Origin of the sequence: Serratia sp. UGAL515B_01 (genome assembly GCF_033095805.1) — a bacterium.
Lineage (GTDB): Bacteria > Pseudomonadota > Gammaproteobacteria > Enterobacterales > Enterobacteriaceae > Chania.
The window spans coordinates 1,495,558-1,610,900 of the sequence record NZ_CP109901.1 but is presented as its reverse complement, the minus strand read 5'-3'; the positions used below and the strand labels follow the sequence as shown (position 1 = coordinate 1,610,900).

The window sequence follows — 115,343 nt, the reverse complement described above, 5'->3', positions numbered from 1 at the left end:
GGTGCCAAACCGATGATTGTCACCGGCATGTTACTGCGTGCGGCTGGCTTTGCCACCATGGCAATGGCAGATAGACCTTGGATACTGCTGTTTTCCTGTGCCCTTTCAGCGATTGGCGGTACCTTGTTTGATCCTCCGCGTACGGCTCTGGTCATTAAATTAACCCGCCCACATGAGCGCAGCCGGTTTTTCTCTCTTCTGATGATGCAAGACAGTGCCGGAGCCGTTGTTGGCGCATTAATCGGCAGCTGGCTGCTGCAATACGATTTTCATTTTGTCTGCTGGGTGGGTGCGGGCATTTTCGTGTTGGCTGCAGGATGGAACGCCTGGCTGCTTCCTGCCTACCGTATTTCAACCGTGCGCACACCAATGAGAGAAAGCATGATGCTGGTGCTGCGCGATCGCCGTTTTCTGATCTATGTGCTTACGCTGACAGGTTATTACATACTGTCAGTACAGGTCATGTTGATGCTGCCGATTTTGGTTAACGAAATCGCCGGCACTCCGTCGGCAGTAAAATGGATGTATGCCATTGAGGCTACGTTATCGCTCTCCCTACTGTATCCATTAGCACGTTGGAGCGAAAAACACTTCAGGCTGGAACAGCGTCTGATGATGGGTCTACTGTTGATGACCCTGAGCCTGATCCCCATCGGTCTTGCTGCAAGTTTACAAACGGTCTTTATCCTGATCTGTAGCTTCTATCTAGGATCTATTATTGCCGAACCTGCGCGCGAAACCCTGAGTGCCTCGCTTGCTGACGCTCGTGCTCGTGGAAGCTATATGGGATTCAGCCGTCTGGGGCTGGCCCTTGGTGGTGCATTAGGCTACACCGGTGGCGGCTGGATGTATGATACCGGGCATGCACTAGGCAGACCAGAACTGCCTTGGTTCCTCCTCGGGGTGGTTGGCTTTATCACGCTGTTTGCCTTGTATTGGCAATTCCATCCGCGTGCTGTAACACCAGAGGTAGTCAGAGAGGGTTGAGTCATTCAGATATGTGATCGTCGTCCTGGCGAGACCGTGATGATCAGTCGTACCTGAAGAGCACCGTAGCCTGATCCTTTTTCTGTTGTTGCGCGTCAGTGAGCAAGAAAATACGTGCGGAAAAGTTTACTATGACGCATTGCCAGTGCCACAACCTTGTACAGCAACCCGCGTTGGCTGTGGTAATTATTGCTTTTAAAACCTGACGAAGGAAGCAAGCATGAAACTGTTCATTTACGATCATTGCCCATTTTGTGTGAAAGCACGCATGATTTTCGGCCTGAAGGATCTGCCCGTCCGCTTAGTTACCCTGCTCTACGACGATGTCACCACGCCTACTGACATGATTGGCCAGAAAATGGCCCCAATCCTGCAAAAAAACGACGGCACTTTTATGCCTGAAAGTATGGATATTATTCATTATGTCGATGGCCTGGACGGTAACCCTATCCTGCTAGGGCAAAACAATCCTGCGATCGCTACCTGGCTAAACCATACCTACAGTTACGCCAACAAACTATTACTGCCGCGTTTTGCCAATGCCGATTTCGAAGAGTTCGCCACTGACAACGCGCGTCGTTATTTCACTGATAAAAAACAGAGCGCGACCGTTAATTTTCCTGCCCTGCTTGCCGACAGTGCTGATTTGATTGTCCAGTTGGAGGATGACCTGCAGACACTCTCAACGCTTATCGTATCCCCAGATGCGGTCAATGGCGTTCTTACTGAGGATGACATTCAGCTTTTCTCGCTGTTGCGTTCATTATCGATAGTGGCAGGAGTGGCATGGCCCAATAACGTGGAAACCTATCGCAACCGAATGGCAAAACGCAGTGAAGTCCCGTTACTGCTAGATATGGAGCAATAGTTTGCTGCCAACGACGCAGCAAACAGACTTTTTGGTCTACGAGGGTACCGTAGGAAGTTAAAGGAGACTGCCTAGTGCCGATTTGCGGATAATGGCATAGACATCGTCCAGATCCCGCCTTCGGCATCAGCACGATACTCAAAACCGACTTAACAACAGGCCATACTTTATCTATTGAAGTACCGTGGTAGTAATCAGTTCCAGCAGGATATGCATGCTAAAACACCCATTGCGTTACATCATCTGTTATCCTGCTCGCCGAACAAATTTTCCTTTGCTGGCAGCCAAGCGTTTTACATGCCGTTTTTCAAGCAACTGATTGAAATCAAGAAGGTAAAATCTATGTTCTCCAGCATATCCATCGACAGTGTTACGAGGAACGAATGAAAAAGATCTTAATGAGCATAGCAGTACTGGTATTTGCCAGCCTGCTTGCTGGTTGCACCCCATTAACCCAATACACCATCAGTGAGCAGGAAGTGAATGATTACCTGCAAAAACACAATAACTATAAAAAGCAAATTGGGGTACAGGGGCTGGTTGATGCCAATATCGTGTTAACCCAGTTGCAAAGCCAGATAGGCCGCACTGAACCGGGCAAAGTCACGCTATCTGGCAATGCCAAGGTGAGTATCACCTCGATACTCGGGCCGCAGGATGCAGAGCTGCAACTGACATTGAAAGCACAGCCCATCTATGACCCTGAGAAGGGGGCAATATTCCTTAAAGAAATGGAGTTGATTGATTACAAAGTGCAACCGGAAAAGATGGATACGGTGATGAAAGCACTGACGCCTTATCTCAATCAATCACTGAAAGCCTATTTCGATCTACAGCCAGCGTTTGTTCTGGAACCAGAGAGAAGTAAAACCGAGGCGCTGGCGCGAAAACTGGCCAAGGGACTGGAAGTCAAACCGGGTCAGTTGGTGATCCCTTTCACCGACTAACAATCCTTCAGGGCGCAGTTTTGCATCAACTGCGCCCCTATCACACTACTCGTCTTCGCCCGGTTCTTCTTCCTGCTGCTCATATTCAGCCAGCTCATCACGCATTGTAGCAATCGCCTCACGGGTCAGTACAGCCAAAGTCCGATAGAAACTGTTGGTTGCATGCGCTTCAACCTTACCCAGAAAACGCGCGCACCACGGCAGTAAAAACTCATCAAACAAGGTGATTTGTGCCTGTGTCTCGTCTTCTTGCGATTGATCTTCCAGCCAAGAGGCCGCTAGCAGTAACAAACCAAAGTGATCGACCGGAGGTTCGCCCAAAGGCATGCCACGTTGCTGCAGGAAAACGCGTACTTGCATCTCGTTTGCGTCTGCAATATAGGCCGAACGGAACGGTGAAACACTACATTCACTGCCAACAAACAGCGCATTGAAATCAGTGGCTAATAAATGGGCATCACAATGCTGTTGTAGACGAGTCAGTAATTCATCCTGTTCCAGCGGCCAATGCTGCTTAAGTTTTCCCTCTGTGATCAGGGTCAAAAGTGGTACCAGTAACGGATCCTGCGGCTGGCGATAAAAAAGAGTACCCAACACCCGGCAAACAACAGAAAACTCATTCATGATAACGCCCTATACAAGACAAAAAATTTTCCGCGACGATGTCACAGAACGGCCAACTCCGCAATCGCGGGCTTACCGCGCTGCTCAAGAAAGTCCAGTATGCGGCGCGGTGACTCGTTCAGGATACGCGCTGACGGAAAAGCAACGTCCTCAATAATACGTTCACAGTGTTCAAAACCGCCAAGAGAAAAAGCCACGTGCGAATCAGAGCCAAGAGCCAACCATCCTCCCGCATCACGTACCGCAGCCGCTATAGCGCGACAATTCTCTTCACTTCCCTTGCGCGAATGGCTAAAGGAGGAGTTATTGAGCTCCAACGCGACGTCATACTGCGCCGCTGCCGCCGCTACCGCAGGGATGTCGATAGGATACTTCGGGTTGCCAGGATGACTGATGATATGAACGTCCCCCTGTGCCATAGCGGCAATCATCGCTTCAGTGTTAGCGGCTTTGCCTTGAGGCGCAAAAACCGGCTCATGAAATCCAGCAATGATCAGGTCAATTTCATTGAGCATTGGGCCGGTACAGTCAATATCACCGGCTAGGTTTTTGATATTAGCTTCAATACCACGCAGGATACCAACCCCATCCACCAGACGCGGCCAGACACGCATATTCATAAAGTGCCAGTAATGCGGCGCATCTGCCATATCAGGCCCATGGTCAGTGATTGCAAACAGCGTTATGCCTTTGCGCTTTGCTTCAGCGATATAGTCGTGCAGAGTACTATAGGCATGGCTACTGGCAACGGTATGCATATGTAAATCAACAGGATACATTTATCTTCCTTCTTTAAACGTCCACCAGGATCACTAGACTGTGTCCCTTATGCCTTGCCGTCGCAAACGCAAAAGCCTGTCATCAAGGCGGATGGCTTTTGGGGTGTCCCCTTGGGGCTGCGAGCATTTTAGCGCATTGCTAGGTTGTTAGCCGCTTATTTGCACCACCAAACTGTGTGACTCATGCATGACTCTGAGCACCAATGGCCGCCACCCCCCCCCTCACGTACGGTTAATGAAATCATCTAGTAGCCGCGTTGGATATCCACCAGTCCAGTCGGTGACTTTCCGCCTTCAATAGCCAGAATATTCGCACTGACCTGATCCATCGCCTGTTCAGGTAAAGTAACAGCAGCAATATGTGGCGTCATGGTGACACGGGGATGAAGCCAGAATGCATGGGGTTGCGGTAGTGGTTCTTTAACGAACACATCAAGCGTCGCTGCTGCAATTTGCCCTTGCTCCAGCATCAGCAGCAGATCGTCTTCCACCAGATGCGTTCCACGAGCCAGATTAATCAAATAGGCCCCCGGCACCAGACGGGTAAACAAGCGCCGATTTAGAATACCGACCGTTTCCGGCGTATTCGGCAACAGATTGATCAATAGACGTGTCCCATCAAGAAACGCGATTAGCTGTTCCTTTCCAGCAAAACTTTGTACGCCTGCGATATTTTTGTGGCTGCGGCTCCAGCAACGCACGTTAAAGCCAAACTCCACCAGTTTTTGGGCCACACCTCCTCCCAACACCCCAGCCCCTAGAATGCCGACCGTAAAATTGCCTTGTTGATGGGGTTCTAATGGTAACCACTCTTGTTTCTGCTGCTGTAATTGGTACTCATCAAAACGGCGGAAATAGCGTAAAACGCATGCCAGCGCATATTCCTTCATCTGTTGCACCATGCCAGTATCCTCTAGCCTGAGCAACGGAACTCCGGCAGGCAAAGTCCCTGGGTGTTGACGCTCCTGCTCCAAGACGCCATCAACCCCTGCTCCCAAGACAAACACACCTTTCAGATCACGCCGATTTGCCAGCATTTCATGAGGCTGGCGCCACACGAGTGCATAATCAGCAGGACGATCGTCTCCCGGCTTCCATGCCCTGAGGTTGGCTTGCGGCAGGCGTTGAGCCATTCCCGTCAACCAATCCTGCACGTCAAAATACGGATGATAGAAAATGATGTTCATTGTTGGCTTCCTTTGGATTTGTATGTGTCTTTTCCCACTTTATTTGTCGACTCAAGCATAAAACTAGATTTACCTGTTTGCGTTCGGCTAATGGCAACGTTTAACACCATCGCGCACCGCTAAAGCAATATTCGTCTGTCAAATCAGCAGATTGTTGTCATTTTGGCTTAACAGACTTGCTTATAGAAGAAGAGTATTGACGTTGGCATTCGACTCTCCTACATTAGCCCCATTAACAGCATAGAGCGCTGTTAATGGCAAAACGGTGAGGTGTCTGAGTGGCTGAAGGAGCACGCCTGGAAAGTGTGTATACGTGAAAGCGTATCGAGGGTTCGAACCCCTCCCTCACCGCCAAATTTAACAAAAGCCTGAGTTAACGTCCAAATGCGGCAAGTTGAATCTTCAATGTGATAACCAAGGGCTGTGTTGCGGGTCTCAGTTAATGAAACTCTCGTCAGTTTACACTCCCTCTGATAAGCCAAAATTGTACGCAATCATCAACCCCAACAGCTTTACTCGTCATAGTTCAAACTATATGTGTGTTGACTTTCCTCGCTCACTCGAGTCCCTTGCATAAGTAAATTCCTGGGGATTCGCTGCGTTGCCACCTTCATGCAACTCGAATTATTTAGAGTATATAAGTCTATTTATTCCCTCCGCCTCCTCAAACTTTTAATAAATTTGTTTTTTTATTTTTTGGTATGGTAGTTTCTCTCTATTGTCCTATCTTTATGAAGCACACGATGTACAGGTAGTCGTCTTCAGCGTCGACGGCAATCAATCCGAAAACTGTTTGGCTGTACGAGAAAAGGAAATTGTCGGAATACGCAATATTGAAGGCTATGATTTAAGCAGCAACAATACCATTCATTTTGAAGATACAGGAGATTTACCTTTATGAGCACGACACATCGCTTATTGCTAGCATTAACCATGGGCACTGTCATGGTTGCAAGTACTGTTCAGGCTGCTGGGTTGATGGATTCTATCAACAGCGCGGCCGGTCAGTTAAGCAAATCAGGTGGCGGCGCGAGCGGTGAAAGTATGTCACTGTCTTCACTCACTGGGTTGTTAAACGGTGGTGAAAAGGCCCTTAGCGCGGGTAACATGAACAACGCTGCAGGTATCTTGCAATACTGTGTGAAAAATAACATCCTTTCTGGGGGTGACGCGGCGGCGGTGAAGGATAAGTTACTTGATAAACTGGATACCGCTAACCCAGCTAGTGCAAAAAGCGCAGATTTTCAGCAAGGCATTGACGGTTTGCTGAGTACAGGTGACGGTAAAAAATTGGATCTGAATAGCTTAGGGAATTCAGAAATTACCGAGAAAGTGAAACAGAAAGCTTGCGATTTGGCGCTTAAGCAGGGTAAATCCTTTATTTTCTGATCCACTTTACAAGTGGTACATGCAACTTCAGTAACATATGTACCCTAAGCGCTATGCTACTAATGATAAACGAGCACCCATGGTGCTCGTTTGAGCGCAAGACTAAAGCAAGACTAAATAACCGCGCTTAATACCGCTTCACTGTAAGCTTCAGGTAGGTGGGAATAATGCGTGCGGCAAACATCGCTGCTTAATGACTGTTTTCTAGCGATCGCAATACGTTAGCCTTCTGATGACCAAAAACAGAGTAAAGCGTAGCCGGAACGATTAACCCCACTATCCATGAAATATCAGTACCTAACCAAGTATATATCGGCCCTGTGTAGAGTGTGGTTGAAATAAATGGAATTTGAATTAAAACACCTAAAAAATAAATACTGATACCAAAAAAATTCCAACGCCCATAGCATCCATCAGGGTCAAGTAATGAAGCATTATCATAATGCCCTTTAGATACAAAATAGAAGCTAGCTATGTTAATGGCCGCCCAAGGCGTAAAAAATGTCAGTAAAAAAAGCAAAAATGCTCTAAATGCCCTCAAAAAATCATCTTTAGCCAAAAATGCCAAACAGGTGGAAACGCCAACAATAAAAATCACAACAGCCAATCTCTGGTACTTATTATGGTTAATATTCCCCTTGAAGCCACTGATGATCGTGGTGAGGCACATAAGACTACCATAGGCGTTCAGGGTTGAAATAGTTACCTTTCCAAAAGCAATACTGAAATAAAGTAGCGCTGCCATAATACCGTTAGCCCCCAGACTAACGATATAACCAACCTCATTACCTGAAAACTGACTACCGGCCAGTGCCGCAGCAAATACGCCTAATACCATTGATATTTGTGAACCAATAACCGAACCTGACCAAATGGCAAAAAAAACTTTCGACGATGGCGTTTTACTAGGAAGGTAACGTGAATAGTCCGATGCATAAGGCGAAAATGAAATCTGCCATGATGCTGAAAGCGAAACAGCAATTAAAAATTTATCCCATTGAAAATGACGATTTTCTAATAATAGAGAGATATCATTTATCGTCAGTAAACGAATAAAAAGATAAGTGAAAGCGAGTATGCCAAGTACCGTCGCAACACGCCCTAAACGGTGAATCAAACGATAACCAATCATCGCAGAGATGATAACGATGGCGGCAAAGGTGAGAATACCCGCTGTGCTGCTAACATGGGCCAACTGTGAGATCGCCTGCCCAGCCAAAATAAGCCCTGTGGTATTAAACCCCATGTAAAGCGTACAAACCAATACAATAGGAATCGATGCGCCCAGTACGCCAAATTGTGCACGGCTGGTCACCATTTGAGGTAAACCGAGCTTTGGTCCTTGCATACCGTGCAGAGCCATTATGGCTCCGCCGATGACCTGGCCAAGCATTAACCCTATGATTGACCAGAATGCATCCCCACCAAGAACAACAGCAAGTGCACCTGTAACAATTGCCGTAATTTGCAAGTTAGCACCGAACCACAAAGTAAATTGGCTGAATGGCTTTCCATGTCTCTCATCTTCTGGAATAAAGTCAATTACTCGTGCTTCGATCAAAGGTGGTGTTTTTGGCGTAGTCATCAGGATCCTCGCTAAAATTAAGGCTACTCAAAAAAAGGCATTAACATTGGCATCATGTATTACCCTCAATTAACTGACATATACCCAAAATAATTCGAGTTGCATGTAGGCGGCAAGTCTGAGAGTCGCCAGGGGCATAGCTCACTCTGTGACGGGTGCGAACGGACGAAGCCAACACCCATGCAACTTGAAGAATGAAGGGTATACATCTTATTGGTGCAAAGCATTCTCTAACGCCTGAAGAAAAAGATTATTATCCTCACAGCTTCCAATCGAAACACGTAAAAATTGACGATATCCAGCCTCTGCCCAAGGTTTAGTAATAACTCCCTGTTGTAATAGCGATAAATTTACTGAATCCACGGCCAACGGACTAGAGAAAAAAATAAAGTTAGCTAGCGAAGGAATAGGCTGTAAGCCTAAATCTTGCTGCAAAACTTTATTTATTCGAGAGCGTTCACTACGCACATGTTGAATGCTGGCAATCAAATGTTCATTATCAGCCAGAGCCGCAGTAGCGGCAGCCTGCGCGCAACGATTGACATTAAACGGTGTACGTAGACGATCAATTAATTCTGCCAATGCAGGATCACTGGTTATACCATAACCAATACGCAAACCAGCTAGGGCATAAGCCTTTGAGAATGTTCTTAAGACGATATAATGACACTGACTTTTTTGCAGCATCTCCAAACAGTCTGGGTAATCTGCTTCACCGTTTGCGTATTCGAAGTAAGCTTCGTCAAAGACGAGCAAAGTATGTGGTGGCAAGTTATCAATAACATACTGTAACTCTGCACTATTAAGCGCAGAGCCGACAGGGTTGGACGGCGATGAAAACATTAATAAACGTGTGCGGGGCGTCATCGCAGCCATAAGAGCCTGAACATCAACGCGCATATCAGATCCCATAGGAACGCCTATTACTTCTGCTCCTGCTGCTTGTGGATAGATAATATGCAAGCCGAACGAGGGTAGAATAGTCACCACCTGATCGCCATGATCAAGAAATACCCGACAAATAATACTGAGTAAATCTTCAGAACCATTGCCAAAAACCAGATTTTTTCCATCAATAGCCAGTTTGTGCGCAAGAGCATTACGCAATATGCCGCAAGACTGGTTGGGATAAAGTGCAGCCTGGTGAGCTTCTGCTGTCAATGCAGCTAATGCCTTTGGTGAGATACCCAGTGGATTTTCATTGCTACCAAGCTTGGCGACCCGTAAAACGCCATGTCTTTCTTGTACGGCTTCAATTGACAGTCCAGCATTATATCCATTAAGGGCTTGTACTTCGGTTCGCGCAAAGGTGTTTGATGCATACATAGATAAGATCCTTTTTATTAAGTCGATGCCAGGCTGTGTCCCTTAACTGTCCGTGGTGCCGTCACAACCCCTACGGGCTGACGCCATTGGCGGGCAGTTAAGGGACACAGCCTAATGATGGCAGCACGACGAGACTGACGTTTCTATAGTGTGTATACCTCGACCGCCTATAATGGCTGGCTGCATAACTCATCCCCTATGCTGCAACTGCAACAGCGTTCAAATTAGTCTAAAACTCATTGATCATTTGTTGATCGTTCACCTGCATTTTGAAGCTAACGGGGTCTTATTCAAGCCAACAAAACGCGGTTACACATGAATTTTCTCTAACTGCTGTTTAACACATTTATTAACATATACCCGTATATACAGGATGGGACAAGATCCGGTCGAAACGCGCATTACTTTTCTCAGCAATAAAAAATTCACATAAATAATCATATTAATTATGCAGTTGAGATAATTCTGCTTTAGAAATAGATCTGCTGGTAGTTTTTTAACATGATTTTTTTTGAAAAATTAGAATTAAATCAGTATGTTTTTGTGTTTAATGTCACATTGTATTTACATTTATTTCACATTACCCGTCTTACTCAGTCCTAAATAGGGTTCTTAATACCGCAACACAGTTAGCTGCTTACAACCAGATTATTAGGCTGTGTCCCTCAATTGCACGGGAGCGCCGCTGACGGGCAGCCTAGCGTATAACTGCGTTACCTATGTGGCGTTTTGGTGCGGGATATAAAGTGACATCTACTACGTAAAAACCATCAAACAAATACAATTGCGCTTGAGTTTGCAGCAAAGTGGCCACAGCTTAACCACCTGCGTTAAAACTGCGAAAATATCCTTGACCAGTTAACTGACTCTCCCTATAGTAGCGCCCCGTTGCACTACGTAATACGCAACAAAACGGTGAGGTGTCTGAGTGGCTGAAGGAGCACGCCTGGAAAGTGTGTATACGCGAAAGTGTATCGAGGGTTCGAACCCCTCTCTCACCGCCATATATAAGCCCCATGCTTTTGATAAGCTTGGGGTTTTTTCTTTCTAGCGTTTTTGAGTATGCAATTCGCTTTTGCCTTCAGTTACTTTGCCTTGTCCCATGTTGGACGCCTGTCGAGTACACACTAAGACGTGTCCCTTAATTCAGTTTTTATACAAACCACTCACTCCATAGTCGTTGCGGAGTTTTACTCGATAGGAAAGCATAACCTACATCACTCCCACTTGTAGCACTAGCTGGAGGGCGGATCTCCTACCAAAGTTTCCAGTCGCCTATAATTTTCCTTTGTATTACATACATCAAACTGAAATTGATAAGCGCTCCCGTGCATATTCATCCCCGTTGTTATGTATTTACATCGGTCGTTTTTATAGCGTTCCCAAGATTTTTGCTCCACCTCGAATGCGGTCGTAAACTCTGCATCGCCTATTTTCGTTAAATCCTTTCTTATTTCTAATAGCCTGACCTTCAGTTTTTTTCTGAGTTATCAGCTATTCGCTTGGTACATTCCAATAACCCGTAATAGCCGTCTTCCTTCTTTATGTCCTGACACGCGCATTAAGCCATTCCCAACGCCAGCTTCAATAAGTGACAGGCTACACCAGGATCAGAAAAAGAGACGGGCTGGAGTGCTCATGCAGGATGTGATGCGTTTTTTATCTCTCTTGAAAATGATGAATTGTCAGCCGCGGAACAATTTTATCAGTTGGCCACCTAAATAACCGGCAGCACAACTGTTGTTAACTTCCCTACGCTAATTCGACAGAACCAATGGGAGGCATCACCGAAAAGGGAGAGTTCACTCGTCCTTTCGTTAGACGTATTTTCCATATATGTTAGTGTGTCATGCAATTAACAATAAGGATTTTACATGACAAAATCTATCATCTTGACCTCTTCCTTATTTGTATTGGCTTCATCAACATTAACGTCCAGTATATCGCTAGCTAACTCTCAGACTCAGGTCAGCACTGATTTCAGTGAGAGCAATCTGACTAAAATTAAGACTGCTGAAAGCAGTTTATTAATGAGTGCAGAAAAGGGAGATTTAAGCACCGTAAAATCCCTTTTAAAACAAAATATAAACGTAGATGTCCGTGATGAAAAGCAGCGTACTCCATTATTATTAGCCACTTGGAAAAATCATCCCGAAGTCGCGAAAGCGCTTATTGAAAGAGGTGCCGATGTTAATGCGAAAGATCAACAACAAGATAGTCCATATCTTGTTGCTGGCGCTGAAGGGCGTATCGATATTTTAAAAATGACACTTTCTCATGGTGCTGATCTCAACAGCACAAATCGCTATGGTGGTAATGCATTGATACCCGCGAGTGAAAAAGGTCACCCTGAAGCTGTTAGCTTACTCATCGCTGCTGGGATAGATGTTAATCATATTAATAATTTAGGATGGACAAGCCTATTGGAAGTGGCAATTTTAGGGAAAGATACAGCTGTTTATCAAGATATCGTTAAACAATTGATTACAGCTGGGGCTAACGTTAATGTGAAAGATAAAGGGGGAATAACAGCATTACAGCATGCCAAGAAAAGAGGGTTGGATAGCATAGTGACGTTATTAGAAAAAGCCGGTGCACAGTAATTTTTGGTAAGTGTTAATCACCCTGCATTACATTAACAGTTCTTCGGCATAGACTCGTTATATTTCAAGTTGTGGGTGTTTGCAACGTCGGCATTCCCTCCTAACGGAGAGAATGCCTCAAATATAAAGGTTAAATAAACTCACAGCACGATTCACGTGCAATTAAAGGACACCGCCCAGCGGTCAGCTTAATTACTGGTATCCAGCTCTGGGAAGCTTTTCACCAGTTCATCAATGGCTTTCATTTGTTTCAGGAACGGTTCCAGTTTGTCTAGAGGCAATGCCGAAGGACCATCGCACTTGGCACTGTTGGGTTCTGGATGAGCTTCAATAAACAGCCCTGCCAGCCCCACGGCCATACCGGCACGAGCCAATTCGGTCACCTGCGCGCGACGACCACCGGAAGCCGCACCGAAAGGATCACGGGTTTGCAATGCGTGGGTTACATCAAAGATCACGGGGTGACCGCCAGTGACATTTTTCATCACGTTAATTCCCAGCATGTCCACAACCAGATTGTCATAACCAAAGTTGCTACCGCGGTCACACAAGATAACCTGGTCGTTGCCACCTTCTTTGAATTTATCAACGATATTACCCATCTGACCAGGGCTGACAAACTGCGGTTTTTTGACGTTGATCACCGCACCAGTCTTGGCCATCGCTTCTACCAGATCGGTCTGCCGTGCCAAAAAAGCTGGCAACTGGATCACATCAACCACTTCAGAAACCGGTTGCGCTTGGGCCACTTCGTGCACATCGGTGATCACCTTAACACCAAAGGTACTTTTGATTTCCTGGAAGATTTTCATTCCTTCTTCCATACCAGGCCCACGATAGGAATGAATAGAAGAACGGTTGGCTTTATCAAAAGAGGCTTTGAAAACGTAAGGAATGCCCAGTTTTTGGGTCACTGTGACGTAGTGTTCGCAAATACGCATCGCCAAATCGCGTGACTCAAGCACGTTCATGCCGCCAAACAGCACAAACGGTAGATCGTTCGCTACGTTGATGTCACCAATGCTAACCACTTTCTGTTTCATGCTTTCGCCTTTAATAAAGATAAATCAAAATTAATTAATGCAGTGTGACCTGTTTCAGTTCAATGGCATGGATTTGAATTTTTATCACTTCACTGACCGGATCTTCCGGGCACTGCTCAACAAAATAGTTCAGATCGGAAATAGCAATATGGTTACACTCCAACTGAGCATAAATCAGCCCTCTGTCGCGGATCTCATAAGGATCATCCGGGTCAAAATTCAGCACTGTTTCACTGGTTCGCAGCGCTAATTCCATCTGCTTTTCTTCCATCAGCGTGGCTTTTAGGATGTCCAACATTTTGCGCACAACCAAAATGTTTTCTGATTCATCCAGATCGCCATCCTCCAGTTCGGCCCCTAACCCCAGATTACCTTTAAGCCAAACCTCTAATTGGTGCTCGTTCAACGTTTCGCCGTTCAGCGGGTTGATTAACCACATCTCTTCATCCAGCCAATCTCCGCGCAATATTAGCTGTGTTGGAAAAATCACCGGCATCAGCGGTAAATCGAGTTGATGGGCAATATGCAGAAAAATAGTTCCCAACGACACCGGAGTGCCTTGGCGAGATTCCAGCACTTTATCTAACCAGATAGCATCAGAAAGCCGGTAAACGCCGCTAGCCCCACCAAAACCCCAGGTTTTAAAGAATAATTCAATGAGAGCATCCAACCGTTCTTCTTGACTAAGCTCTTCCGGGATGGTGGTACGTGCTTCCTCTGACAGCAGATGCAGTTTGCGCTCCACATCAGCCACTGGGAAGTCGCGCCGTATAGCCTGCGATACCAAGATCACGCCTTCACTCAAGAGGGATGCGTTAAATTCAAAATCAGCAATGCTACTCATAAGTATCCCATCAAAAACGGTATTTTCGTCATGGCAAGTCTAATTATCAGATACAGGCAACCCAGAGCCAATACAAATGCCAAGGTACGTGTAGCCCAGTTTCGCGTTTTTTTGCCCAATGCGATATAGCCCAGCAGGATATAGATGATAACGCCAAACAATTTCTCGGTCAGCCAAGAGTTCATACCTAGGAGTGGATAAAGTTTGAGCATCACCACCAAGGCCGCACCACTGACCAACAACACGGTATCATTAACGTGCGGAGTTATCTTGACCCAACGTTTGTGCATCATTGGCGAGTCACGCCACTTCCAGAAGAAACGCACTATAAGTAATGTAATACTGATGGAAACCGTCAACAGATGGAGGTGTTTTAGTGCCATATAAGCGGCCATGGTAGCTTCCTTGTAGTTTATTGCGATTTTTGGCCCAGCGTTACACGTTCGTTTCCACCATAGTCTCGGTGGGTTTCAACCGCGTTAAATCCTGCTTCATTCAACAGCTTTCGCACATTCTCACCTTGTTGCCAGCCATGCTCAAGCAGCAACCAACCTTGAGGCAGTAAAAAATCAGGTGCCTGTTGCACTATTGTCGTCAAATCGGCCAACCCGCTCTCAGCAGCAACCAATGCACTACCGGGTTCAAACCGTACATCTCCCTGCTCCAAATGAAGGTCCACTTGATCGATATAGGGAGGATTGCTGACAATCATTGTGAATTTTTGCCCGACAACGGGCGTAAACCAGTCCCCTAGCTTGAATTGAGCATTGCCAATTGCCAATTTCTGCGCATTATGACGAGCCAATGCAACAGCATCAGCTTGCAGATCAATACCTATCACCTGGCAATCAGGCCGTTCACTGGCCAATGCCAAGGCAATCGCACCGGTACCGGTACCAAGATCCAGAATGGCACTGGAGATACCAGGCAAGCGGGCTAGAGCCAGCTCCACCAAGCATTCAGTATCTGGACGAGGGATCAAAGTAGCAGGAGAAACCGACAACGGAAGGGACCAGAATTCACGCTCCCCCACCAAATAAGCCACAGGCTCACCGCACTCACGGCGAGCCAGCAGAACATCGAGTTGTTCTATTTGTCTTTGTGTCAGGAGAGTCTCACCAAAACCCATCAGGAAAGTTCGGGTACGGCCAGTGACGTATCCCAGCAGGATCTCTGCATCACGTTTGCCACTTTCACTTTGTGAAAGGCGTGATGCAGCTTGTTTCAGCCAGGTTTGATAATCCATTACTCAAGCTCTGCAGACAGCGCCGCCAACTGGTCGGCCTGGTATTCCTGCACAATGGGTTGGATCAACATATCCAATTTCCCTTCCATTACTTCGTCCAAACGATAAAGCGTCAGGTTTATCCGGTGATCGGTAACCCGCCCTTGCGGGAAATTATAGGTGCGATTACGGTCAGAACGGTCACCACTACCTAACAGGTTACGGCGCGTAGAGGCCTCTTCCTGTTGCCGCTTCGCCATCTCAGCGGCACGGATACGCGCCCCCAGAACTGACATCGCCTTGGCTTTATTCTTGTGCTGCGAACGTTCATCCTGACACTCAACGACAATACCCGTAGGCAAGTGGGTGATGCGGATTGCTGAGTCAGTGGTATTAACGTGCTGCCCACCTGCCCCTGATGAACGGAATGTGTCGATCTTAAGATCGCCCGGATTGATATCCGGCATTTCGGCTTCGGGCACTTCCGGCATCACAGCCACTGTGCAAGCCGAAGTGTGAATTCGCCCCTGAGATTCGGTTTCCGGCACGCGCTGCACGCGGTGCCCACCAGATTCAAATTTCAGCTGACCGTAAACACCTTCACCAGAAACCTTGGCAATCACCTCTTTGTAACCACCGTGTTCGCCTTCGTTGGCACTCATTATCTCAACGCGCCAACGGCGCGCTTCTGCATAACGGCTGTACATGCGAAAGAGATCACCTGCGAAAATAGCCGCTTCATCACCGCCGGTTCCTGCCCGCACCTCCAGGAAGCAGCCACGCTCATCGTCAGGGTCCTTTGGCAGCAGCAAGACTTGCAGTTGTTGTTCCAGTTCTTCTGTCGCCGCTTTGGACTCTTTAAGCTCTTCTTGCGCCATTTCACGCATTTCGGGGTCATCCAACATCATTTCGGCTGTCGCAATGTCTTCCTGAACTCGACGCCATTCCAGAAAACAGCGACTAACATCTGACAACTGAGCATATTCGCGCGACAAAGCGCGAAACCGATCCTGATCGGCAATAACACCAGCGTCGCCGAGTAACGCCTGAACTTCCTCATGGCGCTCTTGTAACGCTTCCAGTTTGGCAACAATAGAAGACTTCATGCGTGGTTTTAAACCCTGTCAGTAAAAGATAACTAATGCTAATCCAGCCCGAGGCTGTCGCGTAATATGTTTAACCGCTCCGTGTCACCATCGCCGGCGGCTTGCTGGAGGGATTTGGTAGGGGCATGAATAAGACGATTGGTTAGTTTGTAAGCCAGCTCATGGATCACCTGCTCCACATTTGCACCTTGCGCAATAGCCGCAATCGCTTTCGATTCCATTTCCGCGCGGATCTCGTCGGCTTGGGAACGGTAGTCCCTAATGATTTCTGTCGCGCCCTGTGCACGCAACCATGTCATGAAATTACTGCTTTCCTGCTGGACAATCGATTCAGCCTGCACTGCTGCCGCTTTGCGTTGCGCCAGATTACTCTGAATAATCGCATGCAAATCGTCCACACTGTACAAATAGGCGTTCGCCAGTTTACCCACCTCAGGTTCTATATCGCGTGGAACGGCAATATCCACAAACAACATGGGTTGGTTGCGTCGCGCTTTCAATGCACGTTCTACCATACCCTTACCAATGATCGGTAATGGGCTGGCTGTTGAACTGATAATAATATCTGCATCAGCCAAGCGTTCGTCGATCTCAGTTAGCGTGATCACTTCTGCCGCCACCTCTTTGGCCAGCAATTGAGCACGTTCACGGGTTCGGTTGGCAATGATCATGTGCTGCACTTTGTGCTCTCGCAGGTGACGTGCCACCAATTCAATCGTTTCCCCAGCACCCACCAGCAAAACGTTCAATTCAGAGAGAGATTCGAAAATCTGACGGGCTAACGTACAGGCGGCAAAAGCGACAGAGACTGCACTGGCACCGATTTCAGTTTCGGTACGAACACGCTTGGCTACGGAGAAAGATTTTTGAAACAGGCGCTCCAGCTCAGCAGAAAGTGACTGGCCACGTCGTGATTCGGCAAAGGCTTTCTTAACCTGACCGAGGATTTGAGGCTCCCCCAAAACCAGGGAATCCAACCCACTAGCAACGCGCATCAGATGGCTTACAGCATCATTACCGTGGTGCCAATAGAGGCTCTTACTGACTTCTTCCGGGCGCAAACGATGGTAATCACATAACCAGGCAATCAGCCGTTCACGGATATGCTCCTGCTGCTCAACGCTAAGATACAGCTCGGTTCGGTTACAGGTCGACAACACTACACCACCCTGCACCATGGGTTGTTGGAGCAAGCTATTAAGTGCTTTATCGATCGACTCAGGAGAGAAGGTTACCCGTTCTCGCAGAGAAACCGGAGCAGTTTTGTGATTAATGCCTAACGCAAGAAGGGTCATTGCTTCGAGTAATACTTCTCTTGGTACGGGTTCCCATTGATCGGCATTCTACTTGATGCGCGGGATCAATAAAAGTAACAACGGCATGTTCCACACAATCACTGATATAGTTATACCCAATTGACTCCAAGACACAGGTAGCCAGCAGCCGACAAACCAAAGGGTGGAGATCGCTCAATGGGTTGAGCCAGTACCCAATCTGCCAGTATCAGACTTGAACGCTACTGTCAGCGGCCCCAATAACTTGGTCAACACATCTGCGACTTGAAAGATGAAAGTATATTTTCTTGATGTTATCTGTTGAATTACATTATTGACGTTGCAGCTTTCCCCCGCTAGCGTGAGCGCTGAAAAAGTTTTCTCTGAACGTGCTCGTAAGGACAAAAGGACAAAAAAAAGTTATGCCAACCCGCAATGTAAATTTGCTTCGCCTTATCCCTTTGGCCAGCCTGGTACTGACTGCGTGTACCCTCAATAAACCGAGTGGCCCTGCAACCAGTCCGACCTCGCCGCAGTGGCGTGCTCACGAACAGGCGGTACAACAGGTTGAACAGTATCAGGCGCGGGGTGTCTTTGCCTATCTGTCCGATGAGAAGAAAGTTTCTGCCCGCTTCTTCTGGCAACAATTCGCACCCGAGCGTTACCGCCTTCTGCTGATCAACCCATTTGGTAGCACTGAGTTGGAATTGAACGTGCAAAAAAGCGTGGTGCATCTTACCGATAACCAAGGCAAGCGCTATGTCAGCAACGACCCACAGCTAATGATCCAAAAACTGACTGGAATGGCGATCCCACTGAATAATCTGCGCCAGTGGATGCTCGGCCTACCCGGTGATGCCACCGATTTCACTCTTGATGATCGCTATCGTCTAAGCAAACTGACCTACCAGCAAGATAATTTGACCTGGACAGTCACCTTTCAGGATTACAATACCGACCTGATGCCCCCCTTGCCCAGCCGTCTTGAGCTGCAACAGGGTAACCAGCGCATCAAACTAAAAATGGATAACTGGACGCTTAAATGACCCACCAGTGGCCCGCACCGGCAAAACTTAATCTGTTTCTTTATATCACAGGCCGTCGCGCAGACGGTTACCACCAGCTACAAACGCTTTTCCAATTCCTGGATTACGGCGATACACTCACCATCCATCCTCGTCAGGATAATAGTATCCAGTTATTGACCCCGGTCGACGGCGTGCCTGATGAGCAGAACCTGATTGTACGGGCCGCCCATCTGTTGCAACGCTACTGCTCAGAACACGGGATTGTTACGCTTTCTCGCGGCGCGAACATCAGCATAGAGAAACGCTTACCAATGGGCGGCGGCCTCGGGGGTGGCTCATCAAACGCAGCAACGGTGCTGATAGCACTGAACGAACTTTGGCAATGTGGCCTGAGTGACGATAAACTGGCAGAAATGGGGCTGACACTCGGTGCAGACGTTCCGGTATTTATCCGTGGGCACGCAGCCTTTGCTGAAGGGATCGGTGAGAAGTTGCAACCGGCCAATCCAGCAGAAAAGTGGTATTTAGTGGCTCACCCTGGCATCAGCATCCCCACACCCATGATTTTTGCTGATAAAGAATTAAAAAGAGATACCCCTATTCGCCCACTGAGTGCGTTGCTACAGGCCACTTACGCAAATGATTGCGAACCAATCGCAAGAAAACGTTTTCGCGAGGTTGAACAGCTTCTTTCATGGCTGTTACAATACGCGCCGTCACGCCTTACTGGTACAGGTGCTTGTGTGTTTGCTGAATTCGACTCCGAGCCCGCTGCCCTTGAGGTGTTAAATCAAGCCCCGTCGTGGTTGCGAGGTTTTGTAGCGCGAGGCGTTAACGTCTCTCCACTACATCGCATACGTTCTGGGCAGTTTGAGCCGTAACTCAACGTTTCGCTGTATAGGACCATTCACATCTGGCCCTGACATCTCTGCGCTGCCTGCGGTTCAATTTAGTTTTACATACCCGTATGTATATTGCTTCGGCGTAGCCAACTGCCCCTTGGTGAAGGCCGTATGACAATATCTTCTCTGGACGCATGCCTGAGGTTCTTCTCGTGCCTGATATGAAGCTTTTTGCTGGTAACGCCACCCCGGAACTAGCACAACGTATTGCCAACCGTTTGTACACCAGCCTTGGTGACGCCGCTGTAGGTCGTTTTAGCGACGGCGAAGTGAGCGTGCAAATCAACGAAAATGTACGCGGCGGTGATATTTTCATCATCCAGTCCACCTGTGCACCCACCAACGACAACTTGATGGAACTGGTTGTTATGGTTGATGCCCTGCGTCGCGCCTCCGCAGGCCGTATTACTGCTGTTATCCCTTACTTCGGTTATGCTCGTCAGGATCGCCGTGTACGTTCTGCACGTGTGCCAATCACTGCGAAAGTTGTTGCCGACTTCCTCTCCAGCGTAGGGGTTGACCGCGTATTGACAGTAGACCTGCATGCTGAGCAGATCCAAGGCTTCTTCGATGTACCGGTAGATAACGTGTTCGGTAGCCCGATCCTACTGGAAGACATGCTGCAACAGAATCTGGTAAACCCGATTGTGGTTTCTCCCGATATCGGCGGCGTGGTCCGCGCTCGCGCTATTGCAAAACTGCTTAACGACACCGACATGGCTATCATTGATAAACGTCGCCCCCGTGCAAACGTTTCTCAGGTGATGCATATCATAGGTGATGTCGCAGGTCGTGATTGTGTGTTGGTCGATGACATGATCGATACCGGGGGTACTTTGTGTAAAGCGGCGGAAGCGCTGAAAGAACGCGGTGCCCTACGCGTGTTTGCTTACGCAACGCATCCGATTTTTTCTGGTAATGCGGTGGAAAACATCAAACACTCGGTCATTGATGAAGTGATCGTCTGTGACACCGTTCCATTATCACCGGAAATCAAAGCGCTGAAAAACGTTCGCACTCTGACGTTGTCAGGTATGCTGGCTGAAGCCATCCGCCGTATCAGCAATGAAGAGTCAATCTCTGCAATGTTTGAACACTAATTTTCCTGACTGGTGCAGTTAACCACAGCTTACGCTTTACCAGGTTGTGTAACTTAACATAGCAGTAAAATAGAAAACCCGTTGAAGCATAAGCAACAACGGGTTTTTTACTCATAATCGGACATAACCTCGAACCTCAATGCACTTTATTTATCCTACCTTCAGTCATCAATGTGATGAGCGATACGGGTTTTTCTGGCAACGTTTATCAAAGTGTTTAACCCACCAGTAACGATCCGCAACCTGTTCACGTCCGCCAATACGTGCGCCAAGAAGCCAAAGCAAGGCGCCAATAAAAATACTCATAATGGCTCCGTGAGCAAAAAACTGTGGCAAATTAAACTGTGATACTTCAGCCAGAACGGAGTATCCGACACCACCAACCATGGCTACCATCCCCAACCCCATTAAAACGTTGCCGACCAAACCTGCATTTTTCCGCTTCATAAATCCCCCAGAATACTTAAGCAAAAATCGAAAACATGCGACTTGTTAGCCCGCTCTATTTAAGTTAAGTATAGGCACTTACACTGTATGGGTATTGAGCAGGCGATCACAAATGGTGAATAAATACTGACAAATCTTTACAGCCAGCTAAAGTTTTGCGCGCTAATTAAAAAGTTTTTTTAATCTATTTGAAGTTTTCGGTCAAAAAATCCCGTGAGCGTTGTTTTTTGTCATTCCGTTCGTCGGCAGGTAAACTAGCCCCCTTTTTATTACATTGACCAAAGTGAATCTCCCTGTGAGCAGTATAAAATTGATTGTTGGCTTAGCAAATCCAGGCGCAGAGTATGCCCAAACGAGGCATAATGCTGGCGCATGGTATGTTGACCTGCTGGCACAGCGCTACAACCAGCCATTGAAGGAAGAAAGTAAGTTCTTCGGTTATACAGCACGTCTTAATTTGGCTGGCCACGATGTCCGACTGTTGGTTCCTACCACATTTATGAACTTGAGCGGCAAGGCCGTCGCAGCCATGGCAACCTTTTACCGTATCCTGCCGGAAGAGATTCTGGTCGCTCACGATGAACTGGATCTGCTCCCCGGCATCGCTAAACTCAAACTGGGGGGAAGTAACGGGGGGCATAACGGTTTGAAGGACATACAGAGTAAGCTAGGAAATACGCCTAACTTTTACCGTTTACGGATTGGCATTGGTCACCCAGGTGACAGAAATAAAGTAGTGGGTTTTGTGTTAGGCAAACCACCAGCCGCAGAACAAACGTTGATTGATGCTGCCATTGATGAATCATTACGTTGCACAGAGATTTTGTTAACGGATGGCATGATAAAAGCCATGAACCGCTTGCATGTCTTCAGAGCAGGTACTGATTGATAAATGAAGCGAGTTGACAGCCGCCACTGGCTCACCCGCTTTTCGTATCGAATAGAATCGGTAGAAGCTTATGGTACTCGTATGATTAGCCATTTCCCTTATACCTTCACCTTGAGGCAAGTTCTCGCCCCTACAGACCATTAAGAGACAGCGCATCAATAAGCCCGCTACAGGTTAAGCTTCCTGCCGCTGGTATGCTGAAGAACGCAGACTCGCCTGCCTCTGCCAAAAGGAGGTAAAATTACAAGTGTCGACATCGAAAGAAGCATACTACGAAGCACTGCCCAGCATAGGCAGATCGAGATAATCGCTCGTTCCGTGTATAATGGCGGCATAATTTTGCCATTTATGCAGTAGGTCAACAGTAACCTGCTGATAGTTAAAATATTTAAGGTGACATAAATATGGGATTTAAATGCGGTATCGTCGGCCTGCCTAACGTTGGCAAATCCACCCTGTTTAACGCATTGACTAAAGCGGGCATCGAAGCGGCCAACTTCCCGTTTTGCACGATTGAACCTAATACCGGTGTAGTCCCGATGCCCGATTCACGCTTGGATCAGTTGGCCGCCATCGTCAAACCTCAACGTATTTTGCCTACCACGATGGAGTTTGTTGACATTGCCGGGTTGGTAAAAGGTGCATCCAAAGGTGAAGGCCTCGGTAACCAGTTTCTAACTAACATTCGTGAAACTGAAGCTATCGGACACGTGGTTCGTTGCTTTGAGAACGATAATATTATCCACGTAAATAATAAAGTGGACCCGGCAGAAGACATTGAAGTGATCAACACCGAGTTGGCATTGTCTGATCTTGAGACTTGCGAACGCGCTATACATCGTGTGCAGAAGAAAGCCAAAGGCGGCGATAAAGATGCCAAAGCTGAACTCGCCGCACTGGAGAAATGCCTGCCGCAGTTGGAGAATGCCGGCATGCTTCGTGCGCTGGATCTCACCGCAGAAGATAAAGCCGCGATCCGTTACTTGAGCTTCCTGACACTGAAACCTACGATGTATATCGCTAACGTCAACGAAGACGGTTTCGAGAATAATCCCTATTTAGACAAAGTACGTGAGATTGCCGCCGCAGAAGGTTCCGTCGTGGTCGCGGTTTGTGCTGCCGTAGAGTCTGATATTGCGGAGTTGGAAGATGAGGATCGCGCAGAATTCATGGCTGAAATGGGATTGGAAGAGCCCGGTTTGAACCGTGTGATCCGTGCTGGTTATGAATTACTGAATCTGCAAACCTACTTCACCGCTGGTGTGAAAGAAGTCCGCGCCTGGACAATCCCTGTTGGTGCTACCGCCCCACAAGCGGCTGGTAAAATTCACACTGACTTCGAAAAAGGCTTTATCCGCGCACAAACTATCGCTTTTGAAGACTTCATCACCTACAAGGGTGAACAAGGCGCTAAAGAAGCCGGGAAAATGCGTTCAGAAGGCAAAGATTATATCGTTAAAGATGGCGATGTAATGAACTTCCTGTTTAACGTCTAAATAAAATCTGTTGTCTCATGAGGTTTCATTAAGTCTCATGAAAACCACAAAAACCTATAAAATCCACGCTATTGCGTGGATTTTTCGTTTTAACGTCTGTCAGATAAAATCGTAGAAGCTCGATTAAAATTGATCACACAAGTGAGTATACAATCAGCAAATCTGCGTTACGCCCCAAAAATCATGCCGCCGATCGGATTTTCACGGCAATTTTTTCGATGTGCAGATGATTTCAAACGATTTATTGCGACTTGAACTATCATTGTTAAAGGGTCTGCCAAATGAGCAAGGCCTTTAAATAATGAGGGTGCGCTGATGACTACTTCGACACAAAAAAAGGTTAAGGAAGATAAACGTCTGAGTGATGGGCCAGACTGGACATTTGATCTGCTGCACGTCTATCTGGAGCAGATCGATCGGGTTGCCAAACATTATCGGCTTAATACCTATCCGCATCAGATCGAGGTGATAACCTCTGAACAGATGATGGATGCCTATTCCAGCGTAGGGATGCCGATTAACTATACGCATTGGTCGTTCGGCAAAAAGTTTATTGAAACCGAACAACGTTACAAACAAGGTCAACAAGGTTTGGCCTATGAAATTGTTATCAACTCTAACCCCTGCATTGCTTATCTGATGGAAGAAAACACCATCACCATGCAAGCACTGGTTATGGCCCATGCCTGTTATGGGCACAACTCGTTTTTCAAAAATAACTACTTATTTCGCAGTTGGACAGATGCCAGTTCTATCGTCGATTACCTGCTATTTGCACGCCACTACATCAGCCAATGCGAAGAACGCTATGGCGTTGAGGAAGTCGAAAAACTGCTGGACTCTTGCCACGCGCTGATGAATTACGGCGTTGATCGTTACAAGCGCCCACAAAAAATCTCACTGGTGGAAGAGAAAGCACGCCAGAAAAACCGTGAGGAGTATCTGCAAAGCCAGGTTAACTCACTGTGGAAAACGCTACCGCGTATTGCCCGCGAAGAGTTACCGGAAAAAGCATTACGCTATCCACGCGAACCGCAGGAAAATATTCTCTACTTTATGGAGAAAAACGCACCGCTGCTAGAACCATGGCAACGTGAGGTTCTGCGCATCGTACGAAAGGTGAGTCAGTACTTCTATCCGCAAAAACAAACGCAGGTGATGAACGAAGGATGGGCAACCTTCTGGCACTACACCATCCTTAATCATCTTTATGACGAAGGGCGGGTGACAGATCGCTTCATGCTTGAGTTCTTGCACAGCCACACAAATGTGGTCTATCAGCCCCCGTATAACAGCCCCTATTACAGTGGTATTAACCCCTATGCATTAGGCTTTGCCATGTTCCAGGACATTAAACGGATTTGCCAATCTCCAACTGAAGAAGATCGTTACTGGTTCCCGGATATTGCAGGTAAGGACTGGTTAGATACTCTGCATTTCGCGATGCGGGATTTCAAAGATGAAAGCTTCATCAGCCAGTTCCTGTCACCCAAGGTAATGCGCGATTTCCGTTTATTCACCGTATTGGATGACGACCGCAAAAACTACTTGGAGATTTCGGCTATCCATAATGAAGCGGGATACCGTGCAATACGTCAAGAGCTGTCTTCACAGTACAACCTGAGCAACCATGAACCTAATATACAGATTTGGAATGTTGACTTACGCGGCGACCGCTCGTTAACACTACGCTATATTCCGCAGGATCGCGCACCGTTGGACAAAAGCCGCAAAGAGGTGATGAAACACTTGCATCGTCTGTGGGGGTTCGACATTGTTCTAGAACAACAAAACGAAGATGGCAGCATCGAATTGCTGGATCGTTGCCCTGCAAGAGCCACTTCGCTTTAATATCCAGGGGCGCTTTGCGCCCCTTTCTTTTGCTGATATAGCGAAACAGCTACCGCCGAGCCTCTGTTAGGTCGCTTGGCATTGTGCCTTTCATACTGTGCCAGATAGCACCACTCTCTTTGCCGTAGTTACGTACACAATCCATCACTTGGTCGTACATCTTTTCGTGGCACAGGCTAGATAACTTATTGTAGAAGTTGAGAGCCAGCTTGCGCGCCTCAGGGTTAGAGAAGTAATAACGCCCAACGCGGGTATAAAGCCCTTTCAAACCATTCAGGATCAGCCCGTAAATTGGGTTGCCCGAGGCAAACGCCAGACCACGGAAAATCTCATAGTCAAGATGGTTGAATGCGTCGGCCTTATCCTCAACCTGTGCTGCTTTTGCCAGAATATCTTGTGCTTGCTGTGGATGATTACGCACAGCAGCACGGATAAAGATTGACGCAATATTCGTGCGCACAGAAAGGAGATTATCGATCAGTTGCGGCACACTATTGTGATCGAGTCGAGCAAGCGTCTCCAGGATATTAAGGCCTGACGTTTCCCAAAAATTATTTACTTTAGTGGGTTTACCATGTTGGATAGTCAGCCAGCCATCACGAGCCAATCTCTGTAAAACCTCACGTAACGTGGTGCGAGTAACGCCGATAAGCTCTGAAAGTTCACGTTCCGCGGGCAAAATAGAGCCAGGGGGGAAGCGATTATTCCAAATACTTTCGATAATGTATTCTTCCGCAAAACCGGCAGGACTCTGCGCCTTTATAACCATGTGTTTGATGTTCCGTAGCGACGATAATCAGTAATAGTAATCGGCTGATCATACCAGATCGCTATTGCATCACATAGCACGAGCGAAGAACATTAAATCAAATTGTGTATAAACTGACAAAAAATGTGCGATGGTTCTGCCTCTGCCAAATTTGATTTGACAAAACCGGGGTTGACTCGATTATACCCGCAGCTATCGCTCATTAGCTCTGCTGACAAGTTTTGCCATACCCACTCTAGGCTCTGTGTCCCTTAACTGTACGCGAGCGCCGCTGGCGGTCATTTGCACGCAGAGCAAGGCGTCAGCCACGAGGCTGGGTGGACCTAATAAGCGGCGAACAACGCAGCTATACACGCCAATGGCGTCAGCCCGTAGGGTCGCGCCCCAAAAAGCCCATTCTCTGTGTTGTCGGGCTTGAACAGAGAGCCACTTTGCCCTTCATCCTCCGCCTTGATAATGGGCTTTCGGGTCTGCGACGGCACCACGGACAGTTAAGGGACACAGCCTAATACAAATAACACCTGGGTTGCTGCGATGTTGAGGCTCCCTTGCCACTTACCCGCAACTTGAAGTACCGTGGCTTATGACGCAGTAACTTATTCTAAGGTTTATCAAAAAGTATGGTTATGACACTACGTTCAGCACTGATGAAAAATTTTCTCGGCGCATCTCCAGATTGGTACAAATTAATCATCATCAGTTTTCTGGTGATCAATCCGTTGGTCTTTTTTTTAGTCAGCCCTTTCGTGGCTGGGTGGTTATTAGTCGCCGAATTTATCTTCACATTGGCGATGGCACTAAAGTGTTACCCATTGCAACCTGGCGGATTATTGGCTATTGAAGCCATACTGATTGGCATGACCAGCCCGGCTCATGTCAGTGAGGAAATTGCCAATAATCTGGAAGTGTTGCTGTTGTTGGTATTTATGGTCGCGGGCATTTATTTCATGAAGCAGTTGCTATTATTTGTTTTTACCAAGCTCCTGCTTAATATCCACTCAAAAATGCTGTTATCGCTGGCTTTCTGCAGCGTGGCAGCATTACTCTCAGCGTTCCTGGATGCCCTGACTGTGGTAGCAGTGGTGATTAGCGTTTGCACGGGTTTTTACTCGATTTATCACAATGTAATGTCCAACAAAGCGGGTGAGGATAGCGACCTCAGCGATGACAGTGGCTTTGAAAACCCGGATAAAAAACAGACGTTAGAACAGTTTCGCGCTTTCTTGCGAAGCCTCTTGATGCATGCGGGCATCGGTACGGCTTTGGGGGGCGTAATGACCATGGTGGGTGAACCACAGAATCTGATCATCGCCAAAAGTGCCGGATGGGGATTTGTTGATTTCTTCCTGCGAATGGCGCCTGTAACGCTACCTGTATTTGTTTGCGGGCTTCTTGTCTGTGTGCTCGTTGAGCATTTCTCTGTATTTGGCTACGGTACAAAACTACCTGATCGCGTTCGTAAAGTACTAAAAGAGTACGATAGTAAAGCGACCGAAAAACGTAGCCGTCAGGAGAAAGTAAAGTTGGCCGTGCAGGCAATAATTGGCCTTTGGCTGGTTATTGCGCTTGCCTTCCACTTGGCAGAAGTTGGCCTGATTGGCTTGTCTGTCATCATTTTGGCCACTGCTCTATGCGGGATCACGGATGAACACGCTATTGGTAAGGCGTTTCAAGAAGCCTTACCCTTCACAGCATTGTTGACCGTCTTCTTTACTATCGTTGCAGTGATTATTGAACAGCACTTGTTCACTCCAGTGATCCAGTTTGTGTTGCTAACGTCCCCCTCTGCCCAACTGCCCCTCTTTTACCTGTTTAACGGTTTGCTCTCTTCCATTTCTGACAACGTTTTTGTTGGCACCGTTTATATTAACGAAACACGCGCGGCATTAGAAAACGGTTCAATTTCGCTAAAACAGTTCGAGATGCTGGCAGTGGCAATCAACACAGGTACTAACTTGCCTTCAGTCGCCACACCAAACGGCCAGGCTGCCTTTTTGTTTTTGCTAACCTCAGCACTTGCGCCGCTGGTTCGCATGTCATACGGACGCATGGTCTGGATGGCTTTACCTTACACATTAGTGCTCACCGTAGTTGGGTTGTTATGTGTTCAGCATGTATTGGCTCCCGCCACCGATTGGTTGACACAATGGCAGTGGTTAACGCTTCCATCACTTGACGTAGGGGCATTAACCACTGCACATTAAGCGCCATGACCATTCCCGCTGAGGTGATATTTTTCACTGAAATGGTGTTCTGATTGCTGGCAGCGGGGACGAATTGGTTTACACTGCCGGTTCAATTGCTTACTGCATGGAAGAATATATTTATGTTGCAATTCTTTAACCGCTGCTCGCAAGGGCGCGGTGCTTGGCTGTTGATGGGGCTGACTGCACTGATACTGGAGTTGGCTGCTCTCTACTTTCAGCATGTGATGCTGCTGCAGCCTTGCGTGATGTGTATCTACGAACGGGTCGCGCTGTTCGGGATCATGGGAGCGTCACTGATTGGTGCGCTGGCGCCGAAGACACCGTTGCGTTACGTGGCTATCCTGTTGTGGATATACAGTGCGTGGGAGGGTTTGCAATTGGCATGGAAACACACCATGATCCAATTGCATCCATCACCGTTTAACACCTGTGATTTTTTTGTCAGTTTCCCTTCCTGGCTACCACTTGATAAATGGCTACCCGAGGTTTTCCTGGCATCAGGAGACTGTTCTGTCCGCCAATGGCAGTTTTTGTCTTTGGAAATGCCACAGTGGTTAGTTGGGATATTTGCTGTCTATCTATTAATCGGCGTCATAGTATTGGTCAGCCAATTTGTACGTCAACGCAGGCGTGACCTCTTCGGTCGTTTTTGATAGCCATAAAAACGGTGCCTCAAGGCACCGTTTTTATTAAATAACGTATAACTTCAATAATTCACTTACATCAGGTGTGTGTATAAAAGTAAACGAGTGCAATAAGTACTCCAGCGACAATAAACAGGCGTGTCATTTTCATTATTTATTTCTCATTGCAAAACAAAAGAGCCGAAAATACCAATAATTTGCTTAAGATGAAGCTTAATGAACCTATTTGAAACGTAATTTACAAAACCTTAAGTTAACTTTCCAGCACTTTCAATTTTTCGATTGATGTTCAAAGACTTACTAAGGTTGATCGCTAACCGGACAGCAGCTTAGATAGATAACAAACTTTTAATTTACAAAGTGATACTCGCTGCTGGTATACCACGTCTAAAGCCAAAACCACTAACATCGAAGAAAACCCAACGCTTAAGCAGTTAGAAAATAAATACACTGGCGGGGAGGTTTAATTTAAATGAGAAAAAGAATAAGTGAAAAAGAATATAAAGAACTCGACGATGCAACCGAAAAGCAGGCGCTCGATTCTGTGCTTTGTTATTCCGCCCATAAAAAACGCCCGTTGACTCCAGTTTTAAAGATAGGGAAAAATATTCCTTTAGGCTTTAATCCATCTTTTGAAAGAGGCCTCCAGCAGCTGGGAATGTTGAAGAACACCTATATCCCGTGCTCCCGCCCTGGGAGCTTGTATCGCGCATCACTGCGCTCAATGGTCGGCTAACCTGCATCACCTCCACCTGTGGCACTATTACGCACAGCTGTTTAAGGCGAGATACAACTGTCAGTGAGTAATGTCGGTTTCTTTACGCTTAATTCGCCATTTCCCCCACCCATTACAACCCCCGTTGAAAATCTCTATTGTTATGTTTTCTCCGAGCAGAAAAAAACCTCGCCAAAGCGAGGTCTGGACGGAACGTTCGGTTCATCATGCCAAATATGTGACCTTTTAATCATCCACCAATCTTGCCTAGATGAAATCCGCTAACCTTGGCAATATTGACTCTCAGAATCGAACCAGGGTTGGTTGTCCATCCGCCATCGCCGCGCAAGTAAGCCGGATTTTGCAGGTGAAGGAAATTGAGCGGTGCCAAGTGCCCTTCTGTTGGCTGATAATCTGCGGCTAACGAGTCAAAAAACGATGCCATGGTATTTTTAATGCTCTCGTCAACGTTGACGTTTCTTAATTTCTGAGCCGAATCTTTTGCATAAATCTCTCCAGAGACAAGATTGCCAGAAATCAACTGTCCTTCGACTATCAAAGTAACCCCAACCCCCACCCCCAAATTCGCACATTTCACGAGATAAACCAATGAATTATCTCTTATTGTATGAGCCAAAACTTCTTGAAGTTTTTCTTCATTTTCCATGATTTTTCTCCGATTTTTAGACACAGTTAGCTTGGCACTTAACGACCAACTTCGCCAGTTTGTTTGGTCGCTTAACTCACAACTCGAAAAGTTTAATCGTGTTCCTCAGTTTGCCCGTATCGAGGGAAATGACTAGCCTGACTTTTACCCAAGGTTAACCAACAACCTGTACCATCAAGTAAACATCTCTATAGCAATTTGCATATTGCGGAGTTTATTGCATTATTTAACCAGACAGTCCGTTATCATCATAGTGACGAGGCCTTTAGGGGGCAAGTAGCTATTAACCCATACATAAAAGCGATCGCCGTATCCCCCCCATGATCTACGTCAGTTTCTTTTTTATTTGATGATATATTTTTGATTATGATCATTATTCCATGCTGTTCGTTGGTAAAAATAGGGATGTTATCATTTCATGCATAGCCAATTTTCCCCTTCTGATTTAAAGACCATCCTGCATTCAAAACGCGCCAATATTTATTACTTACAATACTGTCGGGTATTGGTGAACGGTGGGCGAGTTGAATACGTTACGGATGAAGGCAAGCAATCTCTATACTGGAATATCCCCATTGCCAATACCTCCGTGGTAATGCTGGGGACCGGCACCTCAATCACTCAGGCGGCAATGCGCGAATTTGCTAAAGCCGGTGTATTGATCGGGTTTTGCGGCGGTGGCGGTACGCCGCTTTACGCCGGTAATGAAGTCGAAACCGCTGTTTCCTGGCTAAGTTCGCAAAGTGAATATCGCCCCACCGAATATCTGCAACACTGGGTCAGCTTTTGGTTTGATGATCGGCAACGGCTTGCGGCAGCGATAGCTTTCCAACGTGTGCGCATTCGACAAATTCAACATCATTGGTTAAGCACGCGGATGCAACGTGAAAACGGCTTCGAACCTGATAAAAACCGTTTAGAGCAGTTGCTTTCAAGTTATGAAAATAACCTCTCCAACTGCCGCAACGGCACCGCCTTATTGGCACAGGAAGCGGTCATGACCAAGGCGCTGTATAAACTTGCGGCAGACACGGTGAACTACGGCGATTTCACGCGTGCCAAGCGCGGTGGCGGTATCGATATGGCAAACCGCTTTCTCGACCACGGCAACTATCTGGCCTATGGATTAGCTGCGGTGGCAACATGGGTGATTGGGTTACCACACGGTTTGGCGGTGTTACACGGTAAAACCCGCCGGGGTGGTTTGGTGTTTGACGCAGCCGATCTGATTAAAGATGCTCTAGTGTTACCACAAGCTTTTATCGCCGCTATGGCGGGCGAGGAGGAACAAGAGTTTCGCCAACGCTGTATCAGCGGTTTCCAACGGGCAGATGCATTGGATGTCATGATTGAAGCGCTGCAAAATACCGCCCTGCAACTGAGCCAGGTAGCCCGATGAATATCTTGCTGATCGCACAATGCAACAAACTGGCTCTGACCGAAACGCGCCGCATCCTAGATCAATTTGCCGAACGCCGAGGTGACCGCACCTGGCAGACCGCAATCACCCTGGAAGGCCTGAATACGCTGAGAAAACTGCTACGTAAGACCGCACGACGCAATACCGCAGTGGCCTGCCACTGGATCAAAGGCGCCAATCAAACCGAGCTCATGTGGATTGTGGGTAACCTGCGTCGTTTCAACGCCCAAGGTGCAGTGCCGACCAATGTGACGGAAAGAGATATTCTGAAAAGCCAGAGCGAAAACCAATGGCACAGCGTGGAAACGATCGGCTTATTGGCATCTATCGCCGGACTGTTTCACGACTTCGGTAAAGCCAACTTATTGTTCCAAAGTGGTTTACGCGGTCAGGGGAAAAACTTTCAACCGTATCGCCACGAATGGATTTCCCTACGTTTGTTCGTAGCTTGGGTGAAGGACAAAAGTGACCAAGAATGGTTAACTGAACTTGGCCGTATTGACGAACAGCATGAGGAACTCATGTTGAGCAATCTGCTGAAAGATTCGCTCGCCCCCTTTGAAAATCCTTTTATTCGCTTACCGCCGTTGGCCAAAACCGTAGCGTGGCTGATCGTTTCCCACCATCGTTTGCCTGCTTACCCTGCCGATGGGCTGCATAAACCTGATTTATCACAGATTGACTGCTGGTTGACGCAGCAACTGACCGCCGATTGGAATGCCACCAACCATCTTGATGCCGGTTGGACAGCGGAAGAACACCACAACGTCTGGGCGTTCCCACATGGCACCCCAATGCGCAGTGCCACGTGGCAGGCGAAAGCGCAAAAACTTGCCAACCGGGCACTTCAGCAGACTTCGCTAACCCATTTCGGCATGATCGACCAACGTTTTACCAGCCACTTGGCTCGCCTGGTGCTAATGCTGGCGGACCACTTTTACTCTTCGCTACCGGCCACAGAAGGTTGGCAGGATACCAACTATGGTGCTTATGCCAATACCGACCGTAGAACCAAACAATGCAAACAGAAGTTGGACGAGCACAATATCGGCGTGGGGCAGAATGCTTTATTGCTGGGCCGCAGTTTGCCACATATCCGCAGCACTTTACCGGCGATCACCCGTCACAAAAGCTTTAAACGCCGCAGCGAACAGCCGAAGTTCCGCTGGCAGGATCGGGCTTTTGATCTCACTGCGGCCATACGTGAACGTGCTCAGCAACAGGGCTTTTTCGGCATCAACATGGCTTCCACTGGCTGCGGCAAGACGTTTGCCAATGCACGCATCATGTATGCTTTGGCGGATGAAAAACTCGGCTGCCGATTCTCGGTGGCGCTAGGATTGCGCACCTTAACCTTGCAAACTGGTGATGCCCTGCGGGAAAAACTGGGTTTGCAGGAAGATGATTTAGCCGTTCTGATCGGTTCTATGGCGGTGAGTCAACTTCATGCCATCAAGCATGAGAAAGCGTTGCCGCGGGGCACCGGCAGCGCCTCTGCAGATGAGTTATTTGCTGAACATCAATACGTACGTTACGACGGTAGCCTGGATGATGGCCGTTTAAGCCGTTGGCTGAGCAATGCACCAAAACTGCATAAACTGTTAAGTGCGCCAGTGCTAGTGAGCACCATCGACCACCTGATTGGTGCCACGGAAGGCGTTCGCGGTGGCAAGCAAATCGCGCCGATGCTTCGTTTGCTGACCTCTGATTTGGTGCTGGACGAACCCGATGATTTTGATATTGCAGATTTGCCCGCCCTATGCCGTTTGGTGAATTGGGCCGGGGTATTAGGCTCACGCGTACTGCTCTCTTCCGCCACCTTGCCGCCAGCACTGATCCAGGCATTGTTCAATGCTTACCGTGCCGGCCGTGCTGATTATCAGCAAGCCTGCGGCCAGCCGGATCTCCCAGTTAGTATTTGCTGTGCCTGGTTTGATGAGCATGACTCTGTGCAGGAGGATATTCAGGCTACGGCTAGCTTTAAACAGGCGCACGAGCGTTTTGTTGCTCGCCGGGTTAAACAATTGCAAAGTACCAACGTGCTGCGGCGAGCACAGTTGATCCCAGTTAACACGCCGAGTCAGCGTGAAAGTGATGCACTAAACAGCATTGCGGGCACATTGTTGAGTTCGATGCAGCAATTGCATACGGCGCATCATCAGCGTCACGAGTCGGGCAAAACGGTGTCGCTGGGGGTGATCCGAATGGCGAATATCGACCCACTGGTAGCAGTAGCCCAACGTTTATTGCAAACGCCTGCACCACAAGGCTGGCGGATCCATTATTGCGTTTATCACAGCCAGCATCCGCTTGCGATGCGGTCGCATATCGAACAGCGACTGGACGCAACCCTAACACGTTATCACCCGCAGGCGCTGTGGCAGATCCCAGAAATTAATGCGGCGCTCGATTATCCTGAACAACATCATCTGTTTGTGGTGCTGGCGACATCCGTAGCAGAGGTTGGGCGCGATCACGATTACGACTGGGCGATTGCTGAACCCAGCTCCATGCGTTCACTGATCCAGTTGGCAGGGCGTATTCAGCGCCATCGTCAGCAGCGTTGTGAAACCCCCAACTTACACATTCTGCAAAAAAACGTTAAGGCGCTACAAGGCCACGAGTTGGCGTATTGCAAGCCGGGGTTTGAATCTAAGAAATATCCCCTCAACAGCCACGATCTTAGCGAAATATTGCTGCCTGAACAGTATCTGGAAATCAACGCCATTCCACGAGCACAAGAGCGATCTCCCCTGCTGGCGAAAGATAACTTTGTTGACCTGGAACACGCCAGCTTACGCAGGAAATTACAGGGTAAAAAAGACGAACGGGATTATTACGCCGCCCTGTGGTGGCGAACGCAGGCGACCTGGTGTGCTGAGCAACAGCGACTTACGCCGTTCAGAAACTCTGCGCCTGATGAACAGCATTATCTGTGGCTGGAAGAGGAGAACGACGAGCCAAGATTCCAGTTCCCGGACACGGTGCCGGGGCAGTGGAAGCAAAGCGCTGGCTTTAGCGCGATTGAACTTGAACTGGCTACGGGAAACTGTTGCTGGATGGCGATGGACTATCAGCAGGTTTACCAAAAGCTGGCGGATGAACTGAATATGGAACTGAGCGAGGTCAGCCAGAAATTTGGGGAGATTTGTATGCGTAACAAAGAGGAAGGAATTTGGTGTTACCACCCATTGCTAGGGGTGTTTGGCGCACTCGAATAACACAGACAAGGGAACAAGGAGGCATATGGAGTACAATGAATTCAGTCGGATTATCGTCAGCTACATCGAAAGCCGCAGGCAACCCAAGCTTGAGGCTTTCGATAAAGAGGCGGAAAAAAAGCTGGCAGGGCTCACCGACAGTGACCAGTTTGCCGTCACTCAACAGGACATCGCACAACAGCGGCGAGAGTTGGAACAACGTTATGAGGTGTGCAACTGGCTGACCGATGCTGCCAGCCGCGCTGGGCAAATCAACCTGGTCACCCATGCGTTGAAATTTACCCACAGCGATGCCAAAGGCAGCAGCATTTTTCTACCTGCGGCACCGCAAGATCTGGCCTATCTCTCTACCACCACGCTGCGTAATCCGGCGATTGACGCGGTGGGTAACGCGGCGGCGCTGGATGTGGCAAAGTTGTTGCAAATGGAATACGAAGGCGAAACGTTGATTGCCTATCTTAACCGGGGTGATTATTCTCCATTAGCAGCTTTAGCCGAGTCTGAACAGCAGTTGCAACAGTGGGTCAACGGTTTCAAACAGGTACTGACAGACAAACAACCCAGTTCCCATAAGCTCGCTAAACAACTCTATTTCCCTGTTGGTAGCGGCGAATATCATCTGCTAAGCCCCCTATTCTCCTCTTCATTAGCTCATGCCTTACATCAGCGCATCACGGATACTCGTTTCAGCGACGCTGCAAAAGAGATCTATAGCGCCTTTAAAGCTCATGAATGGCATTCGGCACCGCGAGTAAGTTACCCAAATACCGCAGTACAGAATATTGGCGGCACCAAACCGCAAAATATTTCTTACTTGAACAGCGTCCGTGGTGGCCGCACCTGGCTGCTCTCCTGTGCTCCGCCAAGTTGGAAAGTTATCCCTAAACCCCCTACTCAGCATAAATCGATTTTTCATGATTATAGCGATTTCAGTCAGATGGCTCGCTCCACAATTTGGCAACTGCGTGAGTATTTGCTGAGCGTTAAGCAGCTCGACAGCACCAAAGCGATCCGCGACCGTCGCCTGGCGTTTACCGATGAAATTATCGATACCTTGTTTAACTATGTGGCAACGGTGCAAAACTTAGACGTGCAGGCCTGCTGGAGCGCAGAAGAAGGCTGCAAGCTCAAGCGTTCACAGCCACTCTGGCTGGATGCTGGCAGGGTGGAAAATGATGAGAATTTCAAATTTGAGCGTGAAGGCGGCGATTGGCAAAAAGAGATCGCACGGGATTTTGGCGAGTGGCTTAACCGTCGCTTACAGCATGAGGAACTCAAATTTGGTGAAGTAGAACGCAGAGAATGGTCGACGGCGAAGCTGTTTAAGCAACGTTTGCGCGAGTTCGAGCAAGATCTGAAGGAGGGGCTGGTATGAGCTACCTGATTGTTTTACGCCACGTTCGGGTTGAGAACGCCAATGCGCTGGCTGGGCTAACCTACGGTTTCCCGGCCATCACCCATTTTCTTGGTTTTACCCATGCACTTTCACGCAAACTACAGCCAACTCACGGTTTGACGCTGGAAAACTGTGGCGTTGTTTGCCATCAGCAACAGCTTCATGCCCATTCATCCGGATGGGATCGTGTTTTCTCCCTCACCCGTAATCCGCTGACCAAAGAGGCCAAAACCGCCGCCTTTAATGAAGAAGGCCGGATGCACATGACGGTTTCGTTATTAATCGAGTGCAGCGGTGTGATTGCCAACGGGCGCGAAGGCGCGCAGGCCTTGGCTGAGTATTTAGAACCCTTATGCCTGCGCCAGCGCTTGGCGGGTGGAACTATTGTGAACATCGGTGACGTCAGCGTGATGGCTTACCCTGATGAGCCCAAGATATTGCGCCGCCTGATGCGCCGTTTGCTACCGGGTTTTGCCTTACTGGATCGTTCCAATCTGCTGCAAGCGCATTTCGAAACGTTAAAGCAGCGCGATCCGCAGGTAGAGATGATCGACGCCTGGCTGGATTTCGCAGCGCTAAAAATGCAGGCCACGGCAGAAGATCCAACCGAGTGGCATTATGTAGCAAAACCAGGAACGGGTTTTTTGGTGCCGCTACAAACCGGCTATCAGGCTATTTCACCGCTGTTTGCCCCTGGGGAAGTGGCCAATGCACGCGATCCGACAACACCTTTCCGCTTTGCAGAAGCGGTCTACGGCATTGGCGAATGGCGCAGTCCACACCGCATCAAGGATCTGCAAGAGCTGCTATGGCGTCATCACTACCAGAACGATACCTATATCTGCCGCACCCTGTCATCGGTAGCGGTGGAATATGACGAATATAACGATGAAGAGTAACTTTAAAGGAATGAAATAATGGCTAAAGCAACGATTAAAACCGCTTCCGTACTCGCATTCGAACGTAAATTAGCAAACTCCGATGCCATGATGTATGCAGGTAATTGGGAGCAAAAGGATGAATGGCAACCGATAGTGATCCAGGAAAAAGCGGTGCGTGGCACTATCTCTAACCGTTTAAAAAACGCGATTGCTAGCGATCCCGCTAAATTAGATACCGAAATCCAGAAGGCCAACCTGCAGCGGGTCGACGTTGCCGCACTGCCTTTTGATTGCGATACGCTGAAGCTCAGTTTTACGCTACGCGTTTTGGGCAATCTGGCGGAGCCTTCCGTGTGCAACGATCAGGAATATCAGGCCGAATTGGCCAATGTGATTAATGACTACATTGCGGAGCAGGGTTTTGGTGCATTGGCTGCCCGCTATGCAGAAAATCTGGCGAATGGCCGCTTTTTGTGGCGCAACCGGGTGGGGGCCGATGCGATCAAGGTTTGCGTGAAAAGTAAAACCCAGCAGTGGGAGTTCAGCGGTGAAGAGTACAGCCTACGTGCGTTCAGCAAGCCACAAGGGGCTTTGGCGCAGTTGACACAGGAAATAGAGCAGGGTTTGGCGGGAGACGGTTTTGCGTTTTTCACCATCGAGGCTTTTGTGCGTTTGGGCAATGGGCAAGAGGTGTTCCCTTCTCAGGAACTGGTGCTTGACAGCAACAGCAAGAAAAGCAAGGTGCTTTATCAGGTAGATGGTGTTGCGGCGCTGCACTCGCAAAAAGTAGGGAATGCTTTGCGCACCGTAGATACTTGGTATCCAGAGGCCTCTGAACTGGGGCTAGGGCCGATTGCGGTTGAACCTTATGGTTCCGTTACCAGCCGTGGCAAGGCTTACCGCCAGCCTAAGCAAAAAATGGATTTTTATACACTACTGGATAACTGGGTCACCAAAGGCGATAAACCCACGGTTGAGCAACAGCACTATGTAATGGCGATTTTAATCCGTGGCGGCGTCTTTGGCGAAAAAGGCGAATAAGGGGATTGTATGGATCACTATATTGAAATCCGTATTCTCCCCGATCCTGAATTCAGCACCACCACGTTGATGGAGGCGCTGTTTGCCAAGTTGCATCGTGCCTTGGGCCAAGTAGCTGGAGGCCAGATCGGGGTCAGTTTCCCTGCTGCGGGTAAAACCTTGGGGGATAAGTTGCGCTTGCATGGTTCTCTGGATGCACTCCGCGCCTTAGACACGCAACCGTGGCTAAAAGGGTTACGTGATAATACAGAGCACAGCGGTATTTTACCGGTGCCAAAGAGAGTGCAATATCGCACCGTGCGACGTGTGCAACTGAAAAGTAACGCAGAACGGTTGCGTCGCCGTTCGGTGAATAAAGGGTGGCTAACTGAAGAAGAAGCACGTATGCGTATTCCAGACACGGCAGAAAAACGCTCTTCGCTGCCTTTTATACGCATGAGAAGCTTATCCAGCGAGCAAACGTTTCTGTTATTCATTGAGCAGGGACAGATTGGTGAACACGCAACCGAAGGTATGTTTAACGCTTATGGCTTAAGTGCTACAGCGACCATCCCGTGGTTTTAACCCTAATTTTACGACCTAACCTAACTTATTGATTTAATAGGTTAGGATTAGCCGCCTGTAAAAAAGGGTTTTTTAATGGATTTACCCGTTGTTATTTGACTAACAGTAGGTTAGAACCTATACACAACAGTTCACTGCCGTACAGGCAGCTTAGAAAATCAGCATCATTCTCCAAACGCTCTAATTCCGCGTTCACTGCCGTACAGGCAGCTTAGAAATCCGCTTCTTCATCTTCTCTCTTCGCCACTTCGTTCACTGCCGTACAGGCAGCTTAGAAACACAGCGCTGGCACCAGTTGTACCGCGTGTGCGTTCACTGCCGTACAGGCAGCTTAGAAATGGCGCGTCGTGATTGGCCGTGTGTTGTTGGGGTTCACTGCCGTACAGGCAGCTTAGAAATGGGGCCAGGCTGATGCCTTAAGAAAGCATATGTTCACTGCCGTACAGGCAGCTTAGAAATTGTGGCTCGCCGTTTCCCCGCCTTTGGGATCGTTCACTGCCGTACAGGCAGCTTAGAAAACGTAGTTCAGCAAGAAAGATGTGATCAGGTTGTTCACTGCCGTACAGGCAGCTTAGAAAACCAGAAATAGCATTGATGATTAATGCAGGCTGTTCACTGCCGTACAGGCAGCTTAGAAAGTATTACTTGCTGAATCGGACGACAGAAAACGGTTCACTGCCGTACAGGCAGCTTAGAAACAACAGATTACATCGCAGAAGTTGGTGAAGACGTTCACTGCCGTACAGGCAGCTTAGAAAACTACAGGCATAGCTCATATCGGAAACTACCAGTTCACTGCCGTACAGGCAGCTTAGAAAATCTGAGCAGTTATTTCTTGCGCAGGAAAAATGTTCACTGCCGTACAGGCAGCTTAGAAACATGAGCCAACGGGAATGTTCCGGCTTCAACTGTTCACTGCCGTACAGGCAGCTTAGAAAAAATGTCAGCCCGTAACCCTTGCTTTCAGCAAGTTCACTGCCGTACAGGCAGCTTAGAAAGCCCACCCGAGGCAAATTTGCCGTTCACTGCCGTACAGGTAGCTTAGAAATTCTGGACATGCGACGCCAAACTCTATGCGTCGTTCACTGCCGTACTCACCGGATCGTTAGGAAATAATCACTGGCTGCAATCCCCACTAAAAATGTTCTCCAACCCTAAACGAACATCACCGCCGAAACGAGGGTGCATTATTAACTATGAGGCTGTCTATCTGGCTTCAAGCGTGGCCATTGAAACCTTGGCGATAGTCGACTACGTTATGTTGAGACTCATTTACGAAGAAACTTTATGGATACGGTTGAAGAGTTAGGTGGAACCTATTTTTATAAAGGCATGGCAAACCTTACGCCTGATGAGTTATTTTTCTGGGTCTTCCTTGAAGAAACACAAAAACAACTTGATGTTGATGACCTTTCGACCCTTGCGTTCATCATTTTGGGACAACCAACACAAAGCACAAGGGGTAAACCCAAAAGAGTGACACCAGGCACTTCAATTTTAAGCGAGCAGTTACGCCGAAAATTAAACTTTAAGGTCAGACGTTTGCCGACTCTTACCACAGAAAGTATTCGTAGATTAAAATTTAGTTATGTTAATAACTTAGGGGGCTTTTATTGGTCGTTGGATACCTATCTTAGGGATTTTAATTCTCGCAAATGATGTGGTAAGCATTGCATGGAATGCAACGAATACCTACAACCGGATCGCACGGGGTAAAGATAGACTATGGGAATAATATCGGCAAACGTTGAACAATCGGTTTTAGATTGGTACAACGAAAAATGGAATGCGCCCATTTTATTTTCCAAAAATAAGCCTGTTATATCTCTAGAAACTAGTCTATCGACAGGAAAATACCCTTGGACTCGTGAAGCAGGGGATGAAACAATGAAGGATTATTTCGATAAATTCTCCGTCAACGCCGATAACTTTAATTTTTTGCGATATTGGCCTTACGAAAAAGGGATAATTCCGAATTTTTTACGGCCAAAATCTATGCGCATAACAAAGCAAGAGCCGGAACCTTTAACGATACGGATGCTAGTTGAATCCGCCAAAGCTGGCCGTTGGCTGTACGATTGACCAGAACCGGCGATACTGAAAGCGCCGGGTATCTTCCTTAGCAATCCAAGAAGAACACCAACGATGATCCAAACGTGTAACGTCGATACTGCTCGATTATGCCAACAAAGCGGATACCCTTCCGATGTTCGCCTATACACCACACCGCACGGCGGGTGATGGTGCGCGATATAGCCACTTTCGCTGGTCGCACGATCCCCTTACTTGGCATTATCATTATTGCTGCTGACGTATCAGAAATCACTTATCGCACAATTCGTGACTACAACATGATTGCCAAGGGAAACGATAAGCTATGGTAGATGATGAGATTGAACAACAAATTTATGAACTTGTACGACCTTACGCTGGCACCTATATGTTCAGTAAAAAACAGGTAGCCTTAACACCTGATACTGACTTGGACACTGATTTAAGTATTGATGAGTTCGAAGTAGAAGACCTGATGAATGATTTTTTTGCAAACTTCAATGTGGACAACGGCAATTTCAATATAAAAACCTATTATCCCAATGAGCCTTTTTCGTGGAATCCTTTCAAAAAAGTCACGCCTATACCCGTTCCAAATTTTACTATAGGGATGCTCATCGAATCCGCCAAGGCTGGCCGTTGGCTGTACGATTGAACCTAACCTGCACTACTGAAAAGCCGGATATCGCCACCCCAGGCACAAGCATATTATCGTTATATCTTCGCCGTACGGCGTGAAGCAATTCAAGGAATCAGCGCGAGACCGTTATATAACCGATGATTTCAGATTTGGAAGGTTAATTGCAAGATAAGCAGAGAATATCAGGGCATAAAAACAGTTCACAAACGGCAAGATATGACCGCAAAACCGAGATTGTACCGGTAGTTGGCGGGCAATAATTTTGATTAAATATTACTCTATCGTGAAATGATGTTAGGAAAAGAGATTTAGGACACAAAAAAACCGCTTCTAGGAGCGGTTTTAAAATTGTGTTACTTACTGATTTTATTATACTTTTTGAATGGTGCCGGGGCGGGACTTGAAATACATACTCATTTCATTGTAATTAAAGGAGTATTTTTCAGGCCAGATCACTATGTATCCTCATTTATATACTCAGGCCAAATAGCTTCTCGTAAGCTACTTAACTCGTAATTCAACAGTGATTGTGAAGCGCTGTGGTAGTAGCTCTTTCGTAAGAACAAAGCAAAAACAACAGCCTTTAACACTAAAATGCTACCTTCGTTTGCCTTCAATGAACAGTGAAATCTCTATCAATACTACCTTCTTTAGACCGATCAATGATCGATATTCCCTCAATACCTACCCCCGTAAAGCTAGGTTTAGATTTCAGATGGCAACATTCCCGGATAATGTTTGGCAATGATATCATTCATCTTGTCCATCAACGCCGGTTTCTTAAATGTCAGATGCGCTGACCCCTTCATAAAGTATTTTATCGAGAAATACTCATCTTCATAAACCTCCGCCCTCTGCCGATGAGCGCTGATATGATCATACAACCGAGCGGTGACATCCCTCCGATTATCCGGTATCGCTTTGCCCTCCAACAGGAACAACATCCTCTCCAGATCTGTCAGTTGGTCACGTCGATAGCTGTGGTTCAACGTAAATCCCCATTGGTTGTAACTAACCAGACCGTTGACGATAATTTTTTTGCCAAATTTACAAGGGTGATTCGATTTGTAATCCCAGGAAAGCGATTTGAAAACGTTGATCACTCCCCGTTCAAACACCTCGCCCTTATCCCGGTGTAACCGCTCAAAGGTACTGAGAATGTTGGCTTCGCTAATAGCTGGTACGTCTTTGCTCTCCAGGTTTCTGTACCACTGGTCACGCGCTTTGGCGTCCATGATCGACAGCATCCCTGATTTTTTCATCAGATCTTGCCATATGTCGCGATCAAGATTGCGGGTGATCACGGGCATGGCCGTTTCTGCTTTTTCCATCAGCCAGCAGCCACAGCGGAAATCTTGTTTCATTGCCCAGTCTCTTGCTACTCCACCGCCAATACTGTTGGTGATGGCCGAGATATCTTCAAGCTGGTGAATCAGAGCTTTAATCTGCATCAGAGCGGCGTTACGTCCGGTGACGATACGTTCAATGCTGGTAGAGCAAATCACTTCGGTATGACCGGTTAAAACTTCAGGTTCAATGACAGTATTCAATGTGGTTGGCATCGCTGATTTCCTTAGAAAAAAATGCCCGCGTCATCACAGGCAGGGTTAAAGGTTGGGGAGTGTCAGTGTTTACGGCTTATGCCGGGTTGGGCGGTGTTGTCTGATAAACAGCGATGTAGACATGGCCAAAGCTACCTAGCGTATCGGCATCACAGGTAAAACCAGCATGCTTGATGGTGACGCAATGCTGACGGCGTTGGTCGAGTTCACCAGACCGCAGACAGGCTTCCAACTGTTCAATCAGCACCGGGAAAGCGGCATCCAGCCTTTTAAGAGCATCAGGGGAGAACGTACCGACAAAACCGGCACGGTCGGCCAGAAAATGCAGGTGATTACCCTGCTGTACCAACCGGGCTCCCAAGCGTGGCGTGATAGCAGATTGCAGGCCCCAGACAGGTGACGGAGTGCTGTCATTGCTGGCGGCATTGGATTGGGTTTCCTTCATCGTCAAAATTCCTTGAACTTGAAAAAGTAAAACGCCAACGATGAGGCTGGCGTGTTGTTGGATTAGTGAGGTAAGTGAAAGGCTGTCAGGTTAGGCGTCTAATGACAGGGCTGCGCAAGCCCAGCGCACTGCGGGCACGTAACATATCGCCACCGTTCAAGGTGGGATCTTGTGCCATCAGACTGAAACCGGGGCGATCAATGCGTACCAGGTCAAATTTATCCACCAGTTCATTGATGGTTTCCCTTACCGTGACGCCATGCTCAATCTGTTGGGCAATGGCCTGTTCGTCGTAATACGGCGTATCGTTGAGTTCCAATCTATAACAGTGCTTCAGCAACCAGACAAGTAATAGCTGGTATTCAGTTCGAGCTTGGTTGGCGCTGGGCGTGATGCGGGGTATTTTATCGAGGGTTTTCATGCGGGCAGTTCCTTAAGAAAGTGGGGAAACCGGGAGTCGGCAGTGGTGAGTCAGCCAATGTGCCACCTTTCGCCACTGCTTCAGGGGGACGTCAGATTCAATCGTCCAGGTAGTGGGGCTATAGGTATTCGCCAGTAACAGCACAGCCATGACCAACCAGTGATAGGGATAACCCCGTGTATCGCAGCGGATCAGCGCATGCGGTGTCTGACGCCGGTAGAGAATGAGCGGATCGCCTGCCAAGTGGGTAAAGCACTCACCGTTAAAGAAGGTCATGCCTAATCTCAGCAGATTATCGTCAAATTGGTACAGGCAGTTGCCAGTTTGTTCACAGATTACCGGCGTGGTGTCTAAATCCAGCGTATCGAGTTGCCAATGCAGCTTCAGATAAGCGGTGGTTATCGCCTGGCATAAGGCTTGCCAGTCCTGCGATGTCACGTTGCTATGTTGCAGAAAATGGAATATGCCAGGCACGGGTGATGCGCTCGTGTTCATGAGGTAATCCTTGTAAATAGAGAGATAGTGTGAAGGCGGAACGTTGGGTGTGGGACGTACTACCAGTCGAACGTGGTAAAGTCGGGTAAGACCTCACCCAAGGCGTCTATATGTAGGTAGCTCAGTTGATGGCGTTTCATCAGCGTGGTGACCAGACGGCGGCAGGTTTTGGACAGCCCCAGCCGTTTGAGTTGCAACACCGGGTGGGTCCACGCCCCCAGTCGTAGCAGGTAGCCGGTGCCGGTAAAATGCAGCCATTCCCCGTCGCTGAACTCATCCTGACAGTGGGAGATCCGATACAGCACCGAATTATCCTCTTCACTGATATAGGCCGAACTGCATTGCAGACCAAAACGCAAAAGTGGTGTTGTGACCATTATTGGCTCCCTTCTTTTATTACCCCCCGTTGCGGATAACGGCGTTGATGATGCGCCAATACTTTCTCACGCCATTCTGGGCTGATGACCGGAGCCATCGCCAAGTAGCGCCTTGGACAACGGTAATAACAAGGCTGTACCGACTCATCCATCGCCTTATAGCCCCAACTCCCGCCTGAGCCCTGCATCAGGGTGCAGTGAATGACCGTTTGGGCGACTTTTGCCGGATCTTTCGGTGTGCTTTGGACAATCGACCACAGGATATTACCCCGCAGAGCATGCGCCAGCGTCACGTGTTGATAGTTTTCGGTGTCTTCAGTTTTAATCAGTGCCGCGATCAGCTCACGGCGAGAGTGGTGTGAAAATAGCCAGCCCATAAGCGTATTCCTTGAGCGTGAAAATGAGTGGGGATATCGGGAACGTTACGATTAGCCAGGCAACCAGCCGCGTTCGGTGAAGGAGACGATATCCAGACCACCGACAATCAGATTGTAGTGGATCAGTAATACCGGACACCTCAATAGCCTGTTAATTTAATGACAGCCAATTGAGGTAATTGATAATGACTCAACCTAAACAGACCAAACGCCGTTTTTCTCCTGAATTCAAACTGGAAGCTATTGAGCAGGTCGTTAAGTATCAGCGGTCAACCATCGAGGTTGCACGCGCTCTGGAGTTGGACCCCAGCCAATTGCGTAAATGGATACGCCAGCACAAAGAAGAAGTCAGCGGGGTGACGCCGGACAATCCTGCACTGACACCAGAGCAACGTGAAATCCAGTCGCTCAGAGCGCAGATTAAACGGCTAGAAATGGAAAAAGAAATACTAAAGCAGGCAGCCGTGTTGATGAGCGAGCTCCCCATCAAATCTTTGCGTTAATCACACGGCTGAAAACAAAATGGTCGGTGGTCGAATTGTGCCGCCTGCTCAAAGTAACGCGCAGTGTTTACTATGCCTCGCTGAATTCGCGGGTTGATGTAAAACGTCTGCAACTGCGTGCTCAGGTGCGGAAATTGCATCAACAGAGCCGGGGAGCAGCCGGCAGCAGAACACTGAGTCTGCTGATGCGTCAGTCGGGTTATAACGTGGGGCGCTGGCTGGCCCGCAGGCTGATGCAGGAATGTGGTCTGGCGAGTCGCCAACCCGGCAAGCCTCGTTACCGTGGTGAACGGGAGACGTCACTGGCATCGCCAGACTTACTGAAAAGGCAGTTTAAGCCGTCGGAGCCCAATCGTGTGTGGAGTGGAGATATCAGCTATATCAAAGTCAATGGTGGCTGGTGCTACCTGGCACTGGTGATTGACCTTTACTCCCGTCGGATAGTGGGCAGTGCCATATCGTCATCCCCGGATGCCGAGCTGGTGTGTCGAGCCCTGCGTAATGCACTGGAGACGCGACCAAAGGAAAAGAGGCTGCTGTTTCATTCGGATCAGGGAGGGCAGTACAGGAGTAAGAAATACAGGCAGTTACTGTGGAGGAACGGAGTGATGCAGAGTATGAGCCGCAGGGGTAACTGCCTGGATAACTCACCAATGGAAAGAGTGTTCCGAAGCCTGAAAAGTGAATGGCTGCCTGTCGGGGGTTATATGGATATCCATCATGCGGTACGAGATATCGGTGAATGGATACAAAGTTATTACAACACGGTACGCCCCCATCGGCACAATGGTGGATTACCGCCCTGTGAATACGAAGAGCAGTGGAAAAAGGCTACGAAGGTGTCCTGATTTTGTGATCCACTACAAACGGCCTCCTGTAAACCAGATGCAGGTCTCATAAACCTGTCAATACGAGTTCACCGGAAGCACACCGATCTCCCGGGTAGTCATCCACTTTGCATACAACACGAGGATCTGGTTATCTTCGATTACATTGAAGTGTTCTATAACTGGTCTCGGCGGAGCCAGTCCGGAGGGCTTTGAACAGGCCTCGTCGTGAGGACACGATATGTCTACGGTTGTGAGGTCTGTCAACATTTGCTTAAGGAGAAAATTATCTTTTTTTTCAGTCATTTCCTATACTTTGCTTCATAATCAGTACATTTATCCATATAGATGTTATCTTCATGATTTTATAAACTATCTAATTAAGAATACCCCTTTCAGGAAATTGAACGATGTCTCGTTTCAGTAATGTTATTTTATGGTCAGCTCATGAGCACTAAAACCACCACAAGTGACAATCATTTAACGGAACCTCACGAGGCAGGATTTTGTTTCTATGAGTTTTTCGCGGGTGGCGGTATGGCCAGGGTCGGGCTGGGAAAACAGTGGCAATGCCTGTTTGCCAACGACATGGACCCGATAAAAGTATCGACCTATATCGACAACTGGGGAGATGAACATTTCGACACACGCGATGTACGCGAAATTGCCCCCAGTGATCTGCCGCACCATGCTGATTTAAGCTGGGCATCGTTCCCCTGTCAGGATTTATCGCTGGCCGGTAATGGCCTGGGGATCGGCGAAAAAGATTCCAGTGTAGATAAAACCACGCGTTCCGGCGCGGTATGGCCGTTCCTCGATTTAATAAGCAGGCTCGGCGAGGAAAACCGTAAGCCGCCGATTCTTGTTCTTGAAAATGTTCTTGGGTTGCTGACATTGGATCAAGGGAGCCATTTCGCCGCGATATGCCATCAGTTAAGTAAAACAGGTTACCGCTATGGCGCAATAATCATTGATGCAAAGCACTTTCTTCCACAATCTAGGCCCCGCGTATTTCTTGTGGCGATTAGTCGTCATGTTTCCATTCCTGCATGTTTAGTTTCAGAAGAACCATTGTCGCAATGGCATTCGTCGTCACTTCTTCGCGCCTGCGATGCGCTGGCGGAAGATGCCCGTAATGACTGGATCTGGTGGTCGCCAGGCAATATGCCAGACGCCAGAACGAAGGAGCTGGACGACTTAATCGATTTTGAAGACGAAAACGCGTTATGGCATTCTGCCGATGAAACACGACGTCTCATCAGTATGATGGCACCGGCGAACCTAGCGCGTCTGGCGAACGCGCAGGCATCCGGCGAGACAATAACAGGCAGCCTTTATTTACGTATGCGTAAGGAAAAAGGCATCAACAGGCAACGGACCGAAATTACGTTCTCCGCAGTTCTTGGTTGTCTGAGAACACCGAAAGGTGGCGCTTCTCGTCCTCGCATTATCGTCGTCAAGGGCAACCAGGTGAAAACGCGTTTGTTGTCGGTCAAAGAAGCGGCGGCGTTAATGGGGTTGCCGGATGATTTTATCCTCCCAACAGCGTATCAATCAGCATTTAAAGTGATTGGCGACGGACTTGCAGTTCCTTCCGTTCGTTTTCTGGCCGAACGTATTCTGGAGCCACTTGCGATGATCGCCCAAAACAATACCCACAGGACGGGGGATATACGCGAATGAACTGGACGTTGCTTGTTACGCCCGACTACTGGGAAAATAAACTGATTGATTATTTTCTCCGATTCAGTGCCAACGGCGACGCGCAGGATATTCGCTGGTTTGAAGTTACGCCGGTGACGCTCGCTGAGGCATTCGCCGACAGCAGCGTTAGCGGGGATGAAGTTGAAGAGGCATTTCGAACCTACATGTCGAAAATACCGGACCTGCTGCAGCGCCTTGAAGGCGGGATGATGGAAAAGTCGACTCGTCGATCGCCTGGATATTTTACGTATCTGGTCATGACGTTGCTTATTAGCAGTCAATTCGACGTACAGGAAGAACGCAATGACTTTCGACTGAAACTACAGAGCTGGTTGCAGACCACGCATAGTTTTCAGAACTTATCCGGCGTCAACAAGATGTGGGAGGCATTAGCCGAATGGCTTAAACAACGCATCCACGAAGGCGAACCCTACAGGCGTCTTATCTTGCCGCCGCGGGATGGTTGGGTCCAGATCGGTCACACACTGCGATTGGCATTCCCGAATAAAGCCGATCTACGCCTGATGAGTGAATGTCTTGAAAGCTATCCACAAGCCGCCGCGAACCCACGCCAGTTAATTGAATACTTTCAAATCGTTATTCAGAGACACGGCGTTTCTCATCCGCTGAAGGAGGCTTTTGCCGAATTCAGAGACGCGTGGTTGTTGGGACGTCGCGCGCTGTTCGATATGCCTTTTTGGCGCTTGCGCCAACGAGCGATCCAGATATCGTCATGTGTAACACCACATCAGACCATCATTGATATGTACGTCGATTTCGATGGCTCGCGATGCTATTTCAGCGTCGCTGGCGAGAGCGACGAAAGCGTCTTTCATCCTACATTATCTGAAGCCCTTAGAGCCAGCGACGCAGGGAGCAGCGAAAATCTGGGGAAGGCGATGCAGATCGGCTTACTCTTTTTTTATGAGATCGGACACGGACGCTGGAGAACTAAGCCATCACCCAATGTAGACTCGCAACGGTTTCATATCGCTTTATCCAGTAAACACTCTGTACAGATGAGCAAGCGCCTTAACGAATATATCGCAGAGGACGAGTGGATTTTAACGGCGCAACCGATGAACACGGTTTCAGCGGTCGATATATTCCGCTCAGTAAGATCCTCTTCGGGTATTCAGGATGATGACGTTACGCGCCCTCAACTATACGGCGGAATACGCGTCCCCGGAGGATGGCTGGGATTACCGGCATTTTTGCCTTCTGTTGAGTCAGATACGCGACGCTACAAAATATATTCATTCGGGAATGATGAAGCTGGAACCAATATTTCTGTAATAGATGGTCGGCTGAATTCTTCTGTGCCGCTTAACGGTGAATTTTTCATCGAGCCAGCCCTCGAGGCAGGTGAAAAAATGCCGCCGTGGCGGCGTCGCGCGCGTTTTTTCACCCACGCCATACCGCACCCAACTTTAGGCGAAAGCGCAAGATACCAGTTTGAGCCGCTTTGCGATTGGTTGACGCCTTCACTAAAGGCACCGACGTTTAATTTCGAAGGACTGTTTGAGTGGGAAGATAGTGAAGCGTGTTGCGATCATCTTCTTGAAGCGATTTACGCGAGTGGTGCTAGCGGCTGGGAAGAGGCCGAGTTAATCGAGCTTCTCAGGCGTATGACCGGCGATATCAACGTATGGCATTTGATTCGTTGTTTACATCATGCGGGTCTAATCGAGCCACGCCTGCGCCCTGGGTGGAAAGGTCGGGCATGGACGCTGATTAAACCGTCATTACTTCATATTCGCTATGGAGAAAATTCTCTGGTCGTTGTGGAAGGCTCGGTCTGCGCCTGTCTGATGGATGATTTTCGAAAAGTGGTCGCCGGGCTGGGTGGAGAAAGTTTCCGTCGTCGCGGCGTAAGCATCTGGTCGCCACCTGTATTTGGGGCCTTACTCGCCAACCCTGTTGCATTATCCCTGCGACTAGGATGGCCACTTATCGAAGCCCCATCGTCATCTGATACAACGCCGCTTGCACTAACCACGACAGAACACGCCGCTGAATTACACGAGTCAAAGGCAGTCTGGAATTGGTATTCAGGAAGATTTCAGCAACATGATACCCTAGATAAAAAATCTGCGTCGCTGTCACTTCATATTCATCCAGGTGGTCGAGATCATGATATCTATCGGGTCGTTTCTGGGCGAAAAACGACGCATTATCTTTCCCGAACTGCCGCTATTATCGCCGCTAGCACGAAAATCCGTACCCCCATATTTGAACTCGTCGCCAACAATCATTTGTTATGTCTTATCACTGATTGCGGCCTACCTGACGCGCTGGCCGCGGGAATACGGCGCCACACGCTCAGAAACGGAGGACCAACGGATTCTGGTTATGTTTATCCTGTCAATGACGCCTCTTTCCTCTGGCTGAAATCGCTGCTTCCGGGGTGTATTTCTTCCCTCGTGCCGGACGGTGAGAGGGATGTAAGCAATCTGGTTTCCTCCGCTCGCCATTCCGGCGGGAAAATACGTCTGGCATGGCGAGACGGGCAACTCATGCTGGGTCCGAGATAATAAGGAAAATAATAATGAGCGAAATCCCCTGGTATCTTGGTCAATATGACCGCAGAAATTATCAGTCCTACCTTAAAGCCGTCGCGCAGGAAACCCCGAATGGCTGGCGTACGATCGATTCTAAGAAGTTATTTCCTCGAACGGGAGAAGTTGAATTTAACGATGCTGACGAATTACGGCTTCGTAAAGGCGAATGGGCCGCTTTTCAGGTGGGTCCTGGCCCCCGCAGAAAGGTGCAGGCGAAACGCTCCCGTCGTATTTATCCCTATTACGATTTATCTTTCGGGCAGTCTCTATTGGAAGCACGTCGCCTATTGAGTTTCGAGGGCATAACGGTAGGCGGCGAACCAGGGCTATGGGCTATCCGCTTCGGGTCGGATGCGCTTATTCTGGTTAATCTGGCAGAATCGAAATCTGGGAGCCTTATCCTGTCCAGAAACCAGAACGTTTACGAATATGATTTCAACGAAAACGGCGTAATTATCGTATCCGACATGTCTGAGAGTGGAAAAGCGTTTTATATGCCTGATGTCGGTGCCTCGCCTGCTCAGATCCATGACTGGACGCCAGATAAGCAGTACATTGAAAACGTCATTCAGCGTCTTTCCTGCGCTAACTCAACAACAATGGTCGCTGAATGGCTTCGGAAATATGCCGACGAACAAACCGGAAAATTAACCTCCGGCATCAACGACATGCTGACCGCCGCTCAAACACTCCGGGCAGGAGAGTTGGCGAAGACATTGGAGGAGGAGGATTCTCTAGCCCGTCAGTTCGCTGAAGCGGCATTGAAGGACCATAATATCGCCGACCTGCTCGAACGACAGATACAAAATATCGCGGAAGAAGAGCGAGTAGCATTACGCGCCGAACACCATAAGGTGCTCGATAACGAGTTTTCTGCTGAACGCCAACGACGTCGTGAAGCTGTTGAAACGGAAATAGCCGCTTTTGAGAAAACAAGGAAAAACGAGTTCGAAGAGGAGATCGCGCAATTACGGCAGCTCGAACAAGAAAAATTACACATTGATTTTACAGAAAAGCAAGCAGACATAGAACGAACACTTAAACAGGAAAAAGCGGATCTTGAAAGTGAAATTAGTCGTCTGAAAGACGCTAACTCTGATTTATGCGCTCAGAACGAAAGCCAGCGTCAAATACTGGCTTCCCTGACCTGCGAGCGTGAAGTGTGTTTGGCATCTTTAACAGATGTCGAAGAACGTACCGCCCAAGCACAAATTGAACTCGAAAAAATAAATATCGCCATTGCTGAGAAGACTCGTCGTATGACTTATTCAGCGCTCCCCGAAGTTCGTCTCCCGGCGCAAGCGAGAGTTGTATCCTGCGAAGAATTCGGTCATATCGTCAGAGAGAACAAGTTGCTGACGCCTGACGGAAAGATACTCATGACGCAATTTCTGGCGTTGATGTTGGCAGGAGAATGTCCATTGTTATTTGGCCCTGAAACGCCGGACTTCCTAGCTATTGCCGAATCGCTAATTTCCTCGGGCCGCTCCATCCGACAGATCGCCGATCCAACGATGATTTCCTGCGAAGATCTTTGGGTTCGTGCAGGAAATCATATGGCGACGCCGCTTTATCAGGGGTTATTGTTGAGCGAGGCCTCTTGTCCCCGAACGATTCTCGCCATCATTGAACGTGTCGAATGTTCCGCTGCACGTTTCTGGCTGCCAGCGCTGAAAGGCCGATTACACGGCGGCGACTTGCCCAGACGATTTCTGATTTGCGGCACCATTGAAAACGAAGATTGTGAAGAAGCGGAGAAAATGAAGGAACAACATCTTCGCCTGCGGATGGAAAACGTCGTCATTCAGAATGCGATTGCGCTGTCCCCTTTGCATCTTTCCTCAGAAAATCATAGTGAACTGGATCCTGGCGTAGCATCGCAAGGTTCGCTACCGGATCAACTCGCTATCTCGGATAAAATGTCAGCCGGACGTTTGGATCTGGCAAATACCCTACGGGCGAAGCGAACGGCACATGAAGTCGCGCCGTTCGACGCTGAAAACAAAGCGACACATCAGAAGCGGTTAATCGACTTATACGCCGATTTACAGAATAACGAGCTATGCGCCCAATAGATTATAGGAGAGGGAAATCATGCTAGATCCCATTGGTGGTTTTCGCCGCATTCAGGACTTCTTCGTTTCATATATAGAAACTAACTTCCGCATCGCCGATCCTTCTGTCGCGACAGCGAGACGCGAGTTGCTTAACAGTAGTGGGGAGTTTGCCGCAGAGCCTTATATTGAACCTGTCTTACGGTATGAATCTTCAAATAAAACCCTCGAAGATCTGGCTGATATGGATGGTGGACCGCTAAATAGCCTGTCTCCTGAAGGTCGAAAGGCGTTTGTTGAACTAGCGTTGTCCGGCCTGTTCGATTCCAAGCCCGGCGATGCGGCTTGGCCGCGTCAGTCAGTTCATGCGCCGTATAGCCACCAGACTCAAATGCTGGAGCGTGGCATTCGTCCCGGTTGCCCAGGCATTGTGACATCAGGAACAGGTTCGGGAAAAACGGAAAGCTTTATGTTGCCTATCCTGGCCGCATTATCGAATGAGGCCGTCCGTTGGGCCCGACCTGGCGGCGGCTATCTGCAAAACCGATGGTGGAATAGCTCAGAAACGAACTGGGTTTCTCGTCGCGAAGGCGAAGAACGCCCAGCTGCGGTCAGAGCACTGGTGCTTTATCCGATGAACGCTTTGGTTGAAGATCAAATGGCGCGTTTGCGTAAAACGCTGGATTCTGCTGACGCACGACAGGTTATGGAGGATCGTTTCGCCGGAAACAGGATCTTCTTCGGGCAATATACTAGCTCCACTCCGGTTACCGGCTACGCCAGCCATCCCCGTCTCTCCAAAACCAGTTCAGAAAAAAGCCGTACCGTTCGTAATCTTGAGAAATTACGTAAGGCGTTGAACAAAATTGATAGTGATCAACAAGCAGCACGCGCATTCGACGAAAAAGAAAATCCTTCGGAAAAGACCCGATATATATTCCCTTCCACTGACGGCGGAGAGATGGTTTCTCGCTGGGATATGCAGTCCGCCCCGCCTGATGTTCTCGTCACTAACGCCTCAATGCTGGGAGCAATGCTTTCGCGTGAAGTCGAAGACAAGATTTTTAGCGCTACACATGACTGGCTCATGAACAATGATGACGCATACTTCTATCTGGTATTCGACGAATTGCATTTAATGCGAGGTTCCGCTGGCACAGAAACCGCTATGCTGATTAAGTCCTTGATTATTCGGCTCGGTCTGGATGATCCGAAACACCGCTACAAATTGCGTTTACTGGCATCTTCAGCATCGCTGCCGATGGATGGTGCGGATGGAGAGCAATCCCGGAAATACCTGCGTGATCTCTTTGCGCCCTTCGGCACTTGCTGCCATGCACTGGATCCCGGCAGTGATAAGCCGGATTTCTGGCATAACTGCGTCATTCAAGGAAAACCCTTCATACCTTTGAAGCCGTCAGGGAAAATCCCCGTGCGGCCTTTTGCCGCATTAATGCGCGCCGCCCTTGCAGACCAGGGCAATGTCGTCCGCAATCTGGATATGACGGAAGCTCTAAATCAGGCGTTACTTGATGTCTTCCAAGCTCTTGGCGTAAAAGAGCAAAATATCAAACAGGGCATAAAACAGGCAGCGGAAATCGCTGCTGCGTTATTGACAAACGCCTGTATTGAAAATGACGGCGAAATGCCACGGGCGATGCCACCAGGACTTATCATCGATAAAGTCTTTTTGAAGGAGGAGCCAGGTAAACCGAGTGAGTCAGAACTGGCATTACGCGGATTAATGCTGACGCGCGCGCTGCCGGAGTCAGGGATAGATTGCGATAAGCCAACCAATGTTACACCAGCCTTTCGCGTGCATACTTTCGTTAGAAATATTGAAGGTTTCTTCGCCTCCGTATCATCGGGAGAGAGAAAGGCAAAATTCGCCGATTTTTGCCTTGAGCGAGGCTTGTCGCACGCGGCATCAACTCTAGACGGAAAACGCGGTCGCCGTCTGTTCGAAATGTTGTACTGCGAAGCGTGCGGCGAGTTACTGCTCGGTGGTCAGAAGGGACAAAATGAAGGCTCGACGGTAGAGCTATTGCCTTCAGCGACTAATCTGGAAAATCTTCCGGAACGCCCCAGCTCAGAATATTACGATGATATGACACTGGATGAGTTTGCGGTTTTCTGGCCTGTCGATATAGTTGATAAAAATCCAGCAGGCAGCGAAAAAGGTTGGGATGCATGGGAAAAGGCGACACTTAATCCTGTTACCGGAATTGTGACTGTCGGACAAGACTCATCGGCGGCGAATGCCGATTCGGTTCGCGGATATCTCTATTTTCAGAAATCGGCCCCGAGCAAAAAAGGCGAACCAGCAAAAAAACCTTCCGCACAACCTTTTTGTTGCCCTAATTGCGGTATCGATTATTCCAGTCGACCAGCCAGCAATCGTTCCAGAACACCCATTCGCGCATTTCGTACTGGTGTGACTAAGTCATCCCAGCTGGTGGCGACAGAGTTATTTGAATTGCTACATGCGATCGGCGCGGAAGCCAAGAGTATTGTTTTTTCCGATAGTCGACAGGATGCGGCATCGATGGCGCTGGAAATCGAACGATTGCATTTACGCGACCTGCGAAGGGAAATTTTGGTCGCAGCCGCCAGAGAGATGCTCCGAGAGGCTGAAAGCGAGTATATTTCTGAAGACAGTATTAATGAAAAAATGGATTTAGCCCTACAAGCCAAAGACATGGATACGTTTGGTAAATTATATGAACTCCAAAAAAACCAAGCTGATATTGCTGACTTATGTAAGTACAGGCGAGTAAAAATTGATAAATTGCTGGAACCAGAAGGCGATTCCATCGGAAAAATATCGTCCGATTTGGCAGGACTGGGAATATCACCTTATAAATATCGCCCATGCTCTGATGGGGATGACAGTGACGTCTGGCACGCTAATTTTACAAAAGACAAGAACATCGTTAAATATCATGAAAAACTTTCTTCATCTGACCGATTGGTACTCAAAAAAAAGATACTTGATACCCAGTCTGAATTAATTGATGATGTCATTTTCGCCAACACCTTCTTCGCGCTGGAAGAGACGGGATTAGCATATCCGTGCGTTTCAGATAGAGAGGATACGAGCGAGCTCGATGCCTGGCTAAGGGTATTCGCTGGCGTTTATCGCGTCAAAGAAAATAAATATTTTGGTCCCGAAAACTCTGTCGAATGGAAAACAGGGAAAGATGTTACCAAAGAAAAAGTAAAACGTATTGCTAAAGCTTTATTTGGCGAAAAAAATTATCTGGATAATTTAACACAAATCTTAAATCAATTCGCAACCCGAGGGCATTTAGCTGGTTTATTCAATATCGGTAAACTATTCCTCAAGGTAGCCAAACCGGGCGATCCTTATTGGCAATGCAGCAACTGTGAACGGATCCACTTACATTTAGGGTTTAAACGTTGTACCCGTTGCACGGAACTGCTTGATATCAAGCCCAGGGGTGTCGTTGAAACGCTATGGGAAGACAATTTTCTTGGCAAACGTATAGTGCGAGGCGAACGGGATGGCGTTAAACGCTTCCGGTTGAACGTCGAGGAGTTGACGGGACAGACAGATGATTTCTCCGATCGACTACGCAAATTCAAGGGGATCTTCGTCGATGAGATGAGCGAGCTTGAAAAACTTGATGCGGAAATCGATATGCTCGCCGTCACCACGACGATGGAGGTCGGTATTGATATAGGTTCGCTTCAGTCAGTTTATCAGGCCAACATGCCGCCCCAACGATTTAATTATCAGCAACGTGTCGGTCGTGCCGGACGGCGCGGCCAGGCATTTTCTTTTGTGATCACATTCTGTCGTGGACGTACTCACGATGCTTATTATTTTGCCCATCCTCATGCGATCACTGGCGATCCGCCCCCTCCGCCTTTCCTAGCGGTCGATCACGACGCTATTCCCAAAAGACTTTTGCGGAAAATCTGGCTTAAGAGCGCCTTTAACTATTTGCGCGAAGAATGTCACAAAAACAAAACGACTTTCCCTGGCGATAAGCTCATTCCGCCTGATGTTCATGGCGAATATGTTTCAACGCATGATTACTACCATGATGATAAAGCGAACTGGGCCAAGCTATTGTATCGCGCGCTAAAAGCAAATCAGGACATACGGGAACGCTTTATTAATGCAGCAACCTTTGATCCCGATCAGCGCCGACGCCTTTATTCCGAAATTAACGCCGAAAGAATAATTGAAGAAATTGGAAAACTAGGACCTTCTGCGCCTGATGACAACACGGGACTTGCTCGCTTTCTGGCCGAGCGAGGTCTGTTGCCGATGTATGGAATGCCAACTCGGGTACGTAACCTTTATCTGGGGCTGCGCAAAACAAAAGGGCTAAATGGTCAGACTGAATACGAATGGTCAACAATGGACCGCGATCTTGATCTTGCGGTTTTTGAGTATGCTCCTGGTTCGGTATTAATTAAGGATAAAAAAAAGCATCAGGTGATCGGTTTCACAGGTAATTACCGAGAACCTCAACTTCGCGACAATCGAGTTTCTGATCTCTCAACTGCATGTTCATGGGATGAATCGAGCCACTACATTGCAACTTGCCAGTCATGCGGCTCCGCAAAACTTGAACAAAATAAACCTGTTAAAATGATTAATTGCGAGGATTGCGATACACCTATAAGTTCAGATGAATTCGAGCTTTATATTACTCCTGCCGCTTTCCGTACGGATTTCGAGCCAAAAGATGACATGGACAGCTTCACTCGTATGTCGTTAAAAACTACGGCAACCGTATTGCATAAGGGTATCCCGGAAAATTGTGGTCCTTTTAAAGTACGGCGCGGCGGCGTTACTATTTTGCGTCTTAATGATGGGCCGATTAACGGAGAGAAGGAAAGCGAACGTTTTACTGTTGATTTAGCGACGGACCAAAAGGTGCCGATTCCATTAGCTACCTACTACTCGCCAATTAAAGGGAATCAAGCTATTGATTCAAACTGGGCCGGATTATGCAATAACTTTAGATGGCGGTGTACTGGCGAAAAGCAAAAGTTTGGGCTTGTATCAAGCAAAGAGACTGAGTCGCTCCACCTGGAATTAATGCATTTCGATGCTCGCCTTAATCTGAATATGATTGCCAGATACGGCGAATATATGAATTTGCCTACACGCGCAGCGGCTATCAGCGCAACACAGATATTGACGCATAAGGCCTCGCTCTATCTGGATGTTTCGCCAGATGAATTCGAAACGCTTGAGCCCCGACTCCATCATGAGAAACCTATATTGCAAATCGCAGATGCGTTGATCAACGGTTCAGGGTTATGCAGACGGCTTGCCGAGCCAGCCGTCGTTGGGACCCCACCTTTGATAGTCACATTATTACATGAGATTCTGGAGGATAAGCGCGCCTGGCCAATGGTTGATTTTCTTAAGAAGGATCATCCCGCTCAGTGTCAAACTGCCTGTTACAAGTGCATACAGCGCTACGGTAACCGCGGATATCACGGTTTACTTGACTGGCGTTTAGGAATGGCATATTTACGATCAATGGTTATGCCTGAATTTGCCTGCGGTTTGAACGATGATGACTGGAGTTATCCTGAAATGGTAGGGTGGCGAGACAGAGCATTTGAACTGGCGGAAGACGTCGCGGCTTTAAGGCCAGGAACAATCAAATTATCAAAAGAGTACTCATTACCGGTTCTTACCGAAATTCAGGATGGAAAAGAGCTCTGGCGGGCAGCCGTTACGCATCCTCTGTGGCAATGGAGAGAACCTGAGCGAAACGTTCTGATTGACACCCTGGGACTAGCTGATAGGAGATCTTCGCTGCGATTCATCGATACATTTGAGCTGGAAAGGCGGCCATTGCGCGCGCTTGCCAACCTTAAACGGAATTAAAGTGTCGCAATAATGCTGATAGTTACTGGCTGATGTTTTTTGCTGAATGCGCTTTCGTATCGAAAGCCGAAAGCGCATTTATGCAATGACACGACATCGCAAGGTTTTATGGTAGATACATACACAATTCAAATTACCAGATCGCAAATCAAGTAAAACTGCTCTTGATGTTCAACTTAGGGCTGGGAGCGATCAGTGAAACAAACAGCAACTGTTTGAATTTTTTACCACTACCACAAGGGCAGGGATCATTACGCCCAACTTTCGGCGTGGCTACATAGGGGGTTGATGAGAGCGACTGTATCTCGCCTATCGGTGATCTATGGCGCAACCAGTGAGTGTGTAGACGAAGGGCTGCTGGTGGTATTTTCTCAATACTCTGCTGAATGTCGTCGGATGACATTTTTTCAAGGAGTGTTTGACATAACACACTGATTATGTTGTGAAGACTATTAAATCAAAATGGACAGGCCAATCCGCGAACAGGCACTGAAGTCCAGTGGGTTTTTACCATTGTATCCCGTGTTTTCCATACAGCTCCATGCGAGTTATAAAAAAAGACATCTAGCCTTCTTTATGGCTAGGTGTCTTTTTCGTGTTGTTCCCAGGCTGATTGGCAATAACCAGACGGTATTATTTCAACGTATGTAGTTTCGCAAAATCAAACGGACTTACAGATTTCTCTCTGTTGACATCGAGATAATCCGCCCACCACTGCAGCATCAGTCTACGTTCGTCCAGATGTTCGGCTTTATGGATATACGCTGCACGAACGCCATTCCGTTCCTGGTGGCTCATCTGCCGTTCTACCGCATCCTTTGACCATAATCCCGACTCGATCAGAGAACTACAGGCCATAGTGCGGAAGCCATGGCCACAAACCTCAACCTTAGTGTCATAGCCCATCGTCTGCAGCGCTTTATTTACTGTCCCTTCACTCATTGGTTTTCGTGACGAATGATCACCAATGAAAACCAACTCACAGCGACCACTCACCTCCCGAATCTTTTGGAATATCTCCAGTGCCTGACGACTTAGTGGAACAAGATGTGGCGTATGCATTTTTGATCCTCGTTCAGAAAATTTCACGCCGGGGATAGGTTCTCGTTCAGCGGGTATCGTCCATAACGCACGTTTGAAATCGATTTCTGGCCAGCGGGCAAAACGAAGCTCGCTTGAGCGCACAAATAGAAGCAGTGTTAAGTTGATAGCCCACTGGGTAAATTGCCTTCCTTTATATCCATCAATCCGACCAAGAAGTTCATGGAGACGCTCAAGCGCCAAAGCAGGCCTGTGCTCCACTTTGCCAGGCATAATAGCCCCTGCCATATCCTGAGCAGGATTATAATCAATCAGACCATTCTGTACGGCATAAGTCATGATTGCGGTAACTCGCTGCTTTAAACGCTTGGCAACCTCTAGACGTCCTGAGCGCTCGACACTCTTAATCGGAGCCAAGAGATCACGAGTTTTCAGATCGGCGATATGTATATTTCCGATTGAGGGGAAAATATTATCAGCCAAATTTTTCAAGATACGTTCAGCATGTGAGTCTGACCATTTCTTATTATCCGCATGCCAAGCTCGAGCAACTAACTCGAACGTTTTCTCATCATCCAGCTGTTTGGCTTTTATTGCCCTCTTATTTTGTCGGGGGTCAATTCCGGCAGCAACCAGTTTTCTGGCTTCATCACGTTTCTGACGGGCATCAGAGAGAGAGACTTCAGGGTAGACTCCTAATGCCATTAAATGCTGCTTACCGCCAAAACGAAATCGCAATCGCCAGTACTTGGAACCATTGGGATGGACCAACAGAAACATGCCGTCACCATCGGTTAATGAATGCTCTTTGTCTGCCGGTTTTGCCGAACGCACTTTGATATCAGTCAGGGCCATTATCAATGTCCTCGCATGTGCTTGCGGTGAGTATACAAAGCATTATAGAACCAGCGTATATACTCAGATGTATACTTACAAGCAACTTGATGTGGGTTGAATTGCGTTGACTTACGTAGAGTAAAAGATGAGTGAAAAACGGGTAACCAGTGGATTTTAAACAAAAAAATAGACGTCTGTTGACGTCTATTGATTTCGTGATGGTGCCCGGGGCGGGACTTGAACCCGCACGGCCTTACAGCCGAGGGATTTTAAATCCCTTGTGTCTACCGATTTCACCACCCGGGCTAGATAAAATTGGAGGCGCGTTCCGGAGTCGAACCGGACTAGACGGATTTGCAATCCGCTACATAACCGCTTTGTTAACGCGCCTTAATTTTGTTTTACCTTTTGGGCTAAAGCTCGTATTTTACTAGCTTTATTAAATTTTTTAAGATAAAAGACTAATTAGTTCTTATCTCTTTGAAAACACTTATCTTTCCAACTCACCTGTGCTTTCGATGTGCGGGATTATGTACTAATTAAAAAAGGTTGGCAACTAAAAATTTTTTTATGTCCATAAAGTTGTGTTTATTTGCTCAATCCTTGACTACTCTGCATATTATCTATTCAATTCAGTCTATTGGGAATAGTCTTCAACTGTATATACTGACCATATCCAAGCTAATTCAAATTGCTGTTAAGCAGCGAACGAATCAATCTCCTGGTGAAAAACATAACTCAGCCTGTGCTTGTTGTGGCCACGAGACACAGCGATACTTAGGGGCGAATCGTCACCAACACCACTGCCACTTGAAGAACGCCGGGTATGTACAAGAAAAGTTTCTAAAACTTGTTCACAGGTTGACTTTGTGTAGGCAACGTTGAAGCGTTGGTCATTTGCCCCATAACAAAAGCTAAATTGGCAGCAGCGACTAAAGACGCAGCATGAGCCTCAGTGCTCATTTGTCTAGCATTCAATAAACCATTTGCCGCTTCATTTGCTACCGTGATAGTACCAACACCGTGACGATAAGATTCTAATGCAGCGTCATAAGCGATAAATGACGTTTTCACTAGATTCAATGCGGCGCGATTAGACTCTAACGCCGAACGTAAAGTATCTGCCGCGACCACGATTTCACGTACCGCCAACTCTTGTGTTTTCTTAAAACTTTCAGAGGCTACCTCAGCGCGAGACTCAGCCTCCTTAACACGTGCGGCTCTTATTCCACCATCATAGAGTGGGATACTGACGCCGACTAAAATGTTAGAAGATGAAGTCTGTTGGTTAATACCTGGCAACCCTTGAACATCGAAACGCCCATCACCACTCGCAACAGACCCGGCAAGATAGACTTTTGGCAAGAAATCAGCCTCAGCAGCTTTGATACCCGCATTGGCAGCTTTAGCCGCTGCGTAGCTTGCAAGTACATCAGGGCGTTGTGAAAGAGCGAGCCGAATCATTTTCTCTGTAGGTGAATTGGTCACATCCGGCAAAGTACGCCCATCATCATAATCCACCTTGATAACCAACAAAGGCGAAACGCCCATCGCACCAAGCAATGCCTGATAAGCATCGCGTTCACGGCCTTTATCGGCAACAAGACGCAGCTGAGACTGCGCAACCTGCTGTCGAGCCAGGGCAACCTCAACCACCGTGGCAATACCGTTCTTCTTGCGTTGTTCAGCCGCATCCTGGATTTTCAGGCTGTTTTGCAGTGTCTGTTGCGCAATCCGGGCCTGACTTTGAGCCGCACCATATAGGAAGTAAGTTCGCGTAACATCGTAGATTAACTTTTGATGTGTGCCATTAAAGGCCACATTAGCGGCAAAGGAAGCCTGTTTCGCCATCTCAAGCAACGCACTCCGCTGCCCAAAATCAAAGAGCAACCACTGTAATGCGATAGCTGGAACAACTGCGCTTCCGGTAGTATTGACGTCGTTTGTACTACCGACTGAGTAAGGTAATGATGCTCTGGTACTTTGGTAGCCACCAATGACACTTGCCGAAATTATCGGTAAAAATATTGCCTCCCTATTCCTACTGCCAGTGCGGCCTGTCGAGCCTGCTGCCAGGCAATTCTTGTATCAGGATTTTGCTTCTGCGCAATGTCAATCAACTCAGGCAACGAATAAGCATGTCCGTTGTTTATTTGCGGTGGTTGTGCAAGTTCAGCGGCTACGGAATTAGGTGGCACAGAAAAATCAACTTCTCCCACAACATTCGTAGCAGATGTCCAAGGTTCGGAATACGATGCGGGTGACAGATCCAATCGTTGAGTCGCGCAACCGACAATCAGCATGCATAAACCTATCGCTATGCAAGTGAAACATATTTTGGCTTTCTGGGCTGTCAGTGCAGCACGCTTCATCATATTTTCAAGTTCCTAGTAATGCCTCAAGCCGGTTTATACGCTGTTGAATCGTCAGATCATCCTGTTGCGGCAATCGCAGAGGAGATTCTCTGCTCTGTATTTGTTCCCCAGATAACATTATGCGGCTTCCCTTTTCCGAGAGGGTACGGAGCCTGTCAACATCAGAGACAGACTTGTCAATCGGTAGAAACAGAACGGGACACAATCTTTCCATTTCTTGCAAAATGGTTTCTAGACAAACGAACTCATCCGCTCTGGGCCTTAGTTTTTTTGGTTCAAAGGGAACAAGTGCCAATTCTTGCCTTGCAAAGGTGATCTCTTCCTTAATGGCTATCGCCTCCTTCAGCGCTGCCGAGCGGGAAAGAAATGACAGCGCCGCAAGGTTTGCCAATCCCCTCAGCGCATGACCGATACGCGAGCGCACAGACTGTACAATGGCGACCGGCCACAGGCGGGTAAAGATCAAATACACCACCAGATTACCCAGTAAAATACCGACCACCCGGTCAAATGCTACGTTCATATCAGTACTTGGCCCGAAGCCTTGTAATACAGTGAGTAGAAAGGCCAATCCCACCTGTACGCCAGCATAAGCAATGCGCTGATTGCCACACGATATCCATGCAGCCAGCAACACACCACAAAAAACCAGAGCCATCAGTTCACCAATATCATTGATAGACGGAATAATAAAAATGATCGCCAGCACGCCTATCAGCGCTCCAAACAAGCACCCTGCGATCCGTAACACCAGTTTATGTACTGTCTCACCGGTCGTTCCCTGTGCTGCAACATAACAGGTGATCAATGCAGTATGGATACCTTGCCAATCTAGTGCGGTATAGATCAGATAGCAGATTAAGGCAGCTATAGTCGTTTTTAACGCAAAACGTTGGTGAACGGGGTTGGTAAAAGCATCGGCAAAAAAGAAAGAGCTTTTAGGGTGCGCAAGATCCTGCTCAGGCTCTGGGCAAGCCAAAATAATCAACGCGCTTTTGATTTCTTCAGTAACATCATTTTCATACGCGAAGGCTAATTGAGGGGGACCAGCAAAGTGCCCTGCTGCAATCAACTGTGCAGCTTCCGTACAATAGGCAGCAAGTTCTAATCTCACGCTCTCTGACGTGCCAGGAGGCAAAACCGAGATCGCTAACAACAGCCGGTAGCTACTCTGTACAGCACTTTCAAGCCATGCAGCCTCTGCCGCCGGGCGCAAATGAAAAATACGCACAAAACGCGCCCGTTTCTGATGTTCACTTTGCCCTTCCTGCAGCAAGTCCGCAATCTTGTCTAAGCTGCTGGTATTGAGTTGCCGTAATGCCTCAGCGGCCACGAGTAACCTTTCGGAAAGAGTCACTCTCAGTAACCGCTGCGGCGCACGACCGAGGAAAAGATTAAACCCGATAATCAGTAACATCGGAGAAACGGCCAGTAACCACGCATATAGCAACCCTCGGGTGGCCACTTCCCCCAGCGGGACATCACTCAGTAACGTCATTACAAAAGCAATGACCAGTGCAACAATACTCCCAACCGGGCCAAGCTTGCTCGCTGAGCCTAAATAAAGAAATAGAAATGAGCTGATTACCAAAGTGGCTATTCGTAGCGGGGCGGCATCCAGAGTGAAATGGATAAGAAGAAATACCAGCCCAACAACCAACGTCACCAAGAACGTTACCGCAATCGCCATTACCATACTTTCCGCAGCATCAGGTTTCATGACGAAAAGAATCAGATAGCAACTAATCGCAGATTCAGGGATTCCATAAACCATAGCAACCAGTGTCATAAGCGCACAAAGTGTGGCAACACGCCAAGCCATGGCAAATCTGCCTGGGAAAAAAGCCAAATCAGATTTGGCCTGGCGGAACATACCGCCAAGCGTTCTATCAACAATCGTGGTCATTTCGTACGACAACTACGGCTGTCGCTCCCATCCGCATCAGGTCCTCCGGTGGATTATCCAGACTGATGCGTACAGGAAAGCGTTGGACGACACGTACCCAGTTCAGCGATTTAGGTACATAAGGCAGGCCACGCGGAATATTCAACAAATCCTCCGTCGTCACGCCCCAGCCCACTCCGGCGACCCTTCCCTGAATTGCGCGTTTAGGTGAAGCCATTACGTAAACGGTGGCACAATTGCCGACTTTTATATTGTCCAACTCTGTTTCACGGAAAAATGCTGAGGCGTGCCACTCTTCGGTATTAATCAGCGTAAAAATCGCCTGATCGGATATAACAAACTCCCCTGCAGAGACGTTAAGGCCAACAACCCTGCCATTATGCGGAGCACGGATTTGGGTATTTGCCAGCTCACGCTCCGCAATCGCCAAAGCCGCACGACGTGCGGCTAACAACGCTTCCGCTGCCGCAGTACTGCTGATCAACGCCTCTGCGGCGGAAGATTGCTTCAATGCCTGTTTTAAGCTGATTTCTGCATCATGTCTGGCCGTTACAGCATCATCAACCTGTTGTGCCGTCACATACCCTTTTGCTAACAAAGGCTGCAACCTTGACAATGTCTGAGTGGCTAACTTGAGATTGGCCTGTGCCCGCACAATCTGTTCATTGGTCACCGCTGCGTTAGATTGTTCTGCAAGTACTGTCCTATTTTGTGTATCCAGAGCCGCCTCTGCGATTTTTACCTCAGCCCGTGCCTGTTCCACGCGCAGACGATACAGATCGGGGTCAATGGTAAACAACAAATCCCCCTTTTGAACTTTGCTGTTTTCCTGCACGTTGAGTGAAATAATTCGCCCTGGGACCGAGCTGGTGATATGCACCACGCTGGAACCAATCACTGCATCTTCAGATAACGGATTCAGCGTTGTCTGCCGCACTGAAAACCACCCTGATATTGCCGCGGTGAGGATCACCAGCGCCGCAACAATCAATGCCAGTTTCCGTTTGTTCACATTGCCGAGTAATTTATTCATCATTCATCGCGCAAACACTAATAGAGAACAGACAAATGCCACAGCAAGTGCCAGACAGAGATAAACAAATAACCGCCAAGGTAGCGCCTCATCAATACCAATACGAATAAAAAAAACACGTGCAGCAGCAGCGGCAACGACGCCGATAAAAGCGCAAGCTAGCCAAGAAGGAAAGTATGAACCTAATAAAGAAAAAGAGGGGGCATCTACGCGTGTGCAGCCAACTAGGCTATTAACCAATGCCAGAATGACTATGCCCCGGCGTAGATCACTAACGCTAGCTAAGCACTTGATACGCCTACACTGCGGCTTCCTGCGGGAAGTCATCTCATTCATAGAACGGCCTCAATTAACACTGCGTAATCCGTTAGAAAATCAGTATATACTCAAGTTCTTTCAACTTGCAGGTAGGCAGCAACTAAACAACAAATTTACCGGAAGCAGATTTCAACGCCGCTTACGACGGCCCGGAGTGCAAGCCAATAAATGACCGAGTAACATAGTCAACACCGCTGCGCTGCGGCCGGGAATAACGATAATATACCTGAATTTTCTGATGTTGCTGGCATTTCCCATGATACTTCAAGATACAAGCGTGTAGACTGCATTACTCGTTCCCTATGTGTTTTGTTCTATGTGCTGTCTCCAGCAACATTGCCGCTTGGAGAATGCCAATCTTTGTCCATTGTCTGATTGTTTAACTAAAACGCCTTACGCAGCGTGATATTTATGCGGTGCGAACCCACCAATGAATGGTAACCTTCCTTCACCGGCAGAATACCGTGGAAACACAAACGGGATGGCCCTCCCCAAACAACAACGTCACCGTGCGCCAAGGGAATACGCCGCGTTTTATCACTGCGTTGTAAGCCACCAAACTGAAAGATTGCCGGTAAACCTAACGATACCGAAACAATGGGGGCGGTAAAATCCTGTTCATCTTTATCCTGATGCAGCGAGAGTCGACTGCCTGGTTCGTAACGATTTATCAAGCAGGCATCTGGGGTAAAGTGGCCAAAACCGGCCTGTTGAGCTGCGTCATCTGCCAACGCCATTAAAATGTCAGGTATGGCTGGCCAGCATTTGCCGCTACTAGGATCGCGCTGTGAATATCTGTAGCCGTTGTTGTCACTATTCCAAGCGTTGCCGCACCAGCTCATCGCCACCGACATGGTCAAACCGCCAGGTGTTGTCATGTGCCGCCAAGGTACTTGTGCCACTACGCTGTTAACCGCTGCCAATAAAGCAGGTGCGTGTGCGTAGACAAAACCATGCATGACCACTGCTCCAGGAGCGATATCTTCGCGCCAAGGTGGCTGCGGTTGGTCTTCAAACAGATCGATTGTCATTGGTTGGTACTTGTATAAATAAACAGTTTTAATTTTAACTACTGGACAGGAATTGTACAGCTCGACACTTTTCATTGTTATGAAATGAAAATTTCACTACATCCGCTCAAGTGATCCCAGACTTCAGTGCACACCTCAGCACACGCTCCTTAGATTGTCAGTCTGGATAACGGGTTTTGAGTCAGTAATGCCCCAAGGAGTTGATAGAAAAATATAAATCCTCTGTTGGAATCGAAACGAAGTGCTAATACGAACTTAACAACAAATAAATGTAGTGACATTGTCACTTTCAAGCCAAAAACTCCCACGAAAACAACGCCATAAATGGAAATGCGGCGTCAACGTTTTTTGCAACTCCAACTCAAAAGTACACTGCTGCATATTCAACGAAACTATCCGCGCGTCCAGAAAATCAAAATAGCAACGAACCTGCGGATACAGTGCTTTGAACAAACTCTCTTTGGCGGAGAAAACCAGCGTCAATAAGAGATTAAATGGCTGGTTCTGCTGCCGTAACCAAAGGCACTCAGCATCGCTAACAATGCCGCTCCACAACGCCTCTGCGCGCTTGGGTTGAATCTCTGTTTCCACGTCAATACCTACGCATGCGGCTCCTAAGTCAAACTGCGCAGCGCAAAGTGCCGTATCACGGTTGTGGCTGATCGCTCCTGCGATCCCGTTTGGCCATATTGGCGCACGGTCTTCACCACGTAATAGAATGAAATTCGGGTGTCCAAGCGATGCCAGGACTTGCCGTGCCAAAAAGCGGCCTGCCAGATACTCAGCACGTCGTTTTGCCACCGCTGATGCTAAGTGTTCGGGAAAATCCAACCCGGCCAAAGCAAAGAAATCGTCTTGATAATCTTCCGCAGAGAATTTGCATTGTGCAACCACGCCGGAAAAAGCAGATACAGGAATGAATTCAACTTGAGTAAGAAAGTGAGAGAGCACGTTTCGTCCGTTATTAAGAGGAAGATGACTCAGTATATATTGCCGTAAAAGCATGGTGTAGCGCCCCTACGGCACAGCCTATAAATAGCGCGTAATAATGCCACTGGTGGGAATGATGCCGGTTAAGCGAACCGGTCACGGCATGTCCGCGTTTCATCATTCCCACCAGCAAGAAGCGTGAAATGTTGCGGTATTAAGAACATCTTCTCAGTGTTAAAGAATTTCCTTCATGGTTTTTTCAAAGTCACGCCAGGCACAAAAACCCTCTTTATCCACCGGACAGCCTTCCAAGGCCAGAGTCACCCGCTGCGGTGGGGCCTTCAGTGTCAGAGGTTCTGCATTACGCAATTGCTCAGCAGATTGATAAATGTATTCAATTTTCAGCAGGTCACGTTCTCCCTTGCTGTCATGCCAACGCTGGAATACCAGCTTTCCACCAATCGGTGTTTTCTCATATTGATTAGGCAAATGGTAAGGTTTGAACTTCATCGCTGAAAGCAATGAGGCTATGTTGGAGTCATGCCCTACCAAGACGGTCAGTTTTGGCTTATCGGTTTTTCGCTCACTGACCAGTGCTGAATTTATGTAGGTCAACAAGGGCTTTGCGACGTTCTGAGCAACGACTGGCGACGTAAACAGTGAGTCTTGATAGCCGTCTTTCAACAGTGCTAACTGTTGCCATTGCTCCGGTGTTACAACCTTGCCCCAAGCAACGTCTTTCATTGGAAAACCTTGGTAATATTGCAACATAAAGGCATCCACCAACGAATTTCCTACCTTTAGCGGCCCTGTAACTCCGGGTTCTTTCCCCGGCACAGCACTCATCTTGCTTGGCTCAGTGGTTAGATCACAATGGTTGTCTGTTTTACATGCGGCAGACTCTTCGTAGTCGATAATTTGGGCCAACTGCTTGTAGGCATTATCCAGTTTCAAAGAGGCTAGCTTGGCATTCATAGCACTTAACGCCTGCTGACCGAAAACTTCGCTGCTATCGGTAATAATCGGGTTAAACGTAGGGTCCATCTCCCCCATTTTGTCTTGATGGTGAACACGGATATCACACCCTGGAAACGCGCCGCTGGTAAAAAACTGTGCGGTGGCTACGGTACGCTGTAGGCTGTTGGCATACACATAGACGCTATCATTGGCCGGGCAGCCTTCCTGAGGTAATAAGCCGGTCTGTTTTAACCAGTCAGCGAAATAGTGGCCCATGTATACTTCCAGCACCCCACCTTTGGTTGTCAACAACCCGCCTTGCGCATCCCACTGCGGCCAGACTTTAGGCGTGGACTGCGCCAACACGCTACCGTTGTTTGCCAGCGGAGCTCGCAGGTTATGCCGGCTCATCACCAACACTTGCTCGAGTTGATACCCTTCATTCTCAGCCATCGCAGCACCGCTGAATAACAGGGGCAGACACAGTAACAACGTTTTTTTTCTCATCCGTAGAAACTCCTAGAAAATGATTATTTTTAATAAGTTAACGTTCGACTACGCATGATGGCGGCATTCGAGATGAAAGTGTGTGATAGGTATCACGGGGAGGGCTAACGGCAGCGGCCATCCAAAAATGACCGATCAAACTACCGACAACCCCATTATCAGGGAGAGCGTGCCGATGGGGTTGTAACGGCGTAAGCCGTCGGAGCGCCCCTCGGTGCGTTAGGCCCGAGTATCTCGGGCCAGAAGGTGACTTCATCAACCACTGTGGCCCTCCAGAGATGCCACTGATTAACTCAATACCATAAACTGAGAATTGGCCAACCAATCAGCAACAGCGCCGAAATGTACACCACACCGAGGATACCACCGAGCCGCCAATAGTCTTTGGATTTCACATAACCACAGCCGTAGATGATCACACCAGGACCGGTTGCATAAGGCGTAAGTACCCCCATGATGCCGATAGACAAGACTAACAGTATGGAAAGGTGATCCATTGGTACACCCGGTAAACCTTTACCAACTGCCAAGATCACTGGCAGCATGGTGGCCGTATGTGCGGATAGGCTGGCAAATAGATAGTGTGCATAGTAAAACACCAGCACCAGCATAATGACGGTCATTTTTGGAGAAAAACCGTCCAGATGGGTGCTCATGGTATTGGCGAACCAATCGATAAACCCAGAGCGGGTCAGGCCACTGGCCATAACCACCAAAGTGGCCAGATTAACTAGGGTATTCCAAGCGCTGGAGTATTTGGTGATATCCTTCCAGCTCACCACGTGCAGTGCCAACATCAGCGATACCGCAAGCAGGCATACAGCCGTGGCATTCACCAGTTTGTCGGCAAATACCCATAGCCCAAGGCTGAGCAATACCAAACCGATCAAGGTATATTCTTTACGGGTCAGCTTACCCATTTCCCCCAGAGCCTTATCGGCCCAACTCGCCACTTCTTCACTGTGAGTCACCCCAGGTTTATACAGATAGTAGGAAATTAACGGTGCGACAATCAACAGCAGCAGGCCGACCGGTAAGAAAGCCAAGAACCACTGCATCCAACTAATATGAACACCAGCAATTTTACCGACGAACTCAATGCCCAGTACGTTTGGTGCAGAACCTGTCACAAACATTGAAGAGCTGATACTGGTGCCTACTACCATCATCCACATCAGGTATCCCCCAATTCGACGAGACGAGGGATCGTTAGGGAATGAGTCGAATAGAGGCGGCAGGTTTTTCACCACTGGGAACACGGTCCCACCTGTACGCGCGGTGTTTGAGGGAGTAAACGGGGCGAGTAGGATATCGATGATCACAACGGCATACCCCAACGTTAACGTCCGTTTGCCCATAAACTTCACCAAGAAAAGTGCAATACGCCGCCCTAATCCGGTAGCTTCATACCCTAGAGCAAAGATAAAAGCGCCAAATACCAACCAGACAGTGGTGCTTGAGAACCCGGCCAATCCCCATTTAAGGGCTTCTTTGCCGGCGTTGAAGGTCGGTTCGGTCAACTCCTGAGCGCCAAACAGTACCCAGTTGGCACTGAGCACACTGACGGTCACAGCAATAAAACTGATTGCCGTTGCCGGGATCGGCTCCAGGATCATACCAACCACCATCGCCACAAAGATGGCAAAGTAACGCCAGGCCTGCGGTGGCATGCCATTCGGTGTCGGTATCAATAACAGCACAGCAAGCACAACCAACGGGGTAAGTGCTTTCCAGATTTTTTCTTTGGTTTCGGACATAGACACGTCTCCTAAAGGTATTGTTATTCTTTTAAGCGTCCGGTGGTGGCAACTGAGCCAACAGCCAGGTAACAATCAATAAATCGGCGCTACCGCCCGGGCTCAGGTTGCGGGCTATACAGGCCGCATTAAATTGCTGTAGACGTGGGATACCTTGCGCAATACCTGAGCCACCCTGCGTCAATAATTGCGCGGCATAGTGCTGCAGCCAGCGCAAACCTTCGATACCCCCCCGCGACGCGACGTTGGTGTCATCGTTATGCGCCATCAACCAAAGCAAGCTGTCCATCAGTGCGACCTGTTCCCCAGCCCCATCGGCTATTCTTTGGCAATACAGCGGCAATGCCCCAACAAGCACTTGTTGGAAACCTGACTCAGCCTCACCACGCGCACCTGTCAGGCCAAACTTGCTGAACAAGCGCTGCCCGGCGGTTTGCCCCACGTTGTTATGCCTCAATTCACGGTTGACCAACCCGCTGCTTATTTGCGCCACCTCGCGGCACAGATTTTGTGCGCTGACTTGACGTTGTTGCTGATGTAACCGGCCAAAAGCGCTGCACAGTAGCCCCAAAGAGAACACGCTACCTTTATGGGTATTTATTCCCCCGGTGGCACGGAACATTGCTTTCTCGCAAGCCATGCCAAGTGGACGCAAACGCGAAAGTTGCCGATCGGCAGGTAAAATGGCATCGACCATGCCTTGGCGGATAAACAGGGGAAGCCACTGACTGATTGCCCGCGAACTGCGGTAAAAATGGCCAATATTCATGTCACGGTGAGCACCGTTATTGTCGCGATCCACTAACCCCGGTTTTGGTGTGAGATTGACCTCTACCAGCAACGCCCGAAATGCATCGCGGGCAAAATACTGGCAGGCAGGTGGGATTTCCCAAAGCGGGTAGTCAGGATGAGAGCGCAGCATTGAGCATCCTTTCCATTTCATCGAGTAGTTGCTCTGTACTGTGACTGCGCTGGCGGGCACAGAGTTTGGCAGGTTGATTGCACAACAAACAGCCGCGTTCAGGCAGGCCAATTTCACGTCGCGATAAAATATGTCCCTGAGGGGTAAGCACGTCGATATCCCAAAGACGGCCAATCGGTTTCCTTATCTCTAACTCGATCGCCAGCTCTTTCACTCTACGAGCCTCGGCTTGCAGTGACATATAACCCTCACCACCGGTGGGCAACGCCAGCACTTCTTCCTGTAAACAGAGCCAGCCCTGCTGGCGATACATGTGCCGCAGAGCCTGCCACCCCAGGTTGAAAACCTGCCGTGTTAATTGACTATCTTTCACTGCACCGGGTACGACCAGCGTCAGCACTAATAACGTTGTAGTGTGGCGCGCCAACCAAGCCTGCTGCCTAGTCTGCCGGCATTCACGGCTAGAAAGCAGTTCCGGCAAACTGACGGCCCGGCAGGCGGCCAACTCGGGGGCGATATGCTGCACGGCTTTACTCCGCAACCTGATGCACGACATCAATCACCGAACCATCGCGGTAACGTACAACGGCAACGACATTGTCAGTAAAGGTAATCGGCTGAGGTTCACCAGTCAGTAATAGAGCGCGTTCACGCAGCCATTGAATGCTGACGACTTCCAACCCGGCTTCGCGCAACCGTTGAGCCAACTCCGGGCGTGCTGGGTTAACAGCAATACCGTGATCGGTCACAAGAATGTCAATGCTCGAACCTGGGGTAACGCACGTGGTGACCTGCTCCACCAGCGTTGGGATGCGCCCGCGCACCAACGGAGCAACGATAATCGCCAGCCGCGCCGCCGCCGCCGTATCACAGTGGCCACCAGATGCACCACGGATCACACCATCAGAACCCGTCAAGACATTGACGTTAAAACCAGTATCAATTTCCAATGCACTCAGTACCACGACGTCCAAACGATCGACCGACGCTCCTTTGGAATTGAAGTTGGCGTACTGATTCGCACTGATCTCGATATGGTTAGGGTTACGTGCTAATGACATCGCAGCGGCGCGATCAAAACTCTGTACGTCCAGCAGTTTGCCAATCAGCCCCTTTTCATGCAGATCCACCATAGTTGAGGTAATACCGCCAAGAGCAAAACCGGCACGGACACCACGGGCACGCATCTTGTCTTCCAGGAAACGCGTTACTGCCAGTGAGGCACCACCGGTACCCGTTTGCAGGGAGAAACCTTCGGTAAAGTAGCCAGAACCGACGATCACCTCAGCAGCACGCCGAGCAATCAGCAACTCACGAGGATTCGAGGTCATACGTGTCGCATCGGCACCGATCTTGTCGGCATCCCCTACACGTTCCAACTGAACGATGAGATCGACCTGATCCTGAGCCAGACTGCCAGGATGGTGTGGATAAGGGACGATCTTCTCCGTTAGCAGTACTACGCTGCGTGCCGTTGCCGCATCCACCTTGGCATAACCCAGGGAACCACAGCAGGCCTCGCCGCTGTAACCGTTAGCATTGCCAAACTCATCACAGCTAGGTACCCCAAGGAAGGCAACATCAATCTGCAGTTCACCGGACTCTATCAGTTGAACACGACCACCGTGCGAGTGAATCTGCGCAGGCTCTTTAAGCAGACCGCGAGAGACGGCATCCGCCAACGGTCCACGCAGACCTGAAGTGTAGATACGGCTGACCACACCATTGCGTATATGGCCGATCAGCGGCGCATGGCAATCGGTTAAGGAACTGGAGGCCAGCGTCAGGTTGCGGAACCCCATTGCCGCCACGGCATCCATCACCTGATTAAGTGTCAGATCGCCACCACGAAAAGCGTGGTGGAAGGAAATGGTCATACCATCCTGCAGGCCACTACGACGAAGCGCCTCCTGCAACGAGTCACAGCACTTGATATCGCGCGGTTTGCGCGCCTGCAGATTGGCTTTTGAAGCGTCTTGATAAAGCCGTACATCGGCGTGATTATTTAATGTCATCAGGCGTTGTTGACGTTTCATCATGCTTCCTCGTTGTGGTTGGGTTCTTCACGTACGCCAGAGAGCGCTGCGCGTTCCAGTACCAGCCGAGCCCGCTCAATAACCGGGCTGTCAACCATCTTGCCGTTCAGCGAAACTACGCCGCGCCCCTCTTTTTCCGCTGCCTCTGCAGCTTCTACCACACGTTGTGCGTGAGCCACCTCTTTGCCAGTTGGTGCATACAGGTTGTGTAACAGTTCGATTTGACGTGGGTTAATCAAGGACTTACCGTCAAAACCCAGTTGCTTGATCAGCGCGGCTTCTTGCAGGAAGCCAGTTTCGTTATTGGCGTCGGAATAGACGGTATCAAATGCCTGGATCCCAGCGGCACGAGCCGCCTGTAGCAATGAACAGCGGGCAAACAGCAGCTCTATGCCTTCGGGTGAGCGTTCTGTTCGCAGATTGCGGACATAGTCTTCTGCCCCCAGTGCAATACCTATTAAGCGTGGAGAAGCATGAGCGATAGCCACCGCATTGGTGATACCCTGCGCAGACTCAATTGCAGCCAGTAAACCGGTACTACCCACTGGGCGACCACAGTCATGTTCAATGGCCGCGATCTCGCGTTCCATATCAATTACATCCTGAGCGCTGTCAGTTTTCGGTAAGCGGACAATGTCCGCACCACCGCGCACCACCGCCTGTAAATCCGCTAAACCGTAGGCCGAATCCAGTGCGTTTACACGCACGATGGTTTCCACCTCCTGGTATAACGGATGCTGCAGCGCGTGATAAACCAAACGCCGAGCCGCATCTTTCTCACGCAGGATCACCGAATCTTCCAGATCGAACATCAACGCGTCAGCTCGATAGATAAAGGCATTGCTAACCATGGCGGCATTGGCCCCCGGAACAAACAGCATGCTGCGGCGCATACGGTATTTATTCAGCGTTTTCACAGCGTTCCTCCCACGGCAGCGAAGTGCCTTCGCTGGCGCGCATCAGTGCCGTTTCCAGCCGAGCACGCAGTACACAATCCAGCGCACCTTTATCATCAACAATCACCTGTACTGGCGGCACGTTATAGTGCTGTAACACCTGTAGCAGGGTTTGACGAATGGCCTCACCAAACTGCTTCTCCACGCTGCTAGCAATCAGCAGGTCGTGTTCAGGGCCTTCTATTGGCGCGATACGTACCATGACATCGCTGGATTCCAGCGTGCCGGCCATTGCTTCTCGGATTATTTTCATCATTCACCTGATTGTGCGGACTCAAATTCTTGCTGTATTAGGCTGTGCCTGCCGATCTTGCAGGTAATAAAGGGTGTCTTTTGGCACTAGGGGAGCTGCCGCATGGAAATCCCCTGTAGCCAATAGTTTGCGTACCCAAGAGGCAGAAATCGCTACGCCCTGATACTGAAGCCGGTCAATCTCTACCAATTCAATTGGCGGACTGGGAAGTGTTGGGGTTTCCAGCCAGTAACGCATATCGCGGTTGTATTTTGCCGTTACGGCACAGAACGGTTCTGTACCCACAAATCGATGCGTGATCCCCAACGCAGGAGCCAGATACTGGCGAAAGATTTTCAGATCGATCTCAGTGTAACAATCATCCGCAACCCCCTGTTCTTTAATAAAATAACAAGGAAAAGTAGCGCGCGAGATAACGTATTGTGAGCCTTCATGTACCGTCAGATTGCTGATCCCATTAGTGCCTTTCAACACCAGCTCGCGGCGATCTTCATAGGGAAAACGCGAGGTGTTTTCCTTTACTAAGAACAGATGAAGCCAATCGCAGCGTTCAGCAGCTTGGCGCACCAGATACTGGTGACCGCGCGTAAATGGATTGGCGTTCATCACGATGCTGCCAATCTTTTTTCCCGGCTGGCGGAAATCTGCCAGTTGTGCGGCGTATCGTTTGAGCCGGCAAGGACTGTTTTCCATTAGCACCACCACCCCCGGTACTCCGGCAATGGGGTAAAAACCACATTGTCGAAATAGAGGCTCGTTTTGCGCTTTGGTATAAATAAACAGTTGAGTATGATGGCGCTCATAAGCCAAATTGACCAATTCGGTCGCCAATGACAACGCTAATCCTTCGCCACGCATTTGTGGGCTAATGGCCACACATTTGATAATATTTTCAGCAATGCCACCACAGGCTACTAATTGTTCATTCTGTGTGACGGTAATAAAAACTTCGACCGTGGTGTCTATATTCAGATCGTTACTTCGCAAGAAAGCATTAATAATCGCTATATTTTTATGCTCCGACCTTTTCACACGATTAAATACGGCATCGCCCAGCATGACTCTCTCTCTGAAATAACTTATTAATAACAATTGAAATACAAAAATTCATGATAATTAACATCTAAAATAAAAACTGAAACCTATAAAATCGATAAAAAATGGATATCAGATAAATACTACTGACATTATGGTAAACAGAAAACCTGCCCTGATTATTGATTTATTTCACAAACACTCTGAACTTAATAAGTTTTTTATGGTTTTTATTTTCTTAATTATTTTTATGACTTTTATTCATGTCACCTGCTTTGATAATACAGCCATGTCATTTACAATTACTGGACACATTACTCAGCGATGGAGAGTTAAATTGCAATGGCTTAAGATTCTGATTGTTGAAGATGAAACGCCTTTGGCAGAGATGCATGCGGAATTTATCAAACAAAATGGAGGTTGCCGCCAAATTTGGCTCGCGGGCACACTGGCACAGGCCCGCGCCATGACAGAACGTTTCAAGCCCGACCTTATCCTGCTGGATAATTTCCTGCCAGACGGCCAGGGTATCGAATTTCTGCGCGAGCTGGCTCTTCGTGGCTATGGCGGTGGTATTGTGTTTATCACTGCCGCCAGCGATATGGATACCGTTGCCGAAGCCCTTCGCTACGGCGTATTTGATTATTTAATTAAGCCATTAGCCTACGATCGTCTGGCACAAACGCTGCTGCGTTTCAGCCAGCGGCGTGAAGCGCTGAAAGACAAAGCTCAGCTCAGTCAACGCCACATTGATGAAATGTTCAATACCTACGCGCGTGGCGGCGATCGTACTGCCTTACCTACTGGCATTGATGAACTAACGTTAATAAAGATAAGCGCTTTGTTTAAAAACCCGCAGGTTCGCTATACAGCAGAAAATGTAGCACAACAAATTGGCCTCAGCCGGACGACGGCTCGGCGTTATCTGGAGTATCTCTCTGCGAACAACCAGCTAACCGCAGAGATTATTTATGGCAAAGTTGGCAGGCCACAACGGATTTATCACTCTTCAGTCAGTGATTGACGAAAAGTCTGTAGCATCCCTTTTTATTCTCAAATTGCTAAAATAGCTTGGACACGGCTGTCAGTGGTCCCGAGGCGGCAAGAAGCCTCGGATAGGCCTAGGCTATGTTTCGCTCCTGATGACGTGCTTTTACGGCAGCAACGGCCTACAGGCAATCCAGTAATAATACCGAAGGGTACAACCTCCTTATTCAATGCACTGCGGGGATGTTTTGATCTGCCCGGTGCTTCGGCCATATTTGCTTTGCAGTGTGATCGCGCTCATTTTCCTCTCCTTTGGCACTTTGCAAATACCTATAGTCGGGTAATGTTGTCATCCATTTGAGCCTATAACCCTTCTGCCGAAACCAGCCTAGGAATCCCTGACTATGCAAGCCAACACCCAGTTAACACTGGCGGAAATCCTCGCCCGCCAAGACTGGCAAAACTTAGCCAGCTCTCACTATCAACGTCTGGCAGCACACCCCCCGTTTGCCAGCTGGCGTGATGCAAAAGCGGCTCGGGACGATGCCACCAGTCAAAGCCGCCATATGTTAAACGGTGAGTGGAGGTTCAGCTATTTCACGCGCCCGCAAGCTGTACCGGAAAGTTGGCTGCAACAAGACCTGGTGGATGCGGTTAAACATACGGTGCCATCCAACTGGCAACTGGCTGGCTTCGACGCACCAATCTATACCAATATCAAGTACCCGATCCCGGTTAATCCCCCTCTAGTCCCCGCAGATAATCCTACAGGTTGCTATTCACGTACCTTTACCGTTGCCCCTGACTGGCTGGAGAGTGGACAAACCCGCATTATTTTCGATGGCGTTAATGCTGCTTTTTACCTTTGGTGTAATGGACATTGGGTAGGCTATTCGCAAGACAGTCGGCTGCCTGCTGAATTTGACCTTAGCAACGTGTTAGTACCCGGGGAGAACCGCCTGGCGGTGATGGTATTACGCTGGTGCGACGGCAGTTTTCTAGAAGATCAGGACATGTGGCGCATGAGCGGCATTTTTCGCGATGTCAGCCTGTTGCATAAGCCAACGACTCATCTGAGCGATGTCCATATCAGCACGCCACTGAGCGACAGTTTCAGCCGAGGAGCATTGGTGGTAGAGGCGCGAGTCAATCAGCCACAGCAGCATAGGGTTCAAGTACAACTGTGGCATAAAAATACCCTGATAGTCGAGAAAACCCAGCCCTTAGGAAGCGAGGTCATTGATGAACGCGGAGCTTATGACGATCGTACGACCTTACGTTTACCTGTACAGCAACCGATGCTATGGAGTGCTGAAACACCAGAACTCTACCGCGCAGTGATCCTGTTACTCTCCCCTACGGGTGAACTGGTTGAGGCAGAAGCTTACGACGTAGGTTTCCGCCAGATTGAAATCAGCAACGGTTTGTTGAAACTTAATGGTCAACCACTGTTGATCCGGGGTATAAACCGTCATGAACACCATCCTGAACTCGGGCAGGTCATGGATGAAGCCACCATGCGCCAGGATATCATGCTAATGAAACAGCATAATTTTAACGCGGTGCGCTGTTCTCATTATCCGAACCACCCCCTTTGGTACAAACTTTGCGATCGCTACGGCCTGTATGTGGTGGATGAGGCCAACATAGAAACCCATGGTATGCAGCCAATGAACCGGCTTGCGGACGATCTTGCATGGTTACCCGCCATGAGCGAACGCGTTACACGCATGGTACAGCGCGACCGCAACCATGCCTGCATTATCATCTGGTCGCTGGGTAACGAATCAGGTCATGGTGCTAACCATGACGCACTGTATCGCTGGGTGAAAAGCCAGGACCCAACCCGGCCAGTACAATATGAAGGTGGTGGAGCAAACTCGGCAGCCACGGACATCATTTGCCCAATGTATGCGCGCGTCGATCAGGATCAACCCTTCCCAGCCGTACCAAAGTGGTCAATCAAGAAGTGGATCGGTTTACCCGATGAACACCGTCCACTGATTTTGTGTGAGTATGCACACGCGATGGGCAACAGCTTTGGCGGTTTCGACCGTTATTGGCAGGCTTTTCGTCAGCATCCACGATTGCAGGGCGGCTTTGTCTGGGATTGGGTCGATCAGGGCTTGAGCCGTCTGGACGATAATGGCCAACCTTATTGGGCCTATGGTGGAGACTTCGGCGATACGCCTAACGATCGTCAATTCTGTCTCAATGGGTTGGTATTCCCCGATCGTAGCCCACACCCTGCCCTATTTGAAGCCCAACGCGCACAGCAGTTTTTCCAATTCAGCTTCGACACTCAACGATTAGCCTTAACTATTACCAGTGAGTATCTGTTTCGCACAGCCGACAATGAGCAGCTCAACTGGCGTTTGGAACTGGATGGCGTAGAGCGGGCCAGCGGTAGCCAGGAGCTTCATTTATCCCCACAGGCCAGCACCACTATCGTCCTGTTAGATCGATTACCCATGCTCCACCAGCCAGGCGAGCTGTGGCTGAGCGTGGAGATTGTTCAGCCACACGCCACTCGCTGGTCACCCGCCCACCATCGCAGCGCTTGGGACCAATGGCGATTGCCGCGTGCCTTACATCTCATCTCGCGGTGCGATAATGGTACCGTTCCAATATTGGTACAAAACGAGAAGCAGATTGAGATCACCCATGGTAACCAACGCTGGCAGTTCGATCGCAGTTCTGGATGGTTGAACCAGTGGTGGCAAGATGAAACCCCTACTCTATTGACGCCACTATGCGATAACTTCATCCGTGCACCGCTGGATAACGATATCGGCATCAGCGAGGTTGACCGTATCGATCCTAACGCATGGGTTGAACGTTGGAAGCTGGCGGGAATGTATCAATTGGGATCTCACTGTGCGCAGATTTATGCCGATACTCTTGATAACAGCGTGCGGGTCGTTACCGAACACACTTTCAGTTTTAACCAGCAAACCCTGCTGCATAGCCGTAAACAGTGGCTGTTTGATAACCATGGGGCGGTTAAGGTTGAGGTCAATGTGACAGTAGCCGATGCGCTACCACCACCGGCACGTATCGGATTAAGCTGCCAGTTAGTCGACGTTCACCCGCAGGTACAATGGTTGGGGCTTGGTCCACACGAGAACTACCCGGACCGCACACTTTCAGCCCAGCATAGTTTATGGACCCGTCCGCTGGAATACCTCTACACCCCGTATATCTTCCCGAGTGAAAACGGCCTGCGCTGTAATACGCAACGGTTGCGGTATGGCAACCTTCAAGCCGAGGGGCATTTCCACTTTTCGCTGAGCCGCTATAGTCTGCAACAATTAATGAGCTGCAGCCACGCACATTTATTGCAGGAAGAACCGGGTACCTGGCTGAATCTGGATGCCCAGCATATGGGGGTTGGAGGTGATGATTCCTGGAGCCCTAGCGTGAATGAAGATTTCCTGCTGACAGCCAGGCACTATCAATACCAATTGTGCTTAAAACGCTTACCAACAGTCTGAATCTGCTAAAAACTCAACAGGTTGCGCATTCTGTAAGCAAACAGTTGCAGAATGCGTAATCCCCCTTTGACTTACCCTCTTCACCCCGCTATGATTTGCCTCGTTCAAACGATTCCTCTGTAGTTCAGTCGGTAGAACGGCGGACTGTTAATCCGTATGTCACTGGTTCGAGTCCAGTCAGAGGAGCCAAAAATTCAACACGATGGACAGCCTCTGTCACGCATGGTGTTGCAAAGAAAAATCCCCTTATTGCCCCCTCTGTGTGCTCCATTATTGATTACGAAACATCAAAATCAGATAACCATTCTACATATCTCATGAAGCTCACAGACTGGTTAAACTGTGCCTATTGGGAGGGTTTTAGTTCGCAGAATCATTACTCTGTAACAGTCAAAAACCTTGCTCAACGTCTTTATAACTAAGGGTATAATCGTCACTCCCTAGAGCACTATAACGCTGTCAAGAGAGCTCCTGGGCTTAGTCCCACGTATCCGCTTCATCCCGATTGAAGCGAAAATCAGCTGGCAACCTGTCGCGAAACTTCCTTAATTGCGCCAGCAATGTTTCCCGCCCTGTTTTCTTGTGTACAGTAAAGGTACATTTATCATCCACGATGATCTCAATATCATCGCCTCCACACAGTTCCAACTATTCAACCAGTGCCGCAGGCAGTCGCAGCGCGAAGCTATTACCCCATTTCGCTACTTGCATGTCTAGCCCCTTGAAATTGCAATGTATATTGCAATCGCATATCCATCATTCGAAGGCTCAGACGCTCCCAGTATATGGTATTCAGAGTCAGACAAGGCCTTTCTAAAACCGGTCACCCGCAAACAACCAAGAACCTATTTACGATCCTCTTGTTATTGCCGATAAAGTGGTGGGTAATGCGGAAGACGTAGAAACAGATTAAAACACTCTTCGCTAATATTCATTTTTTGAATACAAGAAATTAAGTCTTTTAATTTTTAGAATTACTACCTATCGCCTAAGCTTAACCCCGGATTAGAGATTAACGCGCATTCGCGCTCAACGGAGATAAATATGAAAATCCTGATGGTTCTGACTTCTCACGATACGCTGGGTAACACTGGCGATAAAACCGGCTTCTGGCTCGAGGAGTTTGCTTCACCTTATTATGTTTTCCTCGATGCTGGCGCCGAGATCACGCTGGCTTCACCTAAAGGTGGCCAACCTCCTCTTGACCCGAAAAGCAGCCAGCCAGATGCCCAAACAGCCTCTACCGAGCGCTTCAACAAAGACACTAGCGCACAGCAGGCATTAGCTAATACTCTGAAGTTGGAGGAAGTTAACATTGATGATTTTGATGCACTATTTTACCCAGGCGGCCACGGCCCACTATGGGATTTGGCAGAAAATGCCCACTCTATCGCCCTGATAGAGCAATTCCAAGCACAGAACAAACCTGTGGCAGCAGTCTGCCATGCACCAGCGGTGTTGCGCCATGTCAAAAATGAGGCAGGCAAACCATTGGTGATGGGAAAGCAGGTAACCGGTTTCAGCAACAGCGAGGAAGAGGCCATACAACTGACACAGGTGGTTCCTTTCCTGGTTGAAGATATGCTCAAGGCTAACGGCGGGCACTATAGCCGTGCGGAAAACTGGCATAGCCACGTGGTGGTAGATGGTTTGTTGATCACCGGGCAAAACCCGGCCTCTTCAGACGCTACAGCAGAAGCGTTACTTAAACTGCTCTGATACAGACTTAATGAACATCTCCATATAACCTCTTACAGATTTGGGCCTTCGTTATGCGATTAGTCAAATATGTTGCCACTTTACTGTTAAGTATAGGCATAAGTGCTACTACTCTAGCGGCAGAACCCCATGGACGGGTACTGGTACTGCTCTCCGGTGAAAATCAGCTGTTGCTTAAAGACGGGAAAACCTATCCCACAGGGTATTACCTCAACGAGTTTGGCGTACCTGCAGACAGCCTACTGAAAGCAGGATATGAGCTGGTGCTTGTCACCCCAAACGGCAAGGCACCCAGCGTTGATGAACGTTCGGTTGATCCGCTCTATTTTAGCGGCAATCGTAACGAAATGTTACGCACTCAGTCAGTAGTGCAAAACCTACCAGGCATTAGCAAACCTCAAGTATTAGCAGAGGTTCTGGCAGGCGATCTGACACAATATGCAGGGCTTTTGATCCCAGGGGGACATGCGCCACTGATCGACCTGGCCAACAACCCACAGGTAGGGGAATTGCTAAAGTATTTTCATACTGCGGGTAAACCTACTGCCGCTATTTGCCACGGCCCGATTACCCTGCTTTCAGCGCAAGACAATCCAAAGGCTTTTGAAGCAGGACTTATCGAAGGTAAACAACCGCAGGCGAATAACTGGATTTATCAGGGATACCGTATGACTATTTTTGCCGATGCCGAAGAAAGGGTTTTTGAAAACTCATTAAAAGGAGACAAGATCCGCTATTACCCGGCCAAGGCCATGGCGACAGCGGGTGGCAAACTGGAGCAAGCAAAAGCCTGGACGCCGAATGTCGTTGTTGACCGTGAGTTGATCACTGGTCAAAACCCTTTCTCTGACCATGCTCTAGCCAAAGCTTTGCTCGCACAGTTGCAAAGTGCACAGCAATCCATCCCTGAGCAGAATAGTCGCACAGACCAACAGTAATCGCATACCAACACAGCCTTTTTGTTGAGAATGCAGATTAGCAGCCCCCTCTCTGTAAGTGTCCTTTTTCCCAAAGGCTTAGATGAGGGGGCTTAGAGCCTATCCCAATAGGCGTTTATTCCACACAATAAGCCCACAGACGAAATGCAACATCCCTTGGTCGTTCTCGGGCTTTTTCTCCCAGCGAGTCAACAAACGACGCTATCGATTCAGCCAGATATGTGTCCGTTCGACCACCCGGCGCCGAGCTTTCTTGCCCGGTTCATTTTTCAACGACGCTGACTCCGCTTTTCTGCCTTGAATATGGGGAATATAACGCCGCGCTTTTAACTCAAGTTGCGGCAATTCCGCCTTGTGGCCATTATCCAGACATAAGTGCAAGTGAGCGCCGGTTTTCCCTGTTTGAAGAGCATCAAGCGTTTCCTCCACCAGATTGATGTCGTGAACATTCGCCGCCGAGATAACACAGGATAGCGGCAATCCGTTGGCATAGGTCAGCAGGCTACGCTTTACTCCTTGCTTTCCTCGGCCTGTCGAGTTGCGACCCGTTTTTTGTGCCCGCCAGTGCGTAGGACGAAAAAATGGCATTCATGGCAGCACGATTATCGACTTGCCTACGGTGGCGCCCCAAGGGGGGATGTGTTTGATGAACGGGGAGTAACGGTTCCCTGTGTGCCCATAATCCATCAGAAATTAACCAATCCGTTTTCATATTCAGTCGATGTGAGTTGCTGAAGACCGACGCCATCAGACCTTCGGCCTAGCGCAAGGGTGTCGGAAGGCAGTACGCAGCATCAGGCAGGTCCGGATGGAGAGGTCAGAATAAAGGGCCTGAGCACTAGGTGTGGTGCGTGTGGCAGCTAACAGCCTTGGGGGTTACTGCCCGTTATTATACTCAATGAAACTCAATATATTTGAGTCGTGACACGTATCGTTAACAGCAATGGTCAGCCAGTTTATGCTAGAGCAAGCATTTCTACTGCCAATTAGCGCAATGAAAAAAACAGAATGCTCCACTTAGCGTATTAGCAACACTGACTGACAAGCAACTGATTTAGGCTATGTACATTAATTGCCCATAGTGCCGCCGTAACCCCAAAAGCCCATCATCAATACAGGGAGAAGGGCGTACTCGCCATCTGAAAACGCAGATACGGGCTTTTGGGACGCGTTCCTTTGGGCTAAGAGCATTTGAGCATATTTAAGTGAATATCATCTAGCCCAATCCGGTTTGTTCAGTATGTGATCCTGCCAATCCACAACTTCACTTTCACGTACCGCTATGTGGCGCACAGTGATACGCTCACCATGCATCGCAGCCTTTGAACCACTAACAAGTGGATGCCACGAAAATAACGGTTTGCCTTCACCAATCAGGCGATAAGCGCAGGTTGGAGGCAACCAGTCAAACGTCGTCAAATTCTCACGCGTCAGCTTTATGCAGTCCTCCTCCAGTTCGAAACGGCGCTCGTAATTGCGGCATTGACAGGATTTTATATTGAGCTGATCGCAGGCAACATTAGTAAAATAGATTTCGTCGGTATCTTCATCGATCAATTTGTTTAAACAACATTGCCCACATCCGTCGCACAGCGACTCCCACTCCACCTCAGACATTTCGTTGAGGGTTTTCTGTTGCCAAAAAGGGCGTTGTAACATATAGACATCCGAAATCAAGTAAGATAGACATGCTTTGAAGAACACTATATAGACACCCTCCTTAAAAGGAAATACACCTCACCAACCCCGCTTGCCTGTTCACTAACCTCTGCTACGCAGTTGCAATCTCCTTTTAGCAATTTATCTGTTACTATCAGTCTCCAGCACTACTGGTAACTAAATTATCAAAATCACCCATACTCTGTTACATATTATTACAATTGTGCTGAGTGGATCAGAAACCGATACAAGTCTATGTTGCGGCTCATGTTGAGTTTTTTCATTGCCGACCGTTTTTGGCTACTCACAGTTTTGACATTTTTTTTCAGAATGCGTGAAATATTCGAAATACTGAATCCCATACCTATATAACGAATGATCCTTTTTTCATTGTAACTGAGCTGCTGAAAACTACATCCCTCACATGAGGTACATTCATCATATAATCCTGCACGGTTGTTGATTTCCCAAGGGTTCCAGAGCTCGTCAAGTTTCTGTAGCAAGGTATCCACACTGTCACTTCTGAATAAAAAAACAGTATTACGTATACAGGGTCTCATCGCCATTTTGGTTAAATCTTCAGGCATACAGATCGGAACAACTCTCTGTTGTCCATTACTAATAAACGGATGGCAACCGTAGTTATCTATACGCTCATCTAGTGGGCGAAATATCAGCCAAGATTCATCAGCAAAGCTTTTATCGTAACTAGTGAAATTTATTTTCACGTTTTGATAAAAAAAATAGCTCTCCAGTATTTTTTTCAACCCATGCTCAAAGTAGCGATTACTCTCTGATATTGATATGTTAATCATGTTCCTCCCATGAAAATCCATTTAATGAATTGCATTGACTCTTTTAAAAACAAGGAAAAACCACCTTGCGTAGAGTTATAATTCGTTTTTTTACTCCAACATCCAATTAATTTATCATCAAGATAGATTTACATTGTGTAGATAGCCGTCGTCTTTCTAATGACAAGCAGAAAGTAATTATAATCACCTAAAATATAGTGGGAAAATTATTTTTCTATACTTTTTGTGAGCGCGGCAATCTTAGTGTTATCAGGAAAAAGTAATTTAGCATCTCGAGAGAAATCTTCCACTAAAAATGGAGCATTGAGTATCTTACCAATCATAATTACGTTTGCATAAACGTTTGCATCAATATTCACCATCAGATATTTGCGTGCCCATTCCATATATTGGATTAATAGTTTTTTATCTCTTGATTGGTTATAAGACAAAAGGTCGTATAGGTGTCTATCATACTCATAACGCTGAGCCTGAGCCCAAGGATTAATTAGCGATGCCTTTGTTGGCAGCGCCTTAAGTTGCTGGCGTTCTACATGGGTTAATACTCCAGCAGCGTAAATTCCTGTGGTCATAAACAGGATAACCCCTGTAGAACTTGTGACCATTAAAATCTGAAGCCAACGATTCCCAATCAAGTCTCGGGTCAGCAAACGTTTACCACAAAGGGAGTCAAGTGATGCTATCAGTAAAAGAAAAACTAGCCATAATGGTACTGCGAGATAAAACGGATATTCTGTTTGAGTGTGTAAAGCTATCGGTAAGGTAATTAAACCCACTCCAAAAGCGCTATACTCTCCATTTTTATGACGATCATGGTGCCACGCCCGTATCAATAAACTCAGGTAACCACAAGCCAGCAACAGCATACCAGCCAGAGCGATTATCCCTCCCTCCATCCAGCCATAGAGTATTTCATTGTGGGGATGATCGGCATGTTCACCAATCAATATCGGGGGCCGTCGTTGAATAAGGAAGTGGTGGAAGTAGTAATCAAAACTGCCATATCCCCATCCTAATAACGGTTTTTGTACAATCATTGCCAGCGTTTGTGTCACCATTATCCAGCGATAATAGTTTGAACCTGGATGATCAAGACTCTCTATAGTCGGATTACCAAGCATAGAAAAACCGGCTAAAATACCGCACAGCATTGCCATAATAGCTAAAATGGTCGCTTGCCGTTGTTTTCGCAATAATCCAAGCATCAATAATGCCATTAAGCTAGCACCAATCCAGCCAGTGCGGGACTTCATCACAACAATTAAGGCAGTTATCAACGTGACAATCAGCGCCAGTAAGTAACGTCGAATCAAGATTTTGCATTCGCTTTGTAACAAAAGATAAAGCGCCGTACCCAAACCAGTAGCCAGAAATGTGGCCATTACATTAGTTTGTTGGAAAATACCGTATGGTTGAGCTTTACCAGCGCTGAACTCGAACCAGTTACCTGGTTGTAATACATACATCTGCAAAAGTGCAAGTCCGCTTTCCACTATCGCAGCGCCTAAAATCAGCCACAACACGGTCTTAATAGCAGCCTCTCGCAAACAACCTTGTAGCAGTACCAGATAAAAAACAGCACCGCCCAACATGCCCATAACCCTTAATGACGCATTCCCTCGCCAAAGACTAGCGCTATAAAACCAAGGCAAACACAATAAGAGAATACCTAATAGGAAAAGCCTACTACTGCTCGTTATTATCCATTTTTTCGGTTTTATACCCAACTGCCCCCACAGGCAGACAGTTAACACTAATAGCGCCATCACCAACCATGCAAGCATGTTACCTGGTAGTGCCAGCCCACTCCCCCCCATATTAGGAATATAAACATGCATTATTATCAAAAGATAAAAACCCAGTATCCCTAAGACAATCTGCTGACGAATACTACTCTTCAATCTAAAACCCATCCTTTCCATTTGAAATCTATATATACTTAGGTTATATGTAATTCATTACTGAGACTCACCTTACGGATCAGTACAAGCGAACTTCAAATAGTAATTTGTTGCTACAGCACCGACCTTCTTGTTACCCTCATTATTTAAGGTGAAATTTGTTAATCAGATAAAAACTACTTTCATTAGTCGACTAGTTCTTATCTCAACACCAACTCTGTCATGTTAACAGGTTCATCAATATCTATACTCGTCATACTTCAAGTTGCTTGGGTGTTGACTGCCTTCGTTCATCCCAGTCACTTAACTGAGTAAGCTCTTGGGGCTTCGCTCAGTTGCCGCCTACAAGCAACTCGAATTATTTTGAGCATATAACGTAAGTATTAATTTTAGACTATTTCTCTTTTACAAGCACAATATCACTTTATTATTTCTTTGCTAATGCACTTGCCATTGCAATGACCGCTAATTATCCGTTATTCAGACAAAGCACTCTATTTTATGCCAACCCTATATATATAGGAACACATCATCAATACTAATGCATATAAAAAAACACTTACAGACCAGAAAAAACCTTCAGAATATAAAGCCTAGGTGATAACTAAATATTCTCAGGAAAATAATTTAAAAAAATGATGAAGTTTAAATAAAAATTACAACATATTGATATATACACTTAAGGGTTTTTTTTAGCTTTACTTCTTAACACACCAGTACCCAACGCCTAAGGAAGTACAGCTGGCGGTATTTATGTTATCGTATTATTCAACGAAATATCAAAAATAAACACCTTACTTAATCGTAAGTTAGGTTAAATGTAGCAACTGCATTAAACTCCCCTTCTTTAATGGTATGTTTCTCAATATTTTCTTTCGATGCCTGTAGATAAGCTCGTAAGTTCAGCAAAGTACTCCCCTTCTGTAAGGTAAACCTCGCCTTACCTCGATTAATCTCCAATTGCTCGCCCTGTTCCGTTTCAAGGCCAATTGCAATGCCTTCAGCCTTGCCGGTAACTGCTAATAGTCCCGGTTGGAGTGGATCTTCATCACCACTAAAAGAAACACTCACAGTTTTAGCTAAGTCGATATCACAATTTTCAAGAGCGATTTCAAAACGCTGTGGATTGCTACGTGGATAAAGATAAAAACTACGTGAAGCAATGCTATAAAACTCAACCAATAATTCACTGGTTTTTAAATTAACTTCACAAGGTTCTGAAACGAGATCTCCATAGACTTTAAGTTCCACCGCCTTGGCACATACTGGCAAAAGCATAAAAAGCAATACTAAACGCGGACAGAAATAGGATATACACATATCAACTACCTCAGTTAAATTTGGAAACAATTGTAGCTGTTGCAACAAAACCACCTTCTGATATATCCGCAGTATCATTTATTTTCACGGGGATCAGCTGCAGAGAAAAACTGGTGTCTCTCGCTATGTTAAAAAACTGATTGAGCTGTATTCCTTGGCTACTTCCTGCGTTATACAGTGCAACGCCCAGATTTTTTATATTCGTCTGTAACACATTTGCTCGACTGATAACACCCTCCCCTTGAATTTGTAATTGTAGTGGGGCCAATGTTCCAGCATCACAAGTGATAGACAGTATTTTTGTTATCGCATAGTTTTTGCCATCAATTTTATTGATGCTTATTTTCCCAAAAGGAATATTTATGGTTTCATCGTTGTTTATCTTACAAGGTGCAGGTGCGAAAACCCGCCCAGAAAATGAGAGCGAAAGCCCCCCAACACTAGCAAATGCGTCCTCCGGCAAGGTTACCAAGCTGAGAGTGATCAAAAGTAACAGTCCCCAGAATCTTCCGTTCAACCATTTTTTTAATGCTGGATGCATGATGAATCCCTATTACTGACTTATTTTTAACCAAAACATTTAGAGATATTCCAACTTGAAATTGATCAATGTCGAAAACGTTCCTGGACTAAGTTCGCCTATACCTTTTTCCAGTTGAGCGTAAAAAACCAGATTATTATCACCCTGGTCGAGTATTAACGGGTTGCTAAGCACTCCCGGATAAATTTGCCGCTGTTTACGATCGGAAAGACGTAGCGCAATTCCTTGTGCCGTTCCTCGCAGCCGAAATAGTTGCCCTCCTCCACTTAGTTTTTCACCGATAAATGAAATAAATACCACAGGCTGGTCTGGAATATAAATTTCAGTACCCCCTTGCTGATTATCATGCACGTCGGGAGTACTGCGACCACAATCGAGCAACTTAAGGCGAAATGCGATAGGAGGCGTTCTTGTTCCTGAATGTTTAATCCTGTAACTAGGAACATCCCCTAACTCGACAGTTTGTTCTTCCGACTCCATCGCCAATACACAAGATGAAAGCATCGTTTCCCCGATAATTCGCAGTTCCCCATGCATACCATCAACATTCCAACTACTGGTTTGCCTAGCAGAGACTGCTCCCATAATAAACAGCAATGCCACAAGAAATACGCTACGATAGAAAGATACCATCATTTATCTCACACTCTTTTTTATATTCCGAGACAGCAGCCTGTACTCCCCCTGCCAGTGAACTAACCCAACTCTCCGTTACCGTCTGCCTGTAAACTTGAAGTAACCTGGGTATATCAAGATTTGATTGTCTGGCAACGTTCCCCTTGACAATTAAACGTGAGTTCTGGTCGACCGCCATAGTCATTGATATATGTCAGCACGGGTGTTTGCAAGGACGGCGTCTTCACACTTTCTGCAGATTTGGGGGCTATCATTACAGGCTCAATATTTGAGTTTGGTTTTCCCTTTTCAGTCAGATCAATCACCGTGATAAAATACGGTGTCGGATTTTCGATACGGTATCCCGTCGCAGTTTTAATCAATTGCAACTGCTCCTGCCAAACTGCACCACGTTCAGGTGTGATTGCTGCGGGGCGATAGAACAGTTTGATTTTGGTTTGCAAAGCAATCTGCATTACATTTGGTTTTTCACTCCGTGGTGGGATCTCTCGCAAATTGAAATAAAAGAGTGACTCGCGATCCTGCGGCAAAGACGATGCAGCCGGTAGACTGGTGATTCTAAGAATGCTTTTAGCACCAGCCTCAAGCCTTTGTACTGGCGGCACAACCACTAATGGCCCAGTAATTTTTTTATTTTCTGCATCTTCTATCCATGCCTGAGCAAGATAAGGTTGTTGCTTATTCTCGTTGGTAATATTCAGACTGACCGACTTGACTTCACCATCATAAATAACTCGCGTACGATCAAGCGCTATCGCGGCTTCTACTGCATGCGCGCTAAAAAATAATGTGAAACCGAGAGTCAAAGCTCTTATTTTTTGCATAACTCTTTTCCCGTTGATTAGTTTATTGGGTGGCAAGGCAATAACAACTGTGCGGATGGAGGTAGTGATTTTGGTATTTCCACATAGCACTGTCTCTGACCATTCCAAACTACATCCAATTGCTCCCCAAGGTTGATCCCGCTCAAATATGCTAATCCACCATCACTTAATATCGATAACTCTTGACCTTTACGATTCATCACACTGGCACCAAACGGTGGATGACCGCCATTAGAAAGCGTCAGAATGGCAAGCGCTTTTGATCCTTTCAGCAAGAAAAACTGGCGATATCCTATTGCCCCCTCTGTCAGAGATGATTCCACCACTGATTTACTGGCCTCAACGTCTTCATCTAACTGATTAACATCAATGCTTGTACTCGTCAGATAATAACTGCTCATGTCAGTCACGACACCAATACCCCATCTGTTAGTGCGCACTCGTCCCCCTTCAATAGGCACATTCCCTATCCCACTGGTATCAACCAACAGGCGTGTATTACCATTACCTCCACCCGGATGCAGTGCGGCCCCTTTAGCAGTGACCGTCACACCTCCCTGTAGGGAGAGTCCAAGGGAAGTAAAACTGTTTTGCTCATAGGAGGCATTAACATTCATATCCGAAACATCGCCACGATGGCTAAAATAGCCGCTCACTTGACTGCTTGTGCTATCTCCGCGGCCGCTTGAAGCACCGCCAGTAAGGCGGTAACTGTTTCTGTTATCTATACGCCTGTAATAGCCTAAAGTCTGACTATAGCGACTGTCGTTACTCTGACCGCTATAACTAAGTGTTCCGTTTCCAATTGGAACACTCATGCTGAGGAACAACGTATCATTATTCTGACCGTTAAATTTACTGCGGGTAGCAGAAATATTCAGTGAAAGGTTTTTTACCCATGATAAATCGAAGTAATGGCTCAATGAGATATTATAACGATCGTTATAAGGCTGATCCCAATAGGTTTGGTGACTATAGGAAAGATAAGCAGTAACCCTAGCATACTCGAAACTCTTATTTGCCGTAATGGTATAGAGTTCTTTATCCTGACCTACGCTAGCTTCATGATAACGTGCATCGAGATATTGCCCCATCGACATAAATTCACGTTCGGAGAAACGATATCCCGCAAACGTCACTTCACCGTTAATCTCATCAAAACGCTTCGAGTAACTTAGACGCCAAGATTTACCCGCACGGCTATCTTGACCAGGAATATGAGCCCAAGATTGAGTAACATCTGCAGAAACGGCACCAAATTTAAACAGATCCCGCCCTATACCTATCGCCAACGCATTATAATCCCCTGCGAGCGTCCCACCACCGTAAAGCGACCAGCTATTAGCCACGCCCCAAGAGAAATCGCCATTAGCAAACATCGGGCCTTCTATACCGTGATCATAAGTGGACGATCGCCCAAAAGATGTATTGTAACGAACCTGACCAGGACGGGTCAGATAAGGAATGGTTGCAGTATCCACTTGGAAAGATTGCGTACGGCCATCCTGTTCCTCCACTCGTACATCCAGCCTGCCATTCACCGCACTGCTCAACGACTGGATACGGAATGGCCCAGAAGCTACGGTAGTTTCATACAATATGCGCCCCTGTTGAGAGATAACCACTTTGGCATTAGTCCGTGCAATACCATTCACTTCTGGTGCATACCCTCGTAAAGAGGGAGGCAACATTCGTTCATCAGAAGAAAGGTTCACGCCAGTGTAACGCCAGCTATCAAACAGGTTAGAATTGATAAAATTCTCTCCTATCGTCAAAGTCGCCCTCATCTGTGGCAATGCACGGAAAGCGTACATTCGACTCCAAGCAAAATTTCGCTGGCTGTCTTGCCCTTGCTGACCGGAGGTATAACTTCCCTGGTAATCGCCGCGTAACCGCCAAGAACCTATATTGGCCCCCGTAGTACCGCTGATGCTGGCATTCTTTGCCTGCTGATTATTATCCCGCTGCCAAGTCACAACAGTATTGACGTTATAATCAAGTAACAACCCAGGAATACCATTATCCCACTGTGATGCAGAGACCCAGTTTGGATCAGTGTATTCTAACCAAGCTTGAGGTATAGAAACATTCAGAGAAGCCTTACCCAAATCACCAGTTACTGTAGTTCCTGACAAACCAGAAAAATCAGCACAAGCGTTATCATGCCAGTAAGTGATTTTTTCTTGAGCAGAGAGTGTCAATCCCAATAGCGCAACCACCTCTGGTGTGATGCAAGCCTCTGTGCTCTCGTTTTTTTTATCACGAATATAAAAGGGAATTGTTAAATCTGATAGTTGGCGATTGTTAACCATCAGTGTTAGTGGATAATCGCCCGGCAATATGTAATTAGCTGTTGCAAAACGTGAAAAATCAATATTTTCTTTATCTTCAGCATCAAGAATATCAATATTAAACTCAACAGAGTAGGCGAGTTTCCCTATACCAAACAAAGCGAATAAAATGGCGATACTGAGACTATGTGGTTTTAGTTTTAGCTTCATACGATTTTATCCACTACACCCTTAATTTCGCCTATACTCGGATCTATTCCATTAATTAACATTACGTATGAAACGAACTACGTCTAAAGATACTCCAGCATAAAACGGACATTCGCTTGGAAAGTACCTGTCTTAATTTGATGTCTAATCTTGCTGAGGTGCAGTGAGTACTTCAAAACCATATCCCCAGGAGAAAGGCCAATTTCTGATTGAGCGACACCAGGAATAACATCTTTACCTAGCGCATCTTTAATTACTAATCCCACGCCTTGAGCATCTCCTTGAGTAACAATGGACATCCCATCATCTGAGCGTACTCCATCAAAGGTAACTCTGACCCCCTGAAAACCTCTCTGATAGCTTGGAGTCAATTCACAGTTCGTCAGGCGAATATTGAACTCCACCTCAGAGCTGTATCCCTCTTTTTCAATATTTTTAATGGGTATAGCACCCAGATTGACTGACTGAAAAGCGCTGCCAGCCTCTATAGCACAAGCAGAGGCAATAATGTCCCCACTCATATGAACCCTGCCTTCTCCAAATACCTTACCCTCTACCTCCGTAATGGTTAATGTATAAGAGAGAAAAATAATCGATAGCACAATAAACCGTCTCATTTGTCATCCTTTACATGTAAACAAACAGACGTAATAAAAGTAGGTATGCGGAAAATACCGCATACCCTTCAGCCTTTATCGATTATTCATAATCGATAGTAAAGTCTGCCACACTAGAATATTCTCCAGGAACAACAGCCGAAGAAGCTGCCAACCCTTGTAAGTAAGCAGAGAAATTCAAGGTATTATCGCCGTCAATTAACTTACGCAGAGCAGTTTTCTTTCCAAGAACAATTTGATTGCTACTACCATCTGTAACTGCTACGCCAGCACCTTTAGCTGTACCTGTAATACCCAGCAGGTTAGCATCAGCGCCAGTATTACCCGCAGTTGAACCACCAAAGGTGATTGATACAGTTTTGCCCAACGCACCAACCTCACAATTAACCAATTGAATTTCAAAGTTTTTTGGCGATGAGGTACCTTGATTTGATAGTTGACTACTCGCTACCTGACCCAGCTCTACATTCTGCTCACTACCGTTGGCACCTGGAGCTATAGAACATGGCGCATCAAGAATATTGCCATGAAAAATAATTTTACCCACGCCGCCATCGGCTGCGTTAGCGCCAATCGATACCACTCCCATAGCCATAATCACTGCTAACATCAGCTTATTCATCTTCATATTTAGTCCCTATGATTCAAAATTTAAAAAGTTCTTCCACTTCTCTAATCATTAAAGAAGATTATTGAATTTAAAAAGGGTTTACCTCTCTTAATAAAAGCAGAAAAGCAGCAAAACCTCATTTTAACAACCCGTAGAGAATTCAAGTCGTTAACCCCACAGGATGCGAGAATAATACAAACGCAGATTAACTAAGGAAACCAACATTAACGTATGAAGAAAAAATAAAAATTTAAAACCGAAAAACCTAGGATTATTCTCATTTATTAAATTTGTAATATTTAATTAAAGACTAAAACTAGAATCAATAGCCAATAAAATTTATTTAATTCATCAACATGAATTGAAAACGCAGTTGGAAATATTTTAAAGAGAGAAAAACAGACGATTAAATGACCATGTTAAGTTATATTGAACAATCGAACATGCGGTTTTGTAGCACTGTCAGCAATCATTGATACCGTAAATCCTTTGAACATCTCATTTTAAAAATAATCAATAAGTCAAACGTATATACCCAAAATAATTCGAGTTATATGTAGGCGGCAAATCTGAGAGTCGCCAGGAGCATAGCTCACTATGTGACGGGTGCGAACGGACGAAGCCAACACCCATGCAACTTGAAGAATGAAGGGTATAAATGAAAGTTACTAAGACACAAGATATTAACTTTAAATATCCAGGTCATATATTCAATAAGTTGATACCGCATCAAGCGTAATACTCGCGTTCAATGAAAGTGCCGAGGATCCTGTCGTGCATTTCGGGGGATGTTGAATACCCCAGCGTCTTACGATTGAGGCGTTTCAGTCGGCTACGCAACGTCAGTATTTTCACTCAATACGCTGTGTATACAGTTTTCCAACAAGATGCTTTGCTAGTGGACGTACGTCGTTGTAAAACCCGTAGCCATCAGTGCACCAAAAGGCCATATTAAAATTAAATAGCAGTTTCAATAAGTTATATGGGGTTTTTCCTGCTTCGAGAACCAAAAACATGAGCGATAATCCGCTTCAAACGCGGCTCCCATGCGTACCACAGCCAGCACTGTCATTTCTTGTTGCCAATAAATAACCCTATCTCATCCACTTCGCAAATCCGTTGAATTTGCAGGCTACCCCCACGGCATATAGATAGGGAACATAAGCATTAACAATGTTAAATTAAACAACGGCAACTAGGCTGTGTCACTTAACTGTTCGTGGTGCCGTCGCAGACCCATTATCAATGGCGGAGGGAGAAGGGCAGAGTAGCCCTCTGTTCAAGCCCGACAACACAGAGAATGGGCTTTTGGGGCGCTGCCCTACGGGCTGACGCCATTGGCGTGCATTGCTGCGTTGTTCGCCGCTTATTGGGCCCCCCCAACCTCGCGGCTCACGCCTTGCTCTGCGAGCAAATGACCGCCAGCAGCGCTCGCGTGCAGTTAAGGGACACAGCCTAGGCTAAATTACGCGGGTACTGAGTGATTTATCATTAAGAGAGATTTTCAACATATCGCCAGAAACCATCGGGCCCACTCCCTGGGGTGTCCCCGTCAGGATGATGTCACCAGCACGTAGCGTGAAAAAGCGGCTCATATAGGCAATTAACGGTAAAATCGGAGCGATCATATCTCGCGTGTTACCTTGCTGGCGTAGTTCATCATTTACCATCAAAGATAGCTCGGCATTTTGTGGGTCACCAAACTCAGAAACAGGAATAAAGCCGGAGATTGGGCAAGAACCGTCGAATCCTTTGGCTTTCTCCCAAGGTTGCCCAGCTTTTTTGAAACCAGCTTGCAATTCACGCAAGGTTAAGTCCAGAGCAACACCATAACCCGCAATAGCTCGGGAAACACGATCTTCGTTTGCCTGTTTTAATGAAGTACCAATAAGAACAGCAAGCTCAACTTCATGATGGACCGCTCCCAAATTTTTTGGGATTGCTACTGGCTGACGGATATCACACAGCGCAGTTTCAGGTTTGATGAATAACACCGGTTCGGGTGACACTAGACTTCCCATCTCTTTAATATGGTCAGCGTAGTTACTGCCAACACAAACGACTTTACTCACTGGGAAATCAAGCAACGCACCTTGCCAATCTCTATGTTGATACATAACGCCCCTCTCACCATAGTTTAGACGCTTGGTAGACCAAGCCGTAATGCAAAAAGATGTCATTTCGGGAAATTGAAGATATCGTCCCTATTATTGATTGCGATACCTTCAAATGCCTTACTCACCATAGAACATTCAAAAAAGCAGAACTTATAGCCTTTCTCCTCCAAGATGCAGGTTTAATAAGTTTTCCACAGGCGGAGGAAACTGAAGGTAAAAACCGTCCTGTTTCAATGCCTCTTTCACTTTATCAATATCCGCAGAGGCCAACTTCTGGCGTCCATCAAGTGAAAGCATCATGGCAAACTGCGGCGTACCAAAGCTTTTCATTAGATCTTCAGGCACACGTGAAAAATCGTCTTTTTTTTCAACATAAAGATAAGTTTGATCACGTTTTGAACTTCTATAGATCACACAACGCATTTTTTTAACTCTATTTACTTAAGGCTGGTCTTGCCTGGATATAACTCTGACTATAACATGCCTATAGTGCTTCGGAATATCGCGCCCCGGGAGATATTTCGGGGATTTAAAGTTGCTGAGACTGGGTCAGGATAGATGTCACAATCGCCAATCGAGCTAAAAGGCAGCAGTTTTACCCTATCTGTTGTTCATTTATATAGTCCAAAACCCGAAGTAATACTTAAGGCACTTCAGGAGAAAGTTGAACAAGCTCCTGCTTTTCTTAAGAATGCCCCTGTTGTAATCAATGTTACAGCATTGGATAGTGATGTGAACTGGAAAGAGCTGCAACAGGCTGTCACTGCAGCAGGGTTACGTGTTGTCGGTGTCAGTGGCTGTAAAGACGAAAACCAAAAACGTGCTATCGCGAGTGCCGGTCTACCATTCCTTAATGAGGGCAAAGGCCGGAAAATGGCCGCTCAAGAACCAGAGCCAATCATAGATAATTCCCCAGCGAAAACACGCATCATTAGTTCCCCCGTCCGTTCTGGACAACAAATTTACGCCCGCAACTGCGATCTTATTGTCACCAGTAGCGTTAGCGCAGGTGCTGAGTTAATCGCCGATGGCAATATTCATATTTATGGCACTCTGCGTGGTAGAGCATTGGCTGGTGCCTCTGGGGATACCGGGTGTCATATTTTTTGTACACACCTAGGGGCTGAACTCGTCTCTATCGCTGGGCAGTACTGGCTCAGCGACCAAATCCCGTCAGACTTTTTCGGGCAGGCGGCGCGACTTAGCCTGTCAGATAATGTATTAACCATACAACCTTTAAATTAAGCCCTTTTGACAAGGAATACATTTCATGGCACGCATTATTGTTGTTACATCGGGTAAAGGAGGCGTTGGCAAGACCACATCAAGCGCAGCCATTGCTACCGGTCTAGCCCAAAAAGGTAAAAAAACCGTAGTGATCGACTTTGATATCGGCCTGCGTAACCTTGATCTCATAATGGGTTGCGAGCGCCGCGTAGTCTATGATTTTGTCAACGTTATTCAGGGTGATTCCACCTTGAATCAAGCTTTGATAAAAGATAAGCGTACCGAAAACCTCTACATCCTGCCCGCGTCACAAACGCGTGATAAAGATGCGCTAACCCGCGAAGGCGTTGAAAAAATCCTCAACGATCTGGATGAAATGGAATTCGAGTTTGTGATCTGTGATTCTCCTGCTGGTATTGAAACTGGCGCACTAATGGCATTGTACTTTGCTGATGAGGCGATCATTACCACTAACCCTGAGGTGTCCTCAGTCCGAGACTCCGATCGTATTCTAGGTATTCTGGCTTCAAAGTCACGTCGTGCTGAAAAAGGCGAGTCTCCTATCAAGGAGCACCTGCTGCTGACCCGTTATAATCCCGGCCGCGTTAGCCGTGGTGATATGCTGAGTATGGAAGACGTTCTGGAAATCCTTCGTATTCCACTGGTTGGCGTCATCCCTGAAGATCAATCGGTATTGCGAGCCTCTAACCAAGGCGAACCTGTTATTCTAGACACTGAGTCTGATGCCGGTAAGGCCTATGACGATACTGTTCACCGCCTGTTAGGTGAAGAACGCCCTTTCCGCTTCATCGAAGAAGAGAAAAAGGGCCTCCTGAAACGCCTTTTTGGGGGATAAACCATGGCCTTGTTAGACTTCTTTCTGTCCCGCAAAAAACCAACCGCGAGTGTTGCTAAAGAACGGCTACAAATTATCGTTGCCGAACGCCGTCGTCGGGATAATGAGCCTCATTATCTACCTGATTTAAAACGTGACATTCTGGCTGTAATTTGTAAATACATTCAGATAGACCCCGAAATGCTACACGTGCAGTTTGAGCAAAAAGAGGATGATATTTCAGTTCTTGAACTTAACGTGACCCTACCGGAATCTGAAGAAACTGATAAATGATCACGGCATCTTAAGTAACCCCTGTATATTTCATACAGGGGTTACTTACCGGGTGACAGAGTTATTCAAGTGATTAGCAGAAGGCAATAAAACGAATAGCTATCTAAAGATCATAACTAATGTTGTGCCCCCTTTCCTTTGATGTAATTTCTTACATTTACAATTTCTGGACTAGTTTCTAGCTAAAAATAGAAACAGTTTGCTCAGGTCGTCCCGTTTATGGCATGGGTTAATACTGCTTCAAGATAGCAAGCAAGGATTGCGCTAATAACTCTCCCCGCCAGCCGTTGATAAGTTCTGGCAGAGACTCATCCTCCCTCAATTTCCAGTGCCACTTTAACAACTGATTAATCTGTCGACGCGATGCCAACAGTTCACTACTTAAACCATGTTGTTCACTCACAAGGGTAATGGCTGCTTTAATTTCCTTGAATACCTGCTTATAACCGGGCTGATCGATCAGGTTGATAAGCGATTCAGGTAAAGCAGATTCATCAAGTTCATGGGTTTCAGCCACAAGCGTAATCAAAGTTTTACCATGATAGCGTATCTCTGAACCACTCAGCCCCAGCGAATCAAGCTCGCCGAGCGAAGTCGGCATATAACGAGCGACTGCCCACAGGTTCTCTTCACGCACAACAAAATTTACCGCCAGATCGCGTTCACGAGCCTGTTGCAAACGCCACTCTGCCAATTTCTGTAAGCAGGCCAGTTGGCGCGGACGTAATTGCCAAGCATTATTGATTTCACGGTAGGCAAGTTCGGGGGCCAAGATTTCGCTACGACGCTGACATAGCAACAGACATTCATCTTCTGCAGCTTTGGTGCAACCGGCATCTTCAGTTTCCTGTACCAATTTTTTTGCTATTGGTAATAGGTAAAACACATCTGCAGCGGCATAAATACACTGCCGTTCGGTCAGTGGCCGAGCTAACCAATCAGTACGTGATTCACTCTTATCCAGATCGACGTTCATGTACTCTGCCACCAGTTTGGCAAAGCCACAGGACAGTGTATGACCGTTGAATGCAGCTAAAATTTGAGTGTCTATCATCGGTTTCGGTAATATTTTGAATGCATTAAGGAAAACTTCCAGATCTTCACTGCCTGCATGTAGAAACTTCACCACTTCAGTATCAACCAGTAAATCGATAAAGGGTTGCCATTGTTTAATCGGTAACGGATCAATCAGAGAGAGTTGCTCACCATCATATAGCTGGATCAAGCCTAACTGTGGGTAGTAAGTACGGGTGCGGACAAACTCAGTGTCCAATGCAACCTGGGGATGGTTTCTTGCCTGCGTGCAAACCTGCTGCAATCCAGCATCGGTAGTGATCAACTGATAGTTCAAAACGTCATTCTCTCGGTCATTTATATAATTCAAACACAACAACGCCGGCATTCACCGGCGTTGCTGAAAAGGTGTTAGGACAACTAACCTAAGTAGCATCTACTGTCTTGGTCTCTTTATGTTCGTCCCTTAGTTCCCGTCGTAAAATTTTCCCGACGTTAGATTTTGGCAGTTCGTCACGGAACTCAATAATTTTGGGCACTTTATAGCTCGTCAAATGCCTACGACAGTGGGTAAGCAATTCTTCTTTGGTAAGCGATGTATCTTTCCTCACAACACAAATTTTAACTGCTTCACCCGAAGCCCCACTTGGAACACCGATTGCTGCACACTCAAGCACCTTCGAATGCTGACTTACGATGTCTTCGATCTCGTTCGGGTAAACATTAAATCCAGAAACCAAGATCATATCTTTTTTACGATCAATGACACGAATAAACCCTTCATCATCTACTGTAACAACATCACCAGTTGCCAGCCAGCCTTCTTGCAACACTTCCTCTGTTGCATCAGGGCGTTGCCAATAGCCTAACATAACTTGCGGCCCTTTGACCCAAAGTTCACCCGGCTCCCCCCGCGCCACATCTTTGCCATCATCACCTATCAGACGAATGTCAGTTGAAGGAACAGGCAGGCCGATGCTGCCACTGTAATGCTTTAAATCATGAGGATTACCAGACACCAGTGGCGAACACTCGGTCAAGCCATAACCCTCCAACAAATGCCTACCTGTGAGCTTTTCCCACCTTTCGGCGACAGCTTTCTGTACTGCCATCCCTCCACCGACAGACAAACGCAAAGAGGAAAAATCCAGCTTCTGGAAATCTTCGTTGTTCAATAATGCATTAAATAGAGTGTTAACCCCCGTCATAGCGGTGAACGGGTATTTTGCCAGCTCTTTCACCATTCCTGGAATGTCTCGTGGATTAGTGATCAGTAAACTTCGTCCTCCCAGTTCAATAAACAGCAAGCAGTTTACCGTCAGTGCAAAGATGTGATAAAGAGGCAGAGCCGTTACCACCACCTCTTGCCCATCTCGCAGTAAAGGTGCATAGGCTGCCTTGGCTTGGGCTAGGTTGGCCAGCATGTTCCGGTGAGTCAGCATCGCCCCTTTAGCGACACCGGTAGTCCCCCCCGTATACTGAAGGAAAGCCAGATCCGAGTTGATAACATCGGGTTTAACGTATTGCAAACGACGACCACGTTGTATAACGCTACGGAAGGAGATGGCATCAGGGAGGTGGTATTTGGGTACCAGTCGTTTGATGTACTTCACAACAAAGTTAACCAGTGTCCCTTTGGCCGCTGAAAGCTGATCGCCCATACGAGTTAGAATGACGTGCTTCACTTGCGTTCTAAACACCACTTTTTCTAAAGTATGGGCGAAGTTTGAAACGATGACAATCGCACTGGCGCCGCTGTCGATTAGCTGGTGCTCTAACTCTCGTGGTGTATAAAGCGGGTTCACGTTAACCACCACCATACCTGCTCGCAGAATACCGAACAAAGCTATCGGATACTGCAACAGGTTTGGCATCATCAACGCAACACGGTCCCCCTTCTTCAAGGCAAGTTCATTTTGCAGGTAAGCGGCAAAAGCCCGGCTGCACTCTTCCAGCTTGCGGAAAGTCATCACCTCACCCATGTTGATAAAAGCAGGCTGGTCAGCATAGCGTAAGGCTGCGTTTTCGAAAACTTCGATCAAGGAGGAGTAGTGATCGGCATCAATTTCTGCCGGAACATCTGCGGGGTAACGTTTTAGCCAGACTTTTTCCAAGCAATTACTCCTGAAATCATTACTAATTTTCATCTCAACCCCCAAAATCACAACCTACTTTTAACAACATTTTAACTCAGCGTACCAGTTTGGGTTTTAAACAATATCCAGGTTGCGAAGTGCGTCACTAATTGCCAACTCATCTGCGCACTTAAAATGGATAAGGCGACTATTTAACCGCCCTAGTAAAATCTCCATTTACACGTGCAATTTACTGGGTAACGATGGTTTGTATTTGTGCAGGGGCCGGGTTATACCATCCTCCCCAACTCTGCCCCCAGGGGCCTCTGTGCGGCCCAGGCCCCCAGCCTGGTCCCCATGGCCCGATAGGCTGCGGTGGCATGATGATTTGCTGCGTAATGTGCCAACGTTTGAAACCATTGGCATCCATAGTGACAAACCGATAAGGCGTCATGCCAATCTTTCCTTCATGGATGCCAGTAATAGGCCCAACAACGGTAACCAACTGCCCTCTGAAATCGACTGGGTCAAGAAAACCATTAACCGTAGCCAGTATGCGCCCTTGAGATGGTGCTCCAAGAATAGGGCGAGCACCTGAATCCAATGGTACCGCTGCAATCTCCAATATCGTTCGGTCGCGTTCGTTAACCATCGCAGCAACCCTGCCACCAAAGCGCGCTTCAGCACCAGTAAACAAACTCGGGGCATTTTGCACAGAAGAAATATCGGTTACAGGTGTAGCACTCGTTCCCTGAATTACATCAGGAATAGTCACACAACCGGAGAGCACAAACACAGTGCCTGCGATTGCCAGCGTTAACAATTTTCTACTTAAAGTATGGGTTAACATCATCGCAATCTCCTGTAATAGCTATAACTTTGACCGCGTAACCCGATGCAAGTTGCAGGTGGCTGTTTTTCAGCCTTCCGGTGATACTATAATGATAGGTAATTATTCGCGTCCTGGCAGTTTCTTCCAAGTAACTTCATTGCGCAGATAGCTAGGTTCGGCATTTTCTACACTTACCGCCAAGCCTTGCTGCCAAGCTCGTAATGCCAGTGGCAGCATATCTTCTGCATGCGGTAATAACATTTTCCCATCAGTAACGTTCAAGGATGATCCTGTAACCAAATCTGGATAAGTCTGCCACCCCGTCCCAACGTAGGCCCAGCTACCTTGCAAACGATTTGCTCGTTCAAGCGCTTGCAGGGGAGACAGCACAGCTTCAGCTTCACTTTCCAGCCAGTAGCCATCTGCCTGCCGCTCAAATTGACCCCAGTAGACCTCACCCATTCTTGCATCGATTGCTGCAAGGACACGTTGTGCACCGTTCATTCGCCAAGCGCCTTGCGCCATAGTTTGCAGTGTAGAAATACCAAGCATCGGCAGATTGGCACCAAGTGCCAATCCTTGAGCAATTCCAATACCGATACGCACGCCGGTAAAACTGCCGGGGCCACGGCCAAACGCCAGCGCATCCAGTTGAGAAAGGGTTAATTCAGACTCAGCAAGCACCTGTTGTACCAATGGCAAAATGCGTTGGGTGTGCTCGCGTGGACATAACTCGAACAGGACGTGTGTTTCGCCTTGATTCCAAAGAGCAACAGAGCATGCTTCTGTCGCCGTATCGATCGCTAAAATTCGCGCGGACATGACAAACCTCAGGCGGGAAAATCGTGGTTTTATACAGGCCGCAAATTGTAGCACAGACCTATTACTACGCCTATCTAGCCTTAAGGAAAGCAATAGCCTGCGCAAGATCACGGGTGCGTGGCGTCGGTGGCAAACTGTTGAGGAATACTTCGCCATACGGCCGCATGACCAACCGATTATCACAAATGATCAGTACGCCACGATCTTCCGTATCGCGGATCAAACGACCAACCCCTTGTTTAAGCGTGATGACCGCATCGGGTAACTGGACATCATTGAATGGATCGCCACCTCGTAACCGGCAATCTTCAATACGAGCTTTTAATAATGGGTCATCGGGCGAGGTAAACGGCAGCTTATCAATAATGACACAAGAGAGCGCATCACCTCGAACATCTACGCCTTCCCAGAAACTGCTCGTAGCAACCAACAGTGCATTTCCGGCTTCAACAAACTGTGCCAAAAGTTGGCTTTTACTGGTTTCTCCTTGCAATAAGACCGGTAATGTAAGCGTAGCGCGAAACTCCTCGGCCAATTCGCGCATCATTTGGTGGGAAGTACAAAGAAAGAAACAACGCCCTTGATTAACTTCAATCAACGGACGCAGCATACGGGCCAGTTGACGGGCGCCTCCTGGCTGATTTGGCGAAGGCAAAAAGCGGGGAACACAAAGTAATGCCTGATTTGCGTAGTCGAAGGGACTAGGTAACAGCAAGATTTTAGCCTTGTTCAAACCCAAACGCTCAGTGAAGTGGCCCATTTGCTCATTAACAGAAAGCGTTGCCGAAGTAAAAATCCAGCTACCCGGTTTTTCATTAAGCATTTCACGAAAGCGATCGGCTACCGTAAGCGGTGTCAATGCCAGTACAAAGTGACGTGAATTGCATTCATACCAGTAACTAAAACCAGGTTCGTCAATCTCTTTCAAACGTTTGAGTCGGGCACGGTATAAAGTTACACGCTCAAAAGCCGCATCAAGCAGAGCCGAACGTCCAAGAGAAAGTTTAACCACGTCGTAACACAACTCCAACGCATCATCGAGCAATAGTAATGCACGCTTAACGGTTTGCTGGGCAAGCACCTCACGCAAGTTACCACGGAACCCCGGCTCCCCTAGTGCCAGACGAAAATCCTGCGCGCTCTGACTAAGGCGATCAGCACTTTTTTGTAGTTGTGCGGTATCACGAACCTCTGTGCGATAGGCAATAGTAATGTCTTTTGCCACATCCAGCAGTTGGCGACTGGTAAGTTGCTTACCAAAGTATTGGCTGGCAATATCCGGTATTTGGTGAGCCTCATCGAAGATCATTACATCTGCTTGTGGAATCAACTCAGCAAATCCCCCCTCCTTGACCACCATATCGGCCAAAAACAGGTGGTGATTTACTACCACTACGTCAGCATCCATTGCCCGGCGACGAGCTTTAACCACAAAACACTCTTTGTATAGCGGGCAATCACTGCCAAGACAGTTATCATTAGTGCTTGTTACCAAGGGCCAGACAAAGCTATCTTCCGCCACATCGCTACAGGAACTGACATCTCCCTCTTCAGTTTGAGATGACCAACTCCGCAAACGCACCAAGTCAATCAATGTCTGCCCAGCCAGTTCTCCACCGGCCATGGACTGCTGCTCCAAACGTTCCAAACACAGGTAATTAGAACGTCCTTTAAGCAGTGCCAGCTTGCCCGTATATCCTAAGGCGTTGGCAACGGTGGGGAGATCGCGTGCATAAAGTTGATCTTGTAATGCCTTAGAACCCGTAGAAATAATCACCTTGCGCTTAGAACGTAATGCAGGAGCAAGGTAAGCATAAGTCTTCCCAGTACCGGTTCCAGCCTCAACCACCAGCTCCTGCTTAAAATTAATAGCTTCTGTCACCGCATCAGCCATTAATCTTTGCGGTTCACGGGGTTTAAAACCATCAATTGCCTGCGCCAATGCGCCTTCTGGTGCGAAATCGTCTATCACTCTAGCTCTCTACCGGTATTATGCAGCAGTGATTATGCCAAGCCTGCATAGCCACTACCACCGACTTTATCGGCAACAACATCTTATAGAGGCTATGTTATCCTTTATGACATTGAAGACATGGAGATAAATAAATGAATATCGAACGAATTGATCCAGCACAGCGTTGGTCTGAAGCCGTGATCCACAATGAAATCATTTACTACACCAGCGTACCAGAAAACCTAGATGATGATGCAACTGCGCAAACGGCTAATGCTTTAGCCGCTATTGATGTATTGCTTGCCCGTGTTGGGTCAGATAAAAGCCGGATTTTAGACGCAACCATTTTTCTGGCAGATAGCGATGATTTTGCTGCAATGAATGCGGCATGGGACGCCTGGGTAGTCGCAGGCAATGCACCTGTACGTTGTACCGTTCAAGCTCGTCTGATGAACCCAAAATTCAAAGTTGAAATAAAGATTATTGCCGCTCTCTAAAAGGAAACCGCAGGCCATGACCTGCGGCTAAGGCTGCTAAAAAAGCCCATTATGAGGACGAGCGTGCCGATTGTGAGCATATCGTTCAGTCGGCCGGAGGGTCTGGCACAGGGATGTGCACCATAATAGCCCCTCAGTACACTAGACCTAGGTATCTCAGACTAGAAAGCAACTTTATCATCAACCTCGACCTGCGATTTTGCCTTTATGCCAGTTTGATAATTACCATTCCTGTCAGCAACAATACCAAACCAAACCAACCTTTCGCGTTCAACCGTTGGCCAAACAGTATCCAACCGGCAGCGATTGTGGCTGCAATACCAAAGCCTCCCCACAGCGCATATGCTACCGAAAGGTCGATCCCCTTCACGGCCTGTGCCAAGGCACTGAATGCAGCCAGTACCGACAGTAAAGAAAGCAACCCCAGCCATACCCTACTAAAACCATTAGACATTTTCAGGAAAATATTGGCGACTATCTCAAGTACGATGGCGAGTGCCAAAAAGCCGATGTGATACAACTCAAACTGTTGCATAGTTATCACCTCGCGGGGTTACCTGTTTTCGTGTTTTATGAGTACCTGATTTCACCAACAGTATCCCTACGAGCAGTATTATCAGCCCAAGTATTTTTAGTGCAGAAATCGGCTCATCGAATAGCATAACGCTGAACAGGGTAATAAACAGAATACCAATTCCCTCCCATAGCGCATAAGCAACCCCCAATGCCACGCGTTTTATCGCTACTGACAGCATGATATAAGAACCGGTAATCATCACATACATCACAATATGCCCAGTCATGCCGCCACTGATGCTGGCATATTTCATGGACAGAGTACCGATAATTTCAGCCACAATGGCAAAACCTAAAAAGATCCAATAAATCATTATTTTTCTCCCAAACGGTGAATATCACTCGCTAAGGCATATTTATCCCTATGTATCTCGTCAAACAGTCATACAGTGACACTTGAGATATAGAAATCCCTGGGGATAAACCTACCCAAACGTATTAGTCGTGTTTGTCCAGCAACGCCAAACGACGGTAAGTCAAACCTGTCATCGGCACCGGTTAAGGAAAAAAGCTATAGTTCGCTACACCAGTGATGCTCACTGGCAAGAATGGCTGAAAGGAAAAGTTGGCAAGTAGAGGTTCTGAGGGTAATTCCGTTAAGTATCATCATAATTATTCTATATCTTCAGCCGCACACCGTGCGATTTGCCCAATATCCTCATAAATGTAAAATTATCAACTGCATTACTTTTACCACAGCAAAAAAAAGAAAGCAAACCGGCGTTTTCGCAATAGGTGATAAAAAATGTATTATAAATAAGAGTGTTAATAATTTTAAAAATTAAAAAACAAAAAAACTTACGTTTTATCAGAAATATCGCCACAAACTCACAGCTCAAATCTAACCGCTATACGGATTAGCATTGTGTTATCAAAAGTGATTGCCGGTGATTCTTCCCATGATGTTGTTATCGACACATCGTTAAATAAAAACAACAAGACCAGGCTGCAAAATTGCAGAAATGACTGACAAAAAAATGCCAATCACCGTGGATTGGCACCAACAAAAACGCGATGTGGTTTACAGGTTTGCGCCCTTGACTGCTTCACGCGACAATTCAGTGATGCGTGCATAATCACCTTTTTCCAACGCATCTGCAGGGACTAACCACGAACCACCGATACATAGCACGCTTTTCAATGCCAAATAGTCACGATAGTTATTCGGTGTGATCCCCCCGGTTGGGCAGAAGCGAACTTGAGGGAAAGGCCCAGCAATCGCTTGCAATGCCTTTACGCCACCGTTGGCTTCAGCTGGGAAAAACTTAAACTCGCGCAAACCATGATCCATGCCTAACATCAGTTCAGAAACAGTACTGATACCTGGGATCAAGGGAATACTGCCTGCAGTCGCTGCTTGCAACAAATTGTCTGTCAAACCCGGGCTGATGGCAAACTGTGCCCCGCTCTCTGTCACTTCATGCAGTTGTTGTGAATTAATCACCGTTCCCGCACCAATAATAGCTTCAGGAACTTCCCTGGCGATCACACGAATTGCATCCATCGCGCAGGGCGTACGCAAAGTAACTTCCAGTACGCGTATGCCACCTGCGACCAGTGCTTTAGCCAACGGAACGGCATGTTCAAGTTTGTTGATCACAATCACCGGAACAACTGGGCCTGCCGTCAGGATCTGTTCAGCACTGGTTTTCCAGTTTTTCATCGTCATTATCTCCACTACTTTCGGTTTGTGTATGGCACGCCCCTGCCACAGGGCTCTGCATCTCTGCAGACTCCGATCGTACCGCCAGGTTAAAAGCCATCAGACAGGCTATTCCTGTCAAGACCAATATCTTCTCCCTCAGAAGAAAAAGAAGATGTGTACCAATTCTTATTCGAACTCATTCCAGGAACGGCCATCGCGGGTAATCATAGCAACGGAAGCAACAGGGCCCCAAGTTCCCGACTGATAAGGTTTAGGTGCTTCATTGTCTGCTTTCCACGCTTCCATAATAGAGTCTACCCACTTCCATGCCTCTTCTACTTCATCACGACGCACAAATAACGCTTGGATCCCACGCATGGTTTCTAAAAGCAGACGTTCATAAGCGTCTGCAACGTGTTCTTGGTTAAAGGTTTCGGAGAAACTCAGATCCAACTTGGTGGTTTGAAGGCGATGCTTGTGATCAAGACCAGGAACCTTATTAAGAACCTGAATATCAATCCCCTCATCTGGTTGCAGGCGAATCGTTAGTTTGTTCTGTGGCAGTTGTTGATATGAGTCTCGGAAAAGATTCAACGGTGGATTTTTAAAGTAGACTACGACTTCAGAACACTTGGTAGGTAAGCGCTTACCGGTCCGAAGGTAGAACGGCACACCAGCCCATTGCCAATTGTCAATATCAACACGAATGGAAACGAAAGTTTCTGTACTGCTGCTCTTATTAGCCCCTTCTTCTTCCAGATAGCCGGGGACTTTCTTACCCTGGACAAAACCTGCAGTGTACTGACCACGCACCGTGGTTTCGCGGACATTATTATGATCGATACGACGCAACGAGCGTAACACCTTAACCTTTTCGTCACGGATACGATCTGTAGTCAGATCTGCCGGTGGGGACATAGCAATCATGGTCAGGATCTGCAAAAGATGGTTTTGAATCATGTCCCGCATCTGGCCAGCCTGATCAAAGTATCCCCAACGACCTTCAATTCCCACCTCTTCCGCCACAGTGATTTGTACATGATCGATAGTACGATTATCCCAATTTGACGCGAACAATGAGTTGGCAAAACGCAGTGCTAACAGGTTAAGTACCGTCTCTTTACCCAGATAATGGTCGATACGATAAACCTGACATTCGTTAAAATACTCAGCCACTTGATCGTTAATAACACGAGAGGATGCCAGATCGGTGCCAAGCGGCTTTTCCATGACCACACGTGTCGGTTCTTTATTTAGTTTGGCCTCTCCGAGACCTTGGCAGATAGCGCCAAAAGTGCTTGGTGGCATAGCAAAATAGTTGATGGTGGTACGATTCTTCTGATCCAGCATCTTGCCAAGATGGGAGAAGTTCTTGCTGTCATTGACATCAAGATTGCAAAAATCCAGACGGGCACTCAACCTAGCCCACAGCTCGTCATTAATTTTTTCTTTGACAAACGTGTCAAGCGCCTCCTTAACTACCTTGATATAAGTTTCTCTATCCCACTCGGCACGACCTACGCCGATAATGCGGGTATTCGGGTGAATGTGACCGGCTTTCTCTAATTGATACAGGGAAGGCAGCAGTTTACGACGCGCCAAATCACCTTTAGCGCCGAAAATAACCAGGTCACATGCCTGGGCTGTAGAGGTTACTGCCATGTTCATCTCCTCGTTGCAGGATATTTGTAATTTTCTTACAACACTAATGTACTCTCTTTGACTACAGCCAGTAAACCCGGATCAAAAGCAGAAGAATAACTCTATGAACTGTCATGTTAAACCTCAATACCGTATTAAAGCCGTTGATAACGATGAGAACTGTAAGTTTCTCTCTTTTTTGATGTTCTTTTACCATTATGAAAGTTAGACACGGGTCATGTTCTGGTGAAAAAAACCAGCTTATTCCTTGTCAACACTGCCAACAGTTAGCGGCACGTAGTATATTTTCATGAAACTGGCATTGATTTCTCCTTTAGTTGAAATCGACTTACCCTATTGAGTTTCAAACTACAACACCATTATCCCAATTGGAGTAGTTTGATAAGTGATGGGTATAAAACCATGAGTGACTCTCGTTATATGAATACGCTGGAAAAAATCCAGGGCCATCTGGAGCTACTGAGCAAATCTGAAAGGAAAGTTGCTGAAGTGATCCTAGCCGCACCGCAAACCGCGATTCATTCCAGTATCGCCAAGCTGGCAAAAATGGCAGACGTCAGTGAGCCTACCGTCAACCGTTTTTGTCGCCGCCTTGATACCAAAGGGTTCCCTGACTTCAAACTCCACTTGGCTCAGAGCTTGGCAAACGGCACACCTTATGTGAACCGTAACGTTGAAGAAGACGACAGCGCCGATGCCTACACCAGTAAAATCTTTGAGTCAGTAATGGCTAGCCTTGATACAGTAAAAGCAAATCTTGATATTAGCGCTATCAATCGTGCGGTTGACCTGCTCACGCAGGCAAAAAAAATCTCTTTCTTTGGATTGGGTGCTTCGGCAGCCGTTGCCCACGATGCGATGAACAAATTCTTCCGTTTCAACATCCCCGTTGTCTATTTTGACGATATTGTCATGCAACGCATGGATTGCATGAACTCGTCGGAAGGTGACGTCGTGGTGTTGATTTCACATACTGGGCGCACCAAAAATCTAGTAGAAATGGCCCACCTGGCACGGGACAATGACGCGACCGTGATCGCCATAACCTCTCGTGACACCCCCTTAGCCAAAGAGGCCTCCCTCGCTCTGCTGCTCGATGTACCAGAAGATACTGACGTTTATATGCCGATGGTATCGCGTATCGCTCAGTTAACGCTCATCGATGTACTGGCAACTGGATTTACCTTGCGTAGAGGACCTAAATTCAGGGATAACTTGAAACGGGTCAAGGAAGCGTTGAAAGAATCGCGTTTTGATAAAGACGCGATCATTACCAACCGTTTTTAGCTCTTAATGAATTTAAAACCCGCTGTTCCTGTCTCGATTTGCTCAGCGGAATTATAGGTTGTACCGTGTTAGTACGCTCGTACAGATAACCCAAGTGAGATATCAATGAAATTCCATTGCTAAATACTCCCGGTTTTGTTATCTGACGTTATCGCAACGCCAATACTTGCTTTACCAGTCAACGGAGTAATACATGTCCAGACGGCTCAGAAGAACCAAAATCGTAACCACACTGGGTCCAGCTACTGACCGCGACAATAATCTGGAAAAGATCATTGCCGCTGGTGCAAACGTAGTTAGGCTTAACTTTTCCCATGGTAGTGCAGAAGATCACCTGCTCCGTGCAAACAAGGTGCGTGAGATTGCTGCAAAATTAGGGCGTCATGTCGCTATCCTGGGCGATCTTCAAGGGCCGAAAATCCGCGTATCCACCTTTAAGGAAGGAAAAATCTTCCTTAACGTTGGCGATAAATTCCTACTTGATGCCAATCTGTCAAAAGGTGAAGGCGATAAAGAAAAAGTAGGTATCGACTATAAAGGTCTGCCTAACGATGTGGTTCCTGGTGATGTGCTCTTACTAGATGATGGCCGCGTACAGTTGAAAGTACTCGAAGTTCAGGGCATGAAAGTGTTTACCGAGGTCACAGTAGGCGGTCCACTCTCGAATAATAAAGGCATCAACAAACTGGGTGGTGGGCTATCCGCTGAAGCGTTAACAGAAAAAGACAAGGCTGATATCATCACTGCTGCCAAGATTGGCGTCGATTATCTTGCCGTTTCGTTTCCACGCACCGGTGAAGACCTTAACTATGCGCGTCGTTTGGCACGTGATGCAGGTTGTAACGCTAAAATTGTATCAAAGGTGGAACGAGCTGAGGCCGTATCCAGCGACGAAGCCATGGATGATATCATCTTGGCCTCTGACGTTGTGATGGTTGCTCGCGGCGATTTGGGAGTAGAAATCGGCGACCCAGAATTGGTTGGCATCCAGAAGAAACTAATCCGTCGGGCTCGCACACTGAACCGTGCCGTGATCACTGCTACGCAAATGATGGAGTCGATGATCACCAACCCGATGCCAACTCGTGCAGAAGTTATGGACGTGGCAAACGCCGTGCTAGATGGAACAGATGCGGTAATGTTATCTGCCGAAACGGCTGCGGGTCAGTATCCTGCGGAAACAGTTGCCGCTATGGCTCGCGTCTGCTTGGGTGCAGAAAAAATACCAAGCATCAACGTTTCAAAGCACCGTTTGGAAGTACAATTCGACAATGTCGAAGAAGCGATTGCCATGTCGACAATGTATGCCGCTAACCATCTTAAAGGGGTTACCGCCATCATTGCAATGACCGAATCTGGACGCACCGCACTCATGATGTCACGCATCAGTTCAGGCTTACCTATTTTCGCTATGTCACGCCATGAACATACGCTAAACCTAACGGCACTTTATCGTGGTGTTACCCCGGTTTACTTCGGTAGTCATAGTGATGGCGTAGTCGCTGCCAATGATGCAGTTAGCCGGTTACGTGAGAAAGGTTACCTGGTTTCTGGCGATTTGGTGCTCGTCACTCAAGGTGACGTTATGGGCACTGTTGGTACCACCAATACCAGCCGTATCCTACGCGTAGAATAAGTGTATTCCAAGGTACTGAGGCCAGCCAGTTAATACTGACTGGCTTTTTCATTTTTATCTTGAGGGAACTTTTATGCTGCACCAACATCTGCATCATGATTCGCTGGATATTGGATCTGCGCACAAACTACTTGACCAGGCTTCCTCCCAGATACTCTGCAGCGACAAGATTTATGCTGGAATAGTCTGAACCATCGTTCACCCGTAATCGAACAATTGATCAGGCAAGGCTGTATGGTTCACTGCTAAAAGCAAAAAGCCGAGCAGCTATTCACCACTCGGCTCGACATAGAGTCTCATCACTCTTAGCGGTATAAATCATCCCGCATGTAAGGCTCCATCTCACCTGCTTTACGCGTTTTCAGCAGTTTCAAGATCCATGTGTATTGTTCAGGATTTGGACCAACCAGGTCTTCAACCTCTTCGTTCATACGACGTGCAATTCGCTGCTCATCGGCTTCAGCAAGGTCATCCATTGGTGCACAGATGGTAATATCAAGCATACTGGTTTTTCCATTATACACCGGAAATAACGGCACAATCGCCGCTTTGCAAACCTTCATCAGGCGACCAACGGCAGGGAGCGTAGCTTTGTATGTAGCAAAAAAATCCACAAACTCACTATGCTCTGCACCATGATCCTGATCTGGCAAATAGTAACCCCAATATCCCTGACGAACAGAGCTGATAAATGGTTTGATACCATCATTACGCGCATGCATCCTACCACCAAATTTGCGACGCACAGAATTCCACAAGTAGTCTACCAGTGGGTTACTTTGGTTATGGAACATAGCTGCCATAGGTTGCCCCTTTGCAGCCATTAGCATCGCAGGAACATCTACGGCCCAACCATGTGGCACTAAAAAAATCACATTGCGGCCTTCCTGACGAATTTTCTCCAGCACATCCTCACCATGCCAGCGAACACGTTTTAGCACTCTTTCTGGGTTGGTGCAGGCCAGTTCTGCCATCAGAACCATAGATTGTGGTGCGGTTGCGAACATTTCATCAATTATATGTTCACGTTCACTTTCGGGTAATTCAGGCAGGCAATAAAGTAGATTGATACGAGCACGGCGGCGAGCACCTTTGGCAACTTTGCCAGCAAACTTACCGATCGCCCCCAATATGGGATCGCGCATGGGCGCAGGGATCAGCGAAATAGCGGCCATTAGCCCAGTTCCCAACCAAACGCCCCAGTAGCGCGGATGATAGAAAGCCTTTTCAAATTGCGGGATGAACTCTACGTTCGATTTATTCTCTTTTTGCATGAACCAGCTCTTAACTAAACGCATCAGGTCAAAAGATACAACAATATACCCAGTATATTTCCAACCTACGACACGGTGGATCAGGTATATATATCAGCCTACAGATAACACAACAGTGGCACAGATCGTGACATGAAAGGGGCATTAATTACCTAATGTTCTCCATGTAAATGCCAATAAAAACATCGGCCCGAAATCAGGCCGATGGAAGTTCTT

Annotated in this window: 95 protein-coding genes, 5 tRNA genes, 6 pseudogenes and 1 CRISPR repeat array (1 of these 107 running past the window's edge); of the genes and pseudogenes, 43 read left to right on the top strand and 63 right to left on the bottom strand. The window is 47.5% G+C overall.

Annotated elements, in window-relative coordinates; translation table 11 throughout:
- The 3 genes from mdtH to OK023_RS07420 form a co-directional block, all read left to right on the top strand.
- Nucleotides 1-987, top strand: the 3' portion of a protein-coding gene (gene mdtH / locus OK023_RS07430) for a multidrug efflux MFS transporter MdtH (protein WP_317696448.1). Its footprint begins 219 nt before the window's first position; only the last 987 of its 1,206 coding nucleotides appear in the window; its start codon lies beyond the left edge, outside the window; it ends in the stop codon at nucleotides 985-987.
- Between the two features lie 220 nt (nucleotides 988-1,207).
- The gene (gene grxB / locus OK023_RS07425; RefSeq protein WP_317696446.1) at nucleotides 1,208-1,855 is read left to right on the top strand and encodes a glutaredoxin 2; all 648 of its coding nucleotides are present in this window, start codon (nucleotides 1,208-1,210) and stop codon (nucleotides 1,853-1,855) included.
- A gap of 383 nt (nucleotides 1,856-2,238) precedes the next feature.
- Nucleotides 2,239-2,802 carry a lipoprotein gene (locus OK023_RS07420; protein ID WP_317696443.1) on the top strand — a complete coding sequence of 188 codons (564 nt, stop codon included), beginning with the start codon at nucleotides 2,239-2,241 and terminating at the stop codon, nucleotides 2,800-2,802.
- A 45-nt stretch (nucleotides 2,803-2,847) separates the two neighbouring features.
- Here OK023_RS07420 and OK023_RS07415 read toward each other — a convergent pair whose 3' ends face one another.
- The 3 genes from OK023_RS07415 to ghrA all read right to left on the bottom strand — a co-directional run bounded on the left by OK023_RS07415 (nucleotide 2,848) and on the right by ghrA (nucleotide 5,392).
- Nucleotides 2,848-3,426 carry a molecular chaperone gene (locus OK023_RS07415; RefSeq protein ID WP_317696441.1) on the bottom strand — a complete coding sequence of 193 codons (579 nt, stop codon included), beginning with the start codon at nucleotides 3,424-3,426 and terminating at the stop codon, nucleotides 2,848-2,850.
- A 41-nt stretch (nucleotides 3,427-3,467) separates the two neighbouring features.
- Nucleotides 3,468-4,205: a phosphatase gene (locus OK023_RS07410; protein ID WP_317696439.1), complete on the bottom strand. Its 738-nt coding sequence runs from the start codon at nucleotides 4,203-4,205 to the stop codon at nucleotides 3,468-3,470.
- A 245-nt stretch (nucleotides 4,206-4,450) separates the two neighbouring features.
- On the bottom strand, nucleotides 4,451-5,392 hold the full coding sequence (gene ghrA, locus OK023_RS07405) for a glyoxylate/hydroxypyruvate reductase GhrA (RefSeq protein ID WP_317696437.1): 942 nt from the start codon (nucleotides 5,390-5,392) through the stop codon (nucleotides 4,451-4,453).
- Nucleotides 5,393-5,656: 264 nt separating this feature from the next.
- Between ghrA and OK023_RS07400 the strand changes: the two genes are divergently transcribed.
- Together OK023_RS07400 and OK023_RS07395 are read left to right on the top strand one after the other, a co-directional pair.
- A tRNA-Ser gene (locus tag OK023_RS07400) sits at nucleotides 5,657-5,746 on the top strand.
- 543 nt (nucleotides 5,747-6,289) lie between these two features.
- Complete coding sequence (locus OK023_RS07395) at nucleotides 6,290-6,781, top strand: DUF2501 domain-containing protein (protein ID WP_317696433.1); 492 nt, start codon at nucleotides 6,290-6,292, stop codon at nucleotides 6,779-6,781.
- Between the two features lie 190 nt (nucleotides 6,782-6,971).
- Here OK023_RS07395 and OK023_RS07390 read toward each other — a convergent pair whose 3' ends face one another.
- Complete coding sequence (locus tag OK023_RS07390; protein ID WP_317696430.1) at nucleotides 6,972-8,366, bottom strand: cytosine permease; 1,395 nt, start codon at nucleotides 8,364-8,366, stop codon at nucleotides 6,972-6,974.
- 210 nt (nucleotides 8,367-8,576) lie between these two features.
- Nucleotides 8,577-9,692: a histidinol-phosphate transaminase gene (hisC, locus tag OK023_RS07385; RefSeq protein WP_317696428.1), complete on the bottom strand. Its 1,116-nt coding sequence runs from the start codon at nucleotides 9,690-9,692 to the stop codon at nucleotides 8,577-8,579.
- A gap of 914 nt (nucleotides 9,693-10,606) precedes the next feature.
- Between hisC and OK023_RS07380 the strand changes: the two genes are divergently transcribed.
- Nucleotides 10,607-10,696 (top strand) — tRNA-Ser (locus tag OK023_RS07380).
- A gap of 231 nt (nucleotides 10,697-10,927) precedes the next feature.
- On the opposite strand, the gene OK023_RS19165 is transcribed toward OK023_RS07380, so the two are convergent.
- Nucleotides 10,928-11,167 carry a hypothetical protein gene (locus tag OK023_RS19165; RefSeq protein WP_411569410.1) on the bottom strand — a complete coding sequence of 80 codons (240 nt, stop codon included), beginning with the start codon at nucleotides 11,165-11,167 and terminating at the stop codon, nucleotides 10,928-10,930.
- Nucleotides 11,168-11,566: 399 nt separating this feature from the next.
- Between OK023_RS19165 and OK023_RS07375 the strand changes: the two genes are divergently transcribed.
- Nucleotides 11,567-12,295 carry an ankyrin repeat domain-containing protein gene (locus OK023_RS07375; RefSeq protein WP_317696423.1) on the top strand — a complete coding sequence of 243 codons (729 nt, stop codon included), beginning with the start codon at nucleotides 11,567-11,569 and terminating at the stop codon, nucleotides 12,293-12,295.
- A 188-nt stretch (nucleotides 12,296-12,483) separates the two neighbouring features.
- Here the strand turns inward: OK023_RS07375 and kdsA are convergent, their stop codons facing one another.
- From kdsA to hemA, 6 genes are read right to left on the bottom strand one after another with little or no spacing between them, the layout of a single operon-like run.
- Nucleotides 12,484-13,338, bottom strand: a complete 855-nt coding sequence (gene kdsA / locus OK023_RS07370) for a 3-deoxy-8-phosphooctulonate synthase (RefSeq protein WP_317696419.1) — start codon at nucleotides 13,336-13,338, stop codon at nucleotides 12,484-12,486.
- Nucleotides 13,339-13,372: 34 nt separating this feature from the next.
- The gene (sirB1, locus tag OK023_RS07365) at nucleotides 13,373-14,182 is read right to left on the bottom strand and encodes an invasion regulator SirB1 (RefSeq protein WP_317696414.1); all 810 of its coding nucleotides are present in this window, start codon (nucleotides 14,180-14,182) and stop codon (nucleotides 13,373-13,375) included.
- Nucleotides 14,179-14,577 (bottom strand): SirB2 family protein, encoded by a 399-nt coding sequence (locus OK023_RS07360; protein ID WP_317696411.1) that lies wholly within the window; start codon nucleotides 14,575-14,577, stop codon nucleotides 14,179-14,181. Before OK023_RS07360 ends, sirB1 begins: the two co-directional genes overlap by 4 nt.
- A gap of 17 nt (nucleotides 14,578-14,594) precedes the next feature.
- Nucleotides 14,595-15,428, bottom strand: a complete 834-nt coding sequence (gene prmC / locus OK023_RS07355) for a peptide chain release factor N(5)-glutamine methyltransferase (protein WP_317696409.1) — start codon at nucleotides 15,426-15,428, stop codon at nucleotides 14,595-14,597.
- Nucleotides 15,428-16,513 (bottom strand): peptide chain release factor 1, encoded by a 1,086-nt coding sequence (prfA, locus tag OK023_RS07350; RefSeq protein WP_317696406.1) that lies wholly within the window; start codon nucleotides 16,511-16,513, stop codon nucleotides 15,428-15,430. The genes prmC and prfA overlap by 1 nt, the downstream gene beginning before the upstream one ends.
- A 38-nt stretch (nucleotides 16,514-16,551) precedes the next feature.
- Nucleotides 16,552-17,808, bottom strand: coding sequence for a glutamyl-tRNA reductase (hemA, locus tag OK023_RS07345; protein ID WP_317696404.1), 1,257 nt, complete (start codon nucleotides 17,806-17,808; stop codon nucleotides 16,552-16,554).
- A 401-nt stretch (nucleotides 17,809-18,209) separates the two neighbouring features.
- Between hemA and lolB the strand changes: the two genes are divergently transcribed.
- The 3 genes from lolB (at nucleotide 18,210) to prs (ending at nucleotide 20,817) form a co-directional block, all read left to right on the top strand.
- Nucleotides 18,210-18,833, top strand: a complete 624-nt coding sequence (lolB, locus tag OK023_RS07340; RefSeq protein ID WP_317696402.1) for a lipoprotein insertase outer membrane protein LolB — start codon at nucleotides 18,210-18,212, stop codon at nucleotides 18,831-18,833.
- Nucleotides 18,830-19,696, top strand: a complete 867-nt coding sequence (gene ispE, locus OK023_RS07335; RefSeq protein WP_317696399.1) for a 4-(cytidine 5'-diphospho)-2-C-methyl-D-erythritol kinase — start codon at nucleotides 18,830-18,832, stop codon at nucleotides 19,694-19,696. The genes lolB and ispE overlap by 4 nt, the downstream gene beginning before the upstream one ends.
- Nucleotides 19,697-19,869: 173 nt before the next feature.
- On the top strand, nucleotides 19,870-20,817 hold the full coding sequence (gene prs / locus OK023_RS07330; protein WP_317696396.1) for a ribose-phosphate diphosphokinase: 948 nt from the start codon (nucleotides 19,870-19,872) through the stop codon (nucleotides 20,815-20,817).
- A gap of 168 nt (nucleotides 20,818-20,985) precedes the next feature.
- Here the strand turns inward: prs and ychH are convergent, their stop codons facing one another.
- Entirely contained in the window at nucleotides 20,986-21,264 is a 279-nt protein-coding gene (gene ychH, locus OK023_RS07325) for a stress-induced protein YchH (protein WP_317696394.1), read from the bottom strand.
- 295 nt (nucleotides 21,265-21,559) lie between these two features.
- Between ychH and pth the strand changes: the two genes are divergently transcribed.
- From pth to OK023_RS07310, 3 genes are all read left to right on the top strand, one after another.
- Nucleotides 21,560-22,153 (top strand): aminoacyl-tRNA hydrolase, encoded by a 594-nt coding sequence (gene pth, locus OK023_RS07320; protein ID WP_317696391.1) that lies wholly within the window; start codon nucleotides 21,560-21,562, stop codon nucleotides 22,151-22,153.
- A gap of 404 nt (nucleotides 22,154-22,557) precedes the next feature.
- Entirely contained in the window at nucleotides 22,558-23,649 is a 1,092-nt protein-coding gene (gene ychF / locus OK023_RS07315; RefSeq protein ID WP_317696388.1) for a redox-regulated ATPase YchF, read from the top strand.
- A gap of 315 nt (nucleotides 23,650-23,964) precedes the next feature.
- Nucleotides 23,965-25,500, top strand: a complete 1,536-nt coding sequence (locus tag OK023_RS07310; RefSeq protein WP_317696384.1) for a SpoVR family protein — start codon at nucleotides 23,965-23,967, stop codon at nucleotides 25,498-25,500.
- 49 nt (nucleotides 25,501-25,549) lie between these two features.
- Here OK023_RS07310 and fadR read toward each other — a convergent pair whose 3' ends face one another.
- Nucleotides 25,550-26,269 carry a fatty acid metabolism transcriptional regulator FadR gene (gene fadR, locus OK023_RS07305; protein WP_317696382.1) on the bottom strand — a complete coding sequence of 240 codons (720 nt, stop codon included), beginning with the start codon at nucleotides 26,267-26,269 and terminating at the stop codon, nucleotides 25,550-25,552.
- 620 nt (nucleotides 26,270-26,889) lie between these two features.
- On the opposite strand from fadR, the gene nhaB reads away from it, so the two are divergent.
- The 3 genes from nhaB (at nucleotide 26,890) to OK023_RS07290 (ending at nucleotide 29,856) form a co-directional block, all read left to right on the top strand.
- Complete coding sequence (gene nhaB / locus OK023_RS07300) at nucleotides 26,890-28,473, top strand: sodium/proton antiporter NhaB (RefSeq protein WP_317696378.1); 1,584 nt, start codon at nucleotides 26,890-26,892, stop codon at nucleotides 28,471-28,473.
- A gap of 122 nt (nucleotides 28,474-28,595) precedes the next feature.
- A complete protein-coding gene (dsbB, locus tag OK023_RS07295; protein ID WP_317696376.1) occupies nucleotides 28,596-29,129 on the top strand; it encodes a disulfide bond formation protein DsbB in 534 nt (177 codons plus the stop codon).
- A gap of 463 nt (nucleotides 29,130-29,592) precedes the next feature.
- Nucleotides 29,593-29,856 (top strand): hypothetical protein, encoded by a 264-nt coding sequence (locus OK023_RS07290; RefSeq protein WP_317696374.1) that lies wholly within the window; start codon nucleotides 29,593-29,595, stop codon nucleotides 29,854-29,856.
- A gap of 229 nt (nucleotides 29,857-30,085) precedes the next feature.
- On the opposite strand, the gene OK023_RS07285 is transcribed toward OK023_RS07290, so the two are convergent.
- Entirely contained in the window at nucleotides 30,086-30,502 is a 417-nt protein-coding gene (locus OK023_RS07285; RefSeq protein ID WP_317696372.1) for a hypothetical protein, read from the bottom strand.
- Between the two features lie 418 nt (nucleotides 30,503-30,920).
- Here OK023_RS07285 and cas1f point away from each other — a divergent pair, with 418 nt between their 5' ends.
- The 11 genes and pseudogenes from cas1f to OK023_RS07230 form a co-directional block, all read left to right on the top strand.
- Entirely contained in the window at nucleotides 30,921-31,901 is a 981-nt protein-coding gene (gene cas1f, locus OK023_RS07280; protein ID WP_317696369.1) for a type I-F CRISPR-associated endonuclease Cas1f, read from the top strand.
- Nucleotides 31,898-35,143 (top strand): type I-F CRISPR-associated helicase Cas3f, encoded by a 3,246-nt coding sequence (gene cas3f / locus OK023_RS07275; RefSeq protein WP_317696367.1) that lies wholly within the window; start codon nucleotides 31,898-31,900, stop codon nucleotides 35,141-35,143. The genes cas1f and cas3f overlap by 4 nt, the downstream gene beginning before the upstream one ends.
- 25 nt (nucleotides 35,144-35,168) lie before the next feature.
- Complete coding sequence (csy1, locus tag OK023_RS07270) at nucleotides 35,169-36,518, top strand: type I-F CRISPR-associated protein Csy1 (protein ID WP_317696365.1); 1,350 nt, start codon at nucleotides 35,169-35,171, stop codon at nucleotides 36,516-36,518.
- Nucleotides 36,515-37,438: a type I-F CRISPR-associated protein Csy2 gene (gene csy2 / locus OK023_RS07265; protein WP_317696363.1), complete on the top strand. Its 924-nt coding sequence runs from the start codon at nucleotides 36,515-36,517 to the stop codon at nucleotides 37,436-37,438. The genes csy1 and csy2 overlap by 4 nt, the downstream gene beginning before the upstream one ends.
- 18 nt (nucleotides 37,439-37,456) lie before the next feature.
- Nucleotides 37,457-38,461 carry a type I-F CRISPR-associated protein Csy3 gene (gene csy3, locus OK023_RS07260; protein ID WP_317696361.1) on the top strand — a complete coding sequence of 335 codons (1,005 nt, stop codon included), beginning with the start codon at nucleotides 37,457-37,459 and terminating at the stop codon, nucleotides 38,459-38,461.
- A gap of 9 nt (nucleotides 38,462-38,470) precedes the next feature.
- Entirely contained in the window at nucleotides 38,471-39,025 is a 555-nt protein-coding gene (gene cas6f / locus OK023_RS07255) for a type I-F CRISPR-associated endoribonuclease Cas6/Csy4 (protein WP_317696359.1), read from the top strand.
- A gap of 129 nt (nucleotides 39,026-39,154) precedes the next feature.
- Nucleotides 39,155-40,073: a CRISPR direct-repeat array (repeat unit 28 nt; unit sequence GTTCACTGCCGTACAGGCAGCTTAGAAA).
- 239 nt (nucleotides 40,074-40,312) lie between these two features.
- A pseudogene (locus OK023_RS07250) lies at nucleotides 40,313-40,760 on the top strand (STM2901 family protein).
- Complete coding sequence (locus OK023_RS07245; RefSeq protein ID WP_317696354.1) at nucleotides 40,751-41,107, top strand: DUF1493 family protein; 357 nt, start codon at nucleotides 40,751-40,753, stop codon at nucleotides 41,105-41,107. Before OK023_RS07250 ends, OK023_RS07245 begins: the two are co-directional and overlap by 10 nt.
- Nucleotides 41,108-41,250: 143 nt before the next feature.
- Nucleotides 41,251-41,409, top strand: a pseudogene (locus OK023_RS07240) (STM2901 family protein); the annotation flags it as partial.
- Nucleotides 41,403-41,732: a DUF1493 family protein gene (locus tag OK023_RS07235; protein WP_317696351.1), complete on the top strand. Its 330-nt coding sequence runs from the start codon at nucleotides 41,403-41,405 to the stop codon at nucleotides 41,730-41,732. The pseudogene OK023_RS07240 and the gene OK023_RS07235, both read left to right, overlap by 7 nt.
- A 125-nt stretch (nucleotides 41,733-41,857) precedes the next feature.
- Nucleotides 41,858-41,977 (top strand): annotated as a pseudogene (locus OK023_RS07230) (integrase); the annotation flags it as partial.
- A gap of 444 nt (nucleotides 41,978-42,421) precedes the next feature.
- On the opposite strand, the gene OK023_RS07225 reads toward OK023_RS07230, so the two are convergent.
- The 6 genes from OK023_RS07225 to OK023_RS07200 form a co-directional block, all read right to left on the bottom strand.
- Complete coding sequence (locus tag OK023_RS07225) at nucleotides 42,422-43,279, bottom strand: DUF4942 domain-containing protein (RefSeq protein ID WP_317696349.1); 858 nt, start codon at nucleotides 43,277-43,279, stop codon at nucleotides 42,422-42,424.
- A gap of 76 nt (nucleotides 43,280-43,355) precedes the next feature.
- Nucleotides 43,356-43,724 (bottom strand): type IV toxin-antitoxin system YeeU family antitoxin, encoded by a 369-nt coding sequence (locus OK023_RS07220; protein WP_317696347.1) that lies wholly within the window; start codon nucleotides 43,722-43,724, stop codon nucleotides 43,356-43,358.
- A gap of 85 nt (nucleotides 43,725-43,809) precedes the next feature.
- Nucleotides 43,810-44,145 (bottom strand): TA system toxin CbtA family protein, encoded by a 336-nt coding sequence (locus OK023_RS07215; protein WP_317696345.1) that lies wholly within the window; start codon nucleotides 44,143-44,145, stop codon nucleotides 43,810-43,812.
- Nucleotides 44,146-44,157: 12 nt separating this feature from the next.
- Nucleotides 44,158-44,640 carry a hypothetical protein gene (locus OK023_RS07210; RefSeq protein ID WP_317696343.1) on the bottom strand — a complete coding sequence of 161 codons (483 nt, stop codon included), beginning with the start codon at nucleotides 44,638-44,640 and terminating at the stop codon, nucleotides 44,158-44,160.
- Between the two features lie 59 nt (nucleotides 44,641-44,699).
- Entirely contained in the window at nucleotides 44,700-45,017 is a 318-nt protein-coding gene (locus tag OK023_RS07205; RefSeq protein ID WP_317696341.1) for a DUF5983 family protein, read from the bottom strand.
- A complete protein-coding gene (locus tag OK023_RS07200; RefSeq protein ID WP_317696339.1) occupies nucleotides 45,017-45,394 on the bottom strand; it encodes a hypothetical protein in 378 nt (125 codons plus the stop codon). The genes OK023_RS07205 and OK023_RS07200 overlap by 1 nt, the downstream gene beginning before the upstream one ends.
- A 185-nt stretch (nucleotides 45,395-45,579) precedes the next feature.
- Between OK023_RS07200 and OK023_RS07195 the strand changes: the two genes are divergently transcribed.
- From OK023_RS07195 to OK023_RS07175, 5 genes are all read left to right on the top strand, one after another.
- Nucleotides 45,580-46,745, top strand: a protein-coding gene (locus OK023_RS07195; RefSeq protein ID WP_317692555.1) for an IS3 family transposase whose coding sequence is annotated in 2 segments (ribosomal slippage) — nucleotides 45,580-45,844 and nucleotides 45,844-46,745 — 1,167 coding nt in all. Because the reading frame shifts where the segments join, the coding sequence is not laid out codon by codon here.
- A 426-nt stretch (nucleotides 46,746-47,171) separates the two neighbouring features.
- On the top strand, nucleotides 47,172-48,407 hold the full coding sequence (locus tag OK023_RS07190) for a DNA (cytosine-5-)-methyltransferase (RefSeq protein WP_317696336.1): 1,236 nt from the start codon (nucleotides 47,172-47,174) through the stop codon (nucleotides 48,405-48,407).
- A complete protein-coding gene (locus OK023_RS07185; RefSeq protein WP_317696334.1) occupies nucleotides 48,404-50,962 on the top strand; it encodes a hypothetical protein in 2,559 nt (852 codons plus the stop codon). The genes OK023_RS07190 and OK023_RS07185 overlap by 4 nt, the downstream gene beginning before the upstream one ends.
- Nucleotides 50,963-50,976: 14 nt before the next feature.
- Nucleotides 50,977-53,064: a hypothetical protein gene (locus OK023_RS07180; RefSeq protein ID WP_317696331.1), complete on the top strand. Its 2,088-nt coding sequence runs from the start codon at nucleotides 50,977-50,979 to the stop codon at nucleotides 53,062-53,064.
- Between the two features lie 19 nt (nucleotides 53,065-53,083).
- Entirely contained in the window at nucleotides 53,084-58,924 is a 5,841-nt protein-coding gene (locus tag OK023_RS07175; protein ID WP_317696328.1) for a DEAD/DEAH box helicase, read from the top strand.
- Nucleotides 58,925-59,072: 148 nt separating this feature from the next.
- Here the strand turns inward: OK023_RS07175 and OK023_RS19160 are convergent, their stop codons facing one another.
- From OK023_RS19160 to citC, 18 genes and pseudogenes are all read right to left on the bottom strand, one after another.
- Entirely contained in the window at nucleotides 59,073-59,327 is a 255-nt protein-coding gene (locus OK023_RS19160) for an SEC-C metal-binding domain-containing protein (protein WP_411569394.1), read from the bottom strand.
- A gap of 230 nt (nucleotides 59,328-59,557) precedes the next feature.
- On the bottom strand, nucleotides 59,558-60,820 hold the full coding sequence (locus OK023_RS07170) for a tyrosine-type recombinase/integrase (protein WP_317696326.1): 1,263 nt from the start codon (nucleotides 60,818-60,820) through the stop codon (nucleotides 59,558-59,560).
- 201 nt (nucleotides 60,821-61,021) lie between these two features.
- A tRNA-Leu gene (locus tag OK023_RS07165) sits at nucleotides 61,022-61,108 on the bottom strand.
- Nucleotides 61,109-61,118: 10 nt separating this feature from the next.
- Nucleotides 61,119-61,192, bottom strand: a tRNA-Cys gene (locus OK023_RS07160).
- Between the two features lie 453 nt (nucleotides 61,193-61,645).
- Nucleotides 61,646-63,021 (bottom strand): annotated as a pseudogene (locus OK023_RS07155) (TolC family protein).
- Nucleotides 63,022-63,181: 160 nt separating this feature from the next.
- Complete coding sequence (locus OK023_RS07150; RefSeq protein ID WP_317697557.1) at nucleotides 63,182-65,083, bottom strand: FUSC family protein; 1,902 nt, start codon at nucleotides 65,081-65,083, stop codon at nucleotides 63,182-63,184.
- Entirely contained in the window at nucleotides 65,067-66,116 is a 1,050-nt protein-coding gene (gene mdtN / locus OK023_RS07145; protein ID WP_317697555.1) for a multidrug transporter subunit MdtN, read from the bottom strand. Before mdtN ends, OK023_RS07150 begins: the two co-directional genes overlap by 17 nt.
- A gap of 3 nt (nucleotides 66,117-66,119) precedes the next feature.
- A complete protein-coding gene (locus OK023_RS07140; protein ID WP_317696325.1) occupies nucleotides 66,120-66,452 on the bottom strand; it encodes a YtcA family lipoprotein in 333 nt (110 codons plus the stop codon).
- Nucleotides 66,453-66,817: 365 nt separating this feature from the next.
- Nucleotides 66,818-67,465, bottom strand: coding sequence for a DNA oxidative demethylase AlkB (alkB, locus tag OK023_RS07135; RefSeq protein ID WP_317696323.1), 648 nt, complete (start codon nucleotides 67,463-67,465; stop codon nucleotides 66,818-66,820).
- A 255-nt stretch (nucleotides 67,466-67,720) separates the two neighbouring features.
- Nucleotides 67,721-68,470, bottom strand: a complete 750-nt coding sequence (locus tag OK023_RS07130; protein WP_317696320.1) for a 4'-phosphopantetheinyl transferase — start codon at nucleotides 68,468-68,470, stop codon at nucleotides 67,721-67,723.
- A 159-nt stretch (nucleotides 68,471-68,629) separates the two neighbouring features.
- Entirely contained in the window at nucleotides 68,630-69,859 is a 1,230-nt protein-coding gene (gene agp, locus OK023_RS07125; RefSeq protein WP_317696318.1) for a bifunctional glucose-1-phosphatase/inositol phosphatase, read from the bottom strand.
- A 293-nt stretch (nucleotides 69,860-70,152) separates the two neighbouring features.
- Nucleotides 70,153-71,616, bottom strand: coding sequence for an anion permease (locus tag OK023_RS07120; protein ID WP_317696315.1), 1,464 nt, complete (start codon nucleotides 71,614-71,616; stop codon nucleotides 70,153-70,155).
- A 31-nt stretch (nucleotides 71,617-71,647) separates the two neighbouring features.
- Nucleotides 71,648-72,538: a triphosphoribosyl-dephospho-CoA synthase CitG gene (gene citG / locus OK023_RS07115; protein WP_317696312.1), complete on the bottom strand. Its 891-nt coding sequence runs from the start codon at nucleotides 72,536-72,538 to the stop codon at nucleotides 71,648-71,650.
- A complete protein-coding gene (gene citX / locus OK023_RS07110) occupies nucleotides 72,519-73,064 on the bottom strand; it encodes a citrate lyase holo-[acyl-carrier protein] synthase (protein WP_317696308.1) in 546 nt (181 codons plus the stop codon). The genes citG and citX overlap by 20 nt, the downstream gene beginning before the upstream one ends.
- 4 nt (nucleotides 73,065-73,068) lie before the next feature.
- Complete coding sequence (citF, locus tag OK023_RS07105; protein ID WP_317697553.1) at nucleotides 73,069-74,574, bottom strand: citrate lyase subunit alpha; 1,506 nt, start codon at nucleotides 74,572-74,574, stop codon at nucleotides 73,069-73,071.
- Complete coding sequence (gene citE / locus OK023_RS07100) at nucleotides 74,574-75,467, bottom strand: citrate (pro-3S)-lyase subunit beta (protein ID WP_317697551.1); 894 nt, start codon at nucleotides 75,465-75,467, stop codon at nucleotides 74,574-74,576. Before citE ends, citF begins: the two co-directional genes overlap by 1 nt.
- Nucleotides 75,468-75,474: 7 nt before the next feature.
- Complete coding sequence (citD, locus tag OK023_RS07095; protein WP_317696306.1) at nucleotides 75,475-75,783, bottom strand: citrate lyase acyl carrier protein; 309 nt, start codon at nucleotides 75,781-75,783, stop codon at nucleotides 75,475-75,477.
- A 21-nt stretch (nucleotides 75,784-75,804) separates the two neighbouring features.
- On the bottom strand, nucleotides 75,805-76,842 hold the full coding sequence (gene citC / locus OK023_RS07090) for a [citrate (pro-3S)-lyase] ligase (protein WP_317696303.1): 1,038 nt from the start codon (nucleotides 76,840-76,842) through the stop codon (nucleotides 75,805-75,807).
- A 313-nt stretch (nucleotides 76,843-77,155) separates the two neighbouring features.
- Between citC and dpiA the strand changes: the two genes are divergently transcribed.
- The 5 genes from dpiA (at nucleotide 77,156) to OK023_RS07065 (ending at nucleotide 83,956) form a co-directional block, all read left to right on the top strand.
- Nucleotides 77,156-77,842 (top strand): two-component response regulator DpiA, encoded by a 687-nt coding sequence (gene dpiA / locus OK023_RS07085; RefSeq protein WP_317696301.1) that lies wholly within the window; start codon nucleotides 77,156-77,158, stop codon nucleotides 77,840-77,842.
- Nucleotides 77,843-78,209: 367 nt separating this feature from the next.
- Nucleotides 78,210-81,299 carry a beta-galactosidase gene (locus tag OK023_RS07080; RefSeq protein WP_317696299.1) on the top strand — a complete coding sequence of 1,030 codons (3,090 nt, stop codon included), beginning with the start codon at nucleotides 78,210-78,212 and terminating at the stop codon, nucleotides 81,297-81,299.
- Nucleotides 81,300-81,412: 113 nt separating this feature from the next.
- A tRNA-Asn gene (locus tag OK023_RS07075) sits at nucleotides 81,413-81,488 on the top strand.
- 855 nt (nucleotides 81,489-82,343) lie between these two features.
- The gene (locus tag OK023_RS07070; protein ID WP_317696296.1) at nucleotides 82,344-83,018 is read left to right on the top strand and encodes a type 1 glutamine amidotransferase domain-containing protein; all 675 of its coding nucleotides are present in this window, start codon (nucleotides 82,344-82,346) and stop codon (nucleotides 83,016-83,018) included.
- Nucleotides 83,019-83,071: 53 nt separating this feature from the next.
- The gene (locus OK023_RS07065) at nucleotides 83,072-83,956 is read left to right on the top strand and encodes a type 1 glutamine amidotransferase domain-containing protein (RefSeq protein ID WP_317696294.1); all 885 of its coding nucleotides are present in this window, start codon (nucleotides 83,072-83,074) and stop codon (nucleotides 83,954-83,956) included.
- Nucleotides 83,957-84,055: 99 nt separating this feature from the next.
- On the opposite strand, the pseudogene OK023_RS07060 reads toward OK023_RS07065, so the two are convergent.
- The 14 genes and pseudogenes from OK023_RS07060 to OK023_RS06995 form a co-directional block, all read right to left on the bottom strand.
- Nucleotides 84,056-84,668 (bottom strand): annotated as a pseudogene (locus tag OK023_RS07060) (IS5 family transposase).
- 500 nt (nucleotides 84,669-85,168) lie between these two features.
- Nucleotides 85,169-85,615: a YcgN family cysteine cluster protein gene (locus OK023_RS07055; RefSeq protein ID WP_317696292.1), complete on the bottom strand. Its 447-nt coding sequence runs from the start codon at nucleotides 85,613-85,615 to the stop codon at nucleotides 85,169-85,171.
- A 215-nt stretch (nucleotides 85,616-85,830) separates the two neighbouring features.
- On the bottom strand, nucleotides 85,831-86,430 hold the full coding sequence (locus tag OK023_RS07050; RefSeq protein ID WP_317696290.1) for a LuxR C-terminal-related transcriptional regulator: 600 nt from the start codon (nucleotides 86,428-86,430) through the stop codon (nucleotides 85,831-85,833).
- A 206-nt stretch (nucleotides 86,431-86,636) separates the two neighbouring features.
- Nucleotides 86,637-88,331: a PglL family O-oligosaccharyltransferase gene (locus OK023_RS07045; RefSeq protein ID WP_317696287.1), complete on the bottom strand. Its 1,695-nt coding sequence runs from the start codon at nucleotides 88,329-88,331 to the stop codon at nucleotides 86,637-86,639.
- A gap of 798 nt (nucleotides 88,332-89,129) precedes the next feature.
- Nucleotides 89,130-89,696: a fimbrial protein gene (locus OK023_RS07040; protein WP_317696285.1), complete on the bottom strand. Its 567-nt coding sequence runs from the start codon at nucleotides 89,694-89,696 to the stop codon at nucleotides 89,130-89,132.
- Nucleotides 89,662-90,192: a fimbrial protein gene (locus tag OK023_RS07035; protein WP_317696282.1), complete on the bottom strand. Its 531-nt coding sequence runs from the start codon at nucleotides 90,190-90,192 to the stop codon at nucleotides 89,662-89,664. The genes OK023_RS07040 and OK023_RS07035 overlap by 35 nt, the downstream gene beginning before the upstream one ends.
- Before the next feature lie 39 nt (nucleotides 90,193-90,231).
- Nucleotides 90,232-90,828: a fimbrial protein gene (locus tag OK023_RS07030; RefSeq protein WP_317696280.1), complete on the bottom strand. Its 597-nt coding sequence runs from the start codon at nucleotides 90,826-90,828 to the stop codon at nucleotides 90,232-90,234.
- Between the two features lie 113 nt (nucleotides 90,829-90,941).
- Entirely contained in the window at nucleotides 90,942-91,652 is a 711-nt protein-coding gene (locus tag OK023_RS07025) for a molecular chaperone (protein WP_317697550.1), read from the bottom strand.
- A 17-nt stretch (nucleotides 91,653-91,669) separates the two neighbouring features.
- Nucleotides 91,670-94,153: a fimbria/pilus outer membrane usher protein gene (locus OK023_RS07020; RefSeq protein WP_317696277.1), complete on the bottom strand. Its 2,484-nt coding sequence runs from the start codon at nucleotides 94,151-94,153 to the stop codon at nucleotides 91,670-91,672.
- Nucleotides 94,154-94,236: 83 nt separating this feature from the next.
- Nucleotides 94,237-94,770: a fimbrial protein gene (locus OK023_RS07015; protein ID WP_317696275.1), complete on the bottom strand. Its 534-nt coding sequence runs from the start codon at nucleotides 94,768-94,770 to the stop codon at nucleotides 94,237-94,239.
- Between the two features lie 82 nt (nucleotides 94,771-94,852).
- The gene (locus OK023_RS07010) at nucleotides 94,853-95,398 is read right to left on the bottom strand and encodes a fimbrial protein (RefSeq protein ID WP_317696273.1); all 546 of its coding nucleotides are present in this window, start codon (nucleotides 95,396-95,398) and stop codon (nucleotides 94,853-94,855) included.
- Between the two features lie 711 nt (nucleotides 95,399-96,109).
- A pseudogene (locus tag OK023_RS07005) lies at nucleotides 96,110-96,514 on the bottom strand (IS1 family transposase); the annotation flags it as partial.
- 326 nt (nucleotides 96,515-96,840) lie between these two features.
- On the bottom strand, nucleotides 96,841-97,497 hold the full coding sequence (locus tag OK023_RS07000; RefSeq protein WP_317696270.1) for a fumarylacetoacetate hydrolase family protein: 657 nt from the start codon (nucleotides 97,495-97,497) through the stop codon (nucleotides 96,841-96,843).
- 150 nt (nucleotides 97,498-97,647) lie between these two features.
- Entirely contained in the window at nucleotides 97,648-97,920 is a 273-nt protein-coding gene (locus tag OK023_RS06995) for a YcgL domain-containing protein (RefSeq protein ID WP_317696267.1), read from the bottom strand.
- Between the two features lie 135 nt (nucleotides 97,921-98,055).
- On the opposite strand from OK023_RS06995, the gene minC reads away from it, so the two are divergent.
- The 3 genes from minC to minE are packed head-to-tail and all read left to right on the top strand — an operon-like array spanning nucleotide 98,056 to nucleotide 99,853.
- Nucleotides 98,056-98,742, top strand: coding sequence for a septum site-determining protein MinC (minC, locus tag OK023_RS06990; RefSeq protein WP_317696265.1), 687 nt, complete (start codon nucleotides 98,056-98,058; stop codon nucleotides 98,740-98,742).
- 25 nt (nucleotides 98,743-98,767) lie between these two features.
- A complete protein-coding gene (minD, locus tag OK023_RS06985; RefSeq protein WP_317696263.1) occupies nucleotides 98,768-99,580 on the top strand; it encodes a septum site-determining protein MinD in 813 nt (270 codons plus the stop codon).
- 3 nt (nucleotides 99,581-99,583) lie between these two features.
- Entirely contained in the window at nucleotides 99,584-99,853 is a 270-nt protein-coding gene (minE, locus tag OK023_RS06980; RefSeq protein ID WP_317696261.1) for a cell division topological specificity factor MinE, read from the top strand.
- Between the two features lie 229 nt (nucleotides 99,854-100,082).
- Here the strand turns inward: minE and rnd are convergent, their stop codons facing one another.
- From rnd to OK023_RS06955, 5 genes are all read right to left on the bottom strand, one after another.
- Entirely contained in the window at nucleotides 100,083-101,204 is a 1,122-nt protein-coding gene (gene rnd, locus OK023_RS06975) for a ribonuclease D (RefSeq protein WP_317696259.1), read from the bottom strand.
- A gap of 88 nt (nucleotides 101,205-101,292) precedes the next feature.
- Entirely contained in the window at nucleotides 101,293-102,981 is a 1,689-nt protein-coding gene (fadD, locus tag OK023_RS06970; protein ID WP_317696256.1) for a long-chain-fatty-acid--CoA ligase FadD, read from the bottom strand.
- Nucleotides 102,982-103,192: 211 nt separating this feature from the next.
- Nucleotides 103,193-103,792, bottom strand: coding sequence for a Slp family lipoprotein (locus OK023_RS06965; protein ID WP_317697547.1), 600 nt, complete (start codon nucleotides 103,790-103,792; stop codon nucleotides 103,193-103,195).
- Between the two features lie 102 nt (nucleotides 103,793-103,894).
- Nucleotides 103,895-104,596, bottom strand: a complete 702-nt coding sequence (tsaB, locus tag OK023_RS06960) for a tRNA (adenosine(37)-N6)-threonylcarbamoyltransferase complex dimerization subunit type 1 TsaB (protein ID WP_317696254.1) — start codon at nucleotides 104,594-104,596, stop codon at nucleotides 103,895-103,897.
- A 70-nt stretch (nucleotides 104,597-104,666) separates the two neighbouring features.
- Nucleotides 104,667-106,568 carry an ATP-dependent DNA helicase gene (locus tag OK023_RS06955; RefSeq protein WP_317696252.1) on the bottom strand — a complete coding sequence of 634 codons (1,902 nt, stop codon included), beginning with the start codon at nucleotides 106,566-106,568 and terminating at the stop codon, nucleotides 104,667-104,669.
- A 134-nt stretch (nucleotides 106,569-106,702) separates the two neighbouring features.
- Between OK023_RS06955 and OK023_RS06950 the strand changes: the two genes are divergently transcribed.
- Nucleotides 106,703-107,047, top strand: a complete 345-nt coding sequence (locus OK023_RS06950; protein WP_317696250.1) for a RidA family protein — start codon at nucleotides 106,703-106,705, stop codon at nucleotides 107,045-107,047.
- Nucleotides 107,048-107,252: 205 nt separating this feature from the next.
- Here the strand turns inward: OK023_RS06950 and mdtI are convergent, their stop codons facing one another.
- The 4 genes from mdtI to zwf form a co-directional block, all read right to left on the bottom strand.
- Nucleotides 107,253-107,582 carry a multidrug/spermidine efflux SMR transporter subunit MdtI gene (mdtI, locus tag OK023_RS06945; RefSeq protein WP_317696248.1) on the bottom strand — a complete coding sequence of 110 codons (330 nt, stop codon included), beginning with the start codon at nucleotides 107,580-107,582 and terminating at the stop codon, nucleotides 107,253-107,255.
- Nucleotides 107,569-107,937 (bottom strand): multidrug/spermidine efflux SMR transporter subunit MdtJ, encoded by a 369-nt coding sequence (gene mdtJ, locus OK023_RS06940; protein WP_317696246.1) that lies wholly within the window; start codon nucleotides 107,935-107,937, stop codon nucleotides 107,569-107,571. Before mdtJ ends, mdtI begins: the two co-directional genes overlap by 14 nt.
- Nucleotides 107,938-108,644: 707 nt before the next feature.
- On the bottom strand, nucleotides 108,645-109,286 hold the full coding sequence (locus OK023_RS06935; protein ID WP_317696244.1) for a bifunctional 4-hydroxy-2-oxoglutarate aldolase/2-dehydro-3-deoxy-phosphogluconate aldolase: 642 nt from the start codon (nucleotides 109,284-109,286) through the stop codon (nucleotides 108,645-108,647).
- Nucleotides 109,287-109,454: 168 nt separating this feature from the next.
- Nucleotides 109,455-110,930 (bottom strand): glucose-6-phosphate dehydrogenase, encoded by a 1,476-nt coding sequence (zwf, locus tag OK023_RS06930; protein WP_317696242.1) that lies wholly within the window; start codon nucleotides 110,928-110,930, stop codon nucleotides 109,455-109,457.
- A gap of 420 nt (nucleotides 110,931-111,350) precedes the next feature.
- Here zwf and OK023_RS06925 point away from each other — a divergent pair, with 420 nt between their 5' ends.
- Together OK023_RS06925 and pyk are read left to right on the top strand one after the other, a co-directional pair.
- Nucleotides 111,351-112,217 (top strand): MurR/RpiR family transcriptional regulator, encoded by an 867-nt coding sequence (locus OK023_RS06925; RefSeq protein ID WP_317697545.1) that lies wholly within the window; start codon nucleotides 111,351-111,353, stop codon nucleotides 112,215-112,217.
- A gap of 193 nt (nucleotides 112,218-112,410) precedes the next feature.
- Nucleotides 112,411-113,853, top strand: a complete 1,443-nt coding sequence (gene pyk / locus OK023_RS06920) for a pyruvate kinase (RefSeq protein WP_317696240.1) — start codon at nucleotides 112,411-112,413, stop codon at nucleotides 113,851-113,853.
- A 305-nt stretch (nucleotides 113,854-114,158) separates the two neighbouring features.
- Here the strand turns inward: pyk and lpxM are convergent, their stop codons facing one another.
- Nucleotides 114,159-115,127 (bottom strand): lauroyl-Kdo(2)-lipid IV(A) myristoyltransferase, encoded by a 969-nt coding sequence (gene lpxM, locus OK023_RS06915; RefSeq protein WP_317696237.1) that lies wholly within the window; start codon nucleotides 115,125-115,127, stop codon nucleotides 114,159-114,161.
- Nucleotides 115,128-115,343: the final 216 nt, after the last annotated feature.

Excerpts from the sequence above, each read along its gene's own strand:
- grxB (WP_317696446.1), top strand. The coding sequence starts at position 1,208 with ATGAAACTGTTCATTTACGATCATTGCCCATTTTGTGTGAAAGCACGC.
- OK023_RS07420 (WP_317696443.1), top strand. The coding sequence starts at position 2,239 with ATGAAAAAGATCTTAATGAGCATAGCAGTACTGGTATTTGCCAGCCTG.
- OK023_RS07415 (WP_317696441.1), bottom strand. The coding sequence starts at position 3,426 with ATGAATGAGTTTTCTGTTGTTTGCCGGGTGTTGGGTACTCTTTTTTAT.
- OK023_RS07410 (WP_317696439.1), bottom strand. The coding sequence starts at position 4,205 with ATGTATCCTGTTGATTTACATATGCATACCGTTGCCAGTAGCCATGCC.
- ghrA (WP_317696437.1), bottom strand. The coding sequence starts at position 5,392 with ATGAACATCATTTTCTATCATCCGTATTTTGACGTGCAGGATTGGTTG.
- OK023_RS07395 (WP_317696433.1), top strand. The coding sequence starts at position 6,290 with ATGAGCACGACACATCGCTTATTGCTAGCATTAACCATGGGCACTGTC.
- OK023_RS07390 (WP_317696430.1), bottom strand. The coding sequence starts at position 8,366 with ATGACTACGCCAAAAACACCACCTTTGATCGAAGCACGAGTAATTGAC.
- hisC (WP_317696428.1), bottom strand. The coding sequence starts at position 9,692 with ATGTATGCATCAAACACCTTTGCGCGAACCGAAGTACAAGCCCTTAAT.
- OK023_RS07375 (WP_317696423.1), top strand. The coding sequence starts at position 11,567 with ATGACAAAATCTATCATCTTGACCTCTTCCTTATTTGTATTGGCTTCA.
- kdsA (WP_317696419.1), bottom strand. The coding sequence starts at position 13,338 with ATGAAACAGAAAGTGGTTAGCATTGGTGACATCAACGTAGCGAACGAT.
- sirB1 (WP_317696414.1), bottom strand. The coding sequence starts at position 14,182 with ATGAGTAGCATTGCTGATTTTGAATTTAACGCATCCCTCTTGAGTGAA.
- OK023_RS07360 (WP_317696411.1), bottom strand. The coding sequence starts at position 14,577 with ATGGCCGCTTATATGGCACTAAAACACCTCCATCTGTTGACGGTTTCC.
- prmC (WP_317696409.1), bottom strand. The coding sequence starts at position 15,428 with ATGGATTATCAAACCTGGCTGAAACAAGCTGCATCACGCCTTTCACAA.
- prfA (WP_317696406.1), bottom strand. The coding sequence starts at position 16,513 with ATGAAGTCTTCTATTGTTGCCAAACTGGAAGCGTTACAAGAGCGCCAT.
- hemA (WP_317696404.1), bottom strand. The coding sequence starts at position 17,808 with ATGACCCTTCTTGCGTTAGGCATTAATCACAAAACTGCTCCGGTTTCT.
- lolB (WP_317696402.1), top strand. The coding sequence starts at position 18,210 with ATGCCAACCCGCAATGTAAATTTGCTTCGCCTTATCCCTTTGGCCAGC.
- ispE (WP_317696399.1), top strand. The coding sequence starts at position 18,830 with ATGACCCACCAGTGGCCCGCACCGGCAAAACTTAATCTGTTTCTTTAT.
- ychH (WP_317696394.1), bottom strand. The coding sequence starts at position 21,264 with ATGAAGCGGAAAAATGCAGGTTTGGTCGGCAACGTTTTAATGGGGTTG.
- ychF (WP_317696388.1), top strand. The coding sequence starts at position 22,558 with ATGGGATTTAAATGCGGTATCGTCGGCCTGCCTAACGTTGGCAAATCC.
- OK023_RS07310 (WP_317696384.1), top strand. The coding sequence starts at position 23,965 with ATGACTACTTCGACACAAAAAAAGGTTAAGGAAGATAAACGTCTGAGT.
- fadR (WP_317696382.1), bottom strand. The coding sequence starts at position 26,269 with ATGGTTATAAAGGCGCAGAGTCCTGCCGGTTTTGCGGAAGAATACATT.
- nhaB (WP_317696378.1), top strand. The coding sequence starts at position 26,890 with ATGGTTATGACACTACGTTCAGCACTGATGAAAAATTTTCTCGGCGCA.
- dsbB (WP_317696376.1), top strand. The coding sequence starts at position 28,596 with ATGTTGCAATTCTTTAACCGCTGCTCGCAAGGGCGCGGTGCTTGGCTG.
- OK023_RS07290 (WP_317696374.1), top strand. The coding sequence starts at position 29,593 with ATGAGAAAAAGAATAAGTGAAAAAGAATATAAAGAACTCGACGATGCA.
- OK023_RS07285 (WP_317696372.1), bottom strand. The coding sequence starts at position 30,502 with ATGGAAAATGAAGAAAAACTTCAAGAAGTTTTGGCTCATACAATAAGA.
- cas1f (WP_317696369.1), top strand. The coding sequence starts at position 30,921 with ATGCATAGCCAATTTTCCCCTTCTGATTTAAAGACCATCCTGCATTCA.
- cas3f (WP_317696367.1), top strand. The coding sequence starts at position 31,898 with ATGAATATCTTGCTGATCGCACAATGCAACAAACTGGCTCTGACCGAA.
- csy1 (WP_317696365.1), top strand. The coding sequence starts at position 35,169 with ATGGAGTACAATGAATTCAGTCGGATTATCGTCAGCTACATCGAAAGC.
- csy2 (WP_317696363.1), top strand. The coding sequence starts at position 36,515 with ATGAGCTACCTGATTGTTTTACGCCACGTTCGGGTTGAGAACGCCAAT.
- csy3 (WP_317696361.1), top strand. The coding sequence starts at position 37,457 with ATGGCTAAAGCAACGATTAAAACCGCTTCCGTACTCGCATTCGAACGT.
- cas6f (WP_317696359.1), top strand. The coding sequence starts at position 38,471 with ATGGATCACTATATTGAAATCCGTATTCTCCCCGATCCTGAATTCAGC.
- OK023_RS07245 (WP_317696354.1), top strand. The coding sequence starts at position 40,751 with ATGGGAATAATATCGGCAAACGTTGAACAATCGGTTTTAGATTGGTAC.
- OK023_RS07235 (WP_317696351.1), top strand. The coding sequence starts at position 41,403 with ATGGTAGATGATGAGATTGAACAACAAATTTATGAACTTGTACGACCT.
- OK023_RS07225 (WP_317696349.1), bottom strand. The coding sequence starts at position 43,279 with ATGCCAACCACATTGAATACTGTCATTGAACCTGAAGTTTTAACCGGT.
- OK023_RS07220 (WP_317696347.1), bottom strand. The coding sequence starts at position 43,724 with ATGAAGGAAACCCAATCCAATGCCGCCAGCAATGACAGCACTCCGTCA.
- OK023_RS07215 (WP_317696345.1), bottom strand. The coding sequence starts at position 44,145 with ATGAAAACCCTCGATAAAATACCCCGCATCACGCCCAGCGCCAACCAA.
- OK023_RS07210 (WP_317696343.1), bottom strand. The coding sequence starts at position 44,640 with ATGAACACGAGCGCATCACCCGTGCCTGGCATATTCCATTTTCTGCAA.
- OK023_RS07205 (WP_317696341.1), bottom strand. The coding sequence starts at position 45,017 with ATGGTCACAACACCACTTTTGCGTTTTGGTCTGCAATGCAGTTCGGCC.
- OK023_RS07200 (WP_317696339.1), bottom strand. The coding sequence starts at position 45,394 with ATGGGCTGGCTATTTTCACACCACTCTCGCCGTGAGCTGATCGCGGCA.
- OK023_RS07190 (WP_317696336.1), top strand. The coding sequence starts at position 47,172 with ATGAGCACTAAAACCACCACAAGTGACAATCATTTAACGGAACCTCAC.
- OK023_RS07185 (WP_317696334.1), top strand. The coding sequence starts at position 48,404 with ATGAACTGGACGTTGCTTGTTACGCCCGACTACTGGGAAAATAAACTG.
- OK023_RS07180 (WP_317696331.1), top strand. The coding sequence starts at position 50,977 with ATGAGCGAAATCCCCTGGTATCTTGGTCAATATGACCGCAGAAATTAT.
- OK023_RS07175 (WP_317696328.1), top strand. The coding sequence starts at position 53,084 with ATGCTAGATCCCATTGGTGGTTTTCGCCGCATTCAGGACTTCTTCGTT.
- OK023_RS19160 (WP_411569394.1), bottom strand. The coding sequence starts at position 59,327 with ATGTCATCCGACGACATTCAGCAGAGTATTGAGAAAATACCACCAGCA.
- OK023_RS07170 (WP_317696326.1), bottom strand. The coding sequence starts at position 60,820 with ATGGCCCTGACTGATATCAAAGTGCGTTCGGCAAAACCGGCAGACAAA.
- OK023_RS07150 (WP_317697557.1), bottom strand. The coding sequence starts at position 65,083 with ATGACCACGATTGTTGATAGAACGCTTGGCGGTATGTTCCGCCAGGCC.
- mdtN (WP_317697555.1), bottom strand. The coding sequence starts at position 66,116 with ATGAATAAATTACTCGGCAATGTGAACAAACGGAAACTGGCATTGATT.
- OK023_RS07140 (WP_317696325.1), bottom strand. The coding sequence starts at position 66,452 with ATGAATGAGATGACTTCCCGCAGGAAGCCGCAGTGTAGGCGTATCAAG.
- alkB (WP_317696323.1), bottom strand. The coding sequence starts at position 67,465 with ATGACAATCGATCTGTTTGAAGACCAACCGCAGCCACCTTGGCGCGAA.
- OK023_RS07130 (WP_317696320.1), bottom strand. The coding sequence starts at position 68,470 with ATGCTTTTACGGCAATATATACTGAGTCATCTTCCTCTTAATAACGGA.
- agp (WP_317696318.1), bottom strand. The coding sequence starts at position 69,859 with ATGAGAAAAAAAACGTTGTTACTGTGTCTGCCCCTGTTATTCAGCGGT.
- OK023_RS07120 (WP_317696315.1), bottom strand. The coding sequence starts at position 71,616 with ATGTCCGAAACCAAAGAAAAAATCTGGAAAGCACTTACCCCGTTGGTT.
- citG (WP_317696312.1), bottom strand. The coding sequence starts at position 72,538 with ATGCTGCGCTCTCATCCTGACTACCCGCTTTGGGAAATCCCACCTGCC.
- citF (WP_317697553.1), bottom strand. The coding sequence starts at position 74,574 with ATGAAACGTCAACAACGCCTGATGACATTAAATAATCACGCCGATGTA.
- citE (WP_317697551.1), bottom strand. The coding sequence starts at position 75,467 with ATGCGCCGCAGCATGCTGTTTGTTCCGGGGGCCAATGCCGCCATGGTT.
- citD (WP_317696306.1), bottom strand. The coding sequence starts at position 75,783 with ATGAAAATAATCCGAGAAGCAATGGCCGGCACGCTGGAATCCAGCGAT.
- citC (WP_317696303.1), bottom strand. The coding sequence starts at position 76,842 with ATGCTGGGCGATGCCGTATTTAATCGTGTGAAAAGGTCGGAGCATAAA.
- OK023_RS07080 (WP_317696299.1), top strand. The coding sequence starts at position 78,210 with ATGCAAGCCAACACCCAGTTAACACTGGCGGAAATCCTCGCCCGCCAA.
- OK023_RS07070 (WP_317696296.1), top strand. The coding sequence starts at position 82,344 with ATGAAAATCCTGATGGTTCTGACTTCTCACGATACGCTGGGTAACACT.
- OK023_RS07065 (WP_317696294.1), top strand. The coding sequence starts at position 83,072 with ATGCGATTAGTCAAATATGTTGCCACTTTACTGTTAAGTATAGGCATA.
- OK023_RS07055 (WP_317696292.1), bottom strand. The coding sequence starts at position 85,615 with ATGTTACAACGCCCTTTTTGGCAACAGAAAACCCTCAACGAAATGTCT.
- OK023_RS07050 (WP_317696290.1), bottom strand. The coding sequence starts at position 86,430 with ATGATTAACATATCAATATCAGAGAGTAATCGCTACTTTGAGCATGGG.
- OK023_RS07035 (WP_317696282.1), bottom strand. The coding sequence starts at position 90,192 with ATGCATCCAGCATTAAAAAAATGGTTGAACGGAAGATTCTGGGGACTG.
- OK023_RS07030 (WP_317696280.1), bottom strand. The coding sequence starts at position 90,828 with ATGATGGTATCTTTCTATCGTAGCGTATTTCTTGTGGCATTGCTGTTT.
- OK023_RS07025 (WP_317697550.1), bottom strand. The coding sequence starts at position 91,652 with ATGCAAAAAATAAGAGCTTTGACTCTCGGTTTCACATTATTTTTTAGC.
- OK023_RS07020 (WP_317696277.1), bottom strand. The coding sequence starts at position 94,153 with ATGAAGCTAAAACTAAAACCACATAGTCTCAGTATCGCCATTTTATTC.
- OK023_RS07015 (WP_317696275.1), bottom strand. The coding sequence starts at position 94,770 with ATGAGACGGTTTATTGTGCTATCGATTATTTTTCTCTCTTATACATTA.
- OK023_RS07010 (WP_317696273.1), bottom strand. The coding sequence starts at position 95,398 with ATGAAGATGAATAAGCTGATGTTAGCAGTGATTATGGCTATGGGAGTG.
- OK023_RS07000 (WP_317696270.1), bottom strand. The coding sequence starts at position 97,497 with ATGTATCAACATAGAGATTGGCAAGGTGCGTTGCTTGATTTCCCAGTG.
- OK023_RS06995 (WP_317696267.1), bottom strand. The coding sequence starts at position 97,920 with ATGCGTTGTGTGATCTATAGAAGTTCAAAACGTGATCAAACTTATCTT.
- minC (WP_317696265.1), top strand. The coding sequence starts at position 98,056 with ATGTCACAATCGCCAATCGAGCTAAAAGGCAGCAGTTTTACCCTATCT.
- minD (WP_317696263.1), top strand. The coding sequence starts at position 98,768 with ATGGCACGCATTATTGTTGTTACATCGGGTAAAGGAGGCGTTGGCAAG.
- minE (WP_317696261.1), top strand. The coding sequence starts at position 99,584 with ATGGCCTTGTTAGACTTCTTTCTGTCCCGCAAAAAACCAACCGCGAGT.
- OK023_RS06965 (WP_317697547.1), bottom strand. The coding sequence starts at position 103,792 with ATGTTAACCCATACTTTAAGTAGAAAATTGTTAACGCTGGCAATCGCA.
- tsaB (WP_317696254.1), bottom strand. The coding sequence starts at position 104,596 with ATGTCCGCGCGAATTTTAGCGATCGATACGGCGACAGAAGCATGCTCT.
- OK023_RS06950 (WP_317696250.1), top strand. The coding sequence starts at position 106,703 with ATGAATATCGAACGAATTGATCCAGCACAGCGTTGGTCTGAAGCCGTG.
- mdtI (WP_317696248.1), bottom strand. The coding sequence starts at position 107,582 with ATGCAACAGTTTGAGTTGTATCACATCGGCTTTTTGGCACTCGCCATC.
- mdtJ (WP_317696246.1), bottom strand. The coding sequence starts at position 107,937 with ATGATTTATTGGATCTTTTTAGGTTTTGCCATTGTGGCTGAAATTATC.
- OK023_RS06935 (WP_317696244.1), bottom strand. The coding sequence starts at position 109,286 with ATGAAAAACTGGAAAACCAGTGCTGAACAGATCCTGACGGCAGGCCCA.
- zwf (WP_317696242.1), bottom strand. The coding sequence starts at position 110,930 with ATGGCAGTAACCTCTACAGCCCAGGCATGTGACCTGGTTATTTTCGGC.
- OK023_RS06925 (WP_317697545.1), top strand. The coding sequence starts at position 111,351 with ATGAATACGCTGGAAAAAATCCAGGGCCATCTGGAGCTACTGAGCAAA.
- pyk (WP_317696240.1), top strand. The coding sequence starts at position 112,411 with ATGTCCAGACGGCTCAGAAGAACCAAAATCGTAACCACACTGGGTCCA.
- lpxM (WP_317696237.1), bottom strand. The coding sequence starts at position 115,127 with ATGCAAAAAGAGAATAAATCGAACGTAGAGTTCATCCCGCAATTTGAA.